General features: G+C 61.9%; 99 protein-coding genes and 1 tRNA gene (2 of these 100 cut by a window edge). 56 read left to right on the top strand and 44 right to left on the bottom strand.

The window, feature by feature from the left end; all coding sequences use genetic code 11:
• Both pqqB and pqqA read right to left on the bottom strand, forming a co-directional pair.
• Nucleotides 1-138, bottom strand: the 5' portion of a protein-coding gene (gene pqqB / locus HYPGJ_RS06760) for a pyrroloquinoline quinone biosynthesis protein PqqB (RefSeq protein ID WP_046846764.1). It extends 795 nt beyond the left edge of the window; only the first 138 of its 933 coding nucleotides appear in the window; its start codon is at nt 136-138; its stop codon lies off the left edge, out of view.
• Nucleotides 139-281: 143 nt separating this feature from the next.
• Nucleotides 282-371 carry a pyrroloquinoline quinone precursor peptide PqqA gene (pqqA, locus tag HYPGJ_RS06755; protein ID WP_041921595.1) on the bottom strand — a complete coding sequence of 30 codons (90 nt, stop codon included), beginning with the start codon at nt 369-371 and terminating at the stop codon, nt 282-284.
• 634 nt (nt 372-1,005) lie between these two features.
• Between pqqA and HYPGJ_RS06750 the strand changes: the two genes are divergently transcribed.
• A complete protein-coding gene (locus tag HYPGJ_RS06750; protein WP_046846431.1) occupies nt 1,006-2,793 on the top strand; it encodes a flavodoxin domain-containing protein in 1,788 nt (595 codons plus the stop codon).
• Nucleotides 2,794-2,853: 60 nt separating this feature from the next.
• Nucleotides 2,854-4,566: an NADPH-dependent assimilatory sulfite reductase hemoprotein subunit gene (locus tag HYPGJ_RS06745; protein ID WP_046846430.1), complete on the top strand. Its 1,713-nt coding sequence runs from the start codon at nt 2,854-2,856 to the stop codon at nt 4,564-4,566.
• Between the two features lie 39 nt (nt 4,567-4,605).
• Here HYPGJ_RS06745 and HYPGJ_RS06740 read toward each other — a convergent pair whose 3' ends face one another.
• The 3 genes from HYPGJ_RS06740 to HYPGJ_RS06730 form a co-directional block, all read right to left on the bottom strand.
• A complete protein-coding gene (locus HYPGJ_RS06740; protein ID WP_046846763.1) occupies nt 4,606-5,241 on the bottom strand; it encodes a ParB-like protein in 636 nt (211 codons plus the stop codon).
• 21 nt (nt 5,242-5,262) lie between these two features.
• Nucleotides 5,263-6,582 (bottom strand): replication-associated recombination protein A, encoded by a 1,320-nt coding sequence (locus HYPGJ_RS06735; protein ID WP_046846429.1) that lies wholly within the window; start codon nt 6,580-6,582, stop codon nt 5,263-5,265.
• A gap of 98 nt (nt 6,583-6,680) precedes the next feature.
• Entirely contained in the window at nt 6,681-7,331 is a 651-nt protein-coding gene (locus HYPGJ_RS06730; protein ID WP_046846428.1) for a polymer-forming cytoskeletal protein, read from the bottom strand.
• Between the two features lie 206 nt (nt 7,332-7,537).
• Here HYPGJ_RS06730 and HYPGJ_RS06725 point away from each other — a divergent pair, with 206 nt between their 5' ends.
• From HYPGJ_RS06725 to HYPGJ_RS06710, 4 genes are all read left to right on the top strand, one after another.
• On the top strand, nt 7,538-8,521 hold the full coding sequence (locus HYPGJ_RS06725; RefSeq protein WP_046846427.1) for an RluA family pseudouridine synthase: 984 nt from the start codon (nt 7,538-7,540) through the stop codon (nt 8,519-8,521).
• A gap of 40 nt (nt 8,522-8,561) precedes the next feature.
• Complete coding sequence (locus tag HYPGJ_RS06720; RefSeq protein ID WP_046846426.1) at nt 8,562-9,092, top strand: DUF6790 family protein; 531 nt, start codon at nt 8,562-8,564, stop codon at nt 9,090-9,092.
• Between the two features lie 96 nt (nt 9,093-9,188).
• Complete coding sequence (locus HYPGJ_RS06715; RefSeq protein ID WP_046846425.1) at nt 9,189-9,869, top strand: HAD-IA family hydrolase; 681 nt, start codon at nt 9,189-9,191, stop codon at nt 9,867-9,869.
• Complete coding sequence (locus tag HYPGJ_RS06710; RefSeq protein WP_052750813.1) at nt 9,866-10,681, top strand: ATP12 family protein; 816 nt, start codon at nt 9,866-9,868, stop codon at nt 10,679-10,681. The genes HYPGJ_RS06715 and HYPGJ_RS06710 overlap by 4 nt, the downstream gene beginning before the upstream one ends.
• On the opposite strand, the gene HYPGJ_RS06705 is transcribed toward HYPGJ_RS06710, so the two are convergent.
• Nucleotides 10,678-11,976, bottom strand: coding sequence for a hemolysin family protein (locus tag HYPGJ_RS06705; RefSeq protein ID WP_046846424.1), 1,299 nt, complete (start codon nt 11,974-11,976; stop codon nt 10,678-10,680). The two genes, HYPGJ_RS06710 and HYPGJ_RS06705, sit on opposite strands and share 4 nt — an antisense overlap.
• 218 nt (nt 11,977-12,194) lie before the next feature.
• Here HYPGJ_RS06705 and HYPGJ_RS06700 point away from each other — a divergent pair, with 218 nt between their 5' ends.
• Together HYPGJ_RS06700 and HYPGJ_RS06695 are read left to right on the top strand one after the other, a co-directional pair.
• Entirely contained in the window at nt 12,195-12,887 is a 693-nt protein-coding gene (locus HYPGJ_RS06700; protein ID WP_046846423.1) for a DUF2750 domain-containing protein, read from the top strand.
• A gap of 141 nt (nt 12,888-13,028) precedes the next feature.
• Nucleotides 13,029-14,561: an acyl-CoA carboxylase subunit beta gene (locus HYPGJ_RS06695; protein ID WP_046846422.1), complete on the top strand. Its 1,533-nt coding sequence runs from the start codon at nt 13,029-13,031 to the stop codon at nt 14,559-14,561.
• A 178-nt stretch (nt 14,562-14,739) separates the two neighbouring features.
• Here HYPGJ_RS06695 and HYPGJ_RS06690 read toward each other — a convergent pair whose 3' ends face one another.
• Together HYPGJ_RS06690 and HYPGJ_RS06685 are read right to left on the bottom strand one after the other, a co-directional pair.
• Nucleotides 14,740-15,036, bottom strand: a complete 297-nt coding sequence (locus tag HYPGJ_RS06690) for a MoaD/ThiS family protein (protein ID WP_046846421.1) — start codon at nt 15,034-15,036, stop codon at nt 14,740-14,742.
• A 6-nt stretch (nt 15,037-15,042) separates the two neighbouring features.
• Nucleotides 15,043-16,158: a sialidase family protein gene (locus HYPGJ_RS06685; RefSeq protein WP_046846420.1), complete on the bottom strand. Its 1,116-nt coding sequence runs from the start codon at nt 16,156-16,158 to the stop codon at nt 15,043-15,045.
• A gap of 345 nt (nt 16,159-16,503) precedes the next feature.
• On the opposite strand from HYPGJ_RS06685, the gene HYPGJ_RS06680 reads away from it, so the two are divergent.
• Nucleotides 16,504-17,682 carry an NAD(P)/FAD-dependent oxidoreductase gene (locus tag HYPGJ_RS06680; RefSeq protein WP_046846419.1) on the top strand — a complete coding sequence of 393 codons (1,179 nt, stop codon included), beginning with the start codon at nt 16,504-16,506 and terminating at the stop codon, nt 17,680-17,682.
• Between the two features lie 18 nt (nt 17,683-17,700).
• Here HYPGJ_RS06680 and HYPGJ_RS06675 read toward each other — a convergent pair whose 3' ends face one another.
• Nucleotides 17,701-18,579, bottom strand: coding sequence for an NAD(P)-dependent oxidoreductase (locus HYPGJ_RS06675; protein WP_046846761.1), 879 nt, complete (start codon nt 18,577-18,579; stop codon nt 17,701-17,703).
• A gap of 183 nt (nt 18,580-18,762) precedes the next feature.
• Here HYPGJ_RS06675 and HYPGJ_RS06670 point away from each other — a divergent pair, with 183 nt between their 5' ends.
• Nucleotides 18,763-19,473, top strand: coding sequence for an MgtC/SapB family protein (locus HYPGJ_RS06670; RefSeq protein WP_046846418.1), 711 nt, complete (start codon nt 18,763-18,765; stop codon nt 19,471-19,473).
• Nucleotides 19,474-19,530: 57 nt separating this feature from the next.
• Nucleotides 19,531-20,844 carry an MFS transporter gene (locus HYPGJ_RS06665; RefSeq protein WP_046846417.1) on the top strand — a complete coding sequence of 438 codons (1,314 nt, stop codon included), beginning with the start codon at nt 19,531-19,533 and terminating at the stop codon, nt 20,842-20,844.
• A 16-nt stretch (nt 20,845-20,860) separates the two neighbouring features.
• Here HYPGJ_RS06665 and HYPGJ_RS06660 read toward each other — a convergent pair whose 3' ends face one another.
• Nucleotides 20,861-23,437, bottom strand: a complete 2,577-nt coding sequence (locus HYPGJ_RS06660) for a heavy metal translocating P-type ATPase (protein WP_083984046.1) — start codon at nt 23,435-23,437, stop codon at nt 20,861-20,863.
• 81 nt (nt 23,438-23,518) lie between these two features.
• On the opposite strand from HYPGJ_RS06660, the gene HYPGJ_RS06655 reads away from it, so the two are divergent.
• Nucleotides 23,519-23,794, top strand: coding sequence for a metal-sensitive transcriptional regulator (locus HYPGJ_RS06655; RefSeq protein ID WP_046846416.1), 276 nt, complete (start codon nt 23,519-23,521; stop codon nt 23,792-23,794).
• Between the two features lie 157 nt (nt 23,795-23,951).
• A complete protein-coding gene (locus HYPGJ_RS06650; RefSeq protein ID WP_046846415.1) occupies nt 23,952-24,944 on the top strand; it encodes a L,D-transpeptidase in 993 nt (330 codons plus the stop codon).
• 61 nt (nt 24,945-25,005) lie between these two features.
• Here HYPGJ_RS06650 and HYPGJ_RS06645 read toward each other — a convergent pair whose 3' ends face one another.
• Together HYPGJ_RS06645 and HYPGJ_RS06640 are read right to left on the bottom strand one after the other, a co-directional pair.
• Nucleotides 25,006-25,272: a hypothetical protein gene (locus HYPGJ_RS06645; RefSeq protein WP_046846414.1), complete on the bottom strand. Its 267-nt coding sequence runs from the start codon at nt 25,270-25,272 to the stop codon at nt 25,006-25,008.
• Between the two features lie 90 nt (nt 25,273-25,362).
• Complete coding sequence (locus HYPGJ_RS06640) at nt 25,363-26,070, bottom strand: CAP domain-containing protein (RefSeq protein ID WP_046846413.1); 708 nt, start codon at nt 26,068-26,070, stop codon at nt 25,363-25,365.
• A 174-nt stretch (nt 26,071-26,244) separates the two neighbouring features.
• On the opposite strand from HYPGJ_RS06640, the gene parC reads away from it, so the two are divergent.
• Entirely contained in the window at nt 26,245-28,494 is a 2,250-nt protein-coding gene (gene parC, locus HYPGJ_RS06635) for a DNA topoisomerase IV subunit A (RefSeq protein WP_046846412.1), read from the top strand.
• A gap of 60 nt (nt 28,495-28,554) precedes the next feature.
• The gene (locus HYPGJ_RS06630; RefSeq protein ID WP_046846411.1) at nt 28,555-29,022 is read left to right on the top strand and encodes a hypothetical protein; all 468 of its coding nucleotides are present in this window, start codon (nt 28,555-28,557) and stop codon (nt 29,020-29,022) included.
• A gap of 27 nt (nt 29,023-29,049) precedes the next feature.
• Here HYPGJ_RS06630 and HYPGJ_RS06625 read toward each other — a convergent pair whose 3' ends face one another.
• Together HYPGJ_RS06625 and HYPGJ_RS18730 are read right to left on the bottom strand one after the other, a co-directional pair.
• On the bottom strand, nt 29,050-29,814 hold the full coding sequence (locus tag HYPGJ_RS06625) for an arginyltransferase (RefSeq protein ID WP_046846410.1): 765 nt from the start codon (nt 29,812-29,814) through the stop codon (nt 29,050-29,052).
• 233 nt (nt 29,815-30,047) lie between these two features.
• The gene (locus tag HYPGJ_RS18730) at nt 30,048-30,278 is read right to left on the bottom strand and encodes a hypothetical protein (protein ID WP_083984045.1); all 231 of its coding nucleotides are present in this window, start codon (nt 30,276-30,278) and stop codon (nt 30,048-30,050) included.
• Between the two features lie 397 nt (nt 30,279-30,675).
• Here HYPGJ_RS18730 and HYPGJ_RS06620 point away from each other — a divergent pair, with 397 nt between their 5' ends.
• The 3 genes from HYPGJ_RS06620 (at nt 30,676) to HYPGJ_RS06610 (ending at nt 32,599) form a co-directional block, all read left to right on the top strand.
• The gene (locus HYPGJ_RS06620) at nt 30,676-30,882 is read left to right on the top strand and encodes a hypothetical protein (RefSeq protein ID WP_046846409.1); all 207 of its coding nucleotides are present in this window, start codon (nt 30,676-30,678) and stop codon (nt 30,880-30,882) included.
• Nucleotides 30,883-30,967: 85 nt separating this feature from the next.
• Nucleotides 30,968-32,257 (top strand): O-acetylhomoserine aminocarboxypropyltransferase, encoded by a 1,290-nt coding sequence (locus HYPGJ_RS06615; protein WP_046846408.1) that lies wholly within the window; start codon nt 30,968-30,970, stop codon nt 32,255-32,257.
• Nucleotides 32,258-32,278: 21 nt separating this feature from the next.
• On the top strand, nt 32,279-32,599 hold the full coding sequence (locus tag HYPGJ_RS06610; RefSeq protein WP_046846407.1) for a hypothetical protein: 321 nt from the start codon (nt 32,279-32,281) through the stop codon (nt 32,597-32,599).
• A 70-nt stretch (nt 32,600-32,669) separates the two neighbouring features.
• Here the strand turns inward: HYPGJ_RS06610 and phaC are convergent, their stop codons facing one another.
• Nucleotides 32,670-34,484: a class I poly(R)-hydroxyalkanoic acid synthase gene (gene phaC / locus HYPGJ_RS06605; protein ID WP_046846406.1), complete on the bottom strand. Its 1,815-nt coding sequence runs from the start codon at nt 34,482-34,484 to the stop codon at nt 32,670-32,672.
• A gap of 384 nt (nt 34,485-34,868) precedes the next feature.
• Here phaC and HYPGJ_RS06600 point away from each other — a divergent pair, with 384 nt between their 5' ends.
• From HYPGJ_RS06600 to HYPGJ_RS06580, 5 genes are all read left to right on the top strand, one after another.
• The gene (locus tag HYPGJ_RS06600) at nt 34,869-36,095 is read left to right on the top strand and encodes an LL-diaminopimelate aminotransferase (RefSeq protein WP_046846405.1); all 1,227 of its coding nucleotides are present in this window, start codon (nt 34,869-34,871) and stop codon (nt 36,093-36,095) included.
• A 9-nt stretch (nt 36,096-36,104) separates the two neighbouring features.
• Nucleotides 36,105-37,430, top strand: coding sequence for a homoserine dehydrogenase (locus HYPGJ_RS06595; protein WP_046846404.1), 1,326 nt, complete (start codon nt 36,105-36,107; stop codon nt 37,428-37,430).
• A gap of 42 nt (nt 37,431-37,472) precedes the next feature.
• Complete coding sequence (gene glpX / locus HYPGJ_RS06590) at nt 37,473-38,471, top strand: class II fructose-bisphosphatase (RefSeq protein WP_046846759.1); 999 nt, start codon at nt 37,473-37,475, stop codon at nt 38,469-38,471.
• Nucleotides 38,472-38,582: 111 nt separating this feature from the next.
• Entirely contained in the window at nt 38,583-40,433 is a 1,851-nt protein-coding gene (gene recJ / locus HYPGJ_RS06585) for a single-stranded-DNA-specific exonuclease RecJ (protein WP_083984044.1), read from the top strand.
• Between the two features lie 158 nt (nt 40,434-40,591).
• Nucleotides 40,592-40,666, top strand: a tRNA-Glu gene (locus HYPGJ_RS06580).
• Nucleotides 40,667-40,791: 125 nt separating this feature from the next.
• On the opposite strand, the gene HYPGJ_RS06575 is transcribed toward HYPGJ_RS06580, so the two are convergent.
• The gene (locus HYPGJ_RS06575; protein ID WP_046846403.1) at nt 40,792-41,187 is read right to left on the bottom strand and encodes a hypothetical protein; all 396 of its coding nucleotides are present in this window, start codon (nt 41,185-41,187) and stop codon (nt 40,792-40,794) included.
• Between the two features lie 351 nt (nt 41,188-41,538).
• Here HYPGJ_RS06575 and HYPGJ_RS06565 point away from each other — a divergent pair, with 351 nt between their 5' ends.
• Nucleotides 41,539-41,835 (top strand): hypothetical protein, encoded by a 297-nt coding sequence (locus tag HYPGJ_RS06565; RefSeq protein ID WP_046846401.1) that lies wholly within the window; start codon nt 41,539-41,541, stop codon nt 41,833-41,835.
• 89 nt (nt 41,836-41,924) lie between these two features.
• Here HYPGJ_RS06565 and HYPGJ_RS06560 read toward each other — a convergent pair whose 3' ends face one another.
• From HYPGJ_RS06560 to HYPGJ_RS06545, 4 genes are all read right to left on the bottom strand, one after another.
• Entirely contained in the window at nt 41,925-42,512 is a 588-nt protein-coding gene (locus HYPGJ_RS06560) for an HdeD family acid-resistance protein (RefSeq protein ID WP_046846400.1), read from the bottom strand.
• Nucleotides 42,513-42,716: 204 nt separating this feature from the next.
• The gene (locus HYPGJ_RS06555; RefSeq protein WP_046846399.1) at nt 42,717-43,451 is read right to left on the bottom strand and encodes a hypothetical protein; all 735 of its coding nucleotides are present in this window, start codon (nt 43,449-43,451) and stop codon (nt 42,717-42,719) included.
• Nucleotides 43,452-43,584: 133 nt separating this feature from the next.
• Nucleotides 43,585-43,875 (bottom strand): GlsB/YeaQ/YmgE family stress response membrane protein, encoded by a 291-nt coding sequence (locus HYPGJ_RS06550; protein ID WP_046846398.1) that lies wholly within the window; start codon nt 43,873-43,875, stop codon nt 43,585-43,587.
• Between the two features lie 149 nt (nt 43,876-44,024).
• Nucleotides 44,025-45,761: a cytochrome c biogenesis protein DipZ gene (locus HYPGJ_RS06545; RefSeq protein ID WP_046846397.1), complete on the bottom strand. Its 1,737-nt coding sequence runs from the start codon at nt 45,759-45,761 to the stop codon at nt 44,025-44,027.
• A 306-nt stretch (nt 45,762-46,067) separates the two neighbouring features.
• On the opposite strand from HYPGJ_RS06545, the gene HYPGJ_RS06540 reads away from it, so the two are divergent.
• On the top strand, nt 46,068-46,850 hold the full coding sequence (locus HYPGJ_RS06540) for a DUF1194 domain-containing protein (protein ID WP_046846396.1): 783 nt from the start codon (nt 46,068-46,070) through the stop codon (nt 46,848-46,850).
• Nucleotides 46,851-46,852: 2 nt separating this feature from the next.
• Here HYPGJ_RS06540 and HYPGJ_RS06535 read toward each other — a convergent pair whose 3' ends face one another.
• The 5 genes from HYPGJ_RS06535 to HYPGJ_RS06515 form a co-directional block, all read right to left on the bottom strand.
• Complete coding sequence (locus tag HYPGJ_RS06535) at nt 46,853-47,053, bottom strand: hypothetical protein (protein WP_046846395.1); 201 nt, start codon at nt 47,051-47,053, stop codon at nt 46,853-46,855.
• 171 nt (nt 47,054-47,224) lie between these two features.
• Entirely contained in the window at nt 47,225-48,034 is an 810-nt protein-coding gene (locus tag HYPGJ_RS06530; RefSeq protein WP_046846394.1) for a formylmethanofuran dehydrogenase subunit C, read from the bottom strand.
• On the bottom strand, nt 48,034-48,936 hold the full coding sequence (gene fhcD / locus HYPGJ_RS06525; protein WP_046846393.1) for a formylmethanofuran--tetrahydromethanopterin N-formyltransferase: 903 nt from the start codon (nt 48,934-48,936) through the stop codon (nt 48,034-48,036). Before fhcD ends, HYPGJ_RS06530 begins: the two co-directional genes overlap by 1 nt.
• The gene (locus HYPGJ_RS06520; protein WP_046846392.1) at nt 48,933-50,597 is read right to left on the bottom strand and encodes a formylmethanofuran dehydrogenase subunit A; all 1,665 of its coding nucleotides are present in this window, start codon (nt 50,595-50,597) and stop codon (nt 48,933-48,935) included. Before HYPGJ_RS06520 ends, fhcD begins: the two co-directional genes overlap by 4 nt.
• Nucleotides 50,598-50,618: 21 nt before the next feature.
• Nucleotides 50,619-51,905, bottom strand: a complete 1,287-nt coding sequence (locus HYPGJ_RS06515; RefSeq protein WP_046846391.1) for a formylmethanofuran dehydrogenase — start codon at nt 51,903-51,905, stop codon at nt 50,619-50,621.
• Between the two features lie 221 nt (nt 51,906-52,126).
• Here HYPGJ_RS06515 and HYPGJ_RS06510 point away from each other — a divergent pair, with 221 nt between their 5' ends.
• From HYPGJ_RS06510 to HYPGJ_RS06495, 4 genes are all read left to right on the top strand, one after another.
• Nucleotides 52,127-52,681, top strand: coding sequence for an SRPBCC family protein (locus tag HYPGJ_RS06510; RefSeq protein WP_046846390.1), 555 nt, complete (start codon nt 52,127-52,129; stop codon nt 52,679-52,681).
• Nucleotides 52,681-53,631, top strand: coding sequence for a beta-propeller fold lactonase family protein (locus tag HYPGJ_RS06505; protein WP_244466030.1), 951 nt, complete (start codon nt 52,681-52,683; stop codon nt 53,629-53,631). Before HYPGJ_RS06510 ends, HYPGJ_RS06505 begins: the two co-directional genes overlap by 1 nt.
• A gap of 177 nt (nt 53,632-53,808) precedes the next feature.
• On the top strand, nt 53,809-54,492 hold the full coding sequence (locus tag HYPGJ_RS06500) for a hypothetical protein (RefSeq protein WP_046846389.1): 684 nt from the start codon (nt 53,809-53,811) through the stop codon (nt 54,490-54,492).
• Nucleotides 54,489-54,851: a hypothetical protein gene (locus HYPGJ_RS06495; RefSeq protein ID WP_200185679.1), complete on the top strand. Its 363-nt coding sequence runs from the start codon at nt 54,489-54,491 to the stop codon at nt 54,849-54,851. Before HYPGJ_RS06500 ends, HYPGJ_RS06495 begins: the two co-directional genes overlap by 4 nt.
• Before the next feature lie 173 nt (nt 54,852-55,024).
• Here HYPGJ_RS06495 and HYPGJ_RS06490 read toward each other — a convergent pair whose 3' ends face one another.
• The gene (locus tag HYPGJ_RS06490; protein ID WP_046846388.1) at nt 55,025-55,993 is read right to left on the bottom strand and encodes a quinoprotein relay system zinc metallohydrolase 2; all 969 of its coding nucleotides are present in this window, start codon (nt 55,991-55,993) and stop codon (nt 55,025-55,027) included.
• A gap of 445 nt (nt 55,994-56,438) precedes the next feature.
• Between HYPGJ_RS06490 and HYPGJ_RS06485 the strand changes: the two genes are divergently transcribed.
• The 10 genes from HYPGJ_RS06485 (at nt 56,439) to HYPGJ_RS06440 (ending at nt 69,855) form a co-directional block, all read left to right on the top strand.
• A complete protein-coding gene (locus HYPGJ_RS06485) occupies nt 56,439-58,265 on the top strand; it encodes a methanol/ethanol family PQQ-dependent dehydrogenase (RefSeq protein ID WP_046846387.1) in 1,827 nt (608 codons plus the stop codon).
• 345 nt (nt 58,266-58,610) lie between these two features.
• Nucleotides 58,611-59,141 carry a c-type cytochrome, methanol metabolism-related gene (locus HYPGJ_RS06480; protein WP_244466029.1) on the top strand — a complete coding sequence of 177 codons (531 nt, stop codon included), beginning with the start codon at nt 58,611-58,613 and terminating at the stop codon, nt 59,139-59,141.
• A 253-nt stretch (nt 59,142-59,394) separates the two neighbouring features.
• The gene (locus HYPGJ_RS06475; RefSeq protein ID WP_244466028.1) at nt 59,395-60,279 is read left to right on the top strand and encodes a substrate-binding domain-containing protein; all 885 of its coding nucleotides are present in this window, start codon (nt 59,395-59,397) and stop codon (nt 60,277-60,279) included.
• A 118-nt stretch (nt 60,280-60,397) separates the two neighbouring features.
• Nucleotides 60,398-61,036 carry a PQQ-dependent catabolism-associated CXXCW motif protein gene (locus tag HYPGJ_RS06470; protein WP_101536116.1) on the top strand — a complete coding sequence of 213 codons (639 nt, stop codon included), beginning with the start codon at nt 60,398-60,400 and terminating at the stop codon, nt 61,034-61,036.
• Nucleotides 61,037-61,294: 258 nt separating this feature from the next.
• Nucleotides 61,295-63,133: a monovalent cation:proton antiporter-2 (CPA2) family protein gene (locus HYPGJ_RS06465; protein ID WP_046846384.1), complete on the top strand. Its 1,839-nt coding sequence runs from the start codon at nt 61,295-61,297 to the stop codon at nt 63,131-63,133.
• A gap of 153 nt (nt 63,134-63,286) precedes the next feature.
• Nucleotides 63,287-65,296, top strand: a complete 2,010-nt coding sequence (gene tkt, locus HYPGJ_RS06460; protein WP_046846383.1) for a transketolase — start codon at nt 63,287-63,289, stop codon at nt 65,294-65,296.
• A gap of 53 nt (nt 65,297-65,349) precedes the next feature.
• Complete coding sequence (locus HYPGJ_RS06455; protein WP_200185699.1) at nt 65,350-66,540, top strand: phosphoglycerate kinase; 1,191 nt, start codon at nt 65,350-65,352, stop codon at nt 66,538-66,540.
• A gap of 40 nt (nt 66,541-66,580) precedes the next feature.
• Nucleotides 66,581-67,378: a cytochrome c biogenesis protein CcdA gene (locus tag HYPGJ_RS06450; protein ID WP_046846381.1), complete on the top strand. Its 798-nt coding sequence runs from the start codon at nt 66,581-66,583 to the stop codon at nt 67,376-67,378.
• A gap of 20 nt (nt 67,379-67,398) precedes the next feature.
• Nucleotides 67,399-68,226: a bifunctional hydroxymethylpyrimidine kinase/phosphomethylpyrimidine kinase gene (thiD, locus tag HYPGJ_RS06445; RefSeq protein WP_046846380.1), complete on the top strand. Its 828-nt coding sequence runs from the start codon at nt 67,399-67,401 to the stop codon at nt 68,224-68,226.
• Nucleotides 68,227-68,619: 393 nt separating this feature from the next.
• On the top strand, nt 68,620-69,855 hold the full coding sequence (locus tag HYPGJ_RS06440) for an outer membrane protein transport protein (protein WP_046846379.1): 1,236 nt from the start codon (nt 68,620-68,622) through the stop codon (nt 69,853-69,855).
• 77 nt (nt 69,856-69,932) lie between these two features.
• Here the strand turns inward: HYPGJ_RS06440 and HYPGJ_RS06435 are convergent, their stop codons facing one another.
• On the bottom strand, nt 69,933-70,481 hold the full coding sequence (locus HYPGJ_RS06435) for a hypothetical protein (protein WP_013215593.1): 549 nt from the start codon (nt 70,479-70,481) through the stop codon (nt 69,933-69,935).
• A 169-nt stretch (nt 70,482-70,650) separates the two neighbouring features.
• Here HYPGJ_RS06435 and HYPGJ_RS06430 point away from each other — a divergent pair, with 169 nt between their 5' ends.
• Nucleotides 70,651-71,859: an MFS transporter gene (locus HYPGJ_RS06430; protein ID WP_046846378.1), complete on the top strand. Its 1,209-nt coding sequence runs from the start codon at nt 70,651-70,653 to the stop codon at nt 71,857-71,859.
• Between the two features lie 3 nt (nt 71,860-71,862).
• Here the strand turns inward: HYPGJ_RS06430 and dgcA are convergent, their stop codons facing one another.
• On the bottom strand, nt 71,863-72,840 hold the full coding sequence (dgcA, locus tag HYPGJ_RS06425; protein WP_046846754.1) for an N-acetyl-D-Glu racemase DgcA: 978 nt from the start codon (nt 72,838-72,840) through the stop codon (nt 71,863-71,865).
• Between the two features lie 61 nt (nt 72,841-72,901).
• On the bottom strand, nt 72,902-75,655 hold the full coding sequence (locus HYPGJ_RS06420) for an apolipoprotein A1/A4/E domain-containing protein (protein WP_046846377.1): 2,754 nt from the start codon (nt 75,653-75,655) through the stop codon (nt 72,902-72,904).
• A gap of 378 nt (nt 75,656-76,033) precedes the next feature.
• Here HYPGJ_RS06420 and HYPGJ_RS06415 point away from each other — a divergent pair, with 378 nt between their 5' ends.
• The 3 genes from HYPGJ_RS06415 to HYPGJ_RS06405 all read left to right on the top strand — a co-directional run bounded on the left by HYPGJ_RS06415 (nt 76,034) and on the right by HYPGJ_RS06405 (nt 78,023).
• Entirely contained in the window at nt 76,034-76,438 is a 405-nt protein-coding gene (locus HYPGJ_RS06415) for an Hpt domain-containing protein (RefSeq protein WP_052750811.1), read from the top strand.
• A gap of 177 nt (nt 76,439-76,615) precedes the next feature.
• Nucleotides 76,616-76,936, top strand: a complete 321-nt coding sequence (locus tag HYPGJ_RS06410) for a 2Fe-2S iron-sulfur cluster-binding protein (RefSeq protein WP_046846376.1) — start codon at nt 76,616-76,618, stop codon at nt 76,934-76,936.
• Nucleotides 76,937-76,961: 25 nt separating this feature from the next.
• Nucleotides 76,962-78,023 carry an NAD(P)/FAD-dependent oxidoreductase gene (locus HYPGJ_RS06405; RefSeq protein ID WP_046846375.1) on the top strand — a complete coding sequence of 354 codons (1,062 nt, stop codon included), beginning with the start codon at nt 76,962-76,964 and terminating at the stop codon, nt 78,021-78,023.
• Nucleotides 78,024-78,047: 24 nt separating this feature from the next.
• Here HYPGJ_RS06405 and HYPGJ_RS06400 read toward each other — a convergent pair whose 3' ends face one another.
• The 4 genes from HYPGJ_RS06400 to HYPGJ_RS06385 all read right to left on the bottom strand — a co-directional run bounded on the left by HYPGJ_RS06400 (nt 78,048) and on the right by HYPGJ_RS06385 (nt 81,671).
• A complete protein-coding gene (locus tag HYPGJ_RS06400) occupies nt 78,048-79,298 on the bottom strand; it encodes a GNAT family N-acetyltransferase (RefSeq protein ID WP_046846752.1) in 1,251 nt (416 codons plus the stop codon).
• Between the two features lie 114 nt (nt 79,299-79,412).
• Nucleotides 79,413-79,778, bottom strand: coding sequence for a hypothetical protein (locus tag HYPGJ_RS06395; RefSeq protein ID WP_046846374.1), 366 nt, complete (start codon nt 79,776-79,778; stop codon nt 79,413-79,415).
• A gap of 63 nt (nt 79,779-79,841) precedes the next feature.
• Nucleotides 79,842-80,357, bottom strand: a complete 516-nt coding sequence (locus HYPGJ_RS06390; RefSeq protein WP_046846373.1) for a hypothetical protein — start codon at nt 80,355-80,357, stop codon at nt 79,842-79,844.
• 138 nt (nt 80,358-80,495) lie between these two features.
• Nucleotides 80,496-81,671: a VWA domain-containing protein gene (locus tag HYPGJ_RS06385; RefSeq protein ID WP_046846372.1), complete on the bottom strand. Its 1,176-nt coding sequence runs from the start codon at nt 81,669-81,671 to the stop codon at nt 80,496-80,498.
• On the opposite strand from HYPGJ_RS06385, the gene HYPGJ_RS19530 reads away from it, so the two are divergent.
• Nucleotides 81,670-81,798 carry a hypothetical protein gene (locus HYPGJ_RS19530; RefSeq protein ID WP_280136160.1) on the top strand — a complete coding sequence of 43 codons (129 nt, stop codon included), beginning with the start codon at nt 81,670-81,672 and terminating at the stop codon, nt 81,796-81,798. The genes HYPGJ_RS06385 and HYPGJ_RS19530 overlap by 2 nt on opposite strands.
• A gap of 175 nt (nt 81,799-81,973) precedes the next feature.
• Here the strand turns inward: HYPGJ_RS19530 and HYPGJ_RS06380 are convergent, their stop codons facing one another.
• Entirely contained in the window at nt 81,974-83,263 is a 1,290-nt protein-coding gene (locus HYPGJ_RS06380) for a porin (RefSeq protein WP_046846751.1), read from the bottom strand.
• 405 nt (nt 83,264-83,668) lie between these two features.
• Entirely contained in the window at nt 83,669-84,985 is a 1,317-nt protein-coding gene (locus HYPGJ_RS06375) for a porin (RefSeq protein ID WP_046846371.1), read from the bottom strand.
• A 736-nt stretch (nt 84,986-85,721) separates the two neighbouring features.
• On the opposite strand from HYPGJ_RS06375, the gene HYPGJ_RS06370 reads away from it, so the two are divergent.
• On the top strand, nt 85,722-87,281 hold the full coding sequence (locus tag HYPGJ_RS06370) for a glucan biosynthesis protein G (protein WP_052750810.1): 1,560 nt from the start codon (nt 85,722-85,724) through the stop codon (nt 87,279-87,281).
• Nucleotides 87,266-89,239 (top strand): glucans biosynthesis glucosyltransferase MdoH, encoded by a 1,974-nt coding sequence (mdoH, locus tag HYPGJ_RS06365; RefSeq protein WP_046846370.1) that lies wholly within the window; start codon nt 87,266-87,268, stop codon nt 89,237-89,239. The genes HYPGJ_RS06370 and mdoH overlap by 16 nt, the downstream gene beginning before the upstream one ends.
• A gap of 12 nt (nt 89,240-89,251) precedes the next feature.
• Here the strand turns inward: mdoH and HYPGJ_RS06360 are convergent, their stop codons facing one another.
• The 3 genes from HYPGJ_RS06360 to HYPGJ_RS06350 all read right to left on the bottom strand — a co-directional run bounded on the left by HYPGJ_RS06360 (nt 89,252) and on the right by HYPGJ_RS06350 (nt 92,563).
• The gene (locus tag HYPGJ_RS06360; RefSeq protein WP_046846369.1) at nt 89,252-90,292 is read right to left on the bottom strand and encodes a TIGR01620 family protein; all 1,041 of its coding nucleotides are present in this window, start codon (nt 90,290-90,292) and stop codon (nt 89,252-89,254) included.
• Nucleotides 90,289-91,737, bottom strand: coding sequence for a YcjX family protein (locus tag HYPGJ_RS06355; protein ID WP_046846368.1), 1,449 nt, complete (start codon nt 91,735-91,737; stop codon nt 90,289-90,291). Before HYPGJ_RS06355 ends, HYPGJ_RS06360 begins: the two co-directional genes overlap by 4 nt.
• Nucleotides 91,738-92,065: 328 nt before the next feature.
• Nucleotides 92,066-92,563 carry a hypothetical protein gene (locus tag HYPGJ_RS06350; protein WP_013215610.1) on the bottom strand — a complete coding sequence of 166 codons (498 nt, stop codon included), beginning with the start codon at nt 92,561-92,563 and terminating at the stop codon, nt 92,066-92,068.
• 81 nt (nt 92,564-92,644) lie between these two features.
• Between HYPGJ_RS06350 and HYPGJ_RS06345 the strand changes: the two genes are divergently transcribed.
• A complete protein-coding gene (locus tag HYPGJ_RS06345) occupies nt 92,645-94,084 on the top strand; it encodes a malonyl-CoA decarboxylase (RefSeq protein WP_046846367.1) in 1,440 nt (479 codons plus the stop codon).
• 147 nt (nt 94,085-94,231) lie between these two features.
• On the top strand, nt 94,232-95,188 hold the full coding sequence (locus HYPGJ_RS06340; RefSeq protein WP_046846366.1) for a neutral zinc metallopeptidase: 957 nt from the start codon (nt 94,232-94,234) through the stop codon (nt 95,186-95,188).
• A gap of 95 nt (nt 95,189-95,283) precedes the next feature.
• Here the strand turns inward: HYPGJ_RS06340 and HYPGJ_RS06335 are convergent, their stop codons facing one another.
• Entirely contained in the window at nt 95,284-96,159 is an 876-nt protein-coding gene (locus HYPGJ_RS06335; protein WP_046846365.1) for an SPOR domain-containing protein, read from the bottom strand.
• Nucleotides 96,160-96,538: 379 nt separating this feature from the next.
• Here HYPGJ_RS06335 and glmU point away from each other — a divergent pair, with 379 nt between their 5' ends.
• From glmU to HYPGJ_RS06315, 4 genes are all read left to right on the top strand, one after another.
• The gene (gene glmU, locus HYPGJ_RS06330) at nt 96,539-97,891 is read left to right on the top strand and encodes a bifunctional UDP-N-acetylglucosamine diphosphorylase/glucosamine-1-phosphate N-acetyltransferase GlmU (RefSeq protein ID WP_046846364.1); all 1,353 of its coding nucleotides are present in this window, start codon (nt 96,539-96,541) and stop codon (nt 97,889-97,891) included.
• 144 nt (nt 97,892-98,035) lie between these two features.
• Nucleotides 98,036-99,856, top strand: a complete 1,821-nt coding sequence (gene glmS / locus HYPGJ_RS06325) for a glutamine--fructose-6-phosphate transaminase (isomerizing) (RefSeq protein ID WP_046846363.1) — start codon at nt 98,036-98,038, stop codon at nt 99,854-99,856.
• A 111-nt stretch (nt 99,857-99,967) separates the two neighbouring features.
• Complete coding sequence (locus tag HYPGJ_RS06320) at nt 99,968-101,263, top strand: SPOR domain-containing protein (RefSeq protein ID WP_244466027.1); 1,296 nt, start codon at nt 99,968-99,970, stop codon at nt 101,261-101,263.
• 44 nt (nt 101,264-101,307) lie between these two features.
• A complete protein-coding gene (locus HYPGJ_RS06315; RefSeq protein ID WP_046846361.1) occupies nt 101,308-102,129 on the top strand; it encodes a DUF502 domain-containing protein in 822 nt (273 codons plus the stop codon).
• On the opposite strand, the gene recG is transcribed toward HYPGJ_RS06315, so the two are convergent.
• Nucleotides 102,126-104,237: an ATP-dependent DNA helicase RecG gene (gene recG, locus HYPGJ_RS06310; protein ID WP_046846360.1), complete on the bottom strand. Its 2,112-nt coding sequence runs from the start codon at nt 104,235-104,237 to the stop codon at nt 102,126-102,128. The two genes, HYPGJ_RS06315 and recG, sit on opposite strands and share 4 nt — an antisense overlap.
• A 232-nt stretch (nt 104,238-104,469) precedes the next feature.
• Here recG and HYPGJ_RS06305 point away from each other — a divergent pair, with 232 nt between their 5' ends.
• Both HYPGJ_RS06305 and mfd read left to right on the top strand, forming a co-directional pair.
• Complete coding sequence (locus tag HYPGJ_RS06305; RefSeq protein ID WP_083984071.1) at nt 104,470-104,742, top strand: succinate dehydrogenase assembly factor 2; 273 nt, start codon at nt 104,470-104,472, stop codon at nt 104,740-104,742.
• Nucleotides 104,743-104,751: 9 nt separating this feature from the next.
• Entirely contained in the window at nt 104,752-108,237 is a 3,486-nt protein-coding gene (mfd, locus tag HYPGJ_RS06300; RefSeq protein ID WP_046846358.1) for a transcription-repair coupling factor, read from the top strand.
• Here the strand turns inward: mfd and HYPGJ_RS06295 are convergent.
• Together HYPGJ_RS06295 and HYPGJ_RS06290 are read right to left on the bottom strand one after the other, a co-directional pair.
• Nucleotides 108,234-109,772, bottom strand: coding sequence for a class I adenylate-forming enzyme family protein (locus tag HYPGJ_RS06295; RefSeq protein ID WP_046846357.1), 1,539 nt, complete (start codon nt 109,770-109,772; stop codon nt 108,234-108,236). The genes mfd and HYPGJ_RS06295 overlap by 4 nt on opposite strands.
• Nucleotides 109,772-111,568 (bottom strand): extracellular solute-binding protein, encoded by a 1,797-nt coding sequence (locus HYPGJ_RS06290; protein ID WP_046846356.1) that lies wholly within the window; start codon nt 111,566-111,568, stop codon nt 109,772-109,774. The genes HYPGJ_RS06295 and HYPGJ_RS06290 overlap by 1 nt, the downstream gene beginning before the upstream one ends.
• 328 nt (nt 111,569-111,896) lie before the next feature.
• On the opposite strand from HYPGJ_RS06290, the gene HYPGJ_RS06285 reads away from it, so the two are divergent.
• Nucleotides 111,897-112,790, top strand: coding sequence for an invasion associated locus B family protein (locus HYPGJ_RS06285; RefSeq protein ID WP_046846355.1), 894 nt, complete (start codon nt 111,897-111,899; stop codon nt 112,788-112,790).
• Between the two features lie 123 nt (nt 112,791-112,913).
• Here HYPGJ_RS06285 and hspQ read toward each other — a convergent pair whose 3' ends face one another.
• Nucleotides 112,914-113,246: a heat shock protein HspQ gene (gene hspQ / locus HYPGJ_RS06280; RefSeq protein ID WP_013215624.1), complete on the bottom strand. Its 333-nt coding sequence runs from the start codon at nt 113,244-113,246 to the stop codon at nt 112,914-112,916.
• Nucleotides 113,247-113,301: 55 nt separating this feature from the next.
• On the bottom strand, nt 113,302-114,360 hold the full coding sequence (locus HYPGJ_RS06275; RefSeq protein ID WP_046846354.1) for a CoA ester lyase: 1,059 nt from the start codon (nt 114,358-114,360) through the stop codon (nt 113,302-113,304).
• A 220-nt stretch (nt 114,361-114,580) separates the two neighbouring features.
• Between HYPGJ_RS06275 and HYPGJ_RS06270 the strand changes: the two genes are divergently transcribed.
• Nucleotides 114,581-114,697: the beginning of an isovaleryl-CoA dehydrogenase gene (locus HYPGJ_RS06270; protein ID WP_046846749.1), read on the top strand. 1,509 nt of this gene lie beyond the right edge of the window; only the first 117 of its 1,626 coding nucleotides appear in the window; it begins with the start codon at nt 114,581-114,583; the stop codon falls past the right edge of the window.

The following is a 114,697-nucleotide window of genomic DNA, read 5'->3' as shown; positions in this document are numbered from 1 at the left end:
GCTCGAAGCGGCGAGGGACGATTGCAAGCGCGCCTTAAATCCGGCGGCGCCTGAGCGAACCTTTGCCGACTGCATGCCATTGCAGTTCCACTGCGGGAATCCACCCCCAGCGGAGGACCCGAGCACTTTTATGATCATGGATACCGGTGTCGTTGCGCCCGCCGTCTCGCCGAAGAGGCTGCGCAGAAAAGTTTGCAAGGATATGACTACGGCGGCCGATGAACCGCACCGACCGCCGCGCCGTTATCTCACCAGTGTTGTGAGACCGAAGAAATCAATCCTCAGATGAGGTCGATCTCAGCCGGCAGGTAGCTCGTCACTTCGAGACCAACTTCCTGCTCGCGCACAGCGGGCTTCGTCCAGATTTTCATTGTGGTTCCTCCAAAGCGGTAACTGCTTTCCATTCCTGCAAGCCCCGCCGAGGGCCCACCCGATTGGTGCAGGCACGTTTCTTGTGCGCGCCCAATCTGCGGATCGATCGACCAAAGTCAAGATCGTCCGGGTTCGCAGTATCAACATCACGTTGCGATAGAACTTTTCAAATCAACGTCTATCACGTCTGCGTGTGAGCGCTTTCGCGGCGCAACGTAGTTGGTCGGTGATGACGTCGGAATTTTTTCTTGAACCGCACGACCCCACGGCAGGGGATTCGCGCGGCATGGCGGTCGGAACGACCCGAGTGCGGGGCTAGGCCGGGAGTGGAGCGGCCGTCCGAGGTCGGAAATCGGCTAGTATGTTAGAAAATTATTCTTATATTTGGGGTGGAATGCCGCATCGGCGTAGAAAAATCTTCCAATAGGACGTAAAATAAGCTTATACGGATGCGCGGAGGCTTCCTGGCAACCATAAGCCAAAAGGCATCCGCAACCTCATCGCCAACGGTTTGTTTTTCTATCCCGCCGGTAAGCCTCATTAAGTCTTGCTGGCAAAGGGTTTTTCCGATCGCTCGAATGTGCGCTGCGGCGTCGTCGGTAGATCGGCCAAGTGTTACGAGGAGAGCCTTCGGTGACTGCCATTCCACTGCTTCCGCACAACGCTCCGTTTGCGCCGGAAGACATCGATACGCTGAACAAGGTCGTTGCAAAGACAACTCCACAGCAGCGTGCGTGGCTTTCTGGGTTCTTCGCGGGGTTTGAAGCGGCCCAGGGCAGCGGCGCTGTTCAGGCAGGCATTCCGGCCGCCAAGCCGCGGCAGCCTCTGACGATCCTGTATGCGAGCGAGAGCGGGAATACCGAGGCGCTGGCCGGCAAGGCGAAGAAGCTTGCCCAGAAGCACGGTCTCGACGCCAAAGTCTTCGATATGGCGGATGCCGATCTGGCGTTGCTGTCAAAGGCAAAAAACATCGTCGTTTATGCGGCGACCTGGGGCGAGGGCGACCCGCCGAGCCGGGCCGTCGACTTCTATCAGGCTTTGATGAGCGATGCCGCGCCGCGCATCGATGGCGTCCGCTTCGCCGTACTGGCGCTCGGCGATACGGCGTACACGCAGTTCTGCGCGACCGGCAAGGCGATAGATGCGCGGTTGGAGGAACTCGGCGGCGTGCGCGTTGCCGATCGCTCGGACCTCGACCTCGATTACGCAAAGCAGGCCGCCGACTGGACGGAAAAGTCCTTAGCCAAATTTGCGCCGCCTGATGCGGCTGCGGGCGGCACGGTCGTTCACGTCGATTTCGGTGGCGCGATTGCGGCAGGCGGCGATGACGACGAGCCGCGCTATACGGCCGAAAACCCGCTCGAAGCCGAGATCTCTGCCCTCGTCAATCTCAACGGCACGGGATCGTCGCGCGAAACGTGGCATGCTGAGTTTGCCTTCGAAGATCCCGCATTCAGCTATCAGCCCGGCGACGCCATCGGCATCATTCCCGAGAACGATCCGGTTCTTGTCGATGAGTTGCTGAAGGTGGTCGGTCTGTCGTCGGATGCTGCGCTGCTGCTCAAGCTGCAGAAGTCGTACGACGTGACTACGCTGTCACGCGGCGCGGTCGAAAATTATGCCAAGCTCACCGGGCGCAGCGACGTCAAAGCTCTGCTCGAAGGCGAAGCGTATCCGAAGTTCGCCGCCGACCGGCAGCTTGTCGATCTGTTCGAAGCGTACCCGGAAAAGCTGACGGCGGAACAACTCGTCGGGCTGCTCCGTCCGCTGCCGGGACGGCTCTATTCGGTGGCGTCGAGCCTCAAGGCGCATCCCGGCGAAGCGCATCTTCTGGTCGGCGCCGTGCGCTGGACGTCGCATGGCAAGGAGCGCAAGGGCGTGTCGTCGACGTATCTTGGCGAACGCCGCAAGGTCGGATCGACGGCGAGGATCTACGTCAAGCCGAACCGGCACTATCGTCTGCCGCCGGACGGGCACACGCCGATCATCATGATCGGTGCCGGTACGGGCGTCGCACCCTATCGCGGATTTGTCGAAGAGCGGGTTGCAACTGGCGCAAAAGGCAAGAGCTGGCTGTTCTTCGGAGAGCGCAGCTTCACGAACGATTTTCTCTATCAGCTCGAGTGGCAGGACTATCTCTCGTCCGGCGATCTGACCCGGATCGACGTCGCGTTCTCGCGCGATCAGCCGGAGAAAATCTACGTCCAGCATCGCTTGTGGGAGCGCCGGGACGAAATCGCCGGATGGCTCGCGGACGGCGCGCATCTCTATGTCTGCGGCGACGAGAAGGGCATGGCGAAGGACGTAGATCAGACGCTCGTCAAAATTCTCGCTGAAGCCGCCAAGGGCGACGAAGACGCCGGTCGCGCCAAGCTCAAGGAATTGACGAAAGCCGGGCGCTATCAGCGCGACGTTTATTGAGACGGCGATCACACTGCATCAGAGGACTATGCGCGGCAAACTTTGTTCCGCGGGGATCAAATGACAGACGACAAGCCATCGAAGACCGAACACATCAAGGAAGCCAGCGACTTTCTTCGCGGCACGATCCGCGAAGGGCTGGTGCACGTCGAAACCGGCGCGATTTCTGACGACGACACGCAGCTCATCAAGTTCCACGGCTCCTACATGCAGGATGACCGGGACGTGCGCGGGGAGCGCGCGAAGAAGAAGCTCGATAAGGCTTACTCGTTCATGGTGCGCCTGCGCATCCCGGGCGGACTGGTTACGTCTTCGCAGTGGCGTCAGCTCGACGACATCGCGGTGATTTACGGCAACAAGACGCTGCGCATCACGACGCGCGCGACGTTCCAATTTCACGGCGTCATCAAGTCGAACCTGAAGCGCGCCATGCAGGCCATCTATGCGTCGGGCCTGGATTCCATCGCGGCGTGCGGAGACGTGACACGCGGTGTCATGTCGATCGCCAATCCGTACCTTTCAAAAGCGCACCGCGAAGCCTACGAGCTCGCCAAGCGCACCAGCTTACATTTTCTGCCGAAGACGGAAGCCTACAGCGATATTTGGCTCAATGGCGAACCCATTCCCGGCAAGGAAACGACGAAGCCGGAGAAGGAAACGATTTACGGGCAGACGTATCTGCCGCGTAAATTCAAGTTCGTTTTCGCGGTGCCGCCGGACAACGATGTCGATGTCTTCGCGCACGATTGCGGCTTCATCGCCATCGTCGAGAACGGCGAGATCGTTGGCTGGAACGTGACGGCAGGCGGCGGCATGGGCATGACGCATGGCGTGGCGGAAACTTTTCCGCGGCTCGGCGACGTGCTCGGCTATTGCAGTAACGAGAGAGCGATCGAGGTTGCGGAAGCCATCCTCACGATCCAACGCGACTGGGGCAACCGCTCGAACCGCGCGCGAGCGCGTCTCAAGTACACGATTGAGGATCACGGGCTCGAGAATTTCAAGGCCGAGATCAACAAGCGCCTCGGCTACGATCTGGCGCCCGCGCGGCCCTACACGTTCACGCGCAACGGCGATCACATCGGCTGGCGTCAGGGCGAAGACAAGAAGTGGCACCTGACGCTTTACGTCGAAAGCGGACGCATCAAGGACGTGCCGGGCCATCGTCTCCGGAGCGCCATGCGCGCTATCGCCGATCTCGATGTCTGCGATTTCGTTATGACGGCGAACCAGAATCTCATTCTCGCGAACATCAGCGCGCGCAACAAGGCCAAGGTCGAGAAGGTTCTGGCAGATCACGGAGTTGCGCCGAAGTCGCTCTCCGGCGCGCGGCGAAACAGCATCGCATGCGTCGCGCTGCCGACGTGCGCGCTGGCGCTGGCCGAAAGCGAACGCTACCTGCCGCACTTCCTCACGAAGTTCGAAAGCATTCTCGACAAGGCAGGTCTCAAGGACGAAGAAATCGTCGTGCGCATGACGGGATGCCCGAACGGCTGCGGACGTCCGTACCTCGGCGAAATCGGTTTCGTCGGCAGGTCGCCGGGTCTCTACAATCTCTATCTCGGCGCGGCGTTCGATGGCGCGCGCATGAACAAGCTCTACGCGCAGGACGTCGACGAAGAGAGAGCGTTGAAGCTGCTCGAGCCGATCGTGCAGCACTACGCGAAAGACCGTGAGAAGGGCGAGCACTTCGGCGATTTCACGATCCGTGCCGGTTACGTGAAGCCGACGCTCGTCAGCAACCAGTTCCACAACGATGTGAAGCTGGCGTGAGATTGCGGAGGCTCGATCGCCGGGCCTCCGTCGTTTCCCCTACGCGCGTTGATGAGGGCCGCACCAGCCGGGCAGGTATGAGGCGGCAGCGCTCTTGGCGAATGCCAGGGCTTCTTCAAGTGCCGTCTCGGGATCGTTTTTCGCGGTTTTTGAATCGACGCGGCGGCGCAGCGCATCGGCCCAGAGGAATTCGCTGAATGGCGTCGCATCCTTAGCGTAGCCGCCTGCGAAACGCAGCTCACCTGCCAAGCTGCGATAGGGATCGTCTTTCAAGTCGGCAACGGTCTTGGGCAACTCCGAGCGCGATTGCCGGACGCCATCGGCATCGAAGGGATGCATCCAGCCGCGATTGTCGAGAAAGCGCCAGAACTCGTCCTTGTCGAGCGTCCGCAGGTCGGCGAGCGTCGACGTCAGCACCTCTTCGACACCTTCATCGTGCAGGGCGCGCGCAAGATGATGGTGGTCGACGACGTACAACCTGTCTTTCGGCCCGCGCACGACGGGGATCATATGACGGCCGAGGAATCCGGCAGATTTCTTGATGTCGAGGCCGCGCCATGCTTTCCGCTTCTCCTCGACCTCGCGCATGCCGACGGTCATTTGCGTCGGTCGAAGATCGGTGATCGAAACCGTGTGCAGTGTCGGCGACGGGGCGTGTGCTTGAGGCTCAGCCATGATGACCATCCTTACAAATGACTAGGATCGGCGGTTGCGTTCGGCGCGGAGCTTGGCCCAATAATCGAGGCGTTTTTTTATGTCGCGTTCAAAGCCGCGCTCGGGTGGATCGTAATATTTCGGACGCTTCTTGAATTCGTCGGGAAAATAATTCTGGCCGGAAAAGGCTTCCGGCTGATCGTGATCGTAAAGGTAATCGGAGCCGTAGCCTTCTTCCTCCATCAGTTTCGTCGGCGCGTTCAAAATCGTCTTCGGCGGCGACAGCGAGCCGTGCTCCTTTGCGGCGCGCATTGCGGCTTTGAAGGCGACGTAGTTGGCGTTCGATTTCGGCGCGGTCGCCAAGTAGATGACCGCTTCGGCAAGTGCGAGTTCGCCTTCAGGGGAGCCCAGAAAATCGAAGGCTTCCTTCGCGGCGTTCGCGACGACGAGGGCCTGCGGGTCGGCGAGGCCGATGTCTTCGACGGCCATGCGGACGAGGCGGCGGGCGACGAACAGACGATCTTCGCCGCCGTCGAGCATGCGGCAGAAATAATAAAGCGCGGCGTCGGGATCGGAGCCGCGCACGGCTTTATGCAGCGCCGAGATCAGATTGTAATGGCCTTCGCGCGACTTGTCGTAGAGCGGCGCGCGCCGCTGCACGAGCTTGACGAGCGCATCGCGCGCGAGCGCTTTTCCTTTCGGCGCAACCGCCGCGAAGACGTCTTCCGCAAGATTGAGAATGGCGCGGCCATCGCCGTCGGCCATGCCTTTCAAGGCTTCGCGCGCATCCGCATCGAGTGGTAGCTGGCGTCCGACATCCGCTTCGGCGCGCTGTAGCAGCGTTTCGAGCGTCGCGTCATCCAAGCGATTGAGGACGAGCACGCTGGCGCGCGAAAGAACAGCGGCGTTGAGTTCGAACGACGGGTTCTCGGTCGTCGCGCCGACGAGCGTGATCGTGCCGTCTTCCATGTACGGCAGGAAGGAATCCTGCTGCGAGCGGTTGAAGCGATGGATCTCGTCGATGAAGAGCAGCGTGCCCTTACCCTGTTCGCGCATGATCTTGGCGCGCTCGAAGGCTTTCCTCAGATCGGCGACGCCGGAAAAGATCGCCGAGAGTTGCTCGAAGTTGAGATTCGTTTCATTGGCGAGCAGGCGCGCGATCGTCGTCTTTCCGGATCCCGGCGGTCCCCAGAAGATGAGGCTCGGCACGCGGCCGCTTTTCAGCATGCGGGTCAGCGTTCCGTCGGGGCCGACGATGTGATCCTGGCCGGCGACCTCGGGGAGCGTTTTCGGACGCAGGCGATCGGCAAGCGGACGCGGTGCGCTTTTTTCCAGTCCTGCGGCTTCAAAGAGATTGGTCATGACGCGCTTATATAGAGCCGGGCGCGCGCCGATCCAAACGCGAAGGTTCGGCCTTTATCGGCCATCCCCATATCCCGGATTATGACGCGCCATCGGCCCTACTGCCGGACTGCGACATGCACGGTCATCGCAGGGCCGGAGCTGGCGCCCGATGCGTCGGCCACCGACACGTCGAACTGGGCTTTGGTGGCGTCGGAGCCGTCGTGGGAGAAATAAACTTGGCCGCCTTCGAGGTCGGCCTGCGTGAAGCTGGTGACCGGCGTCTTTTGAGCCGCGGCGAACGCCACGAAGCCGCCGCTGGCGTTCGAGACGGAGAAGGTCAGGTCCTCGGGCTTGTCGTCCGGATCGACGGCGTTCAAGTCGGCGAGCGTGATGCGTACCGAGCGGCCCTGGCCGACGGAGAGATCGAGGTCGCCCGCAATTGCCGGCGGGATGTTGCGGACGTGCGCGGAAAGCTCGGCGCCTTCCTCCATCGCGAGGCGGCCATATTTGATCTTGCCTGCCGCGGTGCCGGTGCTTTTCAGAGTGAAGAGCTGCTGAACGCGGACGTCGCCCTGGAGCGTTCCGTAAACTTCGGCGGTGTCGGTTTTGACGTTGCCCAAGACCTTGCCGCCTTCCTGGACCACGAGTTCGGAGGCCGTCACGCCGCCTTCGACGTAGCCCCAGACTTCGACGCGGCGGCCTTGCTTGACCTCGCCTTTCAGCACGGCGCCTTCGCCGAGGATCAAAACGCCTCGCGTATCGGCCATCGGCGCAAACTCCCTAACACACGCAATACAAGCGTCGAACTTCGACCAGGATTTTGTCTCGACCGTGACGGGTGTCGGCGTTAACCCTATGCAAGCTCCGGTGGCGCGCGCCACGGCATCGGACCGGAGCAAAAAGACGTTGATCGCCGATGCGGTCGAGCATGCCACGCTTGACCTCAAGGCGAATTCCGGGCTCTCCCATATCCATGAGCGTCGAGACGATTACAGTTGCGGATGGCGAGGCGGATATGCGCCTCGATCGCTGGTTCCGGGTGCATTTTCCGGAGGTCGGCTACACGTATCTCCAGAAGCTGCTGCGTTCGGGGCAGGTGCGGGTCAATTCCAAGCGGGCGCAGGCCAATGACCGGCTGAGCGCCGGAGCCGAAATCCGTGTCCCGGCCATCGTGCGCGAGCCCAAAAAGCCGAGTCCAACAGGACGGCCGGCGCTTGGTGTCTCGAAGGGCGATCGCGACGCCATCGAGAAGATGATCCTTTTCGAGGACGATCATGTGCTCGTCCTGAACAAGCCGTTCGGTCTCGCGGTGCAGGGCGGGACGGGGACCAAGAAACACATCGACGGCATGCTCGAAGGCATGGCCGACCGTTTCGGCGGCGAGCGGCCGCGCCTGGTCCATCGGCTCGACCGCGACACGACCGGCGTGCTTCTCGTTGCGAAAACGCGTGAGGCGGCTGCGAAACTCGGCCGGACGTTCCAGACGCGTTCGGCGGCCAAGACCTATTGGGCGTTGGTCAAAGGCGTTCCGAAGCCGCCGCAGGGCAAGGTCGAGGCCGCGTTGGTCAAGGCTTCGGGCCCCGACGGCGACCGCGTTCGTAAAGCGCGCCCCGGCGAGCAGGACGCAGCGATGCACGCGACAACGCACTACTCGGTCGTCGACCGCGCTGCGCACAAGGCTGCGTGGGTGTCGTTGAAGCCCGTGACCGGGCGGCAGCACCAGCTCCGCGCGCATATGCACCTCATCGGGCATCCGATCGTCGGCGACAATAAATACGAAGGCGACGTTCACATGCCGGCGGAGAACATCGAGAAGAAGCTGCACCTGCATGCGCGCCGCCTCGTCATTCCGCATCCCAAGGGCGGCAAGACGATCGACGTTACTGCACCGCTGCCCGCGCATATGCTCGCGTCGTGGGACCTGCTCGGATTTGATGCAGACATGTTCGAGGACTGACGCCCGGTGGCCGGGCTCTCGCAACGCACGGAGGTGAGACATGGCTGACCTGATTGCATCCATCATCCGCTTCGTGCTGTCGAACTATTCGCTGACGTTTCTTATCGTCGGGTTTGCGTTCGCAATGGCTGCCATTGCTCGCGCGGAGAAGCCCGTCTCCAGCGCAACCGTCGTCGAGAAGCTGCTCTCCTGGTACGTGTTCTGGTCGATCGGCGTCGGCTATTTCTATAATTTCGTGATGCACGCTTTCTTTGGAGAGATGGTCGCCTCATTCATCGGCTGGCCCGATAGCCCGTTCCAATTCGAGGTTGCCACGGCGAGCCTCGGCTTTTCCGCCGTCGGATTTCTTGCAGCCTTCCGAAGTTTCGATTTGAGGCTCGCCGCGGTTGTCGGCCCGGCGCTGTTCATGCTGGGCGCGGCGGCGGGTCATGCCTATCAGATGGTCGAGCACCGGAATTTCGCGCCGGGCAATGCAGGCGTGGTTTTCTATATGGACATCGCCATTCCGCTCATCGGATTGGGTCTGCTTTGGCTGCAACACCGCTCCGGGCGGCAGAAGATGCCGGGCTAGACCGCCTGCCGCCGTGCGCCGCGACGTGGCGTCGCTCGACGAGATCGAGCATCGCACAGAATTTGCGGCGATATCGGAGCGTGCTAGAACGCAATCATGAAACTCATCGTTTTCGATTGCGACGGCACCATCGTCGACAGCCAGGCGAGCATCGTCCTGTCGATGGAGCACGCCTTCAAATCGCTGCGCATGATCCCGCCGACGCGCGAACAGACGCTCGCCGTCGTCGGCCTGTCGCTGCTCGAAGCGTGCTCGGCATTGGCTCCGGAAGCGGAGTACGGGACGTGCGTCGAACTGAGCGAAGCCTACAAGTCGGCATTTCGCGATCTCGACCGCAATCCGTCGGACGCCGATGTTCTCTTTCCGCTGGCGAAGGAAACGATTGCGCACCTGGCGGCGCGCGACGATCATCTGCTTGCGATCGCGACCGGCAAGTCGCGCCGTGGTGTCGAGCGCATGTGCGAGCGCGAAGGCTGGCAGTCGAGCTTCGTGACCATTCAGACATCCGACGATCACCCATCGAAACCGCATCCGTCGATGCTGCTGCAGGCGATGCGGGAAGCAGGCGTCGAGCCTGGCGATACGGTCATGATCGGCGACACGACGTATGACATCGACATGGCGCGTGCCGCAGGCGTTTCGGCGATCGGCGTCGCGTGGGGTTATCACAGCGTCGCGGAACTGACGAACGCGGGCGCGCACCGGATCATCGAGAGCTTCACCGATCTTCCCGCCGCGATCGACGTCGCGCTTAGCACGAAAAGCTGCGCGGCATGAGCGGTTCGCCTTCCAACGGTAACGGCAACGGTGAAGGCAAGGGCGATCATCGCGCCGATCTGGAGCGTGCATCGGGCGGCCCGCGCGGCACGATCAGCGACAGTCTCGCCAAGCCGCTCGCACGCCGCTTCTATAAGGAAGCGAGCACAGGCGACGTCGCGCCGTTTCAGATTTTGCTCGATGGACGCGCCGTCAAGACGCCGAAGAAGCGGGCCCTCGCCGTTCCGACCAAGGCGTTGGCCCTCGCTATCGCCGACGAGTGGCAGGCGCAGATCGAATTCGTCGATCCGGCGCGTATGCCGCTGACGCGCTTCGCCAACACGGCGATCGATGCCGTCAGCGAAACCTTGGATGCCGTCGCGGCGGACATCGTCGCCTATGCCGGCAGTGATCTCGTCTGCTATCGCGCGGAGACGCCGGAAGAGCTGGTGGCGCTGCAGTCACGCGACTGGAACCCGATCGTCGCCTGGGCGGACGCCACGCTCGATGCGAGGTTCAGGGTCGTGCCGGGTGTGATCCATGTCGAGCAGTCGTCTGAGGCGCTGGCCGCCGTCGGACACGCGCTGACGCCGCACGATGCATTCCGGCTGACGGGGCTGCACGTCCTGACGACGCTGACGGGTTCGGCGCTGCTGGCGCTTGCACTGGAAAGCAAAGCCGTGACCGCGGATGCGGCCTGGAACGCCGCGCACGTCGATGAGGACTACCAGATCTCGCTCTGGGGCAAAGACACGGAAGCTTCCGCTCGACGCCGAGGCCGCCGTGCCGAATTCGACGCGGCATGGCGCTGGCTGGCACTGCTCCGAACCTAAGGGTTGCGCCTGCGGGCCTTGGAAATCCGGTTCGCCAGGACTTTGTCGATGCGGCGGCCGTCGAGATCGACGACTTCGAACCGCCACCCGTCGACTTCGAAATATTCGCCCGTCTTGGGGATGTGCTGGAGCGCGGACAGGACATATCCCGCAACGGTCTCATACGAGCGGTTCGCGGGAAGCGGGACGCCGATCTTGTCCGACATTTCGTCGACGGGCATTGCACCAGAAAGCAGCCACGATCCATCGTCGCGTTCGACCGCGTAGGGATCGAGGCCTTCGGTGTCGGACTTGAAGGTGCCGGCGATGGCTTCGAGGAGGTCGGCTGGCGTCACCAGACCTTCGAAATCGCCATACTCGTCATGGATGAGCGCCATCGGGACTTCCGCATTGCGGAGCACCGCCAGCACAGTTAACGCGTCGCTTGTTTCAGGAATGACGGGCGCTTTGCGGATATAGGAATTGATCTCGAAGGCTTTGCCGGCGAGCAGGCCCGAAAGCAGGGCGCGCGTCTGGATCACTCCGATCAGCTTGTCGACCGATCCTTCTCCCACCGGCAAACGCGAATGCGGTGTCGAAATCAGGCGCGCTTTGATGACGTCGTCGGACGCGGAGATGTCGATCCAATCGACATCCGTGCGCGGTGTCATCAAACCGCCTACGGCCCGGTCGGCCAAGCGCATCACTCCGGAGATCAGGTCTCCTTCGCCACTTTCGAGAACGCCGGCGGTTTCGGCCTCGGCGATGACGGTCTTGATTTCTTCATCCGTGACCCGGATTTCGCTTTGCGGCGAAAGGCCAAGAACACGGAATACAAAACGCGTCGACGTGTCGAGCAGCCAAACGACGGGACGCGCAAAGCCTGCAAAGCCGGTCATGATCGGCGCGACGAGGCACGCGATGCCTTCCGCATTGCGAAGCGCCAACGTCTTCGGGACGAGTTCTCCGACAATGACTGAGAGATAGGTGATGATCGCGACGACGAAGCCGAAACCGAGCGGATGAGCCACCGACGGGCTTAAGCCGAGACCTAAAAGGTATTCTGCCGCGTACTCGCCGAACGTTTCGCCGGAATAGGCACCATTGACGATTCCGATCAGCGTGATGCCGATTTGAACCGCCGAAAGAAACTTGCCGGGATTGTCCGATAGGGCGAGAGCGCTTTTGGCGCCCGGGCGTCCTGACGCTTCTAGGGTCTTCAACCGGGGTCTACGAGCCGAAACAATCGCCAGCTCAGACAGTGCAAATAGGCCGTTAAGGCCTATCAAGATCAGAACAATTAGCAGCTCTATCACGAGATTTCGGCTTCCGGAACCGCGTCCGAGCCACTCCCATCGTTGAGTGAAGGCGAAACATATGGCTCGCCGGTAGCTGGATCAAGAGGTTGTGCCACTGCGCGCCGCCAAGCCTGCAAATGGTGCGCGGCGCTGCGCCAAACGCGTTCGATAGTTGCTATCGCGAAATGATTGACCCAGAGTCGCGCAGATGATTCTCAGAAGCGTAGGCTGATCCAATGCTGCACAGGCCGCGCATTCCGGAACTTGCGCAACGCGACCGCTTCATTCGCCGGGCGGTCAGCGAAGGGCGTGTGCTGACATTCGCTGACGAAGAAACCGCATCCGTTCCGTCGCAGAAGGTCAAAGGCAGGACGGTACAACTTTTCTGGTCGAGCCGGATCGAGGCGACGCGGTGGGCCGAAGCGCTGGCCGGCAATAACGAGCTGCAGGACATTGGCCTCGTCACGTTCGCGGCCGAAATTCTGCCCGGCATCGCCAAGGGCAAGGGCTTCGCTGGAACCGACTGGGTTTCCGATCCGATCGAAGCCGAGGTCGATCCCGTCGATCTGCTCATCCGCCTCAAGACGGAAGCTGTGCCTTATTACGCCTCGGCCGCTACCGGGCGCGGCGAGGTTTTTCTCGTCGCTGACGAAGCCGGGCCGATCCTGACGCCTGCCGGTCCGTGGGCGCCATCCGGTGATCTGCTGCACGTCTTCGCGGCGCGCGCCGAGGCTGAGCGGCATTTGAAGCAGGCGGGCGGCAAGCGGGTGATGGCCGCTTCCATCGCCGATCTGCTTGGCGTGACCCTCCCCTGGGCCGCCACGCGCGCCCATGCCGTCGCGATCGAGCCCATCGCCGGGGCGGGGTTCCTTGAGGTTAAGATCGGTGAGTTCGGGCGCCAACTTGCCGCGGCCCAATCGTCAGCGTAAACGCCACACCCGGCAGCTTTCCGGTATTAAAGACCGTCCGGCCCGGCCCGCGCTGGCCGCCGATTTCTCGACATTTGCGCTCTCGCGAGGCCGTGCTAGAGAGCCAGCGCATTCATCACGGCAAGGCAGGGTGGCTATTTCATGAAAGACATCATCGGGGAGCTTGAGACGCGGCGCGCGAATGCTCGTCTGGGCGGCGGCCAGGCCCGCATCGACTCGCAGCACCAGAAGGGCAAGCTGACGGCGCGCGAACGCATCGAGCTGATGATGGACGAGGGCTCGTTCGAGGAGTTCGACATGTTCGTCGAGCACCGCTGCACCGAGTTCGGCATGGAAAAGACCAAGGTTCCAGGCGACGGCGTCGTGACCGGCTGGGGAACCATCAACGGGCGCACGGTCTATGTCTTCGCCAAGGACTTCACCGTGATGGGTGGATCGCTGAGCGAAACGCACGCCAAGAAGATTACCAAAATCCAAGACATGGCTCTGAAGAACCGCACGCCGATCATCGGTCTGTTCGATGCGGGCGGCGCGCGCATTCAGGAAGGCGTCGACGCGCTCGGCGGCTACGGCGAAGTCTTCCAGCGCAACGTTCTGGCTTCCGGCGTCATTCCGCAGATTTCCGTCATCATGGGGCCGTGCGCGGGCGGCGACGTCTACTCTCCCGCGATGACCGATTTCATCTTCATGGTCAAAGACACGAGCTACATGTTCGTGACCGGCCCCGACGTCGTGAAGACCGTGACGAACGAAACGGTGACGGCGGAAGAACTCGGCGGCGCCAAGGTTCACACGACGAAATCGTCGATCGCCGATCGCGCCTACGAGAACGACGTCGAAGCCCTCCTGCAAATGCGGCGGCTGATGGACTTCCTCCCGTCGAGCAACAAGACGGGCGTTCCAGAGATTCCGACGGAAGACAAGCCCGAGCGCATCGATCATTCGCTCGACACGCTTATTCCGGACAATCCGAACAAGCCGTACGACATCAAGGAGCTGATCCTCAAAGTCGTCGACGAGGCGGACTTCTTCGAAATCCAGGAAGCGTTCGCGAAGAACATCGTGACCGGCTTCGCGCGCATGGAAGGCCGCACCGTCGGCATCGTCGCGAACCAGCCGATGGTGCTCGCAGGCGTGCTCGACAGCGATGCGTCGCGCAAGGCGGCGCGCTTCGTGCGCTTCTGCGACTGCTTCGATATTCCGATCGTCACGTTCGTCGACGTGCCGGGCTTCCTGCCGGGTACGGCGCAGGAATACGGTGGGCTCATCAAGCACGGCGCGAAGCTTCTGTTCGCTTATGCCGAGGCGACCGTTCCGAAAGTCACCGTCATCACGCGCAAAGCCTACGGCGGCGCTTATGACGTGATGAGCTCGAAGCATATTCGCGGCGACGTGAACTACGCTTGGCCGACGGCCGAGATCGCCGTCATGGGCGCGAAGGGCGCGGCCGAGATTCTCTATCGCTCCGAGCTTGGCGACGCGAAAAAGATCGAAGCGCGGATCGAGGAATACAAGAACCGCTTCGCCAATCCGTTCGTCGCCGCCGAGCGCGGCTACATCGACGAGGTCATCAAGCCGTCAACGACGCGCAAGCGCCTCTGCCGGGCGTTGAACATGCTGCGCAACAAGACGCTCGAAAATCCCTGGAAGAAGCACGACAACATTCCTTTGTAATCGATTGCCGTTTCCGACTTCGCTCCGCGGAGCCGGCCGGAAACGGCGGTCGTACCTCGAATGTTTGCCGTTTCCGACTCCACTCCGTGGAGCCGGCCGGAAGCGGCGGTCGCACCTCGAATGTTCGCCGTTCCGGCTGTGCTCCGCACAGCCAGCTGGAAGCGGCAAAGGGCGGGCGTTATCCGCCGGCGAGCGCGCCGACGATCAGGAACGGTTGTGCGCCGGATGCGACCGCGTCGGGTAGCGGCGCGTCGGGTTCATCGTGCGACAGGTCCCGCTGGCACGCGAAGAACCGCACGAATGGTCGGCGCTTGAGCGTGCCCTGTTCGCGGATGGCACCGCGCAAAACCGGATAGTTCGTCTCCAGCGCGTCGAGCAGCGATTTCTGTGTGGCGGGTCCGTCGACGGCGAGCATCACCTCGCCATTGACGTTGGCGTGCATCTTGAGATGTGCCGGGAGCACGACGCGGATCATGCCGGGTTACCTCAAGGTCTGCGCTTCGACCGAGAGCACCGGAGGGAGATCGCGAACGACGGCTTCCCAGGTGTCACCGGAGTCTGACGACGCGTAGACCTGACCGCCGGTCGTTCCGAAATAGATGCCGCAGGACTCGAGCGTATCGATCGACATGGCGTCGCGCAGCACATTCACGTAGCAGTTGGATTGCGGCAGTCCGTTGGTCAGCGCTTCCCAATCTTCGCCGCCCGTGCGGCTGCGCCAGACCTGCAATCGTCCGTCTATCGGAAAGTGCTCTGAATCGCTTTTGATCGGCACCACGTAGATCGTCTCGGGCTCATGTGCGTGAACGTCGATGACGAAACCGAAATCGGTCGGCAGGTTGCCGCTGACTTCGCGCCACGAGTTGCCGCCGTCGTCACTGCGCATCACGTCCCAGTGTTTCTGCATGAAGAGGACATTGGGACGCGACGGGTGCATCGCAAGCCGGTGTACGCAATGGCCGACCTCGGCTTCGGGGTCGGGGATGTACTCCGATTTGAGTCCGCGATTGATCGGCTTCCAGGTTTCGCCGCCGTCTTCGGTGCGAAACGCTCCGGCCGCCGAAATCGCAATGAACATGCGCTTGGCATCGGAGGGATCGATGAGGATCGTGTGCAGACACATGCCGCCGGCTCCGGGTTGCCAGTGTGCGCCCGACCCGTGGCCGCGCAATCCGGGCAATTCATGCCAGGATTTACCGCCGTCGTTCGAACGGAACAGCGCCGCGTCTTCCACTCCAGCGTAAACGGTATCGGCCTCGGTCGTGGATGGCTCGATATGCCAGACGCGCTTGAATTCCCACGGGTGCGGCGTTCCATCATACCACTGATGCGTGCCGGGGACGCCGTCATAGGCGAACGTATTGTCGACAGGTTGCCATGTCTTGCCGCCGTCGTCGGATCGCTGAATTTGCTGGCCGAACCAGCTGCTCGACTGCGAGGCATAGATCCGGTTTTCGTCGATGGGAGAACCTTTGACGTGATAGATTTCCCAGCCCGCGAAATGCGGACCGCTGACGTCCCAGCTTTTGCGGGCCTCGTCCGATGTCAGTACGAAAGCGCCCTTCCGGGTCCCGACCAATAATCTGACGCCAGCCATCGCTGTCTCCCTTGTTTTGCGCCCGGCGTCTCGCGTTCCGCGAACCGTCCGCAGTCGCCATGTCAAGACCACGGCAGGAAGGATTTCAATTCGGCACACCCGATCCCTGCCGATACAAGGACGCGCGTCGGACGGCAGTTCCGACAGGCTCACCAAAAAAGCGGAATTGAACGGTGTGGAGCGACAGCCCAAGTGTCTGATAATCGAAGCTTTCACGATTGGTGGAGTTTCAGCGTAAGACTTTCTCAACCAGTCTGAACGGCGGCGGTCGCGAATAAAAAGTTTTAAATCGTGCGTAACTTTGCGCGCGTACCTTTGGCCCGGAAAATTGTGGGGTATGGGTCCGTGGTTGAGACCGACGTTGCGATCGTTGGGGCGGGGCTGGCTGGCTCTCTAGCCGCGACGATCCTGGGGCGGGCCGGTTATTCGGTGGCGCTGATCGATCCATTCGACCAGGCGCGCCCCGATTTCCGTTGTGAGAAGATTGAAGACCGGCACGCCGACTCCCTCGCCAAAGCTGGTGTTCTCGACGAGATTTTGCCGGCTGCGCGCCGGTATGAGAACGTGTGGGTCGCGCGTCTTGGACGCCTCGCCGAGATCAAACCGATCGTTGAATACGGTCTGGCCTACGGCGACTTCGTCAACTGCATGCGGCGGCTCATCCCGGCGCAGGTTGTTTTCGTGCACAACAAGGTCGCATCGCTGACGCTGAGCCCGGAGCGTCAGACGTTGACGCTGGTCGGCGGCGAGCAGATTTCGACGCGCCTCGTCATCGGAGCGACCGGACTTGGCGCCGGATTTCTCGACCGCATCGACATGCACCGGCGCGAGATTTCAAAGTGCCATTCGCTGTCGATCGGGTTCGATGCCGAGTCCGACGAACTGCCCTTCGATTCCCTGACGTACTTCGGGGAAGATCCGTCGCATCGTGTCGCGTACATCACGCTATTCCCGCTGGCGACGGGGCTCCGCGCCAACGTCTTTTCCTATCACGACCTCGATGATCCGTGGGTGAAACGGCTGCGCATCAGTCCGATGGAAGCGATCGCGGAAGCGTTGCCGCGCCTTGAACGTCTCGCCGGCCGCTTACGTGTTCGCGGTGCGATCAAGATCCGGCCGGTCGATTTGATCGCGACGGAAAATGCGGTGCAGCCGGGAATCGCGCTCGTCGGCGACGCGTTCTCGACAGCCTGTCCGGTGAGCGGCACGGGTGCGAGCAAAGCGCTACTCGATGCCGAACGTCTCTGTAACGTGCATGTCCCGGCGTGGCTGGCGACGCCGGGGATGAGCAGCGACAAGATTTCGACCTTCTATCGCGATCCGCAGAAGACGGCGTGCGACACCCATTCGCTCAAAAGCTCGCTCTTCTCGAAGCGCAGCGTGCTCGGACAGTCGCCCCTCTGGAGCGCCTACCGCTGGGGCTGCTACGCGGGTTCGGTCGGGCGCAATCTCATCGAGCACAAACGCTTTCCGCGTGGTCCGGCGAGCGGCACGATGCAAGGTGGAATGCCCACCAATCACTGACGGGCACGTTTCAAGCTTCTATTTCGAGCCAGCATCCTTCGCCGGTAGGCCTCCGATGGCCGACCAGTCGAGGTTGTCGCCGCCGTTGGCGAGCAGCGTCAGATAACGATCGCGCAGCAAGCTCGCTAAGGGCAGCGGAACGCGGAGATCGTCTCCGGCTGCGAGCGTCAAACGCACGTCCTTCAATCCGAGCGGCGCAGCAAAACCGGGCGGCGAGAACTTTTCGTCGGCGATCAACGTGCCGTATGTCTTGTAAATCGGCGCGCCGAACAGCGTTGACGTCAGTAGTTCCAGATACTGGTGCTTGTCGATGCCGGCCTTGCCGACAAGCGCCATCGCTTCGCCGAGGGACTCGATGACGGAAGCGATCAGGAAGTTGCCGCTGAGCTTTATGATGTTTGCTGCAGGCGCGTCTTCCGAGACCGTGAATGTTCGTTGGCCGATGGCATCGAAAACCGGCATCGCGGTTTTGACGGCTTCGGGCGAGCCGGCCGCAACGATAAACAACTTGGCTGCGGCTGCGGCCTCGGGTCTGCCGAACACGGGCGCGGCGACGTAGCGTTGTCCTCTCTCGGCGTGATGCTCGGCGAGGCGCTTCGAGAGCGCGACGCTGATTGTGCTCGACGAAACATGGATGGCGCCCTTCGACAAGCTCGCGAGCACGCCGCCGTCACCGTAAACTGCGCTTTCGACGGCGTCGTCATTTGAGAGCATCGTGATGACGGCGTCGCCGCGACAGGCATCGGCGATATGATCTGCAACTTTGGCGCCTTCCGATGCGAACGCTTCGGCTTTCGCGCGGGTGCGATTGTAGACGGTCAGTTCGTGTCCGGCTTTGAGCAGATTGGCGGCGATGCCGGTGCCCATCTGTCCCAAGCCGATAAGTCCAATGCGCATTTTGCCGATCCTGCGATTTTTCGATGTTCCGAAGCGTAGCAATTCCGAGCGTGGCGAAGGTATGCGCTTTGGCATACCTCGACGGCGCGGTGCGATGGGGGCGCTGAGTAATCGCCGCTTTCGGGTCTGACCCCGAGACTATAAACTCACAAATTTGCGCACCACCTTGCGGAGGTTTCGAGAATGGAAATGCCACTCTATCCGAGTGTCACAGATATTGCGCTCCGTCTGTTCTTGACGGTGGTTGCGGGAGGGCTGATTGGCATCAACCGGGAAGCCGGCGGACATAGCGCAGGGTTCCGGACGACGGTGCTGGCGGCACTTGCGGCCTCGCTCGCGATGATCCTCGCGAATTCCATTCTCGATGTTGGCGGCAAGACATCCGGCTCATTCGCGACCATGGACCCGATGCGGTTGCCTCTCGGAATTCTGACAGGCATGGGCTTCATCGGCGGTGGCGCGATCCTCAAACAAGGCAACACGATTTCGGGCGTCACGACGGCTGCGACGCTCTGGGCCGTGACGGTCGTCGGTTTGTGTTTCGGCAGCGGCAACCTGATACTCGGCAGCGTTGGTACCGCGATCATCCTGCTTACGCTCATCGGATTCAAATGGGTGGATTTGCGCGTCGCGCGCAGGCGGCGTGCGCACGTGGTGATCGAAGGCGCACGGAATACGCCGACGCTCGCAGAATTTTTTCAAACGCTGCACGCCCAAGGATATGGCGTCACGTTCCTCAGCGAAACGGACGTCGGCGAAGAGCGCAAGCACATGACTTTTGAAGTGCACTGGGAGCAGCCGGAGATCGACGGCAATCCGCCTCCGCTGCTCGATTTTCTGACGAGCAAGTATAATCTTCAGTCGTTCGAGATGGTCGCTGAGGGCTTCCGCTAGGGGCTCGGATAAAACATCGTAGTGCGCGAATTGCGAACGCGCGGGATCGGAGCCGATATGACGTCGCGGTCGCTGACATCCGCGCTGGCGCGAAGAAACGTACACTACGGCTGGGTCGTCGCGGCCGTGACGTTTCTGACGATGCTCATCACGGCTGGAACAATCGGTGCGCCCGGCGTCTTCATCGTTCCGCTCGAACGTGAGTTCGGCTGGACGACGTCGGAGATTTCCTCGGCGCTTGCGCTCCGCTTTTTGCTTTACGGATTGATGGGGCCGTTCGCCGCCGTCCTGATGAACCGCTTCGGTGTCCGACGCATCGTGCTGCTGGCGCTCGGCATCCTGACGGTCACGCTCGTCACGTCCCTGGCGATGACGAGTGTCTCGCAACTGCTCCTGCTCTGGGGTGTCGGACTCGGCATCGGCACGGGACTGACGGCGATGGTGCTCGGAGCGACGGTCGCGACGCAATGGTTCTCTGAGCGGCGTGGCCTTGCAATGGGACTGCTGTCGGCGAGCACCGCGACGGGGCAGCTGGTTTTTCTGCCGCTCCTTGCGAGCCTGACGGAAGCCTACGGCTGGCGCATAGCACTGTGTTTCATCTGTGCGATGCTGGTTCTCGCGACATTGCTCGTCACGCTGTTGATGTGCAATCGCCCGTCCGACATTGGTCTCGCGCCGTATGGGGCGACCGACATCGTTCCTCACGTCCGGCCGAGCGGCGGTCTTGGCGAACTTCTCGCGTCGCCGGTTCTCGTGCTCATGGACGCAATGAAGAGTGGGGCGTTCTGGGTGCTGTTCGGCACGTTTTTCATTTGCGGATTGAGCACCAGCGGCCTCATTCAAACGCATTTCATTGCGCTGTGCGGCGATTTCGGCTTGGCGCCGGTGAAGGCGGCGAGCGTGCTTGCGCTGATGGGTGTGTTCGACTTTTTCGGAACGATCGGATCGGGCTGGCTCTCGGACCGGTTCGACAATCGCTGGCTGCTGTTCTGGTATTATGGCTTGCGCGGACTATCGCTCATCTATCTGCCGTTCACGGATTTCACGTTCTACGGGCTGTCGTTTTTCGCGATGTTCTACGGACTCGATTGGATCGCGACCGTGCCGCCGACGGTGAAACTCACGTCGCGCTATTTCGGCGCCGAGCGCACGAACGTCGTGTTCGGCTGGATCTTCGCGGGGCACCAGCTCGGCGCGGCGGCTGCGGCGTACGGTGCGGGACTGACGCGTACGGAGTGGTCGACGTATCTGCCAGCGTTTTTCATCGCCGGCGCTGCGTGCCTCGTCGCGGCACTGTTCGCGCTGTCGCTCGGCAAACCGAGACGAACGGCCGTTTCTCCAACGGCTGCGTTCGAACCCGATCCCGTGTGACGTTGCGGACTCCGCGTCAGCCGATGTCTGTTGCGCGGAGGCGTAGCGCGTTGCTGATCACGCTCACGGACGACAGCGACATCGCCACGGCGGCAATAATCGGCGACAGCAGAAGTCCGAACGCCGGGTAGAGGACGCCTGCTGCGATCGGCACGCCGGCTGCGTTATAGACAAACGCGAAGAAGAGGTTCTGCCGGATGTTCGCCATCGTCGCTTCCGAGAGGCGGCGGGCGCGCGCGATGCCTTCGAGATCGCCTTTCAAGAGTGTGATGCCTGCGCTTTCGATCGCAACATCGGTTCCGGTTCCCATCGCAATGCCGACATCGGCCGCAGCCAATGCAGGCGCATCGTTGACGCCGTCACCCGCCATGGCGACCGCGTGACCATTGCGGCGAAGTTCCTGCACGATCTTCGCCTTGTCTTCCGGAAGCACGTCGGCTTTGACGTCCGAGATTCCAAGCTTGGCTGCGACGCTCTTCGCCGTCGTCACGTTATCGCCCGTGAGCATGATGATGTGGACACGGCTGTCAGAGAGCTTGCGTAGCGCGGATGCGGTCGTTGCTTTGATCGGATCGGCGACGGCGATCACGCCTGCGGCCTTGCCGTCGAGCGCGACGTATACGGCCGATCCGCCGTCGCTGCGCAGACGTTCGACTTCATGATCGAAGGCGGCCGTATCGATTGCAGCATCGGCCATGATGCGGCGATTGCCGACGACGACGCGGTGTCCTTCGATGACGCCGGATACGCCTTTGCCGGATGGTGCGTCGAAGTCCGAGACAGGAGCCAGAGCAACATTTCGTTCCTTTGCGGCGGCAACGATGGCTGCGCCAAGGGGATGCTCGCTCGCATGTTCGAGGCTCGCCGCGAATTTCAGAAGATCGGTTTCGCTGACGGATGATGCGGTTCGCACCGCCGTCACCTTTGGTTTGCCTTCGGTCAGCGTTCCGGTTTTGTCGATGACGAGCGTGTCGATCTTTTCCATGCGCTCGAGCGCTTCCGCGCTTTTGATCAGCACTCCGGATTGCGCGCCGCGTCCGACGCCCACCATGATCGACATCGGCGTCGCGAGACCGAGCGCGCACGGGCAGGCGATGATCAAAACGGACACTGCTGCGATCAGTGCGTAGGAGAAGCGTGGTTCAGGCCCGAATGTCGCCCAGGCGATGAACGCCAGCGCAGCGGCGGCGATCACGAGCGGCACGAACCAGCTTGCGACCTGATCGGCGAGGCGCTGGATCGGCGCGCGGCTGCGCTGTGCTTCGGCAACCATCTGCACGATGCGCGCGAGCATGGTGTCGCGGCCGACGCCGGTCGCGCGCATGACCAGCGTTCCGCTGCCGTTGATCGTTCCGCCGATGAGCTTCGCGCCGGTTGCCTTGGTGACGGGATTGGATTCGCCGGTCACCATGGACTCGTCGACGAAACTCTTGCCATCGATGAGATCGCCATCGACGGGGATGCGCTCGCCGGGACGCACGCGCAGGCGGTCGCCGACGGTGACCGCATCGATTTCGATTTCCTGCTCGCTGTCTCCGGCAGCAAGACGCCGCGCGGTTTTCGGCGTGAGATTGAGCAGGGCGCGAATGGCGCCACCGGTCTGTTCGCGCGCGCGCAGTTCAAGCACCTGCCCGATCAGCACGAGAACGGTGATGACGGCTGCGGCTTCGAAGTAGACGGGCACCGAGCCGCCGTTCGTGCGCAGTGCGGGTGGAAAAATATCCGGCAGGAAAGTCGCGACGACGCTGTAAGCCCAAGCGACACCGGTGCCGATGGCTATCAGCGTGAACATGTTGAGATTGCGCGTCTGGATCGATTTCCATCCGCGCTCGAAGAATGGCCAGCCCGCCCACAGCACGACCGGCGTCGCGAGAGCAAACTGCAGCAAGTTGGATGTAGCCGGGTTGATCAAATGGTGCAGCCCGAAGAGATGGCTGCCCATCTCCAGAATGAAAACGGGCGTGGCGAGCACGAGGCCGATCCAGAGGCGGCGCGTCATATCCGCGAGCTCGGGATTGGGAGCGGCGTCGGCGGTGATGATGTCGGGCTCGAGCGCCATGCCACAAATCGGGCACGGACCAGGTCCGACTTGCCGGATCTCGGGGTGCATCGGGCAGGTGTAAATCGTGCCTTCCGGTACGGGCTCGGCGGAAGCCTCAGCGGGACTGAGATACTTCGCAGGGTCGGCGATGAATTTCGTGCGGCAACCGGCGCAGCAGAAATAGTACGTGTGCCCGGCGTGCTCGGCGCGATGTTTGGCGGTATGCGGATCGACGTTCATTCCGCAGACCGGATCTTTATTCAGGTGCTCGGACTTTGGTTCGGCTTCAGCTGGATTGAGATATTTCTCAGGATCGGCAAGGAATTTCGTACGGCAGCCGGCGCTGCAAAAATAGTACGCGCGTCCGTCATGCTCGGCGCGATGCTTGGCAGTCAGCGGATCGACGCTCATTCCGCATACGGGGTCTTTTTCCAAATGCTCGGGCTTATGCTCTGCCTTCGCTGGCGTGGGGTTGTGACCGCAGCCGCAGCAACTTTTGCCGTTCTGTGCTTCGCCCGCGTGTCCGTGCGATCCGTCGTGATCCGCTGCCATAGCAAATTCCGTATGCCCTATACCCCATGAGGGTATCTCCGATATTTGACATCTATACCCCCATGGGGTATCGGTCAAGGCATGCACAAACACATGAAAGCATCCTGCCTGAAACGCCTGAACCGTATCGAGGGTCAGGTGCGCGGCCTCGCGAAAATGGTCGAAGACGATCGTTATTGCATCGACGTCGTCACGCAGATTTCAGCGGTGCGCGCGGCGCTCCGCCGTGTCGAAGAGGAGGTGCTGCGCGATCATGTCGCCCATTGCGTCGAGCACGCGATCGCGAGCGGCAACGCTGCGGATCAGCGGCGCAAGGTTGCGGAATTGATGGACGTGCTCGCGCGCGCGTCGCGCTAAACTGCAAGTCTTGCGCGTTCAATTTGTAATGTCGCAGGCGGCGCCATGCCATCGGTTTGCCACGCGAAAGTCTCGTTCGGGCGCGACATACACCCGACGGAACGATAGGCTTGCAGCGTTGTTGTGGGCTCTGTCGGAATGACCATCGCGGGGTCCCATGAAAACATTCATCTCAGCCGTTGCCGCAGTTCTCGTGTCGACGACGTGGTCAACGCTGGCTTCAGCGCAGCAGTGGGATCCGTGGGACGGCGGACGCGGACAAGTCTACAGCGATCCGGACGATGACGATCGCGGCTACGATGACAATCGCTATGGCGGTCCGCGGGTCTACCGGCGCTTCGACGAGAACGAGGATCGGCGCTATGATCCCCGATACAATGGCGGACCCGATACCAGCGACCGGCGCGACGATCGATATGATGGCCGCCGGTATTTCGATGATCGCCGTTACGACGGTCGGGACGACTATGGTGCCTGGGATGCCGCGCCACAGCTGGACGAAGAACAGCAGCTGAGCAAGGCGCCCGGCTCGAATGGCGGAAGCCGGCCTTACATTCAGGCGGTAGCGCCGCCGGTGGTGCCGTTCAGCGGTCCGTATGCTCAGGGTTCGATCGTGATCGATGCGAGCAAGCGCAAACTCTATTACGTGCTCAGCTCAACGTCGGCGTATGCGTATTCGATTGGTGTCGGACGTCAGGGCTTCGGCTGGTCAGGCAAGGAAAAGGTTTCGCGCATCGCGGACTGGCCGGACTGGTATCCGCCTACCGACATGCGCAAGCGCAAGCCGGAATTGCCAACGCGCATGCTGGGTGGCATTCGCAATCCGCTCGGCGCGAAGGCAATCTATCTCGGCAATACGCTTTACCGCATTCACGGCACCAACGAGCCGAAGTCGATCGGGCGTGCGGAATCGTCAGGCTGCTTCCGCATGCTGAACGAAAACGTGCTGCATCTGGCCTCCCTCGTGCGAGTCGGCACCGAGGTGACAGTCGTGCGTTCGCTGGATGGCAAGATCGCGTCGGCCGCGAGTTCCAAGACTTCCGCCATCAAAGCCACGAGCCGACAGCGCCCGCAGCGTTACGAGCGTCGCGACTTCCAGGGCCGTGGTGACGACTATGACGATCCCTACTATTACGAGCCCTGGCGCTGAGCGGTTGGAAACAAAAAAAGCGCCCGCACATTCGCGGGCGCTCAATACGTGGCAATCTCGCTTATGGAGTTGAATTTGGCGGCGGCTCCTTGGGAACATTGACGTCAACGCCCGGCGCCTGAACGCGCGTGCCACTGCCGTCCTTTTCGACATGTGCAAATGGAGCGTCGACTGTGGTCTCGCCGGTGACTTTGTTCGTTTCGACGCGAACCGCCGGGCTATCGACGAGCACTTCCGTTTGCGAGCGCTGGTAGGCGTAAACGCCGCCAACGATCAGAGCGAACAGCACGATGACCAACGCGATGCTGCCGAATCTGGGGCCATTCATTTGCGACCTCGTTTGCTATCAATTCGGTCAGCAAAACGAGTTTCGGGCGCGAAATGTTCCGAATGCCAGTTTTCGGGAGGCTTATAGCGATCAGCGCGACTTGATGTTGATTCCGATCTCGATCGAGATCGCGCCGTTCAAACCGCTTTTCAAAATGTAGCGCTTTCCATTCTCGGGGTTGAAGCGCGCGATTTCGCTTCCCGGCGAGAGAAAGCCAGCCGGCTTCGCGAACGTGATTTCGCCGACGCTGCATGAGCTTTGCGTGATCGTCATGCGCGGTTTGAGATCGCGCGTCTTGCCGAGAAACCGATAGGCGACGATGTCGGCCGAGGTGTTGACGATTTCAAATTTGACGCCTTCACTCGCGGGGCGCCCAAACATTTCGACGGAGATGTACTTCGGCACGGGGTCTGGCGATTTTGCGACGCCGACACCGATCTCGGTCGCCGACGCCATGAGGATATTCGCGCGATGGGGCGCGGAGTTCATCCAGCCAGCGACGGCCTGCATCGCGAGCTGGCCGGTATCGAAGCCCTGGCCCGATCGGTCCATAGCGATGTTTTCGGCAACGGCGCACGGCTTGTAGCCCGCCGTTTCCGCGCGCTTTCCAGGATTGCCGCCGTCGGCGGTGTGGGAAAACTGGCCGCTGCGTGCGAGGCGTTCCGCATACGCGCGTGCAGCCTTGGCGAGCATGGCGTTGATGCGCAGCGCGTTGAGGTTCTGCTCACGCCGGACCTGATTGGTCATCTCGACGATCTGCAGTTCAACCTTGGGTAAATCCGGCACCAGCGCCGCCATCCGCAGCAATCCTGTTATCGTGGCAAATCAATCTGTTGGCAAATGATGTGCTCGCCGTGACACTGGCGCACCATCGCAAAAGCTTGCGCCCAAATAGCACGCTTTTCATAAAGCGGCAGTGCGCGCCCCATGGCGGGCTTGAGAGCCTTGGGGCCGCGCTGTAGGGATGCGCCCATGACGACAAAACCGATTCTTCCTGGCGACGGCCCGATCGAGCCCGTCGAATTCCGTACCGCTCTTGAGGAGCGGTATCTCGCGTACGCGCTGTCGACGATCATGAACCGGGCGCTGCCCGACGTGCGTGACGGTTTGAAGCCCGTCCACAGACGCATTCTCTATGCGATGCGCGAACTCAGGCTCAATCCGGAAGGCGGCTACATCAAGTGCGCGAAGATCGTCGGCGAGGTGATGGGTGACTATCACCCGCACGGCAACCAGGCGATCTACGATGCGCTGGCGCGCCTCGCGCAGGATTTCGCGGTGCGCTATCCGCTGGTCGACGGCCAGGGCAACTTCGGCAACATCGACGGCGATAATCCGGCGGCCGAACGCTACACCGAAGCGCGCATGACGGAAACGGCGGCGCTGATCCTCGAAGGCATCGACGAGGATACGGTCGAGTTCCGTCCGAACTACGACGGCCGCGTCGAGGAGCCGGTGGTTCTGCCCGCGGCGTTTCCGAACCTGCTGGCGAACGGCGCCTCGGGCATCGCGGTCGGCATGGCGACGAACATTCCGCCGCACAACGTCGATGAGCTTTGCGCCGCGCTGCTGCATCTCATCAAGCATCCGAATGCGACGATCGAAAAGCTCGTCGAGATGGTGCCGGGGCCGGACTTCCCGACCGGCGGCGTGATCGTCGAACCGCGCGATGCAATTCTGGAAGCCTATAAGACGGGCCGCGGCGGTTTTCGCGTGCGCGCCCGCTGGAGCAAGGAAGATACGGCACGCGGCGGCTATCAGATCGTCGTGACGGAAATTCCCTACGGCGTCCAGAAGGCCAAGCTCGTCGAGAAAATCGCCGAGCTGATGAGCGACAAGAAGCTGCCGTTCCTTGGCGATGTGCGCGACGAGAGTGCGGAAGAAATTCGCCTCGTGCTGGAGCCGAAAACCCGCGTCGTCGATCCCGTGCTGCTGATGGAGAGCATGTTCCGCGCTTCCGAACTCGAAGTGCGCGTCGGGCTCAACATGAACGTGCTGTCGGCGGGGCAGGTGCCGAACGTGCTCGATCTGCGCGATGTGCTCTGGCAGTGGCTGGAGCACCGAATCGAGGTGCTTGTTCGCCGTTCGACGCATCGCCTGAAGAAGATCGAGCATCGCCTCGAAGTTCTCGACGGCTATCTGATCGCCTATCTCAATATCGATGAAGTCATCCGGATCATTCGTCGCGAAGACGATCCGAAGGCGAAGCTGATCGCGAAATTCAATCTCAGCGATGTGCAGGCGGAAGCGATCCTGAACCTACGTCTGCGGTCGCTGTCGCGGCTCGAAGAGGTCGAGATCCGCTCCGAGCACGACAAGCTTTCGAAAGAACGGCGCGAGCTGAAGCAGCTTCTGAAATCGGAAGAGCTGCAATGGGAGCACGTCTCGAACGAGGTCAAGACGACGCGCGAGACGTACTCGAAGAAGACCGCCATCGGCCGCCGCCGTTCGACGTTCGCCGATGCGCCGGAGGTCGAGGTCGATCTTGCTGCTGCCTTGGTCGAGAAGGAGCCGATCACGGTCATCCTGTCGGAAAAGGGCTGGGTGCGCACGCTCAAGGGCCATCAGGACGATCTCTCGAAGCTGGACTTCAAGCAGGGCGATGCTTTGAAGCGCGCCATCAAGGCGTTGACGACCGACAAGCTCGTGCTGCTGACGACGAACGGCAAATTCTTCACGCTCGAAGCGAACGCGCTGCCAGGTGGACGCGGTCACGGCGAGCCCGTGCGGCTGATGATCGATCTCGAAGAGAACCACGACATCGTCGAGGTGTTCGTGCACGATCCGTCGCGCAAGCTGCTCGTCGCTTCGACGGCGGGCTACGGCTTTATCGTGCCGGAACAGGAAGTGATCGCGTCGACGCGCAAGGGCAAGCAGGTCCTGAACGTGTCGGAGCCGGACGAGGCGCGCGTCTGCGTCCCGGCCGAAGGCGATTACGTTGCGACGGTCGGCGACAATCGCAAGCTCCTCGTCTTCAAGATCGACGAGGTTAACGAGATGACGCGCGGCAAGGGTGTCATCCTGCAACGCTTCAAGGACGGCAGCCTGTCCGACGTTCGCGTCTTCAAGAAGTCGAACGGCCTGACGTGGGTCGATAGCGCAGGCCGCGAATTCACCCTCGCGTGGGGCGAGATGCGGGACTGGGTCGGCGAGCGCTCGCAAGCCGGGCGTGTCGTTCCGCGCGGGTTCCCGCGATCGAATTCCTTCGGTCCGCGATTTTGATTGCAGATGTTGACCGGCCGCGCTTGTCGCGGCCGCTCGGCACGGCTACGACCATGTCGCATGGGTGGGACGTTCAAAAAAGCGGCTTGGATCGTGGTGGCGGCGGCGATGATGGGGATCGGGACAACCGATGCCCGGGCGCAAGGCACCGAAACAACATGCCAGAAAGAGGATTTCGAGGCTGTCGTCGAGGCGACGGCGTCGAGCCTGCGCGATCTCAACAGCAAGAACCGACCTGAGTTTCAGGAAAAGCTGCGCGAGTTGAAGTTGAAGCGCAACTGGAACCAGAACGAGTTCATGGAAAAGGCGGCGCCGTTCGTGCGCGACGACAAGACGGCGGTCTACGACAAATCGACGGACGAACTGCTATCGGCAATTTCATCGATGGGGCGCGAGGGTGCGAGCGCGGAGAGTCCGGACTGTGCGATCCTGCTGGAACTCAGAGCCCGGATGAACGTGCTCGTCGATACTCAGACGGCGAAGTGGCAGTACATGTTCGACAAGCTCAATGCCGAGCTTGCGAAGTAAGATCAGCAACCCTGCAGGTCTGCGCTTTTAGAATTCCGTGGCGTCTTCGGCGACGCGCTCCCAGCGATCAGGTCCGAGGCGTTCTTGCGGCTGGAAGCGCGTTTTGTACGCCATCTTCTTCGAGCCCTCGATCCAATAACCGAGGTAGACGTGCGGCAGACCGATGCGCTGCGCGAACGCAATATGCTCCAGGATCATGTACGTGCCGAGGCCTGAGTCGGCGCCATCGGGATCATAGAAGCTGTAGACCATCGAAATGCCGTCGCTCAGCCGGTCGCACAGCGCCACGGCCTTGAGCGGCCAGGAGTCGAATTCGGAATCGGGTGCGCCGTCCGGCCTCTGGCGGTATTCGGTCAGGAACGTGTCGATGACGGTGTCTTCGACCATCATGCGGTAGTCGAGCATCGTCATGTCGGCCATGCCGCCGTCGCTGTGGCGGGCATCGATGTAGGCGCGGAAGAGCTTGAACTGTTCCTGCGTCGGGATCGACGCGGTGCGGCGCGCGGCGAGCTTGGAATTGCGCACCCAGCTGCGGCGCATCGATCGATTGCTTTTGAACTCGTTGACCACGACGCGCACGGACACGCAGGCCTGGCAGCCCTCGCAGTACGGCACGTAGGCGATGTTCTGGCTGCGGCGAAAGCCGGTTGTCAGCAGGCGGTCGATGAGCTCCGGCGGCTTGTCGTGCGTCAGATGCGTGAAGAGTTTGCGTTCAAGCCGGCCGGGCAAATACGGGCAGGGCTGCGGAGCGGTAACGTAGAACTCTGGAAATTTCTTTTGTTGCTCCGTCATTCCGACGCGTCCCTCGGGGCACCAGCCTTCTACGATGATAAAGGGAGGCGCTGGTCAGGATCAAGGCACCGGCGGTTATCCGTAGATAGGATCGGTGAATGGGAGGCAAAAATAGTACGCCGCGCACGCGCGCTGCGCTGCGAAAATGGAACTTATGGAGCCTACGCGCTACAACACGAAGGCGGCGCCGGTGCGCTGGCGCGAAACGACGCGTACGCAGCTGTCAGCGCGTCTCAGACGCCGAGCGGGGAGGTCTGTGTCGTTGCCGCAGGCGTGTTGCCGGATGTCGTCGCCTCAGCGTTGGCCACGATCGCGTAGAGGGCGCATGCCGAGATGATGCCGGCTACGACGATCGCCGCCCAAAGGGCCGATCTTCGCAGAAACCATCCGACTGTCGGAGCCCCGGATTTGGTTTTACCGTCCCACGCCGCACTTTGAGCCGAAGAGGCCCCGTAAGTCGTCATTTGCCGCCCTTATATCTGTCTCGGGACTCGCGCGCCCACTTCTCGCTCTTAACCCTGTCGGTGCACAAGCACGCAGCTGCCTCAATCCGCAGAAAACCGAATCGTTTGTTGTATTTCGATGACTGATTATGCGCGGACGGGCGTTGTGCGAGGCTGAATTGTGGCTTATCGGCTACTTTTGCGGCGAATTTTCGAGCCCAACAAGACACACTCGGATCTTCAAAGCGGCATGAACGCGATTTAGAATTGAGCCGCGCTGGTCGCATTCTTGTGTTCGACCGAAATTCCCACATACTTCGGGAAATAATCTCGACGATAACAAACAGGCATCGGGGAACCGCTCAAGGCAAGCCGGATCACTCTTTCGAGTGATCGTCAGACTAGACCTGGAGGTTCCATGATCGAACTCGTCGTCGCCGTCTGCATGATCGACCAGCCGTCTCGCTGCAAGGACGTGACCCTCAATTTCGAGGGTGAGAGGGTCACCGCCCAGCAATGCGCCATGAACGGCCAGATCGAAATGGCGAAATGGATTGGTGAGCATCCCAATTGGGTAATCCAGAAGTGGCACTGCGGCATCGCCGGCCAGTTCGCCAAGCTTTGAATAGCTTTTGCAGAAAGGCCGGTTGACAGACCGGCCCGCGCTGCGCTCCCTGACGGCGCAAAAAACGCCGCTCAGGAGTTCTCACATGACACAGTCGCCGACGCAAAAGTTTGCGACCCAGGCCGTGCACGCGGGCGCAAGCCCCGATCCCGTCACCGGGGCGCGCGTGACGCCGATCTATCAAACCACGTCCTTCGTGTTCAACGATCCGGACCACCCGGCGGCACTGTTCAATCTCGAAGCGTTCGGAAACATCTACACGCGGATCAACAATCCCACGCAGGCAGTGCTCGAAGCGCGCGTCGCGGCGCTCGAAGACGGCACGGCGGCACTGGCCGTTGCGTCGGGTCACGCCGCGCAATTTCTCGCGCTGCACACTCTGCTCGAGCCGGGGGATGAATTCATCGCGGCGCGTCAGCTCTACGGCGGCTCGATCAATCAGTTCAATCATTCCTACAAGAAGTTCGATTGGAACGTCGTCTGGGCGGACGCGACGGATGCGTCGAGCTTCGAGCGGGCAATAACGCCGAAGACACGCGCGATTTTCTGCGAAAGCATCGCCAATCCGGGGGGCGTCATCAGCGATCTGCCCGGCATCGCGGCCGTCGCCAAGCGCGCCGGCGTTCCATTCATCGTCGATAACACGCTGGCGACTCCCTATCTCTGCCGGCCGAAAGAATTCGGCGCCGATATCGTCGTGCACAGCCTGACAAAGTTCATCGGCGGCCACGGCAACTCGGTCGGCGGCGTGATCGTCGATTGCGGCACGTTCGACTGGCTGAAAAGTCCGCACCGGTACAAATCGCTGGTCGACCCAAATCCGTCCTACAACGGAATGAAGCTCGCGGAGGCTTTCGGCCCTATGGCGTTTGCGATTGCGGCGCGCGTGCTCGGTCTGCGCGACCTCGGTCCGGCGATTTCGCCTTTCAATGCGTTTCTCATTCTGACCGGCGTCGAGACGCTGCCGCTCAGGATCCAGCGTCAGGTCGACAATGCTCGCATCGTGGCGGAATGGCTGGAAAAGCAGCCGGGCGTCGGCTGGGTGAACTATGCCGGGCTGCCCAAGAATCCCAGCTACGCTCTCCACCAAAAGATTTGTCCAAAAGGTGCGGGTTCGGTCTTCACGTTCGGCCTCAAGGGTGGTTATGAAGCGGGCGTGAGGCTGGTCTCGGCCTTGAAGCTCTTCAGTTTCCTTGCCAACATTGGGGACACCCGCAGCCTCGTCATTCATCCGGCGTCGACCACGCACCGGCAGCTTCGCGACGAAGAGCGCGCAGCAGCAGGGGCCGGCCCGGATGTTGTCCGCCTGTCACTCGGTATCGAAGATGTCGACGACCTCATCGCCGATCTCGAGCAGGCGCTTGCCGCGATTTAGAAATGCCGCCAGGAAGGGGCCATGAACTACCAGCTTGTTTTGCAATTTCAGGGCGACGACGAGGATACGCTCGACAAGGTGATCGAACTCGAGGACCGTCTGATAGACGCCCTCGACGGTTCAACGACGGCGGAAGTCGATGGGCATGAGCCTGGCGACGGCGTGATCAATCTCATTCTGCTCGCGAAGAACGCGACGAAGGTCTGGGAAAAGATCGAGCCGATCGTCGAGGGCGCGTCCGACGAACTCGACATCAATGCCGTCGCGTTTCGCGCGCTGGAGGGAGAAGACTTTACGGTCCTCTGGCCCGTCGATTACGAGGGCGAGTTCGAGCTGGCTTGATAAATTGCGCTTTGCGGCTTCCCTACGGGGAGCCGGCCGCAAAGCGCGAAGCTTGTTTAGCTTCCAGGTCTCAACTTGCTTTGACGTAAGAGCCCGGCGCATCCTCGATGACGCCGAGCTTTTTGCCCGGAGCGCGCGCCTCGATCCAGCCTCCGGACTGCTGCGACAGCCATTCAATCCAGTAGGGCCACCAGGACCCCGGCGTGACGGACGCTGACGCCTGCCAGTCGGCAAGGTTCGCCATGTTTGTGCCCTTCGTCCAGAACTGGTATTTGGCCTTGCTCGGCGGATTGATGACGCCGGCAATGTGTCCCGATCCTGCGAGCACGAATTCGACCGGGCCGCCGAGCATCTGCATGCCGCGGAAAACCGATGCTGCGGGCGCGATATGATCCTCGCGCGTCGCGACGGAAAAGATCGGTAGCTTGATCTTGCCGAGGTCGAGCTTGATGCCGCCGACGTCCATTTCGCCCTTGGCAAGACGGTTCTCGTTATAGAACTCGCGCAGATAGAACTTGTGATTGGCGGCGGCCATGCGCGTCGAGTCCTGGTTCCAGAACAGGAGATCGAACGGGAAGGGCTTCTTGCCGAGCATGTAATTGTTGATGACGTACGGCCAGATGAGATCGCGCGGACGCATCATGTTGAAGACGTTGGCCATGCGTGAGCCGTCGAGAAAACCCTTCTCGGTCATCAGGGCGTCGAGGCTGTCGAGCTGGTTGTCGTCGGTGAAGAGGAGGAGATCGCCGGCGAGCGTGAAGTCGACTTGTGTCGTCAGAAGCGTGCAGCTTTTGAACGGCTCTTCGCCACGCTGCGCGAGGTACGCAAGTCCCGTCGCCAGCGCCGTGCCGCCGACGCAATAGCCGAGCACGTTGATTTTCTCGACGCCCGACTCTTGTTTGACGGCGCGGACTGCTTCCAGGATGCCTTCGAGAATGTAGTCCTCGAACGTTTTTTCCGCGAGCTTTTCGTCCGGGTTGACCCACGAGACGACAAAAACCGTGAAGCCCTGATCGACGACGTACTTGATGAAGCTTTTCTGGCTCGTCAGATCGAGGATGTAATATTTGTTGATCCACGGCGGGACCATCAAAATCGGGCGCTCGCGGACTTTATCCGTCGCGGGCACATACTGGATGAGCTGCAGCAACTCATTCTGGAAAACCACCTTGCCGGGCGTGGTGGCGAGGTTGCGGCCGAGTTCGAAAGCGTTGGCGTCGGTCTGACTGATTTTCATCAGATCGCCGGACGACCGCAAATCCTCGGCGAGAAGATTGGCGCCTTCCAGGAGATTGCGCCCGTTCGTCTCGATGGTTTCGCGCAGAACTTCCGGGTTGGTCGCGAGGAAGTTCGTCGGCGAGTAGGCACTCGTCAACTGGCGAAGGTAGAATTCGGCGCGGTGGCGCGCTCGTTCATCGAGACCCGGCGTCGCCGCCAATTGATCCTCGGCCCATTTGCAGGCCAACAGATAGGCCTGCTTGCAAAAATCAAAGAAGGGGTTGGCGCTCCACTCGGGGTCCTTGAAGCGGTTGTCGCTCGAAGCTGGTTCGATCAGCGGGGCGATCGGCATGCCCATGGCGCGCGCCAGGACGTTGTTCCAGAGATTGGCGAACTGGCCGAAGAGGAGCGTCTGCGCCTCCGACAGCTTCACTGGATCGGAGAGCCATGTCCGCGCCAGAGACGTCAGCGTTTCGGTTGCGGCCGAGAACTCGCTCGCAGGGGTATAAGGGCCCGCCTTGGCGTCGGGTCGTTCGGCGAGTTGCGCCAGCGCAAGGCTGCCTCGCTCATAAGCGCGAAGAAGGTTCGAAGCGAACTCTTCGGGGTTGGCGATCAGGTAACGCGACAGGAACGGAGGGATTTCGGGCTTGAAGCTGTCCTGGGGCATGGCGGCGTTTAAAAGCTTTCCAATATGCGGCGCCGACAGTTCAATCTGCTGTCGGCCGCAGCCATTTCACCTTGGGTAGAGTGCCCTTCGGAGGGGGAGCGATCAAGTCGAATCACGGGTGTCCGATATAGCCTCTAAGTAGGTGGCGGGCGGAAAAAATCAAACACGGCTGGGGCCGTTTTTGCGTTGCGAAGGCGCCAATCTCATGACTTCCGCACCGTTTCCCAGGTCGTCGCCCCGCGGCACTGGACGGAGCATGGCGGGCGAGCGTAAACAAGGCGGCGATCGGCGCACGGTCGTCGTTAACCGATCCCGGGTTCATCCCTAGTGCAAAAACGAAATATCTGTGACGCCGGTGACGAGCGGCGTCGAGGGCAAAGTCTGTTGAGCGAAGATTTTCACCGCATCAAGCGCCTGCCGCCATACGTTTTCGCGGAAGTGAACCGTTTGAAAGCCGCCGCGCGTGCGCGTGGCGCCGACATCGTCGATCTCGGCATGGGCAATCCCGATATGCCGACGCCCCAGCACATCGTCGACAAGCTGATCGAGACGATCAACAAACCGCGCACGCATCGATACTCGGCGTCGAAGGGCATCCCCGGTCTGCGCAAGGCGCAGGCGGCCTATTACGAGCGCCGCTTCGGCGTGAAGCTCGATCCGGAAACCGAGATCGTGGCGACGCTCGGCTCGAAGGAAGGGTTCGCGAATATCGCGCAGGCGATTGCCGCGCCGGGCGACGTCGTCCTCGTTCCGAACCCGACTTACCCGATCCATGCGTTCGGCTTCATCATCGCCGGCGCTTCGATCCGGCATCTGCCGGCGAACAACGGCGAAGACTTCCTGCGCGCCATCGATCACGCAGTGAAGCATTCGATCCCGAAGCCGCTGGCGGTCGTCATTTCGTTTCCGTCCAATCCGACCGCGATGGTCGCCGACCTCGAATTCTACAAGGACGCAGTGGCTCTGGCGAAGAAGCACGACATCATTGTGCTCTCGGACATCGCCTATGCCGAACTTTATTATGACGGGGTGCCGCCGCCTTCGATCCTTCAGGTTCCGGGCGCCAAGGATGTGTCGGTCGAGTTCACGTCGCTGTCGAAGACCTACAACATGCCGGGCTGGCGCATGGGCTTCGCGGTCGGCAACGAGCGGCTGATCGGTGCGCTGGCGCGCGTCAAATCCTATCTCGATTATGGTGCGTTCACGCCGATCCAGGTGGCAGCTGCGGCGGCGCTCAACGGCCCGCAGGATTGCGTCGACGAAATCCGCGCGATGTACAAGAGCCGCCGCGATGCCCTGGTCGAAAGCTTCGACCGCGCCGGATTCCACGTTCCCGCGCCTCCGGCAACGATGTTCGCCTGGGCGCCGGTTCCGGAGAAATACAAGCACCTGGGCTCCGTCGAATTCGCCAAACTCCTGATCGAAGAAGCCGATGTCGCAGTTTCACCGGGCGTCGGGTTCGGCGAATATGGCGAAGGCTTCATCCGCATCGCGCTGGTCGAAAACGAGCAGCGTATTCGCCAGGCGGCACGATCGATCAAAAAGCTTTTCTCCGAAACGCCTCAGGCTGATCAGCGCGCCGCTCCCTCTCAGAAATCCGCATCACGATAGTCAGCGAAAATGGAACCCCTTAAACTCGGTATAGCCGGAGTTGGCACGGTCGGTGGCGGCCTGCTGGAACTTCTCACGACGAACGGCGCGCACTTCGCCAACATCGTCGGACGCGAAATCCGCGTCACCGGCATTTCGGCGCGGAGCCGCGACAAGGTTCGCAACATTGCGATCGACGGCTATCAGTGGTTCGACGATCCGGTGGCGCTTGCCAAGGACCCGTCGAACGAAGTCTTCATCGAATTGATCGGCGGCGAGGACGGCGTCGCGAAGGCGGCGGTCGAGGCAGCGCTGCAAGCGAAAAAGCATGTGGTGACGGCCAACAAGGCGCTGCTCGCCAAACATGGCATCGCGCTCGCCAAGCTCGCCGAAAAGAATGGCGTCGCCTTGAACTTCGAGGCGGCGGTCGCGGGCGGCATCCCGATCATCAAGACGTTGCGCGAAGCGCTGGGCGCGAACCGCGTGCGGCGCGTCTACGGTATTCTGAACGGCACCTGCAATTACATCCTGACGCAGATGCAGAACGACAAGCGTCCGTTCGCAGACGTTTTGAAGGAAGCGCAGGCGCTCGGATATGCCGAGGCCGATCCGACGTTCGATATTGGCGGTTTCGATACAGCGCATAAGCTCGCGCTGCTGACCAGCCTTGCCTTCGGCACGAAGGTCGCCTTCGACCAGATCCATGTCGAAGGCATTCAGACGATCACGGAAGCCGACATCGAGGCAGCCGACAGTCTCGGTTATCGCATCAAGCTGCTCGGCGTGGCGTCTGAATCTGAAACGGGCATCGAAGCGCGCGTGTCTCCGGCGCTGGTCTTCAAGGATTCGGCCATCGCGGAAGTCTCGGGCGTCACCAACGCCGTCGCCATCGAGGGTGATTTCTCGGGCAGCGTCCTGCTGGTCGGGGCGGGCGCGGGGGCGAAGCCGACGGCTTCCGCTGTCGCCGGCGACATTCTCGACGTCGCGCGTGGGCTGATCGTGCCGCCGTTCGTTACGCCGGTCGCGAAGCTCAAGGCGCACAAGCGCGCCAAGCTCGATCAGCATTACGGCTCCTATTACGTCCGCCTGGCTCTCTACGATAAGCCGGGCGCGATGGCCGCCGTCGCCAAGAGCATGAGCGATCAGGCGATCTCGCTCGAGAGCATCGTGCAGCATCGGCCGCAGACGCTTCACGCGCCGCGCACCGCTCCGCAGCGATCGAAGGACAAGGCACAGCCGGTCATCATCATCACGCATGAGACGACCGAAGAGGCGATGCGCAAGGCTTTGGCGGCGATCGAGAAGGACGGCAACGTCACCGAAGCTCCGCAGATGATCCGCATTGAAGAGCTGTAGAATTCGAACATTTGGCCAAGCATGGTCCGGAAGGATGAGAATATGAGCAAGACGGAGCAAACGAACGGGCACGGTCCGGGGTTGGAGCGCATCCTCGTTCTGGAACTCGCGCGTGTGACTGAGGCGGCTGCTATCGCAGCGGCGCAGCTCCGCGGACGCGGCAACGAAAAGGCAGCCGACAAGGCCGCCGTCGATGCGATGCGCCGGGAGCTTGGCCGCGTCGAAATCCAAGGCACCGTCGTCATCGGCGAAGGCGAGATGGACGAAGCTCCGATGCTGTACATCGGCGAGAAGGTCGGCACCGGCGAGGGTCCGGAAGTCGATATCGCCGTCGATCCGCTCGAGGGCACGACGATCTGCGCCAAGGCGATGCCGAACGCGCTGGCCGTGCTGGCTATCGCCGAGAAGGGCGGCTTGCTGCACGCGCCGGACATGTACATGAACAAGATCGCCGTCGGACCCGGCTATCCCGACGACATCGTCGATCTCGATGCGACGCCTGCGGACAACCTCAATGCGCTCGCCAAGGCGAAAGGCGTGCCGATTAACGAAATCATGGCCTGCATTCTCGATCGACCGCGTCACGCAGAGCTGATCCGGGCCGTGCGTGAAGCAGGCGCCGGCGTGCAACTCATTCCGGACGGCGATATCGCGGGCGTCATCTGGACGACGGACCCGAAGGAAACCGGCATCGACATCTACATGGGTTCCGGCGGCGCGCCCGAGGGTGTGCTCGCGGCGGCGGCGTTGCGCTGCATCGGCGGACAGATTCAGGGTCGTCTGATCCCGATGAAGGACGAAGAGCGCATTCGCGCCGAGAAGATGGGCATCAGCGATATCAACCGGAAGTTCCGGCTGCAGGACATGGCGTCTGCCGACGTCGTGTTCTCGGCGACCGGCGTCACCGACGGCTCGCTGCTCAAGGGCGTGCGCATTCGCGGGGATTTCGCCGAGACCGAGACGGTCGTCATGCGCTCCAAGACAGGCACGGTCAGGCGGATCAAGTCGACGCTGCGCAACGTCGGCGCACGCTTCATTTAGCCTGTAAGCTGCCGTTTTCTCTGTGTTTGTGCTGTGGGCGATTGCCGCCCGCGGCAGCACGCGCATGCGAATCGACATACAACTTGGCGACGGGAAGCAGAGGGGGCTCCGGTGCGCTCAACAAGTCTGGCGAAGGCGGCAATAGAGAGCCAGGACGACGGCGGCGCTTTTCTCGGCGTGCGCTCGAGTGCGCGCGGCTTCCAATGGCGTGAGCGGCTGCGGCCCGAACTGAAGTCGCTCGCGACGGCGATCGGCCAGCATCACGGCTTGCCCGAAATGATCGGCCGCATTCTTGCGGCGCGTAACGTCGGGTTGGACGCCGTGCCGGGCTTCCTCGATCCGACGCTCAAGTCGCTGATGCCCGACCCGAGCGTGCTCCGCGACATGGACAAGGCGGCGGCGCGCCTCGCGGACGCGATCGAAGCCAAGCAACGCGTCGCGATCTTCGGCGACTATGACGTCGACGGCGCGTGCTCGTCGGCGCTGCTGCATCGCTTTCTTTCGCATCATGACGTGCCGTCGCGCATCTACATTCCGGATCGGCTGTTCGAAGGCTACGGGCCGAACGTCGGCGCCATCGAAACGCTGGTCAACGAAGGTGCGAAGCTGATCGTGACTGTCGATTGCGGCACGACGAGTTTCGAGCCGCTGGCTGCGGCGCGCAAGCTCGGCGCGGACGTCGTCGTCATCGATCACCATCAGGCCGACGAGCGGCTCCCCGACGTCGAAGCGGTCGTCAATCCGAACCGCCAGGACGATATTTCGGGGCAAGGAATGCTTTGCGCCGCCGGCGTCGTATTCCTCGTTCTCGTCGCAGTGATGCGCGAGTTGAGACGGCGCGGCTTCTACACCAACGTGCGCGAGCCGGATCTGCTGGCATCGCTCGATCTCGTGGCGCTCGCGACCGTCGCTGATGTCGTCCCCCTCGTCGGTCTCAATCGCGCATATGTCAAAAAAGGCCTCGCGGTGATGCGTGCCCGCGAGAATGTCGGTTTGACGGCGCTGGCTGACGTTGCGGGGCTAACGACGCCACCGACGCCGTATCACCTCGGATTCATTCTCGGTCCGCGCATCAATGCAGGCGGGCGCATCGGCAATGCGGCCCTCGGCGCGACGCTGCTTTCGACGAGCGACACGGTCGAAGCACAGAAGATCGCCGAGCTTCTCAATCGCCTCAACAAAGAGCGCCGCGACGTCGAAGCGATCATGCTCGAGGAAGCGCTCGCGATCGCCGATCAGCAGGTGGCCGACGATCCGGCGCGCGCGATGGTCATCGTCGCGTCGGAGACGTGGCACAAAGGCATTGTCGGACTTGTCGCCAGCCGCCTAGTCGAACGCTTTCGCAGGCCCGCGTGCGTGATCGCGTGGGAAGCAGAAGCCTCGCGGCCAAACGAGGGGACCGGGTCGCTCAGATCGATCCCGGGCGTTGATCTCGGCGCGGCCGTGCGTGCGGCCGTTTCGGCTGGGCTGCTCGTCAAGGGAGGCGGCCACGCGATGGCTGCCGGATTGACGGTCGGACGGAACAATCTTGCGGCGCTCGAAGCTCATTTCCAGACGCAGCTCAGGACGGCGACCGTCACGGCGAACGAGGCCGCCGGGCTCGATATCGATGCTGCGCTCGTCGCGTCGGGCGCCACGACCGAGCTGATGGATATGATCGAGCGCGTCAGTCCGTTCGGGCAGGGGAATCCTGATCCGCGCTTCGTGTTCCCGGCGCATCGGGTGAAGTTCGCGAAGGTCGTGGGGGATGCGCACGCTCGGGTGCTGATCGAGGGCGGCGACGGCGCGCGTCTCGACGCCATCGCGTTCCGCGCCGCAGGCCAGCCGCTGGGTGATCTGCTGATGTCGGGCGGGGGAATGCCGCTGCACGTCGCCGGGCACCTCCGGCGCGATACCTGGGGCGGGCGCGACCGGGTCGAACTTCAGATCGAGGATGCGGCCGATCCTCGCTGGCAGTCCTAATTTAGGGCCTGATTTGCGGCCTGGTTTCAGACCTGATTTCAGGCCTGATTTTGGGGTCTCGAGCGAACGCCATCCTGTCGCAGGAACGTGCCGATGAGCCGCGCTTGCCAAGGACGCCCGAAGCCGATTATAGGGTTGCCTTTCCAGGCGGTGGCCACGCTCCCTTCGTCTATCGGTTAGGACGTCAGATTTTCAATCTGAAAAGACGGGTTCGACTCCCGTAGGGAGCGCCAAGTCTTTTAACGAGTTGGCGCTGAGCCCCAGGGTGGGCCTCACTGATGGCCAACCTCTCCAAGCATCCCTTGAGAATACCCCTGATGTTGGCTGTCCGGAGCCGGCCTCTGGAGCCAGAGGGCGTTTACGTCAGCGATCCCAGAAACTCATAGACTTCGCGCGCGGGTTCTCCGCCCATCTTGGCGTGAACGATGAGAGGGATGCCGTGCGCACCTAAGGATTTCCGTGCGTAGGGGCATGCCGTCAACGCTGTTTTGACGACGTCCAGCATCCCGAGCATTGCCGCAGCGAATATATCAAGGCGCGCGCCGCGCTCGATCAGCAGCAACGCAATTTCACGGCGCCCTGTGTGTGCCGCCGCTCCAAGACCAGACTCGAAGTCGCCACCGCCCCAATCCCAGCTGGCGTTGACGAGTTTTGGTTCAATCTCCAGCAATTCGCGCACGCGGTCGATATCGCTATGGGCCTTGCGAACAAATTCGCTGACAAGTTCTGGCGCTAGCGGCGGGGATTTTTCCATTTTTGTTTTCTTTGCTTCCGAACTTCCGAGGCGTGAAATCAATCGTCGAACTTAATTGTTCGCTCGCAGAGACTTGGCGGGCGAATGCGATGAAATCGCATAGTTGTTTCCGATATAAATATACAATTTCGTTTTTGGGAGAAGATCGTGCGTTTGGACATGTTGTCCCTGAGCTTCTCCGTCTGCGAGCTTGTTTTTCGAGATGGCCGCTCCGGACGCCGATGGTGGCAAAAGCGGTACGCTCGCCGGGTTCATTACGGGAGCACCCCCTTGCAAGGCACCGATTTTGTTGTCGGGGTTTGCGCGCTCAACTAGCTTCCGCACCGATACGGATCATTTTTGGAGGGGCAAATGCGGTCTCTGAAATTAGGCTTCGCAACGATTGCGGTGGTGTTCGCACTCTCGGCGACGGCTCAGGCGGATTGCGTCAAGATCGGCGCGGTCGGGCAGGCTGTGACCCACGATATCGCCGTGCTGTTCTCGACGCATGGTCTTGCAAACGTCATCTATGGGCAGGGCCGCGTGGGCAAGGGGCCAGTCCATACGAAATGCGACGACGCCTCGACCATGACGACATGCCATTCCTCGCAGATGGCGTGCAAAGTGACGACGCCGAAACCCTGCATCGGCGCTTGGCTCTGCCTATAAGCACGCTCGCCCGTGCAATTCTGGCGAATTAAAAAAAATGCGGCGGCCGTGACAGCCGCCGCAAACGCATTCGATCTATTGCTTGTCCCTCAGATCCGGACTTCGGCGTGCTTGCGCAGGCGCAGTGAGAAGCCGACGAGCAGGAAGCCGTAGATCAGCGCAAAGATGCCGATGGTGAAGGCGAGGCCGAGTGCGCCGGCGCCGGGGAACATCAGGATCAGAACACCGAACAGCACCGAGACGAGACCGCTGGCGATCAACAACCATTCGCCATCGATTTCCTTGCGCAGCCGGATCGCGCCGACGATTTCAAACACACCCGCGGCGATCGCCCAACCGGCGATGAAGTAAAGCAGCACCAGTCCGGTGATGCCAGGCCAAGCCAGCGTGACCGCGCCGGCAAGAATGCCGAGCACGCCGACGAGTGCCAGCCACCAGCGCGGCGTCGGCGTATCGCCCATGATCGCGGCGCCGATCGCGAAACCTCCGTCGAACAGAGCGAACACGCCGTACAGAATGACGAGCGTCAAAAGCGACAGTCCGGGCCACATGATCGTCAGCAGCCCGAAGATGATGGCGCAGATGCCGCGCAACAGAATGAGCCACCAGTTGCGAGCCAAGCCATCAAGCATGGGGCGCATAAGAACAGTGCCGGGAGGATACGTGCGTGTTGCCATGTCAACCTCTCTGAAGCTGGAGCTTGGAAAGGATCAAACTGTGTATTCAGTTTCACGACTGGCCGCGATGCCGTCAATTGCAGAGATGGTCAGGCTGCGGCTGAAACGGACGTTGGTAAATAAAAACGGAAGTACGACGTCGAAATTCAACGAGATATAGCATTGTTTTCGAGAGTCTGGGAGAGCGCGCAGGCAGACGCCCGATCATTGTTGCTTGGCCAGATGCTTGTTTCGCTTTGCGGAGCGCTCCTTTTCTTGTTTCTCAGCGAGTTTCGCTTTCTTTTTCGAAGCCGGAGTTTCGGCTTTCGATTTCTTTGACATCTTTTTCTTGTGACTTTTGGCGCGAGGTTCGTCCTGCGTATCGTCGCTTCTGGACGCCGTTGATTTTGCGGCCGGCGCGTCCGCGCGTTTGTCCGCGTCGCGAGGAGGCGGCATCTCTTCGGCGGACGCTTCCTCGATGAATTTCGGTTGCCGTTGTTTCAGGGCAGCGAAGGTTTGCTCGTTGATCGTGAGCTTTTCGGCTTTGTGAGGAGCGGCGCGCTCCTTATCGGCTTTATCGGCTTTTTTATCTTCGCGCGCTTTCGGCGCAGCGTCGTCGGCTTTCGCGATCTCGGTCCGCTTCTGTTTCGGCTCTTCGGCTTTCTGTTTGGCGGGCGGCTGCTTGCCGGCGTTCTTCGCGGCAAGAATTTCCTGACGCGTCCGCTCCACCTCTGATTTGGAAACTTCGCCGTCGGCGATCAGCGCGTTGAGGCAGGACTTCGAAAGCTTCGGACCAGCGCGCCGCATGCAGATGCGCAGCTCTTTCGATCCGACCTGGAATTGGCTGCAGTAGGCGTAGTAGTCGCTCGCGCAGCTCATCTGGGTCAGAAACCCGATGGCTGAGGCACTGGAGACGGACAGCATCAGGGCTGCCGCTGCTAAGGCGAGTGTTCTGGTCATGGTTCAGAGCTATCTGTACTGCGCAACACCTCACATAGTTCCAGATGTGCCCCTTGAGGCCGTGTCATATGCGCGTAACCGGTTCAGGTCCACTGAATACGGCCCTGAGGCCTGCGCCAGATGGCGAAACCGGCTAAAGTCGAGGCAGCGCCGATCGCTGGTAAACCCAGATTGCGACCAGCACGATGAGCGAGCCGATGACCGCGGCAATCACGTCGCGCAAAGAAATCGAGTACTTATCGAGATCCGGAAAAACGCCAAGGACGCGGAACAGAAAGCCGCCGATCAAAGCGCCGGCCAATCCGAGCGCGAGATTCTTCGCGCGTCCGAAGCCCTCTTTACTCCACGTGCTGAGCGATCCGGCCAAGGCGCCACCGATGAGACCGATGACAAGCCAGACGATGAACTGGTCGAGTGTCGGCATGTTGCGACTCCAGCGTTCGCGCCAGCCGAAATCCTACACCGATTTGCAAACCCAGAATAGTTTACGGCGCATGCCGTCGCCCAATGAGGGTTAACGGGATCGCGCGAGATGTGTGCATTTCGCGCGATGTTACTACGTGATGTGGTCGATCAGCCGAACGTAAAGGCATAAGCGTTGACGCCGGAATCGAGAAACTCGATGGCGAACGTGCGCTCGCGAATATCGCCGCTCTGCCGGACGAGCTGGTAAAGCTTGTCTTCCGTCACAGTTCCACTGCCGTCGGGAGCGACGTCAAAGCCGTGATTGTCGCCGGGCTCTTTGCCGTCGATCGTCACGCGAAAGCGGATGGGTTTCTTGTCGGCACCGGGACCCAGCACAAGATGCAGATCGCGTGCGCGGAAGCGATAGACGATGCTGCCGCCCGCGGTATTGAGCGCGGCATGCTGGGCTGCGATGGTCCAGTTTCCGTTCAAGCTCCATTCGTTCAGCGTTTTCGGTTCGCCGCTGTAGGTGTGCGCCGTGTCGCGTGGCGCGCCGTCGGGAGACACGAAGTTCTCGGCTCGCGCGTAGCCGACGTACGTTTCCGGTGACGCGACGTTCGCGAATACTGAGGCGGCTTCGACGCCCGAGGCCGAGACGCTCACCGTTCCATCGGCGACGTTCGCTTTGCCAGCTTCGGCCAGAAGCTTTTGAATGACGCGCTCCGAAGCTGCGTAGCCGCCTTCGCCGAAGTGATGATGACGAATGTTGCCGTTAGCATCGATGAAGTAGTGCGCGGGCCAATATTGATTTTTGAAAGCGCGCCAGATCGCGAAATTATTGTCGACGGCGACTGGGTAGGCGATCTTGAGATCGGAGATGGCGTTGCGGACATTCGCGATATTTTTCTCGAACGCGAATTCGGGAGAATGCACGCCGACGACAACGAGACCCTGATCTTTGTATTTTTCAGCCCAGGCGCGAACGTAGGGGATGGTTCTGAGACAGTTGATGCAGGAGTACGTCCAGAAGTCGACGAGCACCACCTTGCCCTTCAAATCGTCTGGCGTGAGCGGCTTTGAATTCAGCCAGTCGACGGCCCCGCTCAGTGCAGGCGCGCGACCTTCGATGGGCAACGTTTCCGACGCGGCGGCAAGCTCGCTATCGGTGCCCGCATCCGGCGTGCGGTGAAGCATGTCGATGAGGCGTTGCTCGAGCGGCGCTGTGCTCGCGAGCGACAGTCGTGTCAGCAATCCGGTATCGGCGCCGGCTCCAATCGCGACGACGGCGACGAGAACGGCAACGCCTAGTCCGCGACGAATCCATTCGCCCGCGCCAAGCGAGCCTTTCATCGCGTTGAAGATGCGTCCGCCCGCCAACAGCGCCAGCGCGAGCGATGTCGCGGCTCCGGCTGCGTAGGCCACAAGAAGGAGTGTCGTGTGCGCGCTCGCGCCTTCGAGCGCCGCACCCGTCAAAATCAAACCCAGAACCGGTCCGGCGCAGGGTGCCCAGAGAAGTCCCGTTGCAACGCCGAGTAGCAGCGATGACCAGGGTGACGATTGTTCGCCGTTCGCTTCGGCTTTTTGCGCCAAGCGATTTCCGAGCGCGACGGCAGGGCGCGACAGGCGTTCCGACACTTCCGGAAAGATCAGCGTCAACCCGAAGACCGCCATGATGATGAGCGCGATGATGCGGCCATAATCGTTGGCGGCGACCGCCCAACCTCCGCCGATCGCGGCAAGCGACGCCACCAGTGCGAAGGTTGCCGCCATACCGGCGAGGATCGGTAATCCGCTCCGGAGAAATGGTTGACCGGCGCGCGAAAAGACGAACGGCAGCACGGGTAGAATGCACGGGCTGACGATTGTGAGAATTCCGCCGATATAGGCGAGAAGGATGAGAAGCATGCCGGTTCACCATATCTGCACGCCGAAGCCCCAAGCCTCGCGAGCACAACGTCTACGCGCGCAAGCACGGCGACGTTACGACATTGTCTCGGAGCCTACGCTGCAATCGTCGGTCGCCCTAGTCCGGCGCGCCGGTGCAATGCGATCGCGCAAGTGAACGGTCTGCTGCGTCTGACGTTCTGGCATGGACGGATTAGACCCTTCGGCCAGTGGCGGCGGCCAGCATCCGAGCTTGGCGCGCGAAACACCGTTTGCTAGGCTCTCGCGACTTTGCTCACAACAAGCAGGATCGATAGTCCAAGCGTGATGAAACATTTGAAATCGGCGCTTGGCGCGGTCCTTGCGATTGCGACCGCATTGCTTTCCGGTGGCACGTACGCGGCGAACGACGCCACTCCGGTCGATACAGCGCTCGTCGTCTCCGTCGACGTGTCGAATTCCGTCGACGAGGCGCGCTACAAACTGCAGATGGAGGGCATCGCGAAAGCTCTCGAAGACCCTGGCGTGATCGAGGCGATCACCGGCGGGTCGAGCGGCGGCATCCTGTTCTCGATGGTGTCGTGGGCCGACAAACCGGCGTTCGTCATTCCGTGGATCCGCATCGCGAACAAGGCGGATGCGCTGGCGGCTGCGCAACGCGTTCGCAAGCTGCCGCATCAGGGCGGCGAGTTCACGTGCATGACGCGCATGCTGCGTTCGGCGAACGATAAGATCGTGCCGCAGATTCCGGCCAAAGCCGCGCGCATCGTCATCGACGTATCGGGGGACGGCCCGGACAACTGCAATGCCGATGAGCCGATCGAAAAAGTTCGCGACGAGCTCGTGGCGAACGGCGTGACCATCAATGGCCTGCCGATTTTGCTCGATACGCCGGACGCCGGCGCGCTGTTGCCCAAGGCCGTGCCGGGCGGCAAGCCGCCGCTCGAGCAATGGTACCGCGAGCACGTCATGGCGGGGCCGGGAAGTTTCGTGCTTCCGGCGCTTGGCTATTCAGATTTCGAACGCGCCATTCGCCAGAAATTCGTGATCGAGGTGAGCGGCGTTCTTCCGCCGCCGAATTTGACGGCGGTCGCGAGTGCCGCTCGGTAGCCTCAGATGTCGTCCTCGCTCGTCGAGGCGCAGCGCCAGCGCTTGATTTGCCAGCCGGGGTGATCCTCGTTCCACTGCGCGAAGTAGGGCGGTGCGTCCGTCATGCAGTGCATGGCGTCGATGCCTTCCTTGATCGGGATCTTGTAGTCCCTGCAGATGGACGGCTGATTGGCCATGCAGGCCGACAGGACGATTGCGAGCATTTGGTTCGAAGCCCTCGGAGCGAGCGAAAGATCACGCAATTACGGCGCGATTTCCATGTTCGCCCGCTCACAGAAGGAGCGGTCGCTGCAACTCGCGCCGGGTTTGAAACCCTACTACGTCAACGCCGTCGAGGGTATTACGTGCCAGCCGCGCGCGGATGCGTAGAGTTGCTACGCAGGCAGAAGAATTTCGCCGCGCCCGATGGTGGCCGTGTCGCCGCCAATCTTACGGACAAACAAGGGCATAGGCGCGGGAGCAAGGGCGCCGAGCGTGTCCTTCAGATACTTCGAGATGACGCGCACGATCACGAGATCGTGTTTACCGCAGTCAACGAACGTCGGCAGCAGGCTTTCGACGCTCGGTCCAATCAGGGTGCCGCGCCGCATCATGAAGCCGGGGCGGGGACCGATGCCGCCTTCCGCCCAAATCGTTCCACCGATCATGCGCGAGCCGGCGCCTTCGCCCGTCTTGCCTTTGACGATGATCGTGCCGCGCCGCATCTTGTCGCCCGCGCGGGCGCCGATGTTGCCGCCGATCACTGCCGTACCGCCGAGCATGCCGAAGCGATCGCCAGGAATGAAACCGCCGGCGTTGTCGCCCGCGTTACCCGAGACGTGGATGAAACCGCCGGTCGATCCGGACGCGAGGTAATGTCCGGCGTTGCCGCGAATCTCGAGCTTTCCGCCCTTCATCTTGCGGCCCGCGTAAGAGCCGACGTCGCCGACGACGCGGAGCGTGCCGCTGTCGAGACCGCCGCCGACATAGTCGAGGTTGGCGGTCGCGCCTTCGATCGTGAGCGTTTCGCCGGCGTGTCCGTGCACGTCGAAGGCGTCGGCGAGATCGAGCCCGCCTTTGTCGACGCCGACGTTGATCCGGCCGATTTCGTGCGACGAGAGAGCCGCAAGTCTGGCGGGCGTGATGCCGTCAAGATTGATCCGCGCTGTCGCGGGCGCCTTGAGGCGCAGCGTGAGGCCGCTCATCAGATCAAATCCTTCAGATGGTAGTGGTGCTGACCAAGCTTGCCGCCGTAGTTGCCGGCAGTGATGCGGGTGACGCCGCGTTTGGCGCCGGTGTCCGTTACGGCCTTGAGACCGGCGCGCATCGCGTCGGCAACCGATTTCGAGGTGAGGCCGTCGATGACGATTTCGAGGACGGCGAGCGTGTCGGCGCTGAGTTCGCTTTTGACCGTGCCGCGCAGCGTCGGGCAGAAGGCGTGGTTGGTCGACGCAAACATGCCCGCGTATTTGGCTCCGACCTTACTGCCGGAGCGCACGATGCCGCCGGGGAAGGGCGTGATCACGTCGTCGATCTTGGCGATCGCGTCGACGGCTTCTTCCGCCGTCTGGAGCAGTCCGGCGCGATCGGTGCCGAGGATCAGCATGTTGCCGCCGCCGACGGCTTCCGTCGTAACGCCGGTTTCTTCCTCGATCACGAACTCGCCGTCCATCACCGGAACGCGCCAGTAGCGGCTGTCGCCGAGTTTCTTGGATGTCTGATAGCCGTCACCGAAATAGCGCGGTGCCTTGCCGAGGCCCAGCGATTGGGCGGCTTTCAACCCTGAGAAGCAGGCGGAACCTGGGCTCGTCAGCACGCACTGGCCGATGCGGTTGCGGATTTGAGGCACGAGCGCATCCGGCGAAAAGCCGAAGATCAGAATGCGGACGCCGGGGCGGCCGTCGGGCGTCTCGTCGGGGCTGAGTTCCTTGTCGATGCCGCATTCGGCGCCGCAGCCGATGACGGATGTGCCGAAGCCGGTGGCGACGGTTGCCGCGATGCGCGCCCATTTCAGCGTATCGGCAGTGATGATGATGCCGGTGCCGCTCATGCCGAAGGCTTCGGCGAAGGTATCGTCGATTTCGACACCGTTGACCGTCTTGCTCATGCTAAGCGCGCCTTCGTCGGTTGGATGATAAGGGAGCCGCGGCCATGGTCTAGAATCTCTTCATCCGACAGGCGGAAGTTTTCCATCCGCACGGTGTTGTAGTCGTCGAAGTAGCGCTTCAGCTGGCGTTCGATGCCGCGATCGTATGAGGGGCGTGCGACGTGCGTCGCGCCGTTCACCGCCTTGATGATCTTGCCGTTGCGAACGATCAGCTCGCCGTTCTTGAACAGCATCTCGGGCGTCGCGAACATCGCTTCGCGATCCGGATTGTCGTCATAGACGGTGATGTCCGCGCAGGCGCCGACGCCCAAGTGTCCGCGATCGGCGAGACCGAGGCTGCGCGCCGGTCCGGCACGCGTCATGATCGCGATCTCATAGAGCGTGTACTCGCGATCGAGTGAGGCGAGCGTCGAATACTTCAGCGCGTCCTGGTTGATCGTCTGCATGACGTCCTGGCGGAACGCCTTATCCATCAGCAACCGGATCAAGTGCGGATAGCACGTGAACGGTCCGCCGTTCGGGTGGTCGGTCGTCAGGAACAGACGCCACGGGTCGTTGATCAGCAGGAACAGCTCAAGGCCGATCGCCCACTGCAGCGCGTTCACGAAGCTCTTGTCGCGATATTTGAACGGGACGACGCCGCAGCCGGCATCGCACTCGATGTCCATCACGACCCATTTTTTTGGATAGGCCGAGCGGGTGTTGACGAACTGGCGCATGGCGTCGCCGGAGGCCGTGCACGTCTGGCCGAACATCACCTGGCCGACGTCGCACGAGACGTTCGGATTGGTGTTGACTGCCTCGGCAACCTCAGCGGCGGCAGACGAAAACTTCAAATCGCCTTCGGTACCGTAGCTGTGGAACTGGATGTGCGTCAGATGGATCGGCAACCCTTCGGCACCCTTGATCGTCGCGAGCGTCGTTTCCACGCCGCCCGGAACGCCGAGGTTGCAGCCGTGGATGTGGATCGGGTGGACGACGCCGAGTTCCTTCAGGCCGCGCGCCAGCGCGAGGATGATGTCACGCGGCGTGACGCCGTAATAGACATGCTTCTCGTCGAGATCGAGCTTGCGCTGGTTGAACTTGAAAGCGCTGATGCCGCCGGGATTGACGACCTTGACGGCGATCGCCTGCGTCGCGTGCATCGTCCAGGCGATGTAATCCTTGATCGCCGAGAAATCCTGCTTGCCCGCGAGCTGGCGCAGGAAGAAATCGTCCGACCCGAGCATCGCGAACGCGCCCTTGTCGATGATCGCGGTATCGGCGAGCTCCATGTGAGCCTGGCGCGCGTTTGCCGGTAGCATCGCCGGTTCGAACGCCGCCGTATATCCCATCTCGGCGTAGCGATAGCCGGCCGTCATCGTCGAGGGAATTGCATGGCCGACGCCGGCGCGCGTGATGTCGGTGCGCTCGACCTCCTGGCCGATGTGATCTTCAGGGAGCATCATGCGGGCGATCGTCATCTTGCCGCCGCCGATGTGCGAGTGCGGATCGATGCCGCCCGCCATGATCACGCGCCCGTGCACCGGATATTCGTGCGCGACTTTCGCGTTCGGAGACGGGTCAACGATACGGCCGTTCTCGATGAAGATATCGCGAACCTCGCCATCGATCCCGTTCGCAGGATCGTAGATGCGGCCGCCGGTTAGCTTGATGAGCATTCTTGATCTCGAATGTTGGCCTTAGAGGGCGGCTTGGATGGAGGCGAGAACGTCCATGGCGGACGGCAGCTTGGACTGGCGAAGCTTGCGCAATGGCAGCGAAACGACGTTGTCGACCCGGATCATTCGGCCGGCATGATCGACGCCGGGCGTACCAATCGGAATGAAGACTTTCGGTTTGCGGCTGAGCTTCAATCCGGGCGTGCCGAGAACGATCGTCGTTACATCGGTCTCGGGCGGGACGAGATCGTCGCCGATCGATGCGAGCCAGACGAGCAAATCGCTTTCCTTGGCCGCCAGCATACGATCAGCATCGTAGAGTTCGGGGTCGTATTCGGGCTTGCCATTCGCGTAGGAGACACGGAGCGGGTAACCCGACTGCCAGGCGCATACCGAGACGGCAGAGGGCGCGCCTTCATTGCCGCCAAGCGACAATCCGGCGGAACGTGTCGTGAGATTGGCTTCCTTGATGAATTCGCAGATAGCCTGCACGGTCAGATCGCCACCGGCGAAATCGAAGCACGCCGGGTTCCAGACGACGACGCTGTAGGTCGCCGCCTTGAAGCGAGCGAACAGGTCTTCAACGGTTGCGCGCGGGACGCCGCCGATAGTTTCATCGGTGATGATAGCGCCCTTCTGCATCGCACGCATTGTGTCGAGGATTTCGCCGACGCGATCCGTCTTGCACGGGATCGTCACGACTTCGCCGACGCGCGGGCCTTTAGCCGCCGACTGATCCAGGCCTTCACCGAGGAAAACGACGGTCCGCTTCGGCGGATTGTCGGAGAACATCGATGCTTCGTTGCAGACGATGCGCTCGAAGAAGCGCGGATTGCTCGTGTGCACGTCGCTGCCGGCGATGATGAAAAGATCGGCGCGGTTGCGGGCTTCGGTCAATGATGTCGTCAGCCATCCGCTCGATTGCAGGATGCGGGTGTTGCGATAGCTCGCTGTGCTCAAGGCATGATCGACGACGCCACCGCCAGCTTCAGCCAGCGCCATGACGGCGCGCACGCCTTCAACGCCCGTTCCGAGGCCGCTGAAGATTGGCAGGCGGCTCTCGCGGATCAGCTTGGCAGCCGTCGCAACCGCTTCTTCAAGAGAAACGCTTTTGCCATCGACCTCGGGGCTGGGTTCAACCAGGGGGCGCTCAAACCCGGCGACGGACCGGGCGCAGCCGTTCTTGAGTACCTTCAGGCCGCCGCTGCCGGATGGGCCGATCTCGAGGTCGTCACAAGCGATACCGCAGAAGGGACACGCTATATTCTCGAAATGATTTACGCCGTTCCTCGACTTTTCGGATTCCAATCCATCACCTCTCAGAGCCAAGGACGCTACCCACCGGGATTCGACATTCGTACAATTCGGGAGGTAAACCAACTCTCACCCTGGCGGTCAAGCGTGCTAAGGGGCTTCGGCACGGTGCGATACAATTTGCCGTCTCGGGTGAAATCTGGCGCGCCTGCCGTCCGCGGTCAGCCGAAAGGCCCACATCGGACTCTTGCAACTGAAGTCTCCGGAGGAATTGCATGTTGAAACGCTTGGCGATCGCGGCCGCGATCTTGAGTTCTCTGCCGATCGTGGCCTGGGCTCATGGTCCGTCGCGCCAGAAAGTTACGGAATCCATTGAAATCAATGCGCCTGCTGAGAAAGTCTGGGCCCTCGTCGGCAACTTCCAGGATGCAAGCTGGATCCCGGCCGTCGCCAAGACCGAAGGCACCGGCGACAACAAGCCGGCGAGCGGAACGGGCAATGACGGCGCGAAACGCACGCTGACGCTCAAGAACGGCGGCATCGTCGAAGAGGCGCTCGATGCGTATGACGCCAAGGAAATGACCTTCAGCTATGAGATCACCAAGGTCGACGTAAAGGTTCTGCCGGTTAACGATTATTCGTCACACGTGACGGTGACGGCGAACGGCGCGGACAAGTCGACGCTGGAGTGGAAGGGCGCGTTCTATCGCGGCTTCATGAATAACGATCCACCGCCGGAGTTGAGCGACGAGGCGTCGAAGAAAGCGGTTACCGATCTCTACAAGAGCACGCTCGAAGCCGTGAAGTCCAAGCTCGAAGGCGGCAAGTAGTGCTGCATCGCATTCGCGCCGGCGTGGCGGTTGCTGTTCTCGCCCTGTGCGGACAGCAACCGGTCGCGCTGGCGGCCGAAGCGTTGACGACCAATCAACCGGCCGACAGCCTGTCGTTCGTCGATCTCGCGACGATGAAAAGCGTCGCGACCCTCGCGATCGGCGGCAAGCCGGCCGGCATCGCGCTTTCGCCAGACCGGACGAAGGCCTACGTCACGGCGCCCGACAGCAAGGAACTCGTCGAGGTCGACGCTGTCTCGCGCGTCGTGACACGGCGGCTGGCCTTGGGAGGCGGGCCGCTTGGCATTGCCGCCCATCCCTCGCTGCCCGAAGTTTATGTCGCCGACTGGTTCTCGCACCGGGTGATCGTCATCGACGCGCAATCTCTGACGGTTACCGGATCGATCGAGGTCGGCCAATCGCCGTCCGGCCTTGCCGTGACGCCGGACGGGCGTCTGCTTCTCTCAGCTGATCGCGACAGCGACTCCGTCTCGATCATCGACATCGCGACCCGTACCCGCGTGGCGTCGATACCGGCGGGTCAGCGCCCCTTCGGAGTCACGATCGATGCAAAAGGCGAGCGCGCTTATATCGCCAACGTCAAAAGCAACGACGTCAGCGTCATTGATATCGCCGCCCGGCGTCTTATCGGCACAATCCCGACCGGACGCAGGCCATATGCTGTCGCGCTGGCGCGGGGCCGTGGTTTCTCGACGGACCAGTACGGTGGCGGCATCACCGTATTCGATCTCGGAACATTATCGCCGATCAAGACCGTCCGGCTCTGCGATCACCCGGAAGGGATCGAGGCCGACGCATCGGGCAGCGATGTGTACGTGGCGTGCTGGGGTGACAACGTGCTGATCCGGCTCGATGCAGACACGCTCAAGGTTACCGGCAAGGCTGATGTCGGCGACGGACCGCGCGCGTTCGGGAAATTCCTGCGCTAGCGCGAGGTTACGCGGTTTTAAGTTCCGCGCGGGGGCTTCTTCCGGCATCTTGCTGCCAAACTTACCCAACCGCCCGGCCGCCGCAGTTACCGGATCTTCCGACGATAGCTGGTCAATCCGCGGAGCTACGGCTAAAGAGCGGGAAAAACAAGCAAGTTTGGACGCCTGGAGGAACCCGTGACATTGAGAATTCCCGTTGTTGCACTCGCATTGTTTGCCATGCTCGTTCCCGCCGCGGCGGGCGCCTCCGATCTGCCGAAGCCGACCGATCTTCTTTTCAATACCCCGCATATCTCAAATCTTACCGCTGGCACGGTGCTCGACTACAAATTCAATCGCAAACCGTCCAACGAGCAGATGCTCGGCGCCGGCTACACCGACGACATCACGGTAACCGTTGAAAGCGACGCGACGGAGGGGAAGAAAAACGTCATCGTGCAGATGTACAGCGGCGATCGCGCGCGCGATCCGCAGCGCATTACCGGTATGGACGGCAACCCGATGATGGTCGTGTGCCTCGACAACGCCGTTTCGCACTTCCGCCAGCTTGCGGGTGGCGACAGCGCGTATCTGAAGAACACTTTCAGCCGCTATCTGGCGGAGCGTGCAACGATTGCCCCGGTCAAGATCTTGTATAAGGGCGCGGAGGTCGACGGCTATGAGATCACCGCGACGCCTTATGCGGATGACCCCTCGAAGTCGAAGATGGGCGGATTTGAAAACTCGACGTTCAAGATCGCCCTCTCAGATAAAATTCCGGGACATCTGGCGCGGGTGATCGCAGATATCAGCAATTCGGACAAAGCCGCGCCGACGCTTCTCGAAACGACGACGCTCGAGGGTGTAGGAGACGTAAAATGACAAAGACTGGCAAGCACACACTCTTTGCACTGATATTCGCAGCCGCAACTCCGGTAGCGGGCTTAGCGGTAGCGCAGGAACTGCCGGGGAACGATTATCCGACGGTCGCGCGCGCCGACTATGTTTACGCGTGCATGGCCGTCAACGGTCAGACGCGCGACGTGCTTGAGAAGTGCTCGTGTTCGATCGATCAGATTGCGTCGCTTCTTCCCTACACGGAGTATGAAGAAGCCGAGACGCTGCTGTCTGTCGGATTGAAGGGCGGTGAAAACGTCGCCTGGACGAAAATTCCGCAGATGCAGGAGAAGATCAAAAACATGCGGCGCGCGCAGGTCGAAGGCGAGTTGCGCTGCTTTTAGTGTGGCGTTTGGCGACTCTCCTTCGGAGAGCCGGCCGCCAAACGCGAAGTCCTAATTGCGTCCGGTGAGCTTGTTTGGTTTGCGTCCGGCGACTCCCCTGCGGGGAGCCGGCCGCCGGACGCGGATACTACAGGCGCTGGCGGCTCCCCTGTGGGAGGCAGCCGCCAAGCGCATCATTCCCACTCGAGTTCGGTGAAGGCGGCGGTGACGTTCATGCCGTTGAGTTCGGCGAAGAGTTGCCAGTTGTCACGCTCGGACTGACCGGCCGTTTTGAGCGCCTGCTCGAGCGTCGCGCCGTCCTTGATCAAGGTGCGGACATCGCGTGCGATCGTTTCGAGATAGCGCTGCTCCGGCAGCATCGCGTCGGGCCACGGCATCGATTTCGGCCCGTGGCCGGGAATCGCGCGCTGGGCTTTTTCGTTCATCAGTTCCGGGATCAGCTTCAGCCATCCGACGATAGAGCCGTCGAGCGTCGGAATGTGTCCGGAGAAGAGCAGATCGCCTAGCACGAACGTCCCTGTCGTGCTGTCGAACACCGTCAGGTCATTGTCGGTATGCGCGGTCGCCCGCGCCTTGAGCGTCAGACTGCGGCCTCCGAGATCGAGATCCAACGTATCGCTGACGAGCTTCGTCGGAATGACGATTTTCGTTCCAGCGAAGCCGGTTTCTCCGAGCCTCGTCTGCGCAGTCCGCAGATAGCTTTCCGCCCGGGCCGAAAGGGCAGCCGGGAGCTTGGCGTGCCCGACGAATTCCGCACCGATACCGTCGAAAGCGGCGTTTCCGAGCACATGATCGGGGTGCATGTGCGTGTTGATGACGTAGCGGATCGGCTTGCTGGTCACCCTGGCGGCGGCAGCCCGCAGGGCCTTGCCGACGAGGTACGAGCCGCCGGTATCGACAACCGCGACGGCATCGTTACCGACAATGATGCATGAATTGGATATGTCGCCGTGGTTGGTCGGTTCGACGAGTTCGTAGGGCGCGACGTGAACGAAAACGCCAGGCGCGACTTCCGACACTTCAGCTTCAGAGGCCGCAGCCGTTAAAATTTGCGGAAACAGCGGCAAAAGCGCTGCCGAAGCAGCACCTCGTAGGAATTCTTTGCGCGTCGGACGGGAGAAAATGCGGGATTTTTCTGTCATGGCTATGTCTCTGCAATAAGCGGAAAATCCCGATCGTTGCAAAGTCTGAATTGCGCTCGCATTTGATCACGAACTCGCGATTTCGCGTGATCGCCTGACATAATTTTCCCGACCGTCACAAGTAGTCGTGCGCTGCAGCATTTGTGGTGCAGCGCGAAGAAAGCCTTTGTTTTCTGAGGTTTTTTTGGTCAGAGACATTGTCCTAATTTGCCACATGCGCACCGGCGTCGCACTTCGTGTTGCGGACACTGGGAAAAAATGTCTACATGCCGACCGTTCACGAGGAGCTACCGGTTCTACACGGTTCCGTGAAGAAACCCACGAAGTTGAGATTAAGACGGGAAAAAATCCCGCAAAATCCTCGGCTTCGTGGCGGAAAAATCGGAAGGTTCTCGGGATCGACTTGCAAGCGTGGCAAGACTTTTCTCAAAATGGAGGAAGCGCAATGCGCAAAAGTGCATTCGCATGTGGGTTACTAGCGACAGTCGCGTTTTCGGGGCCGACGTGGGCCAACGAATCCGTGATCAAAGCCACTAGTGATCCGAATAACTGGGCAATCCAGTCCGGCGACTATGCTGGTACGCGTTACTCGACGCTCGACCAGATCACGACCGAAAACGTCGGCCAGCTCAAAGTGGCTTGGACGTTCTCGACCGGCGTTCTTCGTGGTCACGAAGGCGGCCCGCTGGTCGTCGGCGACACCATGTGGCTTCACTCGGCGTTCCCGAACATCGTGTTCGCTCTGAACCTCGCCGATGAACAGAAGATCATCTGGAAGTATGAACCGAAGCAGGACCCGTCGGTCATTCCGGTGATGTGCTGCGATACGGTCAACCGCGGCCTCGCTTACGCCGACGGTAAGATCTTCCTGCACCAGGCTGACACTTCGCTCGTCGCTCTCGACGCGAAGACCGGCAAGGAACTCTGGAAGGTCGTCGACGGCGACCCGAAGAAGGGCGAGACCGGAACTCAGGCTCCGATGGTCGTCAAGGACAAGGTCGTTATCGGTATTTCGGGCGCTGAATTCGGCGTTCGCTGCCACATGACCGCTTACGACATCAACAGCGGCAAGAAGGTCTGGCGCGCCTACTCGATGGGCCCGGATTCGGACATTCTCGTCGACCCCGAGAAGACCACGATGCTCGGCAAGCCGGTTGGCAAGGACTCGTCCTTGAAGACCTGGAATGGCGATCAGTGGAAGATCGGTGGCGGTTCGACCTGGGGCTACATGGCCTACGATCCGGACCTCAACCTGATGTACTACGGCACCGGCAACCCCTCGACCTGGAACCCTGCTCAGCGCGCGGGACCGGACGGCAAGCCGATCGATCAGCTCTACTCGATGACGATGTTCGCTCGTGACGTCGACACTGGTGTTGCCAAGTGGGCATACCAGATGACGCCGTTCGACGAGTGGGACTATGACGGCATCAACGAGCCGATCCTGGCCGAGCTCGACTTCAACGGCACGAAGCGCGCGATCGCAACGCACTTCGACCGTAACGGCTTCGGCTACACCTGGGATCGCGCTACGGGCGAGCTTCTCGTCGCTGAGAAGTATGACCCGGCCGTGAACTGGGCAACTGGCGTCGACATGGACAAGTCCAGCAAGAACTATGGACGTCCGATCCGCGTCGCCAAGTACTCGACGTTCAAGGACGGCAAGGGCGCCGACGTCAACACGAAGGGCGTCTGCCCTGCGGCTCTCGGCTCCAAGGACCAGCAGCCGGCTTCGTTCTCGAAGCTGACCGGCTTGTTCTATGTCCCGACGAACCACGTGTGCATGGACTACGAACCCTTCAAGGTTTCGTACACGGCTGGTCAGCCCTACGTGGGCGCCACGCTCTCCATGTTCCCGGCTCCGGACAGCCATGGCGGCATGGGCAACTTCATTGCCTGGGATGGCGTGAAGGGCAAGATCGTCTGGTCGAAGCCTGAGCAGTTCTCGGTCTGGTCGGGTGCTCTGACCACGGCTGGCGGCGTTGCCTTCTACGGCACGCTCGAGGGCTACTTCAAAGCCGTCGACCAGAAGGATGGCAAGGAACTGTTCAAGTTCAAGACGCCGTCGGGCATCATCGGCAACGCTATGACTTACTCGCATGGCGGTAAGCAGTACGTCGCCGTGTTCTCGGGCGTCGGTGGCTGGGCCGGTATCGGTCTTGCTGCTGGCTTGACGAACCCGACCGATGGTCTGGGTGCAGTCGGTGGCTACGCTGGCCTCAGGCAGTACACCAACCTTGGTGGCTCGCTCACCGTCTTCGCTCTCCCATAGGAGTGAAGGTCACGATTTGGGGGTCGGCGTGGGTTAACCTGCGCCGGCTCCTTTTTACGTTTTACGACCGTCGGTCGACGCGATTTCGAGAGTTTTGCCCAAATGGGCAAAATCAAGAGACCTCCCGGGAAATCTGCTAGGAATTCTCCCGCTGCTGCGCCCTCATGTACCGGATAAACAAGCAAATGGGGTATTGAGCGCGGCGCGTAAGTTCCATACCAAAACAAAGAAGATGGGATACAACGAACCCATCCGGCGTTTTAGAGAAGACACAACGACAAGAGGAAACTCGTGGGAAAGTTCAGTAAAAAAATTGCGGTGGCAGTCATGTCCTGCGCCGCCCTAATGACGACGGTCTCCATTCCCGTGATTGCTGAGGACGCTGCACCGACCGACATCAAGGATCGCACGTCTCCGCCCGATCCGGTTTCGGAACTCGCCAAGCAGGAAGGCTACAAGTTCGAGGATGGCCGGTATCGCAATAAGGACGGCGACCCGCAGCCTATCGCGACCAAGGACTACATGGTCGACTGGGGCACATGGAACGGTTTCCGCCGCTATCATGACGCTTGCCACGTCTGCCACGGTCCGAATGCGTTGGGCAGCACGTTCGCACCAGCATTGGCCGACTCGCTGAAGACGATGGACTACAGCACGTTCGTCGGCATCGTTTCTGGCGGCAAGAAAGAGAATAGAGGAGGCACGATGTTCGTCATGCCGTCGTTCGGCGAAGACAAGAACATCATGTGTTACCTCGACGACATCTACACCTACATCAAAGCGCGATCGCTCGGCATCATGCCTCCGGGCCGTCCTAACGGACGCGAAGATATCTCGGACGAAGCGAAAAAAGCAGCTGATGAGTGCACTGGCTGAGGGACCGGAATTTCCCAAGCTCACTAAAGTTTGATGCGTCTTGCGCTCTCGGCGTTGCGGAAGACACCCAATATCCGTTCGACAGATTTACTGTGGGGGCAGGTCGTGATCCGGCTTGCCCCTTTTCGTAACGGATCGTTCGAACCACGTCGCAAAATAAAAAAGGGTCACCGCTGTGAGGAAGCAAGCTATCGCAAACACGCTATCGCCTGTGCCTGTCCTGGCATTCGCTCTCGCTGGGGTGATCTCAGCGTTGGCGTTTACAAGTTCGGCGCACGCTGCCGACGTTCCGCGCGCAGATCTGGTCAACCGCAAGGAACTCAGAGTCTGCGCTGACCCTTCGGATATGCCGTTCTCCAATCAGAAAGGCGAGGGGTTCGAAAACAAGATCGCCGACATCATCGCCGATGAACTGAAGGTGCCCGTCGTCTACACATGGTATCCGAAGTCGCTCGGTTTCATCCGCATGACGCTGGCGGCGAAGCGCTGTGACCTCGTGATCGGATGGGGACAGGGCGACGATATCGTCCTCAACACCAACGCCATCTATCGATCGACGTCGGTTCTTCTCTACAAGAAGGGTACGGGCCTCGACGGAATAGAGACGTTCGCTGATCCCCGTCTCAAGGGTAAGCGGATCGGCGTCGAGCAGGGGACGCCGGGCGGCAATGTCGTGGCAGCCAACGGTCTCATGAGCAATGTCCGCGGTTACCGGATGAACGTCGACCGGCGATACTTCAATCCGGCGGAAGAGATGATCAACGACATCCGCAAGGGCGAAGTCGATGCCGGTGTTCTTTGGGGCCCGATCGGCGCCTATTGGGCGACGCGCGGCGGTGAGCCGCTGGTTGTCGTTCCGCTTTTGAAAGAAAAGGTCGGCGGCAAGATCGCGTTCCGCATCACGATGGGCGTGCGCAACGGCGACGATGCGTGGAAGCGCCAGCTGAACGAAATCATTCGCAAGCGCCAGGGCGACATCGACAAGGTGCTGCTCGACTACGGCGTGCCGCTGCTCGTCGACGATGATACGTCGATGGAGATGGTGACGAAGCCGCGTACGACCGCAGCAGCGGAAGGGTCGGCTGCGCCTGCGGCAGCGGCAGCAACGCCGGAGCAGCCCGCAACCGCCGCTCCCTGATTTTTGCGACTTCCTGATCTCGTGGGCGAGCGCACGTCATCGTGCGCTCGCCCTTATAGCTTCCGCGCAATCTCAAATAATGCCAGAAAGTTCCGGGTTGATGTGCCGGAAGCCTGCGATGAAATCATCACGACGGATGCGATTGCGATACGTTGGCCTGGGCATCATCGGCGTCGCCAGTGCTCTGTTCGCAGCGGTCGCGATGGCGTCCTCACCTTCAGGCGCAGTAGACGGCGCTGACGTCGCCATCACATCGCCCACGCCTTCGACACCGCGCACGCCGCCTCCTGAACCCGACACCTATCGAACCGACAATTATCGCTCTCCGGTGCCGCTGACGCTGAAGGGCGCAACCGTCCTGTCCAATCGCGATGCGACGGAACTCTGGCAAACGAAGAGCGCCGTCTTTATCGACGTCTATCCGCATCCGCCGAAACCGCCGAATTTGCCGGCCGGAACGCTGTGGCGCGAGACGACGCATCAATCCATCGAGAACGCCATCTGGCTTCCGAACGTGGGTTACGGAGTGCTTTCGGAAGCGAACGACACCTACTTTCGGCGCAGTCTCGCTGAGCTGAGCGGCGGCGACACATCGAAACGGCTCGTCTTCTTCTGCCTCCGGGACTGCTGGATGAGTTGGAACGCCGCGAAGCGCGCCTTGACTTACGGCTATCGTAACGTCGACTGGTACCGCGACGGCTCGGACGGCTGGCAGGAGGAGGGCGGGTTGCTGGAAGAGGTTCATCCGCGCCGCTAGCAGTCAGTGCGTCAGCGCATGCCAGGGTTGCTCGATCGCGGATTATGCAGGCTCGTGCATTGACGCGTCCGGCATATTCAGCCTTTTTTCCGAAGTGCTTCGGATGCCTCGGCAATTTACGATCGCTGAAACTGCAAGTTTGCCCGAAATAAGCCCGGCTTATTGCTTCACGGTTCGCCCGGATTCGTGCACCCGCCGATCCTGTAGTATTTCGCGTACTGACTTCAAAATCCTTGCCCCAGAAGATGAGGAACGAGCGTGACTCTCCATGAACTCGCGATTCTGCTCGCGGCCCTGGCACTCGCCGCACCGCTCGCGCGCTGGCTCGGAATAGCGGCCGTCCTCGGTTATCTGGTCGCTGGCGTGATGCTCGGCCCTTTCGGAGCGGGCGCCCTTTTTTCCGAGCAGGATGCAGAGCAGGTTCTGCATTTTGCCGAGTTCGGCGTCGTGCTTCTGCTGTTCTTGATCGGTCTTGAACTCAGGCCGAAGCGTTTATGGGCGATGCGCCAGGCTGTGTTCGGTCTCGGATCGGCGCAGGTCGTAATGACGGCGATCGCGCTCGGTTTCGTCGGGATGCTGTTCTTCGACACGCAATGGCAGCCGGCGCTGTTCGCCGGAGCGGCGCTGGCGTTGTCCTCGACGGCGTTCGCGCTGCAGGTGATGGAGGAGAACGGCGAACTGCAGGCGCGTCACGGGCGTCTCGGATTTTCCGTGCTGCTCTTTCAGGACATCGCCGCAATTCCGCTGATCGCGCTCGCGCCATACTTCGCCGTGAGCGCCACGCAGCAGGTTCCGCACATCGATTATCTGGCGTTCGGGAAAGGCCTGGCGACGATCGCGGCGGTCGTCTTCGTCGGCCGCTACGTGCTCGATTTCTTGCTGCGCGTCGTCGCGCTTTCGAAGGTCAAGGAGGCCATGACGGCGGCGGCGCTGCTGACGGTCGTCGGCGTGACGCTGATCATGGAGGCGGTTGGTCTTTCCGCATCTCTCGGCGCATTCATCGCCGGCGCGCTGCTGGCCGAGAGCAGCTATCGTCACGAACTCGAAGCCGACATCGCGCCGTTCGAAGGATTGCTGCTCGGCATATTCTTCACCGCAATCGGCATGTCGCTAAACCTGAAATTGCTCGTCTCGGAGCCAGTGCTGATCGCGCTGCTGACGATCTCACTGATCGCCGTAAAATCGGTCATTCTTTTCGGACTCGGGCGCTGGCAGGGGCTCGAAGCCGGACCTGCGCGGCGTTTGGCCTTCGCACTGTCGCAAGGCGGAGAATTCGCATTCGTGCTGCTTTCGGTCGGTCGCGCAGCAGGCGTGCTCGGCACGCGCCCGTCTGAAATCCTGGCGGTCGTCGTCACACTGTCGATGGCGATGACGCCGCTGCTGTTGATGCTCGAGCGCGTGCTGTTCAAGAAGCAGGCGCCGCAGCGTGCGTTCGATCCGATCCCAGAGAAAGACGGGCATGTCGTGATCGCGGGCTTCTGCCGCTTCGGTCAGATCACGGCGCGCGTGTTGCGGGCCAAGGGCATTCCGTTCACCGCGCTCGATATCAGCGCGGAGCAGATCGAGTTCGTCAAGCGCTTCGGCAACAAGGCGTTCTTCGGAGACGTCAGCCGTCCGGAAGTTCTCGAAGCGGCGCAGATCGGAAAGGCGCGGGCGTTTGTCCTCGCAATCGACGACGTCGAAGCTTCGATGCGCGCGGCGGAAATCGTCAAGACGCGGTACCCGCATGTGCCGGTCTATGCGCGGGCCCGAGATCGTATGCATGCGATGCGATTGCTCGATCTCGGCGTCGCGGAACTGAGGCGCGAAACCTTCCTGGCCTCTCTCGACCTGACGCGCCTGTTGTTGCTTGGGCTCGGTTATTCGCAGCGGGTTGCGGAACGCGCCGTCAATACCTTCCGGGATCACGACGAGCGACGCCTGAACGAGGACTACAAGCTCACCTCGGACGCCGACAAGCTGATCGAACGCGCGCGCTCGTCCCAAGCAATGCTCGAAAAGCTGTTCCAGGAGGATGAGATCGAAGAGGCCTCGCTTGCCCGTTCCGAGGCGACGCCCCGCGAGGCGAAGTCGAAATCCCGGGCTGGTGCGGCGTGACACTTGGTCATTGGTTGTCAAGTGCTCGAAAAGCCAGCCTTAATTCCCTTGACAGGGGTTAACCGCGGTAGACGGCCCCCCGTTCGCCCGGTAAATGTCCGTCAAAGTTTCATGACGGTGCGCGAGGCGCCACAAGACGGGATCGACCAATAAATGACCAAAGCCCAGACGAAGGCGGTGACGTCGCCGGCCCCCAGCGTTCGCGACATGGCCAACGCCATCCGCGCGCTCGCCATGGATGCTGTTCAGGCCGCGAATTCCGGGCATCCGGGCATGCCGATGGGCATGGCCGACGTTGCGACCGTTCTGTTCACCGAAGCGCTGAAGTTCGACCCGGCGGTTCCGGGCTGGGCCAATCGCGACCGTTTCGTTCTATCCGCCGGTCACGGTTCGATGCTGCTCTATGCGCTGCTGCATCTGACCGGCTATCCCGGCATGACGATCGAGGAGTTGAAGAACTTCCGTCAGTTCGGCTCCAAGACGGCTGGACATCCGGAATATGGCCACGCGCCTGGCATCGAGACGACCACCGGTCCGCTCGGGCAGGGCCTCGCCAACGCCGTCGGCATCGCGCTGTCGGAGCGCTTGCTTGCGGCGCGCGTCGGCAACGATCTCATCGATTATCACACCTATGTCATCGCCGGTGACGGCTGCCTCATGGAAGGCATCAGCCAAGAAGCGATTTCGCTCGCAGGGCATCTGAAGCTCGGCAAGCTGATCGTTCTCTGGGACGACAACTCGATTTCGATCGACGGCGCGACGAGCCTCGCCGTCTCCGACAACGAGCTTGAGCGCTTCGCGGCGTCGGGTTGGAACACCGCGCGCGTGGACGGTCATGATCCGGCGGCGATCGCTGCCGCGATCAAGGCGGCGAAGGGCGATAGTTCGCGTCCGTGGCTGATCGCTTGCAAAACGGTCATCGGTTACGGCGCACCGAACAAGGCCGGCAAATCCTCCGCACATGGCGAACCGCTCGGCGGGGAAGAAATCAAGGCGACGCGCGAGCGTCTCGACTGGCCGTATCAGCCGTTCGACGTGCCCGATCACATTCTGTCGGCATGGCGCGCGGTTGGAAGCCGCGGCGCGAAAACATATGCCGATTGGGCGAAGCGTCTTTCGGGCGCCAACGCCGAAGCGAAGGCGCTGATCAGCGGGCGAAAACTCGAAACGGCGCTTGCGTCCGCGATCGCGGCTGCAAAGACCGCATTCGCCGCCGACGCGACGAAGCGTGCAACGCGTGTCTGGTCGCAATTGACGCTGGAACATCTGGTTCCGGCGCTGCCTGAACTCGTCGGCGGCTCAGCCGATCTCACCGGATCGAACCTCACCAAGACGAAGGCTCAAGTCTCGATCACGCCCGAGAACTTTGCGGGCAATTACGTGCACTACGGCGTGCGCGAGCACGGCATGGCGGCGGCGATGAACGGCATCGCGCTGTCGGGGTCTTTCATTCCCTACGGCGGCACGTTCCTCGTCTTCACCGACTATTGCCGCCCTTCGATCCGCCTGTCGGCATTGATGGAGCAGCGCGTCGTCTATGTCATGACGCACGATTCCATCGGCCTCGGCGAAGATGGTCCGACGCATCAGCCGGTCGAGCACCTGAGCGCGTTGCGCGCCATTCCGAACCTCAACGTATTCCGCCCCGCAGACGCCATCGAAACGGCTGAGTGCTGGGAGCTTGCGATCGCCGCGAAGAAGACGCCGTCGATCCTGGCGTTGTCGCGGCAGGCCGTTCCGAACCTGCGGAGCGACGGGCCGGAGAACCAGAGCGCGAAAGGCGCCTACGTCGTCAAGGCGTCCGAAGGCGCGCGCGACGTGACGCTCATCGCAACGGGATCGGAAGTCGGCGTTGCGATCGAGGCGGCGGCGGCGCTCGCGAAGAACGGAGTTTCGGCTGCGGTGGTCTCGATGCCGTCGTTCGAATTGTTCCGCGCCCAGTCTGAGAGCTACCGCAACAGCGTGCTCGGAGATGTACCGCGCGTCGCCATCGAAGCGGGCGTTGCGCAATCCTGGTACGAGTGGCTGAGGCCCTCGGACAAATTCGTTGGAATGCCGGGATTCGGCGCGTCGGCTCCGGCTGCGAAGCTGTTCCAGCATTTCGGCATCACCGCCGCGCACGTTGCCGACGTCGCGCAGGCGCTCGCCAAAAAAGCGAACTAGGTGCGGCGCGTGACGCGCGCTGCTGCTCAAAGGTACCGGTGCAAGGCATGAATCTGGACAAGCTGAAGACTACGGACGGCATCGACGTCGCGGGAAAACGTGTGATCGTGCGCGCCGATCTCAACGTGCCGATCAAGAACGGCAAGGTGACCGATGCGACGCGTCTCGAACGTGTCGTGCCGGGCCTCAAAGCGCTGAGCGATCGCGGCGCGAAGGTCATCGTGATCTCGCATTTCGGACGGCCCAAGGGCGTTGATCCGGAGCTGTCGCTTCGCCCCGTTGCGCAGACGCTGCAGTACCTGCTCGGGCGGCCGGTGAAATTCGGCGAGGATTCCATTGGCGCGGCCGCCGAAGCGGCAGTTCAATCGCTGTCGAATGGCGACATCGCCGTGCTCGAGAACCTTCGCTTTCATAAGGGCGAGGAAAAGAACGATCCTGAATTCGCGAGCGCGCTTGCGAAGCTCGGCGATGTGTTCGTCGGCGACGCGTTCTCGTGCGCCCATCGCGCACACGCCTCGACCGAGGGCATTACGCATCATCTTCCGTCCTACGCCGGGCCGCTGCTGATGGAAGAGATCAACGCGCTGCGCACGGCGCTCGAAAAGCCGCAGCGTCCGACGGCGGCGCTCGTCGGCGGAGCCAAGGTTTCGACGAAAATTCCGGTGCTGACGAACCTTGTCGCGAAGGTCGACAAGCTGATCATCGGCGGAGGTATGGCCAACACATTCCTGCAGGCGGCCGGCACCAACGTCGGCAAATCGCTTGCGGAGCCCGAGTTTGCGGAAACGGCTCGCGAAATTCTCGCGAAGGCCAAGGAGAAGGGCTGCGAGATCATCCTGCCCGTCGATGTCGTGATCGCGCGCGAGTTCAAGGAAGGCGCGGCGAGCGAGGTCGTTGCCATCGACGATGTGCCGGCGGACGCGATGATTTTGGATGTCGGACCGAAATCGGTCGCGCATGTAACGGACATGCTCACCGGAACGAAGACCTTGCTCTGGAATGGTCCGATGGGAGCGTTCGAGATTGCGCCTTTCGGCGAGGGGACGTTTGCCGTTGCGCGCGCGGCTGCATCGCTGACGAAGGCGGGCAAACTTGTTTCGGTTGCGGGCGGCGGGGACACCGTCGCGGCGCTTAACGCCGCAAATGTCACGGACGAGTTTACGTACGTCTCCACGGCCGGTGGCGCGTTCCTCGAATGGCTCGAAGGACGAGAGTTGCCAGGTATCGCAGCGCTGGCGCGCTGACCAAAGCAGAGCGAACTGCACGGCGAGGTAGATCGATAGAATGTTTGCAGATGCGCACATCTACATTGGCGTTGCTCTTGCCGGGCTCGCAAGTTTCCTGTCGCCGTGCGTGCTGCCGCTTGTCCCGCCCTACCTCGGATATATCGGCGGCACGACGCTCGATCAGCTGACGGGAGAGGATGAGGTCGACCGCCGCGTGTGGGGCAGGGTCGTCGTATCTTCGATGTTTTTCGTTCTGGGGTTCACGACCGTCTTCGTGGCTCTTGGCGCGGGAGCCAGCACGGTCGGACAGGTGATGCTGTCCTATCGCGCCGAGCTCGGAACGATCGCGGGTATCATCATCCTGCTGTTCGGATTGCATTTCCTCGGTGTGTTCCGAATTCCGCTGCTCTACAGCGAGGCGCGCTATTCGCACGCCGCGGAAGAAGCGAGTTTCATCAGCGCCTACGTCATGGGCCTCGCGTTCGCGTTCGGATGGACACCGTGCATCGGTCCGGTGCTTGCAACGGTGCTGACGCTGGCTGCGAGCGAGACGAGCCTCTGGGCCGGTGTGAAACTGCTGTTCGCCTACTCGCTGGGTCTCGGCGTGCCGTTCGTTCTTGCGGCCATCGCGATCCGGCCGTTCCTCGGCTTCATGAAGCGCTTCAAGAAGCACTTCACGACGCTGGAGAGGATCATGGGTCTGCTGCTGATCGCGATGGGCCTGCTTTTCATTTTCGGCGCGCAGAACTGGTTCAGCCAGTGGATGATCGAAAACTTCCCGGGCCTCGCCAAAATTGAATCGCTCGTCACGCCGGCCGGTCTCGAAGGCCAGATCCTTCAGAAAGGAACGCCCTGAGCGCGGAGCCTACAGCACCAATGGCACCCGCAGCGACGCCGATCGCGCTTACCATTGCGGGTTCCGATCCGTCGGGCGGCGCGGGCATTCAGGCTGATCTGAAAACCTTTTCGGCGTTCGGCGTTTACGGGGCGTCGGTCATCACCGCACTCACGGCGCAGAACACGACAGGCGTTTCGGGCGTGCTCGGGATCGCGCCAGATTTCATCGCCGCTCAGTTCCGCTCTGTCGCTTCGGATCTTTCTGTTTCAGCCGCCAAGACCGGCATGCTGGGCGATGCGGCAACGGTCGAGATCGTGACGAGGCTGCTTTCCGAAATCCCGTCCGTACCGGTGGTCGTCGATCCGGTGATGGTCGCGACGAGTGGAGACGTTCTGCTCGCGCCGGACGCGATCGATGCCGTCCGGCAGTTGCTCATTCCGCGCGCGTTCCTGATCACGCCGAACATTCCCGAGGCCGCGAAACTGCTCGGAGGCTCGGACGCCGAAACGGAAGCTGACATGCGCCGGGACGCCGAGAAGCTGATGCAATTCGGATGCGGCGCCGTTTTGCTCAAAGGCGGCCATGCGAACAGCGCGGAAGCAGTCGACATTCTTTTCGATGGCGCGACGCATCATGTTTTGCGGCGGCCGTGGATCGGAACGCGCAACACGCACGGCACGGGTTGCACGCTGTCGGCGGCGATCGTCGCCAATCTCGCGCTTGGACGCCGGCTCGAAGAGTGCGTTGCGCGCGCCAAGTCGTTCGTCTGGGAGGCGCTCGATGCCGGTCAACATCAGCGCATTGGTGCAGGCAACGGCCCGGTCGATCATCACTTTGCACTCAGAACGCACCGGCACAATCATTGATCGGCGATGCACTCTACGCCGGTAATCGTTGCTGCATCGCAGCGGTTGCTGTGGCGTCAGAGCATCGTAGAGACAGACTCGTTTTCCTGATTTGTCGTCAAGGCTTGCGATGCCGCCTTCACTTTGGCAGCTTGCGCGCGGCTCCGGCACTTGTGGCCGGAAATTATCTCCGGGGGGAGCGCTAGGCTCGATCCAGAATCTTGGAACGGAGCTTAGCAAAACCGGTCCGCCGATGGCGGGCCGGTTTTTTGTTGCGCTGCTGGCACACGGGCAAACTATCTTGCCAGTTTGATTCGCGGCTGTTGGAAAGATGCCTGCGCGAGTGGCGCGGTTCACGTATTGTGGCAGAATACGGAGGGCGCCTTGAAGCGCGTCCGAGGGGGCCCAATCACGATGCCGATCACGCGCGACATCCGAAAATTTTCCTATGCAGGAGGTTTTGCTCTCCTGACGCTGGGCTTGGGGGCTTCGGCCGCATCCGCCGGCGGTTTCGATATTCACGAGCAGTCGACCGTGTTCATGGGCTCGGCTTCAGCCGGCTCGGCCGCAGGCGGCAGCCTTGGTTCGATGTTCTGGAACTCGGCGGCGACGGCACAATTCCCTGGGCTCAATACGGAATCGTCCTACACGCTCGTTCTGCCCTACGGAAATATCGACATCACCGGATCGCCCGGTCTCGGGACGGGAAGCAGCGGCAACATCGGCATCGATGCGACCACCAGTTCAAGCTACGGCGCGTATCAGGTCGGGCGCGATCTCTGGGTCGGCATGGCGATCACCTCGCCCTTCGGTTTGGCAACGAAGCCTGAGGATACACTCTACCCCGGCTCATACCTGGGCGTGACCACCAAGCTGCTGACGGTCAACGCCAACCCGACGGTCGCCTACCGCATCGCGCCCGGCATCACTGTCGGCGCCGGTGTGCAGATCGAATGGGCGCAAGGCAAACTGCAATTCCGCGATTCCCCAGATACCATCGCACAGTTCGGCGGGACCGACTGGGCATTCGGCGGGACCGCCGGCATTACGCTCCAGCCAACCGAAGGAACGACGATCGGTCTCGGCTATCGGTCGCAGATGACGCACGATCTCGATGGCAAGTTCCATTCGCTCGGCACCGGCACTCTGCCCGCCATCGGGACGGTCAACCTACCGGATATCGTGACGCTGAGCTTGCGGCAGGTCGTGACGCCCACCACGCGGCTGCTTGGCACTGCCCAGTGGTCGAACTGGAGCCGCTTCAAGGATCTGTCGCTTTCGACGCCTTTTGGGCCGGGGCCTTCCGTTGCCGCGAACTGGAATGACGGCTGGTTCTTCTCCGTGGGCGGCGAGTACGATTATTCGTCAAGGCTCACGCTGCGCAGCGGTGTTGCCTACGAGATTTCGCCCATTAACGATGCATCGAAGCGTCTGGTTCAGATCCCGGACAACAACCGCGTTTGGCTGAGCATCGGTGCCAGCTATCAATGGAGCGACTCCATCACGCTCGATGCTGCGTACTCGCACATCTTCATCCAGGATGGCGGCATCAATCTTTATACCGCGAGCCCTGCGAACGTCGGGCCATTTACCGGCAACGTCGAAGCTTCCGTCGACCTGTTTTCGGTCGGTATGCGGACGCGGTGGTAGGCGCGCGTTCGTCATATGATGACAATAAAAAACCGGGCATCACGCCCGGTTTTTTTTTATGTGCAGGTGTCTAACGCTTACGCGCCGTCATCAACCTTCAGCTCATGGAGCACGCTTTCGAGGACGCCCTCGAGCTTCGTCGCGGCGGTATCCAACGCATTGGAGGCGGCGACGGCGCGGTGCGATTGCGCCGCCTGCGACTGGCTCATCGCGTAAAGCTTGCCAGCGTTGCGGGCGATTTCCTCGCATCCTTTCGGATCGAACGGATTGGCCTGCAGCGACCACGCGATGTCGTGAATATCTTCCGCGGCCTTGAGGATGGCGTGGGTCGGCAGAATGCTTTCATCGACGGTCGGCCGGGCCATCAGCCTGGCGCGCGTCTCGGCGAGGTCAGCCTTGACGGTTTCGATTTCGGCTTTGAGCTGTCCCAGAAGCGCGGGCGGTTCGCGCAACGAGTTCTGCAGGCGCGTGATCGCATCTTCGAGAAGATTGCTGTCGAGACGCCGGGCGCGGCGGCCATGCTCGGCGAGAAACCAGCGGCCGCGCGCGGTTTCGAGAAGCGTCGCTTCGATCGCGCGATATTCGGTTTCCGCATCCTCGGCGACCGGTAGAGACAAAGACTGCATCGTCGTTTTGTGCTCCGCAAAAAACACTCAACGCATAAGCGATTCTCGTGCCATGAGCAGACTGTGCCTCCCCCGTTCCTAGGGATAAGCGGCGGCGCACAAGACGCCGTCGTAATTTCGCATCGCCGCTCTATGGTTGAATCGCGTCTGAGTATTTCGGGGATCCGTTGTGTCCGTCATCGAAGATAAAGCCGGCGCCTTCGCACTGCCCGTCGCGCTTTTCTACGGCGCGCTGTTCGTCGTCTACGGCATGTACGTGCCGTTCATGCCGGTCTGGCTCGATTGGAAGGGGCTGACAGCGGGCGAGATCAGCGCGGTCATTGCTGCTCCGCTGTTCGTGCGCGTGCTTATCACGCCGGCCGTGGCGGTTATCGCCGATCGCAGCGGTGTGCGTCGCCGTCATCTGATTGCGCTCGCATGGGCGGCGCTGGCATTCGTGCTCGTGCTGGCAATCGCACCGTCATACTGGGCGATCCTGATTTTCGCGGTCCTTCTGATGGTCAGCAATTCGACGATCATGCCGTTGATCGACACGATCGCGGTGCAGGGGGCGCGTGCGCGCGGACTCGATTATGGACGGCTCAGGCTCTGGGGATCGCTGAGCTTCGTCGCGGCGAGTTTCGCCGGAGGCGTCGCGATTACCGAGTTCGGAGGCGGGGCAGGGATCTGGCTGATTGCGTTCGGCTGCGCACTGACGTTGATCGCGGCGTATCAGGTGCCGAGCGTCGGCGGCGCGCCGGGCCCATCCGCCAACGCTGCGCAACCGTTCTGGAAAATCGCGGAGCCGCGCGAACTTCTGGCGCGACGCGAGTTCCGGCTGTTTCTGATTGCGGCGGGCCTCGCGCAGGCTGCGCACGCGACCTTCTTCACGTTCGGCACGATCATCTGGCAGAAGCAGGGGCTATCGGCTGCGTGGTGTGGAACGCTCTGGGCGATCGGCGTTTTCGCGGAAGTTTTGCTTTTCACGTTTTCGGGGCGCGTCGCGGCGAAATTCGGCGCCGCCCGGCTGATCGCGATTGCTGGGCTCGCATCCATTGTGCGGTGGCTGACGCTGGCCAGCGATCCGTCGCTCGCGATCCTCGTGCCGCTGCAACTCCTGCACGGTGTGACCTACGGCGCGTCGCATATCGGCGCGATGCACTTCATTCACGACGCCGTTCCACGCGACAGAGCCGCGAGTGCGCAGGCTCTTTATGCGACGGTATCCGCGGGAGTCGCGATGGGGATCGCAACGCTGATCGCGGGATATTTCTACGCCGAGGCCGGTCCGCTTTCCTATGTCGCGATGGCGGTGATCGCGGCGGTGTCTCTCGGTGCAGCTGTGCGGCTGATGCAAACGTGGAATGGCGGTGTGCTGATCGTGCGCGAGGCGTCGTAAGCGTCAGCCCCAGAGCGCCCGATCGGGCGGCGCAATGCGTCCGTTCTCGATGTGAATTGGCGTATCGCGATCGCGCGCCAGAAGCAGCGGGCCGTCGAGATCGACCCAATCGGCGTTGCGTGCGAGCAGCATCGCAGGCGCGACGGCGAGGGAGGTCGCGACCATCGATCCGATCATCACCTTCAAGCCGAGTTCCTGGGCGGCCTTCTCCAACGCGATCGCGCCGGTGAGGCCACCGGCCTTGTCGAGCTTGATATTGACCGCGTCATAGAGGCCGTTGAGGCGCGCCAGATCGGCGGCCGTGTGCACGCTTTCATCGGCGCAGATCGGGACGAGGTGCGTGACCGAGGCGAGTGCTTCGTCCGCACCGGCGGGCAGCGGCTGCTCGATGACCTCGACGTTGCATTCGGCGGCGACCGCGAGCAGGCCCGGCAGCAATTCCGGAGACCAGGCTTCATTGGCATCGACCAGCAGCCGCGCGTCGAGTCTTGCCGTGCGCACCGCGCGCATGCGATCGGCATCGCCCGCACCGCCGAGCTTCAGTTTCAAGATCGGGAGGCTCAGAGCTGCCACGGCCTTCGCCGCCATCGTCTCCGGCGTGTCGAGGCTGATCGTGTAGGCCGTGTCGACCGCTTCGGGCTCGGGCAAGTCTGCGAGCGCTGCGACGGTGCGGCCTGTGCGTTTCGCTTCGAGATCCCAGAACGCGCAATCGAGAGCGTTGAGCGCCGCGCCGGGTTTCAAAATTCGAGCGAGGTCAGCGTGAGCCTTGATGCTCGATGCCGCGTCGTTGATTTGCGCGAGCACGCTTTCCACCGTCTCGCCGTAGCGCGCGTAGGGCACGGCTTCGCCGCGGCCCGAGACTTGGCCGTCGCGAACGGTCGCGACGACGACGTGAGCGGATGTTTTTGCGCCGCGCGAGATCGTGAAGGCTTCCTTCAGCGGCCAGACTTCGCTTCGGACTTCAATGGCGAGCGAGGACATCAGTGACAGCCGAGGTTGCGGAGTTGAGACGCAGGTCCGCAGCAATCGCGCTTCGGCGCGATCAGCGGATGCGCCCTGCGGCATGGGCTAGGAACAGATAAACGCGGCCGGTATCCGACACGAGATGGTTCTGCGCGGCGCGTCCGCTCGGGTCGCGGGCTTCGGCATCCTTGATGATGCGCTCGAAGTCGGTCAGGTAGCGGAAAATCGACTGTTCGAGATCGCGGTCGACGCGGATGCGGTTGGTAATCTGGTCGAAGAGAGCGCGCGCTTCCGGCGCGTAGATGCTGCGCACGAGGACGTTGCGCTGTCCGGCGCGGATGCGGCCCCAGATGGCCGAGGCGGTCGACGGATCGAGTGCTCTCGCGATCGTCGCGATGTCGAGGCGAGCAGGCGAGGCAGTCGGCGGCGGCGGTGCGCTCGGTGCCTGAGCATGGGCGTGCGCGTGGGCGCTCTGGGCTTCGTCCTCATGCGAGGCGCGCGCCAGCAAATCGCCGAGCGACCAGGATTCGCGTCCGTCCGGAGATCCTGACGGTTTGCCCCGGCCTGCGCCTGATCCCTGCTGGCTCAGCGCCGAGGTCAGTGATACCGGCGAGCGCGCGCCGGACGGCAGCTCCGGCCGGACGACATCGCGGGGCGCGTTGGCGCGCTGCGAAATCTGATTGAGTTGCTCGATGGCGCGCAGCTGATCCTGCAGAGCGCGACGCATCGATTCCGCCGTCTCGCGGGTCGAAGCGGGAAGACGCGCGGCTTCCTCCCGAATGCGCGCTTGCTCGCGGGCGAGCGTCGCGGCGGCCTCGGCGGCACGTTCACGCGTTTCGTCGGAGGCGGACGCCAGCCGCGAGGAAAGCTCCTCGAATTCGCGCGACAGGTCGCCCGACACGCTCTGGAAGCGCGTGCGCAGATCGGCGATGGCGCGATCGCTATGGGCTTCGGTCTCGTTCTTGACGCGGTCGAGTTCGGCCATCAGCACGCGCGACTTGCTTTCGGCGCCGTCGCGAAGCTCGTCGGCGATGGCTCGGGCGCGGAGTTCGATGTTCGACAGCGAGCCTTCGAGATCGGTCGAGTATCCGGCGAGCGTACGGCCGAACTCGTCGGCCTTGCCGGAGAAGCGATCGAGCGTGCTGCTGAGTTCAGCGTGGCGCGACTGCAGCGTCGACTCGATGCGGAGATTGGCGGTGTCGAGGACGTTCGCGGCTTTCAGGATCTGCTCGCCGTGGCTTTCGAAGCGATCGGTCACGCCATGAATTTGCGAAAACAGGTTCTCGGCGACGTTCTGGAGTGCGCCCGACTGCTTGGCGAGGCCGTCGATGGCCTTCATCGTTTGGCGGGTGATGTTCTCGCTGGTGCGGCGGACGGCGCTGATACCGTTCATCACCGAGTCGTCGAGGTCGGCGGCCTGGCGCGAAATCGTCTCGCGGAACGAATGCGCGTGAAGCTCGAGCGCGTTGGTCAGCAGCGACGCCTTTTCGCTGACGGCAGTGTCGATGGCCGTCGTCGAGCGCATGATCTGATCGTCGAACAGCTCGAGGCGCTTCGAGAAGGCTTCGTCGAGCGAGCGCGTGCGTTCGACCAGCTGGATATCGAGCGCTTGAGCCCGGTTCGAGAGCGTCGTGTCGAGAGCGCGCGCATATTCCTCGAATACCGTCTGCAGGTTCTCGGTGCGATTGCCGAGCGTCGTATCGAGGGTCTGCATGTAACCGTCGAACGTCAGACGCATCTGCTCGGTGCGCGCGCCGAGCGCGGTTGCAAAGGCTGCGGTGTAGTCTTCGAGAACGGTCTGAAGCTGCTGTGTCCGCGCGCCAACCGTGCCCTCGAAGCGGCCGGTTGCGGTCGCGAGCGAGCCTTCGAGATTGGCGAGGTTTTCGCCGGCGCCGGAGATGATCTGCGAGAGGGTCACCTGCTGCGTCGAAAGCTTTTCGATCAGCATCGGGATTTCGGTGCCGAGCGTCCTCAGCGTATCGGTGACACTGGTCGAGGTATCGACGAGAGCGTGACGTTCGCCGCTCAGCTCCTTGATCAGGTCGCGGATGCGTTGCTCGTTCTGCTCGTAAGAGCGTTCGAGTTCGGCGATCTGGTTGTGAACGAGCGCCTCGAGTTCGCCCGCGCGGCCGAGGGCGCGCGAGACGGCGTCGTTCATGAAGGAGACCTGGCGGCGCACGGCCTGGCCGAGGCTAGCGATCGATTGTTCGGCGGTGCGGTCGGGCTCGGCGAGGCGGATCGCGACTTCGCTCATCGTCGAGGATTTGAGCGCCAGCGAGGCGACGTGCCAGCTCAGCAACGCGAGCAGCCAGATGATGCCGATCGGGGCGATGATTGCCGTCGCCGTATAGAACGTCGTCGGCTGCGCCAGGAGCGTCGCGATCGAGGCGCCTTCCTGCCACTGCGGTGCGAGCGTCAAGGCGCCGATCGCCAGCCCGCCGATGGCCCAGACGATGCTGCCGATGGTGGCGAGGCGAAAAACCTTGCTCGAGGGTTTCTGCTCGAGCGCGTAGATCAGACCGCCGATGCTCGGCACATCGTCATTGGCGGCGATCTTGCCGCGAACCGGGCCTGCGGGTCGGCGGCGCGCGACGCGCCGGGCCGGTGGCTCTTCCGCCATCGGCGCAGGCTTTTCAGGCTTCGGCTGATCGGACGGCGAGGGTGCGCCCAACAGAGGTGGGGGTAGCGCCAGCGCGGGCATCGGTACGGAAGCCGGAGATGTTGATGGTTCGTCGGTTGCTGCTGGCTGGCCAAGCGTTGGCTCGACCGGCGTCGCCGTTGCAGGCGCCCTCCCGGCGATAGCCATCAGCTTCGCAATTTGATCTTGCGACATTGCGCAACGCCCCCCACTCGATCCGGCAACCGCTAACGATACCCCGTGCGCCCGGGGCAGCCGGAAACTCTCTTTGCACACTATCGGACTTTATAGGCGTCCGCAAAACACAAAGACATATCCCTTGATAAGAAATGCCTATGCATCACTGGCACTTAGCAGCCTACAGCGACGTTTGCGGCTGGATTACGGCGAAACCCAAAACGTAACGATGCAGCCGACCACGTGAAGCGGATGAACAAGCTTTCCTAAGTAATCCCTACCGGGACACTTCGAAATAGACACTTCAACTTTACCCAGAGTTATTCCGCATTTGCCACAATTACGAGAGGCGAGCCCTCGCCGCACGGGGAAGAAGTCGCGATCTGGGGAGATGGAATGCATAGAGCGCCAAGCTCGACAATCGGGCCGGAAGCCGTTCCGGCGTTCGTCGAGGCCGATGCAAAACTGTCCGATCCGGTCGATTTCCAGCACCTTCGCCGTTATACCTTCGGCGATCAGGCGCTCGAGAAGGAAATCCTCTCCCTGTTCCTGGGACAGCTGCCTGAGACGATCGCCACGCTGCGCTCCGCAACCAGCCAGAAAGACTGGAAAGTGGCCGCCCATACGCTCAAGGGCTCCTGCCGGGCGGTCGGGGCGTTCCGGCTCGGCGACATCGCCCAGGCGGCTGAAAGGCTGGATTTTGCTGCAGAATCCGAGGCCTGCGCGGACGCTATTCTCAGCATCGAGAGCGGCGCGGCCGAAGCCGGCGCGTTTATTCGTGACACCTACCAAATCGCCTGATCGGCCGGTTCTTTAGCCTCTCCCTCTGCCGCCCCAAAAGCACGCATGGCCGAGCGTTTGGCTTGAAATGCCGCAACGGTGCCTCTAAGTGTGCGCGCTATCGTAACTTCCAAATCAGCAGCGACATGCAAGCCCACCTTAGGGATTGCGAAATAGCGACAGGACGCGCACGGACCCATGACGAAGATCACGTTCATCCAGCCTGACGGCGAAGGCCAGACGGTGGAGGCGGAAAACGGACTGACCGTCATGGAAGCCGCCAAGCTGAACGACATCGCCGGTATCGAGGCGGAATGCGGCGGGGCATGCGCCTGTGCAACCTGCCATGTCTATGTCGACCAAGCCTGGCGTGAGAAAGCCGGCAAGCCGTCGGAAATGGAAGAGGACATGCTCGATTTCGCCTTCGACGTGCGCGAGGAGAGCCGGCTGTCCTGCCAGATCAAAATCAGCGACGCGCTGGACGGGCTGATCGTTCGCGTCCCTGAGAAGCAGTTCTGACAACACTTACGCATTGGGCATTGGAATGACCGTGACCGCGCCGGCGCAAGAGGCAACGACGACAGCCGAGATCATCGAGACCGATGCCGTCGTCATCGGCGCCGGACCTTGCGGCCTGTTCGCGATCTTCGAACTCGGGCTTCTCGATATCAAGGCGCACGTGGTCGACATTCTCGATCGGCCGGGCGGACAGTGCGCCGAGCTTTATCCTGAAAAACCGATCTACGACGTTCCGGCGCTGCCGACCGTCACGGGGCAGGAGCTGACCGACCGGCTGATGGAGCAGATCAAGCCGTTCGGGGCGACATTTCATTTCAGCGAACAGATCAACACGCTCAAACGCGAGGCGGACGGTCGCTTTCGTCTGACGACGGATGCAGGAAGCGAATTCCTGACCAAGGTCGTGGTGATCGCCGCGGGCGGCGGTTCGTTCACGCCGAAGCGTCCACCGCTTGCAGGGATCGAAGACTACGAAGGAAAATCGGTCTTCTATTCGGTGCGCAAAATGGAGCAGATGCGCGGCAAGGACGTCGTCATTGTCGGCGGCGGCGACAGCGCGCTCGACTGGACGCTGAACCTTGCGCCCGTCGCCAAGAGCCTGACGCTGGTGCATCGCCGCGATGAATTTCGCGGCGCTCCGCATTCCGTCGACAAGATGCGCAAGCTGGTCGCGGACGGCAATATCCGTCTGTTGATCGGGCAGGTGACGACGCTCGAAGGCGCAGGCGGCGAACTTTCAAGCGTTCAGATCAAGACTGCGAGCGGCGTCGAAAGCGTTCCATGCACCGCCATGCTGCCCTTCTTCGGACTGACGATGAAGCTCGGTCCGGTCGCGGACTGGGGTCTCAATCTTCATGAGAACCTCATCAACGTCGATACAGAACGCTTCGAGACGAGTGAGCCGGGCATCTTCGCCATTGGCGATATCAACTGGTATCCCGGGAAGCTGAAGCTCATCCTGTCGGGTTTCCACGAGGCGGCGCTGATGGCGCAGGCGGCGCATCACATCGTCTATCCCAATAAGAAGCTGATGTTCCAGTACACGACGTCGTCGTCGAACCTGCAGAAGAAGCTCGGCGTCAAATAGAGCGTCGCTCAGACGATAATTTGATTATCCCTGCGCCGAAGCGCCCGTGAGCCCCTGCCGCATCAAACGGCGCAGAGGTTTTGGTGCGGCCTTGAGCGCCGACTTCAAGCGCGGGCGCAGAAATTCGAGATAGACGCGCGCGTAGAGGTAGCCCTTCGCGCTCGAGGGGATCACCCAATCGATGACCGGCTCGGACTTAGCGCACCAATCCATTTTGTAGGCGTCGCCTGGCGCCATCATGTCGTAGACGTCGAGCTTTTCGGCGTAGCCCTGTTTCAGGCTCTGTTCGAGCAGCAGCACGCCGACGCCGGCTTTTTCGAATGCGAGTTCGAACGCCATCACATGCACGACAAGACGGCCCTTGCAGGTGAAGGAAATCTCATAAGCGGCCGCGTCTCCGCACGTCTTCAGAATTGAGACGACGCATGCGACCGGTTTGGCTTTGCTTTCGGCGACGTCACGGAAAAAACGAACCGTGCGTTCGTCGTTCAAGGCGCTCGATACAAGTCCGCGATCCTTGAGCCAACGATTTTTGGCAGTGATTGCGTTTGCGGCGAACGCGCCAGCCTCGGCGCCGCCGCGCAGGCGCAGGAATTCAAGCGGGCCTTTTTCTTCCAGGCGTTTCGTCAGCCGCCGGCGGTTGCGGCGCATCTTGGTCGAGAAGCTCTGCTCTTCGAACGCTGCGAAATCCTTCGCGCTTGAGAGGTCCATATACGGCGCGATTTGCGTGTCGGCGATTTGAGCGCCGATGTCGCTCATCAGGCGCGCGACGTTAGCGTCAGCGCGGACACGTCTCAGGCGCAGAACATCCGACGACAGATTTTTGCGGATGTACTCCAGACCGGCGCGCAGGATTTCGGACGAGACGCTGCCGGCGTCGATCAAGGCGTCACCGTATTGCGCGACGGGCTCGCCCATCCAATAGACTTCAGTGATGCCGTTTGCGCGTTCGGAGACGAGCGGCCAGATCATCACGAGGCGACCGTTCTGACGACCGGTCAGGATCGCAAGGCGAGGTCCTGCTTTGGCGCCGTCTTTGGCGAGGAAGCCGTTGGCCCAGTGCCAGCAGAAATTGAAGGATTGGAAGACGTGGATGGATCGCGCCGAGCGTTCGAACAGATCGTTCCACTCCGGCTCGAGAGCGTCGAACGCGCTTCGCTCGGTGATGAGTTCGAGATCGATGCGGGGGCCGATCCCGTCGCGCGTCACAGTTCGCGATGCCGTGTCCGGCGATGACGGTGTCAGCGAGGCGACCGAACGGGCGGCGACGTGCATGTTCGATTGTTCCATAAGAAATCGTGGCGCGAGCGAGGTTAAGCGCGCGACCGGCAATTCTTTCTAGAGGGCAATCGTTAGGCGACGGTTACGGGGCGCGACTGAAGCGTTCGTTTACACGTGTGCGATTTCGAGAAACGCCAACGCCAACAGGGAAATGGCGACCGCTACGGCGACGAGCTTGCCGCGTCGCGAGGGGGCCGCCGTGCCCATGATGAGCGGGGTGATGAGTGCGGCAGCGGTTGCGAAATTAATGGCGATCAGCCCACCCGGTCCGATCGCGCCACGCGCGGAGGGGAATTGCAATCCGATCCAGACGCCCGCGGCAATTCCAAGCGTCATGGCTCCAACCAACCTTGGCCAAAAGCCGGTGCTCGGACGTTCGAGGCCAAGCAATGCGAGCGTCGTCAGCGGGGCTAGAAACAGCAACGCGCCCGAAATGGCTTTGACGAAAATTTCCGCCCACAGAATTTGCTGCACGCTATCGCATCCGGTCTTTCGGATTGGAGTTCGGTGCGGTCACGAGCGCGGTCCGCACGCGGCTTACCGCATCATGTCCTGCATGTTGGCGCCTTGATTGCCGGACGATGACGACGACGAGGATTTACCCCAGCCTCCGAACAGACTGTCGTCTTCAACGGCTTCAGGCGGCGACGGTGTAAAGTCGCCTGCGAGATGGCGGTTCAACGCCAGCTTGATGCGCGCCGTCTTTTCCGCCGAGCAATAATCCGGTTTGCTGACGAGCGCCTTCGAGACCGTATTGAAGGATGCGTCGTAGATCTGCGTCAGCTTCGGCAGATCGGTGGGATTCGCAGCCGACTGGGTCGTGAGGAAATTGTTCTTCAGCTTCGCGGGATCGAAATTATAGCCGCACTTGATGGCGCGGGCCGACGTGGCAGCCACATCCATCGTGCGCGTCGCAGGGTCGTTGTCGCGGTCGATCGGGTTTTCCGGCTTTGCGCCAAAGAGCGAGCCGGTCGACAATTTCGGCAAGCTGGCGCCGCAGCCGGCAAGGCTCGCCGTCATCAGGCCCACGAACAGAATTCGTGCGATCTTCATCTGGGAATATCCCCGTTCCCCCGAACCCTCATGACATGGCGCAGGACCGGGGGCGGGTCAACCTCCCGAGGCCAGCTCGTTCCTTGCTTTTCACCGCATTAACTCAGGGCGAGCACCCGTTCGCCGGCGCGTGGTGCGTCAGCGCATCAGTTCGCGGGTCGCGGCGTCGAGACCTTCGAGCGTCAGCGGGAACATGCGGCCGCCCAGCAGGGTCCGGACCATGTTGATCGACGGCGTCCAGTTCCAGTGGCGCTCGTCGATCGGGTTCAGCCAGACCGCGTGCTTGTAGATGTCCGTGACGCGCGTCAGCCAGAAGGCGCCGGGCTCCTCGTTCATATGCTCGACGGAGCCGCCCGGCACCGAAATTTCATAGGGGCTCATGGAGGCATCACCGACGAAGATGACTTTGTAGTCGGCGGGGAAGGTGTTCAGCACCTGCCAGGTCGGGGTCTTGTCTGTGTAGCGGCGGGCGTTGTCCTTCCAGACGCTCTCGTAGAGGCAGTTGTGGAAGTAGAAATATTCGAGGTGCTTGAACTCCGTGCGCGCCGCGGAGAATAGCTCTTCGACTTCCTTGATGTGGTCGTCCATCGAGCCGCCGATGTCGAAGAACATCAGGAGCTTTACGGCGTTGTGGCGCTCGGCGCGCATGCGGACGTCGAGATAGCCTTTTTCGGCGGTGCCGCGGATCGTGCCGTCGAGATCGAGTTCGGACGCAGCGCCCGTACGCGCGAACTGACGGAGGCGGCGCAGCGCGACCTTGATCGTGCGTGTGCCGATCTCGGCGGTGCCGTCGAGATCCTTGAACTCGCGCTTATCCCACACCTTGATCGCGCGGCGATGGCGGCTTTCGTGCTGGCCGATACGGATGCCTGCCGGGTTATAGCCGTAAGCGCCGAACGGCGACGTGCCGCCGGTTCCGATCCATTTGTTGCCGCCCTGGTGGCGCTCCTTCTGCTCGGCGAGGCGCTTCTTCAGCTCCTCCATGATTTTGTCCCAGCCGCCGAGCTCCGCGATACGCTTCTTATCCTCGTCGGAGAGATGCAGCGTAGCGATGCGGCGGAGCCATTCCTCGGGGATTTCGGCTTCGATCGCTTCGGCCGTCGACTCGAGGCCTTTGAACACGTGGCCGAAGACCTGATCGAAGCGATCGAGGTTGCGCTCGTCCTTCACCAGCGCGGCGCGCGACAGATAATAGAAATCCTCGACACGCGTGCCTGCCGCGCCCGCCGCGACGGCTTCGAGCAGCGTCAGGTATTCCTTCAGTGTCACCGGGATTTTGGCCGAGCGCAGCTCGGTGAAGAAGGTTTCGAACATGGGCGTGAGTTTAGACCGGCCGCCTCCTGGCGTCACCGGCACCTATGTCGCTCAGAACTCGGGCTGGACAGGGCAGCGGCTTGCCGTGGATGGCCGCCTGCGCGGCCATGACTGCGGAATGGGATAAGCACGAACGGCTGCCGCGAACGTGGATAAGCACGGGTGCGACGGATGAATGGAGGAGCGGTGGAACAGTGCGGCCTTCGGAGGATGTTGGGACGTGAGCAAACGATGCCTCGCAGCCCAAACGAAAGAAGCCGCCCGGTGAGGGGCGGCTTCGATATTCACGGGTTCTGATCGAATTAGAAGTTGATCAGAGCACCGAAGGTAACTTCCTGGAAGCTGTCGGAGGAGAAGCTTCCAACATCGCTATCTGCGTCGGCGCTAAATTTGCCCTGCGTATTGCGATACTTGAGCCAGAGCGACATTGCAGCAGCGTCGATTTCTTGGACAACACCCAGACCCCACATTCTGACCGAAGACGTGCCGGAGAAGTCGAGATCTTCAATCTCTCCACGCAGCTGACCAGAATTGTCACCGTGCTGATACTCGCCGTAGAACACCGTGTGGCCCAGCGGGTTCAAACGTTTACGGAGACCGCCCTTGATATAGTAGGTGTCTTCCGAGTCACGGTTGCCGTAGCTATCCGAGAAGTAATCGAGGTGGCCGTAAGCACCGTAAAGGAAGAGGCCGGTCGGCACGTGCTCAGCATAGGCACCGATCTGGAAGTAGCCCGTATCAGGCGCCTGCAGCGTGTTACCAAAGGGGAAGGTTGCGCTAAGCGAAGAATTCGTCTGGCTGTAAGCCGCGGCGACCGACACCTTTACGCTGTTCCATTCGCCAGCATAGCGAGCGGCGACGTCCCAGAAGTCGTCTTCACCCCACGATGCCGAAACCGAGAAGCCAGCAAACGTCGGCGAGTCGTAACGGACCGAGTTCGTCGGAAGACCGTTGACGTCACCCCAACGACCCGTGCCTGCGATTGTAGTCAGAGGTGTTCCGTCTTTTGCGCGGAGGAAGAAGCTGAAGGAGTCGAACGGAACCCAGTTGGCCGGAACGAGCGAGCCCGAACCGTCGACGAGGATGGCCGTGTTGTCCGAAGCCTGCGACTGCTTACCAACCGAGATCTTACCCAGCTGATCGCTCTTGATGAACCAGAACGACTGCAGAGTACCAACGCCGTTCGACGTACCCGTCAGGATCGACTTGCCGTCAGGAACACCCTGGCTCGTCGTCAAGCTGTCCGAGCCAACCGCTTCCAAGTGCAGCACGTAACCGGCTGTCCAGCCCGGCATGATCTGCGCCTGGCCCGTGAACATCACGTGGCTGGCGAGCGTCGTGCCGAGATCGGTCACGTAAACGTTCGAATCGTGACCGTCATCCCACCAGGTGACCTGCTGGCCAACCCAACCGGAAACCGTCAGCGAGACTTTGCGATTGCCCTTGCGCGCCGTCGTGGCTTCGAGTTCCGCGATGCGTTCTTCGAGGTCCGCGCAGCAATTGCCGCCCAGGTCCGCAGCAGAGGCGCTCGTGGCGAATCCGCCAGCGAGAACGCCTGCAGCGACCAGTGCGCCTAGGCTATATTTCATCATTCTACCTTCTCCCGTCTTCATCACTTCTAGTGGTGGACGCGGTACTTGGCGTTCGCCGTTATTTAGAACTGCGCGACTACGCAGTTCACGGCGGTACACCTGCCAAGTGACGTCGCCGCTTGAGGGGGAAGCTCTGTGATTCGTCCCTTTGCAACAATTACGGTTTGCAAATTCGCCGTGACGAATCCCGCGTTGTGGCGAGAGGGCAACTAATGGAACAACGTCCGCGCCTGTGGCCGGACTGCATAAATAATTGAATTCGCTAAGCTAAAAGCGATTGATTGCGGTGTGTCCGTGCAAAATGAGTTTTCCACGCATCACATGAGGACAAGCTGTGCATGACGCAAAAGAAAAGGCCGCCTCGATGGGCGGCCTTCGCTTTTTTCGATTTTTAGAGGCTTCTGATTAGAAGTTGATCAGAGCGCCGAAGGTGACTTCCTGGATGTTGTCAGTCGCAAGACCACCGTCACCACCCTCGATTTCAACGTTTTTGAAGCTGGCATCGATGTTGCGGTACTTCAGCCAGAGAGACATCGCGGCTGAGTCGATTTCCTGGACAACGCCAGCACCCCAGAGGCGAGCCGAGGCCCGGCCGTAGGTGTAGAGCGGATTGTCCGGATCGCCCACTTCTTCCGGCGTGGTGCCGTTAGCGTAGATCGATCCACCGTTACGGTTCTCGACGTGCTCGTACTCACCGTAAAGAACAGTGTGGCCAAGCGGGTTCCAACGCTGACGGATACCGGCCTTGCCGTACCATGTCTGGTTGCTGCTAGCGGACGAGTCGTGGAAGTTGAGGTTTCCATACGCGCCGTAGGCGAACAGGCCCGTCGGCATGTGCTCGACATATGCGCCGACCTGGAAGTAGCCCGTATCGAACGGCTGCAGCACGTTGGCGCTGTTGCCCGAAGAACTGTTGGTCTGGCTGTAAGCCGCAGCAGCCGCGACCTTGAAGTCAGCCCATTCGCCCGCATAGCGAGCGGCGACGTCCCAGAAATCGTCCTCACCCCACGATGCCGACACCGAGAAGCCACCAAACGACGGCGAGTCGTAACGGACCGAGTTCGTCGGCGCACCGTTGACGTCGCCCCAGGTGCCTACGCCGCCCCAGGTCGTATCGGTCAAGACGCCGTTCTTCTGTCTAATGAAGAACGAGTTGAAGTCGAACGGAACCCAGTTGGCCGGAACGAGCGAGCCCGAACCGTCAACGAGGATGGCCGTGTTATCCGAAGCCTGCGACTGCTTACCAACCGAGACCTTACCCAGCTGGTCGCTCTTGATGAACCAGAACGACTGCAGCGTGCTGACGCCGTTGGCGCTGCCCGTCAGAAGATTCGGGCCATCCGGCACGCCCTGCGTCGTCGTCAGGGAGTCGGAGCCGATCGCCTCGAGGTGGAGGACATAACCTGCGGTCCAACCCGGCAGGATCTGCGCCTGACCGGTGAATTTCACGTGGCTGGCGAGCGTCGAACCGAGATCCGTCACGTAGACGTTCGACTGGCCGCCGTCATCCCACCAGGTGACCTGCTGGCCAACCCAGCCGGAAACCGTCAGCGAGACCTTGCGATTGCCCTTGCGGGCCGTCGTGGCTTCGAGTTCTGCGATGCGTTCCTCAAGGTCCGCGCAGCAGTTCCCCCCAAGGTCGGCCGCCGATGCGCTGTTGACCGACATCCCGCCTGCCAGCAGGCCTGCCGCCACCAGGGCACTCAGACTATACTTGCTCATGAACCTACTCCCGTCTGCTTCGACTGAGGAATGACGGACGGAACGAACTGTTCAGCCCAACACTCTTCTTATTCGATGGTCTTTTGTTAAACCCGTCGTCAAACCCGTCTTCCGCGGCTCCACGGGTTGCCCCCCGAATCACCGCTCAGGGCGATGTTTAAATCAGATTAGATTCGACCGCGAAACACCTTTGGGCAAAGCACCTGTGGAATTGCGGGAGTTTGTGACACAAAAGTCACGAGCGGAAGTAGTCAAACGAGAGCATATCAACGCTCCGTTGTGAGGATGGGTCTGGCTTCCAGGGTTCGCTACGGCGACGCCTGATTCCGCAGTTGCTCGTGGTGCGGCGTTGGCTTGCGCCGGGAGGTAAAGGCTTATCAGGAAACCGAATTCAGCTTATCGAAGCGAAAACTTATCATTCTCCGGAGTAAAAAGGCTTCACTGGCGAGATCAGATGTCCTGCTGCAGACTGGTGGCAAGGTCGCGAATTACTCCCGCCGGTACGCCGCCGATGCGTGCGTGTTGCGTTGGCCGGTTGATCATGCACGCAGAGGTTTTTGCGGCCGTTAACGGGCTCGCAACGATTGACGAGAAAGTCACACCCAGGATGGTCCGCCGTGGAAAAACTGCCACAATCGTCATTTAGCAAAACTCTTATTGCTAATTGGTGGGCGCTTGGCGGGAGCGTACACCAGACCATCAGTCGCTCACCGCTCGGGCAAGCAGAAATTCGAACATGACAGGCAAACTACTCGATCGGCGGTCGGTTCTCGGGCAGGCTGCAATGGGAACCTTTGCCCTCGCAGCCGCCAAACTGGCGCTTGCTACGAATATTGCGCAGGCGGCGGGCGAGTCGTCGTCACCGCCGACGCCGTTCAGTACCTCGAACGTCAACGCCGAGGCGAAGCGTCTCGCAGATCAGCCCTTCGCGAAGCCGGCGCTCGATCTGCCGCCGCCGTTCAACAAACTCAATTACGATCAGTATCGCGACATTCGCTTTCGTTCCGAGAAGGCGATCTGGAAGGGCGAGCATCTCAACTTCGAGATCCAGCCGTTCGCCATGGGCTGGCTGTACGACATGCCGGTCGATCTCTGGGTGGTCGACAACGGAGCAGCGTCGAGGCTGGTCGCAAATGGCAAGCTGTTCAGCTTCGGTCCGCTGATAGGCCCAGGGCCCGACGACGCGCCGTACGGGTTCTCGGGATTTCGCGTTCACGGACCAATCAACCGCTCGGACACGTTCGACGAGTATGCCGTATTTCAGGGCGCGAGCTATTTCCGCGCCGTCGGGCGTGGCGAAGGCTATGGCGCCTCGGCGCGCGGGCTGGCGCTGAACACGGCGCGTCCCGGCGGGGAGGAGTTTCCCTTCTTCAGGACGTTCTGGCTCGAAAAGCCGAAGCCCGGTGCAACTCAAGTCACGCTCTATGCGTTGCTCGACAGTCCGTCGACGACCGGCGCGTATCGGTTTGTCATTGAGCCGGGAGAAACGACCACCATGGATGTGTCGGCGACGCTATATCCTCGCGTCGCGCTGCCCCATGTCGGGATTGCGCCTCTGACGAGCATGTTTCTCAACGGCAACGCGACTCCGCGGCGGACACGGGATTTCCGCCCCGAGGTTCACGACAGCGAGGGGCTTGCGATCATCAACGGCAGCGAGGAACGCCTCTGGCGGCCGCTCAACAATCCCAAAACCCTGCAAGTCAGCGCCTTCATGGATAAGGACCCGCGCGGCTTCGGGCTATGGCAGCGCGACCGGGCCTTCCGCAGCTATGAAGATCTCGAAGCTCACTATGAGCAGAGACCGAGCGTTTGGGTGCAACCCAAGGGACAGTGGGGCGAGGGCTACATCGAGCTGGTCGAAATTCCGGTCGAGAACGAAATCCACGACAACGTCGTCGCCTATTGGCATCCCGGGAAGCCGCTGACACCCGGCGGACCGCACGTCTTCAACTACAAGCTCAGCTGGGGCAGGGATATCCCGGCGTCGTGGTCGGGCGCCCGCGTCGCGAAGACGCGCGTCGGCACCGGCAAGAAACCGGAAAACCTTCTTTTCGTCATCGATTTGACAGGTCCTGCGGTGAAGGATGCGAAGGATCTGCCAGTCGCCGACGTTACAGCCAGCGCCGGCCAGATCTCGAACGTCGCCGTTCAACGCAATCTTGAGATTTCTGGTGTTCGAGTGACGTTTGAACTGACGCCCGGCGACGCCGAGCTCGCGGAATTGCGGTGCATCTTGAAGGCCGGCGATCAGGCCGTCTCGGAGACTTGGCTCTATCGATGGACGAAGCCGTAAACGAAAACTTCAAAGGCGATTTTCCGCTCGACCCTGCGCAGCCCGTCGTGGCGCGTGACGCGGGTCCCTGGTGGCATTTGCCGGCGGCGGCGCCGCTCGACATGCCGGAGCAGGATTTCAGCGCGAAGATCGCTCGTATCGCCGAGCCGCGGCGGCGCGGCTATTGGGTGCCTCGCACCGCGATCTTTGCAGGCGCGGCGGCGCTGACTGCAGCCTTCGCGCATGAGCTGTTCAGCATCCTGGCGTTCGTCATGATCACGCCGGTGCAGTTTCTCTTTCTCATCCTGTCGACGATTGCGTTCGGTTGGATCGCGATTGGCAGCCTGAGCGCGGCGCTCGGCTTTCTGCCGCTGTTCGCCGGCGAGCGCGCCGACACGATTACGCCTCCGCAACCGACCGAACCTTTGTCATCGCGTATCGCGCTGCTCTTTCCCGTCTACCACGAAGAGCCAACGCGGATCGCCGGTGCGATCGAAGCGATGGCGCGCGAACTCGACGGCCTGGGCCGCGCCCGCAACTTCGATGTTTTCATTCTCTCCGACACGCGGGGCGACGATGACGGCGGACGGGAAGCCGACGTCTATCGCGCGCTGACGCAGGAAATCGCGCCGTTCGTTTCCGTCTACTACCGCCGGCGCATGCAGAATACCGCCCGCAAGGCCGGCAACATCGCCGACTGGGTCAGCCGCTTCGGCGGTGGCTACGAGTCCTTCATCATTCTGGATGGCGACAGCGTCATGGACGGGCGCACGCTGGTCTCGCTGGCGCTTGCGATGGAAGCCGATCCGAAGGCCGGGCTCATCCAAACCGTGCCACGGATCGTCGGCGGCGAAACGCTGCTCCAGCGTTTGCAGCAGTTCGCTTGCAACACCTACGGTCCCGCAGTGTCGTCTGGTCTTGCCTTCTGGCATCGGGACCAGGGCAACTACTGGGGCCACAACGCCATCATCCGGACGGCCGCGTTCGCGTCGGCTGCAGGACTTCCTGACCTGCCGGGCCGGAAGCCGTTCGGCGGCCACATCATGAGCCACGACTTCGTCGAAGCGGTTCTGCTGCAACGCGCCGGTTACGGCGTGCACATGATGCCGTCGCTCGAGGGGTCGTACGAGGGCATGCCGCCCAACATCGTCGACATCGTCGCCCGCGACCGCCGCTGGGCGCAGGGAAACCTTCAGCATCTCGCCATCGTATCGCAAAGCGGCCTGACGCCGATGGGGCGCCTGCATCTCGGAATGGGCGCTGCATCGTATCTCATCTCGGCGGTCTGGGCTCTGTCGCTCGTCGTCGGCATCATCCTGGCCCTGCAAGGCCAGCAGATGATCCCGAGCTATTTCCGTGACGCCAAGACGCTCTTTCCGATCTGGCCGATCATCGATCCCGGCGCGGCTCTCAGGCTTTTCCTGGCGACGCTGGTCGTCGTCCTTCTGCCGAAGTTTCTCGGGCTCTTCCTCGCGTGGAAGGAAGCGCGTGCCCGGCATGATCTTCTGGGAGCGGTGCGCGTAACGGTCGGCGTCTTCGTCGAGACGATCTACTCGATGCTGATCGCGCCGATCTTCATGGTGACGCAGACAGTCGCCTCAGCCGAAATTCTGGCAGGCCTCGATTCCGGATGGAAGCCGCAGAACCGCAATGACGGCGCGCTGTCGTTCGATGACGCGATGTGGTTTGCGCGCTGGCACACGTTGATCGGCCTGATCGCGGGCGGCATCGCGTGGACGGTTTCGCCGGGCCTTCTCATGTGGATGGCGCCAGTCATTCTCGGCCTTGTACTCGCGGGGCCGGTGAGCTGGATCACGTCGCTGCGCGCCGGTCCGCTCGAACGCTGGGCGCTTGCAACCAACGTCGATCTGTCGCCGCCATCGGTTTTGATCGATGCCGGACACTGCTCGAATACGTGGGCGCGACGCGCCGCGACACCGGGCGGGTTGAATGCCGAGCCAGAAGCAGCGGCAGCGTAAGAGCGCCGTTTTTTATTGCGGCTTGTCGGTTTTTTCCGAACCTCTGAGCGAGCGTATCAGCTCGCTGAAGATTTCGCGCACGCGCAAGGGTTCCGCGTCGAGATAGGGCAGCGGACGCGTGACCTCGACGGCGACGACTCCGAGCCGCGCGGTCAAGGCTCCGTTGAATGCGCCTTCGCCGAGGCGACGGGACAGTCTGCGAAGGACGTCCTGTCCCACGAACTGCCCCAGCAGATCATCCGTCATCGCGATGCCGCCGGTCGCGATCACGTGACCGACGACGAGACGCGCGAGGCGCAAAGCACCAAGCACGCCGGGCCGGCCGCCATACAACCCGGCGATCGCGCGAAACATCCGGACGTTCTCGACGAGCACGAACGCCATCGCAATCCACATGATCGGCGACAGCGCCGAGACTGTCGCAACGCGCTTGCCGGACTTGAGGATGACGCGACGGGCTTCTCCGTCGATCGGATGCAGCAGCTCGCGGTCGGCAAGGCGCAGCAGCTCAGTCGGCTCCAGAACGTCGCCCAGATGATCGCGCACGCGAGCGAGACCCCAAGCGAGGTCGGCGCGCCCGCGATAATGCGAGAGCAACGCATTGACCGCCGCGTGTTCGCTGGCGCGCTCAGGCTTTGCAACGGCGGCTTTGACGAGCGCTCTGAGCTTGGAGAGGCGGGCGAGCCTGCGGAAGCCGATCAATTCCCGGAGCACGATGCCGAGCAGGGCGATGACGATGATCGACATCAGCGCGAACGCCAGCCATCCCACCCAATCCTGGCGTTCGAGCGCAACTGAGACGAAGCGGACGAACCAAAGCCCCGCCGCCAGGGAGGCCAACGCGGCAACCGCTGAGAAAATGATGCTGCCGAAACGGAAGCCGCGATTGATGTCGGTTACCGTCAGGTGACGGGTTGGAACGCGCGCCGCGCGCCGTGCCGTTACCGCGCCGCCTTCGCGCGCGATGTCGTCGGCTTGCGTCTCGGCGGCAACGTCGTCGGGCTTGAAGACGCGCGGCTTGCGCGGCGGCGGGACATCGTTCTCGAACGTCATGCGAGATAATCCGATACAAGGAAATCGAGCGCGCGATCCAATCTGATGTGCGGAAATGCAGCCGGCTTTCCGTCGGGCAGCGTATCGATGAGCTTCGGCGGCGCGAAACGGACAAGCTCGAGCGACGCCGTCTTGGCGCTGCGCGCGGCGCTCAACGCGGCTGCGGCGTCGATCGGCAGGTCGCCCGGAAAAATCGCGGCTTCGGTTGCGCCATCGAACGTCACGCCGCCGATCGTTTCGCCCTGGATCGGCGTGCCGCGCAGGCAGGGGAGGATTTCGCCACCCTGTTTCGCGGTCGTCTCTCGCGTGGCGCGCAGGGCTGCGAGAGCGATCGCACTGACGCCTGCGCCTTCGGTCTCGGCGCGCGAGATCGCCTCGTCGACGATGAGCTTCAGAATGGCTTCCAGGCGATCGTGGCTCGACGCGGGCAAGTGATCGGCCTTGGTCGCGGCAAACAGAATGCGGTCGATCTTGCGTCCGATCAGCAGCGACAGCCACGAATTGGCGCCGGGGCGAAAAGCCTTGAGGATCGCGGTCATCGCGCGTTCGAGATCGCCGACCGCTGCCGCTCCGCGGTTCAAGGCGCCGAGCACGTCGACGAGCACGATCTGCCGGTCGAGGCGTGCGAAGTGGTCGTTGAAGAACGGTTTGACGACGGTCGATTTGTAGCTTTCGAAACGGCGCATCATCATCGCGGCGAGCGACGAGCGCGGCGGGCGTTCGCCGGATGCGAGCGGCATCGGAAAGAACGTCAGCAGCGGCGAGCCTTCGAGATCGCCGGGAAGAAGAAAGCGCCCTGGCGCGAGCGTCGATTGCGCGCCGCTCTCACGCATGCGGCGGAGATAGTCGGTGAACAGCTTGGCGCCGGTCATCGCGATCTGTTCGTCCTCGATCCCGGCAGGATCGGTTCCGGCAAGGAAGGACAGAAAGGGCTTAGCGATTTCGGCACGTTCCGGCGCGGCGGCGAGCGCCAGCGCTTCCGCCGAGAAGCTTCGGTAGTCCTGATCGAGCAGCGGCAGGTCGATCAGCCACTCGCCCGGATAGTCGACGATATCGACGTGCAGTTTCGAGAGGCCGACAAAGCGCTTCAGCAGCGACGTCGACTGGTATTCGATCGTAACTCTCAGTTCCGAAATGCGGCGCGTGCTGTCAGGCCAGGACGGCGGCACGGAAAGCAAATCACGGAGATGCGCCTCGTAGTCGAAACGCGGGACGCTGTCGTCAGGCTGCGGTTCGAGGTAGGCGCGCACGATCCTGTGTTCCGCATCGGCTGAAAAGAACGGCAGGCGTCCGCCCGACACGAGGTTGCGCACGAGCGCCGTGATGAAAACGGTCTTGCCGGCGCGCGACAGCCCGGTGACGCCGAGGCGGACGCACGGCGTCAGATAGTTGCCGAGCCGCGTCTGCGCGTCTCTGATGAGATCGGAGTAGGTGAGGTCAGTCAAATCGCGCCGCGCATTTCGCAAGGATAAAGGGACCGTTCAGGACCCCTTAAGTGGCGTAACTCTCCCCATCCGACAAGATCGGATCGCGCGGCGGTCTCAGCACGGGCGCAGCTTCAGCCGTAGAAAACGACGGCGCATCCTGCGGCGACCACGACGGCGGCCATCAGCATCAAAGCTCCAGAACGAAAGAATTCAGCCATGCACCTCTCCTCGCATTGCGCGTTTCGCCTCCCATCGTGGAGAGACCTAGCGCATGGCGGTTGAACGAGGGCTGACGCGCGGGTTCACGAGACGTTCATCCGCGTCGCGGAGGGAGCGTCGGAGGCGTCTAGGCGTCGTGCGCCTTTTTGACCTCGAAGATCTCCATGATGCGGCAGCCGCGGTGCGGCCCGTCGACGACGAACGTCCATTTGCCTTCGGTGAAGGTGTCGCACATCTTGACGCCCTTCACGAGAATCCAATGGCCTTCCTTGCCCTTATGGATTGCGAGAATGTAATAGGCCCACGCGTTGCGCGGTTTCTGCATCCAGGTCCAGAGCGTCGGACGTTCCTTGCGGGCGCGGTGAAGGTGCGTTTCCTTCAGCACCATGCGGTAGCCGAAATGGGCGAGGGCGGATTCCACCTCGTCGGCATACGTTCCCTTGACGACGGGCTTGCGATGCGGCGGCAGCTCGCGCCCCTCGCGGATCACGTCCTCGATCTTGGAAATGCCGAAGCCGGTAATCGCGGAGAGCACGTAGGGTCCGCAAAATGCCACGCGTCCGGTGTCGTTGTTGGCGGCGTCGAGGCTCGATGCCGGCCGGCCGCTGGAAAGGCGATCGCTCATGTCGCATATGCCCTATACAAGTAGGCGAACAATGCTCGGCCTATACGGTTAAGCAAAAGTTAATGCGGGGTTCCGGCTGCAATGGGTGAACGCGTGAACGTCTCGTTTTTCCAGGAGCTGATGAATTCGATTGCCGAGCAGGGCCGGGCGTTGTTGCCGAAGGCGCTGTTCGGAACCGTCGGCGGAGACTCGATCGAGGTTCTGGCGCGGGCGCTGATGTCGGGGCGCGGCGAAGCGTCGGGCGTCGCGATCGCGCGACAGCTTCTGCTACAACTCAAGAAGGCGTCCACTGACGAGCGTCTGCAGTTCTACCGGTTCCTCGCGGATGAGCTCCAACCGGATGCGGCGGAGGTCGCCGACGCGGCGCGCGGCTATCTCGATCAGCCGTCAGAAAAGAGCCTCGCGCGATTGCAGAGCGCTTCCTACAGCCCGCGCATGGAGTTCTTTCGGCGGCTCAACCTCGCGCCGGGAGCGACGGCGGAGATCGTCGCGCTCAGAGCCGATCTCTTGCGGCATCTCAAAGCGGACGAAGCGCTCGCGGCGGTCGACCGCGATCTGCAGCGCTTGCTGACGTCGTGGTTCAATCGCGGCTTCCTGGTTCTCAGGCGCATCGACTGGCAGACGCCGGCGGCAATTCTGGAAAAAATCATCGCTTACGAAGCCGTGCATGAAATCCGCGGCTGGGATGACTTGCGCCGGCGGCTCGATCCAAAAGACCGGCGGTGCTTCGCCTTCTTCCATCCGGCGCTGGTCGATGAGCCGCTGATCTTCGTCGAAGTTGCGTTGATGCGGGAAATTCCGGGAACGATCTCAGCCGTTCTCGATGCGCACCGCGACGACCACGATGTGCCGCCGACGACGGCCGTCTTCTATTCGATCTCGAACTGCCAGGAAGGTCTCAAGGGCATCTCGTTCGGCAATTTTCTGCTAAAGCAGGTGGTCGAGGATCTCGTTCGTGACACTCCGAGCCTCAAGACATTTGTGACATTGTCTCCGGTGCCGAGCTTCGCGCGCTGGCTCGACCGCGTGCTTGCGATCGACGGCGAAACGGGGCTCGATCCGGAGGAGCGCGCAACTCTGGCGCGGCTCAACGATCCGCGCTGGGTCGATGACGTTGCCAAAGGCGCGCCGGGAAGCGAGGAGCTGAAGCCGGTGCTGCTGTCGCTCGCGGCGCAGTATTTTCTCGCCGTGCGCTCGGCGGACGAGCGGCCCGTTGATCCCGTGGCGCGCTTTCATCTCGGCAATGGCGCACGGCTCGAGCGGGTCAACTGGCTCGCCGACACGTCCGAGCGGGGCCTCAGGGAAGCGCACGGCCTGATGGTCAATTACCGGTACGATCTCGGCGAGATCGAGCGCAACCACGAAGCCTATGCGCAAGACGGCACGGTTGTGGCTTCGCGCAGCGTCCGCGCCTTACTCAAGTCCGGCACCCAAATTACGGATCTTGCGGCGACTTCCGGTCTGCTTGCTTTGCCGAGCGCGGCGTCGGCAAAACGGGCGCGCTCGATGGGCTCCGATTGAACCGGTTTTTCGCTGCCAGACACGTAAACGAAGCCCTTGTCTTACCTACTTCCACGTGCAGTATGGCGCGGCTGGCGTTATGGAGCGCACGTCAATTTCTGCGGCGCTGTTTGATCCCGTAACGCGTACCTCAACTATAGGGCCGCCATGCGCTACGACGAGAACGACCGAGAAAGTTCGAATGTTGAAGATCGCCGCGGCCAAGGCGGCGGAGGCCTGCAATTTCCTGGCGGCGGAATGCGCATTCCGATCGGTGGCGGCGGGTTCAGCATCACGACGCTGCTGATCATCGGCGCGCTCATGATGTTCATGGGCATCAATCCGCTCGACGTGCTGTTTGGATCGGGCGGCCAGATCAACATGCCTCAGCTGCCGCAATCAGAGCGTCCGGCGCAGCGCGCACCGGGTAATAACATTCCGGGATTGCCGGGCTCGCCGCAGACGCAGACGGCCGGCAACGACGACGAAAAGGCCTTCATCAGCCGCGTGCTCGCCGACACCGAAGACGTTTGGACTTCCGTGTTCAAAAGCTTCGGCCGCAAATATCCTGACCCGCTGCTTGTCATCTATTCCGGCATCACGCGAACGGCATGCGGCGCCGGTCAGGCCGCAATGGGACCGTTCTATTGTCCGCTCGATCAGAAAGTTTACGTCGACCTCGCGTTCTATGATGAGCTGAAGCGCAAGTTCAACGTCAGCGGCGACTTCGCACAGGCTTACGTCATCGCGCACGAAGTCGGCCATCATGTGCAAAAGCAGCTCGGCATTCTCGATAAGGTGCAGGAACTGAAGCAGCGCGCCGACGACGAAGTCACGGCCAACCAGATCCAAGTGCGGACCGAATTGCAGGCTGACTGTCTGGCGGGCGTCTGGGCGAACCTCAACGATCAGATGAAAAAACGCCTGCAGCCGGGCGACATCGAGGAAGCGTTGAACGCGGCCTCGCAGATCGGCGACGACATGATCCAGAAGAAGATGACGGGTCGCGTCGTTCCGGATGCCTTCACGCACGGCTCAGCAGCCCAGCGCGTGCACTGGTTCAAGGCGGGCTTCGAATCCGGCCGCATGGACGCGTGCGATACGTTCAACACGTCGAGCTACTGAGACCGGCTCGCCCGTCTCGGTTCATTCAGACATAAAAAAACCGGCGTGCCACGTGGCCCGCCGGTTTTTTGTTCTCAGCGTCGCGCTGGTTCGTCTTACAGCGCGTTGCCGGTGAAGTCTTCGACCGAGCAGGACACCGCCTGCGCTTGCAGATCGTTGCAGAGCTTCACCGCCTCAGCCTTCGACTTCACGGGGCCTGCGATCAGATTGAAGCTCGGGTTCGCCGGATCACCGTTGGTCGTATAGCGGGCCTTCAACCGTTTCAGCTTGTCGCCATGCTGCTGCGCGAGCTGGCTCCAATTTAGACGGAGGCCTTCGACGCTGGCGCTCGATGCGAGCGCGATGCCGATCGGCTTTTTCACCGGCTTCACGACTGCGGGACCGAAGCTGATCTCATCGCTGTTGGCGGCGCTTGCTTTCGGCTTCGCCTGCGCAGGCGCTTTGTCGACGCTGCCGGTGACAATCTGTGATCTCTCGGGCGACGCGTTGATGATCTTGGTCTGCGGCCGCGCCTGATTTTCGGACAGATCGAGGCCGGCCGGCGTATCGTCGACCGCGCCGATCACGTCGGTCCCTGTGTGCTGCTGCGGAGCGGATGCCGTCGCGGTTGCCGGCGGGGCTTCAGCCAAGCGCATCTTGTCTTCGAGTGCGTTCACTTGGGAACCCAGCGCCTGCGTCTGCTGCGCCTGGGTATCCAGCGTCGATTTCACGCCCGAGACGTCGATTTGCAGGTTGGCCATCGACGACTTCAGGCTGTCCACGTCAGCGCTGAGCTTCATGAGCGAGGACTGCGTCTCGGCGCTGTGCTCGAGGCGGGCGCTGGGCGGCGTCAGGCTGCTAAGCCAGTCGGGCTGAAAAACCGCGACGCCGAGATAGACCAGGCCGAGTGTCCCGAGGGTCGACCAGAGAGCGGCGTAGGGCGTCAAAATCGCGTTCCTACGGACCGGCTTATCAATGGCGGGCTTGGTCATGAGGTGTGGTGTCCTAGTTTCCGAAAGGGTCCCGAATGCTGCGCGGCGGGATTTCTCAGGCGAATCAATTCCGCCGCATTGAGAACGTTGGGTCTCTGGGAAGGTGTTCGCAATGGCCGGTCAGCTCGTGTTGCATCGAAGTTGTGGATGGTGGCATCGAAGTCCTTCCCTTAGCCATCGCCTAGAAACATTTGAGCAAAATGGGCCTTACCAGCGCAGCAACGTGCCCATGACGTGTGGTGTCCCGCCATTTTGTGTGCCTCCCTTGCGGCGGGGGGATTTCGAGCGCTATGGCTTGGCGCCGCTGACGGGCCAGTCACCTGCCCGGCACGGATGAAAAAAGCCCACGGCCGGACGCGGCCAAGCCCCAAGGTTTGTCATGAGCGCATCGCCCCCGTTGTTTGTCGTTCTCGCCGCCGGCAAGGGCACGCGCATGAAATCGAGCGAGCCGAAAGTGCTGCACAAGGTCGCCGGTCAGTCGATGTTGGCGCACGTGCTTGCGACCGTGTCGGATGTCCAGGGCGACGTCGCCGTGGTCGTCGGGCCGGGGATGGACGCCGTTGCAACGGAAGCCCGGCGCGTCACGCCGCCGGCGCAAGTGTTTGTCCAGGCAACGCAACAAGGCACGGCGGACGCGGTGCTCGCGGCGCGTCCCGCTCTTGCAGGGCATAGCGGCGACGTCGTCGTGCTCTACGCAGACACGCCGCTGATCCGCCCGGAAACCGTTGCGCGCTTGCGCGCCGCGCTCGACGCGGGCGCCCATATCGCTGTGCTGGGGTTCCGAGCCAAAGATCCGACCGGATACGGCCGCCTTCTGACAGGCCCCAAGGGAACGCTGTCCGCGATCCGGGAAGAAAAGGACGCGTCGGAAGCCGAACGCCGTATCGACCTCTGCAACTCGGGGGTCATGGCGTTCCGCGTCCCGGACGTCGGCAAGCTGCTGGGGCAGATCGGCAATGCCAACGCCAAAGGCGAATTCTATCTGACCGATGCCATCGAGATCGCTGTTCGCAGCGGTTTGCGCGCCGGCGTCGTCGAATGCAGCGAGGATGAGGTTCTGGGCGTCAACGCCCGCGATCAGCTCGCCGAAGCCGAGGCGATCTGGCAGAAACGCGCGCGCGCTCAGTTCATGGCGAGCGGCGTCACGATGATCGCACCGGAAACGGTCTGGCTGAGCTTCGACACGCAGATTGCGCCCGATGTCGTCATCGAACCGCACGTCATTTTCGGCGTGGGCGTCACGATCGAAGAGGGTGTCCGAATTCTGGGTTTCTCGCACTTCGAAGGCGCGGTGATCGGCAAGGGCGCACGCATCGGGCCGTTCTCGCGCTTCCGGCCGGGCGCCCGGATCGGGGCCGACGCGCATATCGGCAATTTTGTCGAGGTGAAAAATACGACGCTCGGACCCGGCGCCAAGGCCAATCACCTCGCCTACCTCGGCGATGGCGTGATCGGCGCGAAGGCGAACGTCGGCGCCGGCACGATCTTCTGCAATTACGATGGCTACGCCAAACACAAGACCCAGATCGGAGAGGGCGCGTTCATCGGCTCGAATTCGTCGCTGGTGGCTCCGGTCACGATCGGGGCGGGCGCCTACGTCGGTTCAGGTAGCGTCATCACCCGGGACGTCACGCCCGGCGCGCTTGCGCTCGAACGCAGCAATCAGGAAGAGCGTCCGGGATGGGCTGAAAAATTTCGAACGCTCATGCTGCGCAGAAAAGCGACAAAGTAATATGATTAGTTAACGATGCTGGTAACTTGCGTGCTTTCGCTGGCACGGCATCTGCATTCGTTAATACGAAACACTCTGTGATTTGAAAATAATTTGAAACACTCTCATCGTGCAACCTGAGGGTGAGTCATTTGGGGAAAACGTATGTGCGGAATCGTCGGGATTCTTGGAAAGTCTGCCGTCGCCAGTGATCTGGTCGACGCGTTGCGCCGCCTCGAATATCGCGGCTATGATTCCGCAGGCATCGCGACTGTCGAAGGCGGAAGGCTCGAGCGGCGGCGCGCCGAGGGCAAGCTCAGAAATCTCGAGAAGCGGCTTCTCGAGGAGCCTCTCGCCGGGCGTACGGGCATTGGCCACACACGCTGGGCGACGCATGGCCGTCCGACGGAGCGCAACGCACATCCGCACATGACCGACAGGGTGTCGGTCGTTCACAACGGCATCATCGAAAACTTCCGCGAGCTTCGCAGCAAGCTGGAAGCCAAGGGACACCGCTTCGACACCGACACCGATACGGAAGCGGTCGTGCACCTGATCACCGACGAGCTCAACAAGGGCAACGATCCTGTCGCGGCGGTCGGCAGGGCGCTCGATCATTTGCAGGGCGCGTTCGCGCTCGGCATCATTTTCGCCGGTGAAGACGACCTGATGATCGCGGCGCGCAAAGGCTCGCCGCTCGCGATCGGGCACGGCACGGGCGAAATGTATCTCGGCTCGGACGCGATTGCTCTCGCACCGTTCACCGACGCGATCACGTACCTCGAAGAAGGCGACTGGGCTGTGCTGCGCCGCTCGGGCGCGGAAATCTATGACCGGCAAGGCACCCGCACAGAACGTCCGGTCATCAAGGCGGTCGCAAGCTCGCTGCTCGTCGACAAGGGCAACTACCGCCACTTCATGGCGAAGGAGATCAACGAGCAGCCGGAAGTCGTTTCGCACACGCTCGCCAATTATCTCGATATGGCGACGGCGCAGGTTCGTTTCCCCGATCTCGGTCTCGATCTCGCGCAGATCAGCCGCGTGACGATTTCGGCGTGCGGAACGGCCTATTACGCCGGTCTCGTCGCGAAATACTGGATCGAGCGCTATGCGCGCGTGCCTGTCGATATCGATGTCGCATCCGAGATGCGTTACCGCGAGGCACCGCTTCAGGAGAACGGTCTCGCCGTCTTCGTTTCACAATCGGGCGAGACGGCGGATACGCTGGCGACGCTTCGCTACTGCAAAGCCAACAAGCAGCGGATCGCATCGATCGTAAACGTCCGGACGTCGACCATCGCTCGCGAGTCCGATGCGGCGTTGCCAACGCTCGCCGGACCCGAGATCGGCGTCGCATCGACGAAGGCCTTCACCTGTCAGCTGTCGGTTTTGGCCTGTCTCGCAATCGCGATCGCGAAGGCGCGCGGTGCAATAACCAAGGAGCAGGAGATCGCGCTGGTTACGGCGTTGACGGAGGTTCCCCGGCACATCGCGGCGATCCTGCGCCAGGACGAAATCTATCTGTCGGTGGCTCAGGAGTTGGCGAAGGCGCGCGACGTTCTCTATCTCGGTCGCGGTTCGAGCTTCCCCATCGCCCTCGAAGGCGCGCTCAAGCTCAAAGAGATTTCCTACATCCACGCCGAGGGCTATGCGGCGGGCGAGCTGAAGCACGGACCGATCGCGCTCATCGATGAAAACGTGCCGGTCATCGTCGTCGCGCCGGAAGACGATCTCTTCGAAAAGACCGTGTCGAATCTCCAGGAGGTTGCAGCACGCGGTGGACAGATCATTCTGATTTCGGATGCCGCGCCCGAGAAGGCCGGCTGCACGCCCGCAGCGCACATTCAGATGCCGAAGATCGATTCGTTCATCGCGCCGCTGCTTTATGCCGTGCCGATTCAGCTGATTGCATATCATACCGCAGTGCAGATCGGCACCGACGTCGATCAACCGCGAAACCTTGCGAAATCGGTCACAGTGGAATGACGGGGGAAAACGTCACGAGAACCGGGCCCTGAAATTGCCCAGTTCGGCTGGTTGCAATAAGGGGAAGGGGGTATTGCGCCTAAAGTCGTCGGAATGGGGAAAGAAACGCACATGACGCAAGTCCGGAAGCTCGTGCGTGGCACGGGGTTCGCTGCCGTTGCGGGCCTGTGCGCGTTTGCTTTCGCCGCCATCGGAAGCCCGTCGATCGCGTCGGCGAAGAAGGCCAAGACCGCCGCCTCGCAAAGCGGATCGCAAGGTGGCGAAGATTCGAAGCTCTCGCCCGAAGAGCAGAAAAAGAAGGCGTCCCGACAGGCCTATGATGCCGGACTCAAGGATTTCGCGAACGGCCGCTATCAGCCCGCGATCGAGCAGCTGTCGAATGCGCTGACCACGGGCGGGCTTTCATCGCCGGAAATGGCGAAGGCGCTTTATACGCGCGGCGTCGCCTACAGAAAGCAAAAGCAGCCCGGGCAGGCGATTTCGGACCTGACGAGCGCGCTCTGGCTGAAGAACGGTCTCAGCACCGCCGATCGCAACACAGCGACGGCCGAACGGGCCGAGGCTTACAAGATGGCCGGCATCCAGGACACGGGCAAAGGCCCCGAGCGGGTCGTCGGCACGCCAATCGCAGCATCGACAACACCGGCTGCACCATCTGCGGCGCCGGCGGCAACGCCGGCATCCGGGCCCAACGCGGGTTCGGCAGGATTGTCGGCGGCGGCGATCGCACAGGCGGCTGCAAACAACGGCTCAGGCGACGCCAGCGGTGGCCCGGTCTCGCGGCAAGACCCATCGAGCAGCGCAGCGCAGGATGCGGCTCGGGCTCGCGCAGCCTACGCGCCGGTCAATTCGCTCGCGTCGTCCTCGGTGACGTCAAGCCCAGCGCCCGCGTCTCAAACGACTGCGTCTGCGCCAGCACAATCGGGGTCGTTCGGCTCGGGCGTGACGGGATTTTTCTCGAACATGTTCGGCGGTTCGTCTGCGGCACCGGCTGAGGCTCAGGCGCCATCCGGCGTGACGACGGCTTCGACCGGCGCGGTCGCGGAAACGTCGAGCTGGACCAATGCGACGGTCGTCAACGAAGGCAGCGCCGCGAAGTCCGGGGGCAAATCTCAAAAAGTCGCCGCCGTCTCGCCGAAACAGGGCGTCGCCACAAAGGGCAAATACAAGATCCACATTGCGGCTGTCCGGTCGCGCGCCGAGGCAGATGCGCTGGCTCAGCAACTCGTGGCGCAGCACGGCGCTGACCTCGCCAACCATGTCCCGACCGTCGATGAGGCGGTTATCGGAAGCATGGGCACCTTTTATCGGGTGCGCATCAACGGCTATGCTTCGCAGGAAGAGCCGCGTGGCCTTTGCGACAAGCTTCGGAGTAGTGGCCTAGACTGCCTGGTCGTGACAAACTGAGGGAAGCCCGATCTCCGTCGGGAGGCTGGCCCGAGTAGGAGACTATGAGCGCACCCCCGTCCGATCCAAACCCGGAACGCCGCTCCAGCCGTCAAAGGGATGCGGAGGCAGCGCAACTCACCGAAGGCCTGAAGCGGCTCGCAAGCAGCGAGGGCAAGACCGGCTGGCGGCTCGGTTCGCGGTTCCGAAATGCGTTCCTGACCGGTCTCGTCATCGTCGGTCCGGTGACGATCACGCTGTGGATCATGTGGGGCGTGATCCACTGGGTCGATGCGTGGATCAAGCCGCTTCTTCCGACGACGTTCAATCCCGACACCTATCTGCCGTTTCCGTTGCCGGGACTTGGGCTTGTCGTCGCGATCATAGGTTTGACGGTTATCGGAGCGCTCGCGGCCAACCTGCTCGGGCGAACGCTCGTCTCGTCGGGCGAGCTGATGCTGTCGCGCACGCCGATCGTGCGGAATGTCTACGGCGCGCTGAAGCAGATTTTCGAAAGCGTGATCTCGACGACAGGCCCGAACCAGAGCTTCCAGAAAGTCGGGATGATCGAATTCCCGTCGAAGGAAATCTGGAGCCTCGTCTTCGTCACCGGCGAGACGTCGGGCGAGATCAAGGATGTGGCGCCGGGCGGGACGAGCGATCTGCTCACCGTCTTCATGCCCACAGGCATCGTGCCGCCGACGGGGTTCATCTGCTTCGTTCCGCGCGAGAACGTCGTGTTTCTCTCGATGACCGTCGAAGAAGCGGCCAAGATCATCCTGTCGGGCGGTATCGTGATGCCGAACGTGGATGATAAAATGCGGCGCATCGGGGCGGGTTCGATGCCGGACTCGCGGTTTCCGTTCGGGCGCGGAAAGAAAGCTTAAGCCGCGCGAAACAGGCGCACGGCCTCATCGCATTCGAAAACATACAGCAGCGTGCGCAGCGCTTGTCCGCGCGGCGAGGTGAGATTGGGATCGCTGCCAAGGATCAGCGCCGCATCATCGCTCGCAGCGGCGAGCAGCGTGTCGTAGCCCGGCACCTCGGCGACGCGAAAGCCCGGTGCGCCGCTCTGTCGAGCGCCGAGAATTTCGCCGCCGCCGCGCAATTCCAGATCCTTTTCGGCGATCTTGAAGCCGTCTTCGGTCTCTTCCATCATTTTGAGACGTTGCCCGGCCGTCTCTCCAAGTGGCGCTTTGTAAACGAGCATGCAGAACGACTCGCGCGACCCGCGCCCGACGCGGCCGCGCAGCTGATGCAATTGCGCGAGGCCGAAGCGCTCGGCGTGCTCGATCACCATGATGTTGGCGTTCGGCACGTTGACGCCAACCTCAATGACCGTCGTCGCGACGAGGATCTTGATCGCGCCTTCCGCGAAGGCAGCCATCGTCTCGTCTTTTTCCTTGGCCGAAAGCGCGCCGTGCAGAAGGCCGACGCCCTCGCCGAAAATCTGCCGGAGATGCGCGAAGCGTTCTTCCGCCGCGGCAAGGTCGGTCAGCTCGGAACTTTCGATCAGCGGGCAGACCCAATAGACCTGCGCCCCCTCGGCGAGTTGTGCGCGAATGCGTTCGACGAGGCGTTCGAGCGATTCCAGCGGCAGCGCCTTCGTCGTGATCGGCTTTCGTCCCGCGGGTTTTTCCGTGAGCTTCGAAACGTCGAGATCGCCGTAATGGGTCATCAGCAGCGTGCGCGGGATCGGAGTCGCCGTCATAACGAGGACGTTCGTATCGTTATTCGCGCCTTTTGCCTGTAGCGCGAGACGCTGATGCACGCCGAAGCGATGCTGCTCGTCGATGACGGCAAGGGCGAGGTCTTTGAACACGACGTCGGATTGAAACAGCGCGTGCGTGCCGATCAGGATGTCGGTTTCGCCGGATGCGAGACGCTCAAGGATCGCATCGCGCACCTTGCCTTTCTCGCGGCCCGTCAGCAGCGCGATCCGCAGTCCCGCGGCTTCGGCGAGCGGCGCGATGGTTTCCTGATGCTGGCGCGCGAGGACTTCCGTCGGCGCCATCAAGGCGGCCTGCGCACCCGCTTCGATCGCGACCGCCATCGTCATCAGCGCGACCACAGTCTTGCCGGAGCCGACGTCGCCTTGCAGCAGGCGCAGCATGCGATGCGACGCCGCGAGATCGTCCGAGATTTCAGCGAGGGCCGTCTGTTGCGATCCGGTCAACTTGAACGGAAGCGCGTCTGCAATTTTCTGCCGGATGTCGCCTTTGCCGGTGAGACGCCGTCCGCGCTCGGCTTTCATATTCTGACGTACGAGCGCAAACGCGAGTTGCCCGGCGAGAAGCTCGTCATAGGCGAGGCGCTGCCACGGGCCTGCGCCGTTCGAAACATCCGGCGCATCGAGCGGCCGATGAATGCGATTGATCGCGGTTTTGAAGGCGGGCCAACCGCGCGCTTCCAGCCAGCGGCTGTCCTGCCATTCGGGAACATCGGGAACGCGATCGACGGCCTGACGCGCGGCCTTGACCATGATCTTGCCCGACAGTCCGGCGGTCAGCGGATAGACCGGCTCGAGCATCGGCAGATCATCGCGCGCTTCCGGTGCAACGATATAGTCGGGGTGCGCCATCTGCAGGGCTTCGCCGTAGCGCTCGATCCGTCCGGAGACGAACCGTATCTCACCCTCGGGAAGCTGCTTTTCGATGAACTTTCGTTCGGCGTGGAAGAAGACGAGATCGATGCGCCCGGTGTCGTCCTCGCAGGTGACTTTGTGCGGCGCCTTCCGGTTGCCGCGCGGCGCGGGCTTGTGCTTCAGCACGCGCAGCTGCAGCGTGACGATGCTGCCCGGAACTGCGGAGGCAAGCTGAGGCTCGGCGCGCCGGTCAATGACGCCGGTCGGCATATGCCAGAGAAGGTCGATGACGCGCGGTTCGGTGACGCCCGGCAGCGCCAGGCATTTCTTCAAAAGCAGGATGAACCGCGGGCCGATCCCGGAGATCGTCTGCGCCGACGCGAACAGCGGGTTGAGAAACGAGGGACGCATCGTCGACTTCGGCTTGCCATTGAGGAATTTCGCGCCCCGCCGCCGGTTTTGTGGAGAGCACGGCGATCGGAACGAAGGGTCGCGGCAATACGCACCGGCCTTCGCGCTAGGCGTCAAGGGCGGCGGGCGCTATAGGAACCCTTCGCACGGACGGCACACCGTGGCGGCTGATCGCTTTCCAGTCAAGCCGCGAGGGGCCGCACACCCATTTGCCATGCAACCCGGATTGACGATGGCGGACGATCTCGATGTGCGGCGGCGGCGAGCCTCCTACCGCGCGCATCACCGCGGCACCAAAGAGATGGACCTGCTGGTCGGGCGCTATGCCGATGCCCGCATTCCCGCGTGGCCCGAGGAAGCCGTGCAGCACTTCGAGAGGTTCCTGAACCTTCCCGATCCGCTGTTGCAGGCGTGGATTTTTTCCGGCGAGCCTGAAAGCGGCGAGTTTCAGGATCTGCTGAACGATATTCGCGTTTTTCACCGGCTCGCCGCTGGTACAGACTGATACTTTGCAATGACCGATCAAGTGCAGAGCTCGCGGGTGATTTTTTCCGGCGTCCCGGAAGGGTTCGACGGCCGCGTCCTTGCGGACATCACACGTGCCGCTCGTGGTGGCGATCAGCCGGGTCTGCACCTGCACGTCGTGCGCGACGACAGGCGGCTCGAAGAATTGCAGGCGGCCGTCGCGTTCTTCGCGCCGGACATCGCCGTCGTGCCGTTTCCGGCGTGGGACACGGTGCCCTACGACCGCACGAGCCCCAATGCCGAGATCGTGGCGCGCCGCATCACGACGCTCGGACGTCTCGCGATTGGCGGACGCAAGAAGCCAACGCTCGTGCTCACGACCGTCAACGCCATTCTGCAGCGCGTGCCGCCGAGGAGTTTCATCCGGGGTGCGGTCAAGACCATCGCTCCCGGCCAGCGCATCGATCCGGCGGAGCTGATCCGCCGTCTCGAATCCTATGGCTACGATCGCTCGAGCACGGTGATGGAGCCGGGCGAATACGCCCAGCGCGGCGGCATTCTCGATCTCTATCCGCCGGGGCGCAGCAATCCGATCCGCCTCGACTTTTTCGGCGACACGCTCGAAAGCGTCAAAGCATTCGACGCCGAAACACAGCGCTCGATGAAGCCGGTGCCGAAGTTTTCGCTGATGCCGGTCAGCGAAGTCGCATTCGGGGAAGCGGCGACGGCGCTGTTCCGAACGCGTTACGTCGCGCTGTTCGGCGGCAACACCGGCGACGATCCGCTATATGAGGCCGTCAGCAGCGGGCGACGCTATCAGGGCCAGGAACACTGGCTGCCGTTTTTCCATCCGGCGCTCGAAACGCTGTTCGACTATCTGCCCGGCGTCGGCATCAGTTTCGATCATATGGCGGACGAAGCCGTCAAACGTCGCTTCGAGCAGGTGCGCGAGCATTACGAAGCGCGCGTGGATTCACTTGAAGGGCAACGCTTCGGCGCACCGCCGTATAAGCCTGTGCCGCCGGATCAGATGTTCCTCGACGGCAAGGACTGGGCGTCGGCGCTCGATGCGCGCACGGTTTCGCGGCTGACGCCGTTCGACGATCCCGGCACGTCGAACGTCTACCAGATGAAAGGCCGTCGCGGCCGGACGTTCGCGGCCGAGCGCGCCGATCCCGACAATAACGTGTTCGACGCCGTCGTCGGGCACATCCGGCGCATTCACGCGGACTCGCGGCGCGTCATTCTCGCGGCTTGGACGACGGGTGCACGCGAGCGGTTGATCACGCTGCTCGCCGATCACGGCCTGAAAGACGCGGAAAAGGTCGAAAGCTTCACCGAGGTTCAGGCGCTGAAGCCCAACGCGACGGCGTTCGCGGTGTTCGGCATCGAGGAAGGCTTCGAGACGCCGGACTTCGCCGTCATCGCTGAACAGGATGTGCTGGGCGATCGCCTCGTGCGTCAGAGGCGGCGCGCGCGCAAGGCGGCCGATGTTCTGACGGAGGCGACGGCGCTTTCGGTCGGCGACCTCGTCGTGCACAGCGATCATGGTATCGGCCGTTTCGCAGGTCTACAGACGATCACCGCGCTCGGCGCACCGCATGATTGTCTCGAGCTTCACTACGCAGGCGGCGACAAGCTGTTTCTGCCCGTCGAGAACATCGAGCTTCTGTCGCGCTACGGCGCGGACGAGGGCGATGCGCAGCTCGATCGCCTGGGCGGCGTCGGCTGGCAATCGCGCAAAGCCAAACTCAAGAAGCGGCTGCGCGAGATCGCGAACGAACTTATCAAGATCGCGGCGCTCAGAGCCTTGCGCGAAGCTCCCGCGCTCGTGCCGCCGACCGGCGCTTACGACGAATTCGTTGCGCGTTTCCCTTATGAGGAAACGGAAGATCAGGCGACGAGCATCGAGTCCGTCCTTGCCGATCTCGCATCCGGCAAACCGATGGACCGGCTCGTCTGCGGCGACGTCGGCTTCGGCAAAACGGAAGTTGCGCTGCGCGCCGCGTTCGTCGGCGCAATGAACGGCTTGCAGGTTGCCGTCGTGGTGCCGACGACGCTTCTGGCGCGTCAGCATTTCAGGACGTTCACGCAACGCTTCCAGGGATTGCCAGTCAAGATCGCGCAGGCGTCGCGCATGGTCGGCGCAAAAGGGCTGGCGGACGTGAAAGCCGGGCTCAAGTCCGGCGACATCGACATCGTCGTCGGCACGCATGCGCTGCTCGGAAAAACAATCGAGTTCCAGCGGCTCGGCCTGCTCATCATCGACGAAGAGCAGCACTTCGGCGTCAATCACAAAGAGCGCCTCAAGAAGATGCGCGAGGACGTGCACGTGCTGACGCTGTCGGCAACGCCAATCCCGCGCACGCTGCAATTGGCGCTGACGGGCGTGCGCGAGCTTTCGCTGATCACGACGCCACCCGTCGACCGCATGGCGGTGCGCACGTTCATTTCGCCGTTCGATCCCGTTATTTTGAAAGAAGCGCTTAGGCGCGAACGCTTCCGCGGCGGACAGACTTATTACGTCGCGCCGCGCATTTCCGATCTCGACGACATTTCGGAATTTCTGCGCGAAGCGGTGCCCGATCTCGTGTTCGCGCGTGCGACGGGGCAAATGTCGCCGACCGAACTCGAAGACGTAATGACGGCGTTCTACGAAGGCAAATACGATATTCTGCTGTCGACGGCGATCGTCGAGTCTGGCCTCGACGTTCCGAACGCCAACACGCTCATCCTGCATCGCGCCGATATGTTCGGCCTCGCGCAGCTTTATCAATTGCGCGGCCGCGTCGGGCGATCGAAGACGCGCGCCTATGCCTACATCACGACGCCGCCGGACAAAAAACTGACCGAAGGCGCGGAGAAGCGGCTCAAGGTTCTGCAGTCGCTCGATACGCTCGGCGCAGGCTTCTCGCTCGCGTCCCACGATCTCGACATTCGCGGCGCGGGCAACCTGCTCGGCGAAGAGCAGTCGGGTCACATCCGCGAAGTCGGCTTCGAGCTTTATCAGTCGATGCTGGAAGAAGCGGTCGCCGCGATGAAGGGCGGCGAGATCGAGGCCGACGACAAGTGGAGCCCGGAGATCCAGCTCGGCACGTCGATCATGATCCCGGAGGCTTACGTCACCGATCTACAACTTCGCCTTGGTCTCTACCGGCGCTTGTCGAGTCTCGAAAAGCGCTCCGACATCGATGCGTTCGCCGCCGAGCTTGTCGATCGCTTCGGCTCGCTGCCGGACGAGGTCACGCATCTGCTCGACGTCATGGAGATCAAGGGCCTTTGCCGCGCGGCCGGCATCGCGAAAGTCGACGCGGGTCCGAAGGGCGGCGTGATCACGCTGCACAAGGGACGCTTCGCAAATCCGGAAGGCCTGATCGCGTTCGTGCAGAATTCGCGTGGCGCGCTCAAAGTGCAGCCCGACCAGCGGCTCGTCTATCGCGCCGATTGGGATCTGCCGGAGTCGCGTCTCAAAGGCGTTCGCGCGCTTATCCAGAAATTCGCCGAGCTTGCGAGCAAGACCAAGCAGGCGGCTTAAGACTTACCATCGACGAGTGACGGCAACGCGAGTGCCTTGCGTTGAATCTTGCCGTTGGGCGTGCGCGGCAGACGTTCGACGAAAACGATCTCGCGCGGAATTTTGTAGGCTGCGAGATTCCTGTTCGCGAAATCCTTGATCGCTGAAGCATCGCGCGGCGCGCCGTCGGCTGCCACGACGAACGCTGCGATGATGGAGACGTCGCTGCGCACGTGAATTTCCGTGCAGGCGACTTCGGCGACGCCCGGGCAGCGTGCGAGCGCCGCTTCGACTTCGAGTGGGGACACGCGATAGCCGCCCGCGTTCATCAGCTCGTTGGCGCGGCCGAGGTGCGAGATGTAGCCGTCGTCATCGATCGAACCGAGATCGCCGCCGGTGAACCAATCGCCGCGAAAGACTTCGGCTTCTTCCTCCGGGCGCTTCCAGTATCCGAGCATGAGACCCGGATCGGAGCGGTGGACGGCGATGAGGCCTTCGCGGTTCGGCGGCAACGGCACATCGTCGCCTTCGACGGCAAGGATGGCGACCCGGCGTCCGGCTTGCGCCTTGCCGACCGTGCCCGTTTTGTGCGGCACCGACGGGCCTGTCGAAATGTAGGTCGAGATTTCGCTCATGCCGAGGGCTTCATAGAGCGGCAGGCCGGTGACGGATGTCCATTCCTCGATCAATCCGGGCGGCGGCGTCTCTCCGGCCATCAGGCCGTGACGCAATTGGCCGAACGCACCGGGCTTCGGGCTCGCGTATTTCAGGATCTGACGATAGATGCCGGGCACCGCCGCGAACAGCGTCGCGCCGGTTTCGGCGATCACGTTCGGCCAAAGCTCCGGCGCTTTGTTCCCTATGCAGACGATCGCCGTCGCGCCGTTGGCCCAGGGATCGGTCAGGCCGACGCCGAGCGTGAACGTCCAGTTGAATGCGCCCGCGTGCAGCATGCGGTCGTCGGAGCGGATGCCGTACCAGCCTTGATACATCGGCCGGCGGCCCAGCGCCGAGCGATGCGCGTGCAGGACGCCTTTCGGCCGCGCGGTCGTGCCGGAGGTGTAGATCAGGAATGCCGGATCGTCGCGCTGGGTCGGCGCATAACCGTCATCCGTGTCGCGCGCGATCATGGCTGCAACGTCATCACGCGACAGGATGACGATGCCGTCTCTTGCGACGCCGTGCAGAGAGTCGGCGGTTGCAAGAGCGGCCGCGCCACTGTCATCGAGAAGTGCCGCAAGCTCGGAGGCGGCCAATTGATCGGACAGCGGCAGAGCGATGAAGCCGCCCGCCATCGCGGCGAAAAACATCAGGGCGGATTGCGAGGAATTGCCGAGCCGGATTCCCATGCGATCGCCGCGCCGCAAGCCTTTCGCCGCAACCCCTGCAGCCAAGTTCCGGACCGCGCGGTCGAGTTCGCCGAATGTCCAGGTTTCCAATGGCTCGCGCGGATTTTCGACGTCGCAAACGAGCAGCGCCGTCTTATCAGGCATCGCGCGCGCGTGGCGGCCGATCGCATAGTCGGCCATGTTGAAGGCTTCGGAGACTGTCGGCATCACTTGCTTTCGACCCACCACGTATCGACGGCATAGCCGAAGAGCGGCGTCTTTTCAGGATGTTTGAGCTTCGCCCAATACGCGACCCACTGGCGAGGCGTGTAGAAGAGGGGAACGACGTAATCACCCGACAGCAGCACGCGGTCGAGTGCGCGCACGGATGAGATGAAATTCTCTTCCGTCTCGGCTGCGAGCATGGCGTTGATCATCGCGTCGGCGGCGGGGTTTTTCACGCCCGCGAAATTGAATGAGCCCTGCGCGTCGGCGGTTTTCGCCGACCAACGGAACAGTTGCTCGTTGCCTGGCGACAGCGACGACGGCCATGTGTTCTGGATCATGTCGTAGTCGTAGCTCGACAGGCGTTCCTGATACTGCGCGCTATCGACGACGCGGACGCGCGCGGCGATGCCGAGCGGCGCCAGGCTTCGCGTATAGCTCAGAAGCAGCGCCTCTTGAGCGTTGCTGTTGGCCAGAATTTCGAATGTCAGCGGCTGTCCGGTTTTGCCGTCGACCAACCGGTCGCCCTTCAGGACCATCCCGGCTTCGGTCAGTAGCTTGAATGCAGCTTTCTGATTTTCGCGATTTCCGCCGCCGCCGTCGCTTTCCGGAAATTTATAGGTTCCGGCGAGGAATTCGGGGCGAACGGCATCAGGGTAGGGCGTCAGCAATTGCCGTTCGTAAGCGTCCGCTGGGTGGCCCGTCGAAGCGAGGTAGGATCGCTCGAAGTAGCTCGTCGTGCGCTTGAACAGGCCGTTGTACAGCGTGCGGTTCGTCCATTCGAAATCGAACAGCGTCATCAGGGCGCGGCGCACGCGCGGATCGGCGAACACGGCGCGGCGCGTGTTGAAAACCAGTGCCGTCATGCCAGCAGGAAGGCCAATCGGAAATTCGGCCTTGATGATGCGGCCATCGCGGACGGCCGGAATGTTATAAGCGTCGGCCCAGCGCCCGGGGTCTTCTTCGAGTCTCAGATCGAGGGTGCCCGAGCGAAATGCTTCGAGCATGACGGACGCGTCGCGGAAATAGTCGAAGCGGATTTCGTCGAAGTTGAAGCGGCCGCGATTGACGGGAAGGTCCTTGCCCCAATAGTCAGCGTCGCGCGCGTATGTCAGCGAGCGTCCGGCATCGACGCGCGAGACCGTGTACGGGCCGGAGCCGATGAGCGGCGTCATCGTGGAGGAATCGAACTGCTCCGGCGTCATCGCACGGGCTTTGAAGACGGGCATCACGCCGAGGATGAGCGGCAGCTCGCGATCGTCCGCATCCTCGAACGTGAACCGGATGCCGCGGTCGCCGACTTTCTCGACTTTCGGAACCTTGGCGAAATAGGTGCGGTGATTGGGGCGGCCCTTCGTCTTCAGAAGCTCGAACGATGCGATGACATCGTCTTGTGTCACCGGCTGGCGATCGGAAAATTTCGCGGCAGGGTTGAGCGTGAACGTGACCGACTTGCGATCCTCGGCAACGTCGATCGTTTCCGCGAGCAGTCCATAGAGCGTGAACGGCTCGTCGAGGCTGCGCGCCATCAGGCTCTCGACCGCGAATTCGCGAACGCCGGACGCAGGGACGCCCCTGACGATCAGCGGATTGAGGTTCTCGAAAGAGCCGAGAACGCCAAGGGTGAGTTTGCCACCCTTCGGCGCCTGCGGATTGACATAAGAGAATGCCGCAAAGCCATCGCCGTACCGCGCCGTGCCGTGAAGCGCGATGGATGGCTGGGGCGCCGCCACGGCCGGGTGATAGGCCAAGGTCCCGAAGATCAGTGCCGCGAAAAGCGAAAATTTCCCGAATGGCATACCGGCACCTAAAAATCGATCGACCGGCCGAAACCCATGCGAGCAAGTCCTGGCGGCGAGATGTTTTTTCGCGACGCGGAAGTTTTCTATCGGGGCATGACAGGGCTTGTCTAGCTTGTCGCAGTGGCATGGGCGCAACGACCACATATTGCGAGATGCATCCACCAGTTGTTGAGCCATCCGGCCACGGGATTGCCGCAATCCGAGCCTTACTCGGGCTCCGAACGGCGGGGTGCCGGGTCTAACGCAGAACAGGGACATACCGCTGCGTACCGAGGATAGGGGCCGGAATTCCGGCAGGATAGCACAAGCGAGGATTGTTACGTTGATGGCAAACGCGGTATTGCGCACGGGCGGCAGGGCGCTCGTTTCCGTCTTGGCTTTGGTCGCGGCAATGTCCGCAGCCTCGGCGCAGGATGCGGAAAAGGAAATTCAGATTACGCCGAAGAAGGTTCAGGCGGCGCCCGCCGCTAAAGCCGCGCCTGCTGCGAAGGCCGCTCCGGCGAAAGCTGCGGCGCCTGCGGCTGCCGGTGCCGCCTCGGCCGCTGCCAAAAGCGCCTGGGTGAAGCTTTGCGAGAAAGCCCCGGTCGCGAAAAAGGACAAGGACGGCAAGGAACAGAACGAAGAGAAGCAGCTCTGCCTGACGCATCATGAGCGCCTTGACGGCAACACGGGCATGGTTCTCGTTTCGGCGGCCATTCGCCAGATCGAAGGCAGCCCGAAAAAGTCGCTGATGATCATGGTGCCGCTCGGCATGGCGATCCCGCCGGGCCTGCGCGCCGCCGTGTACAGCAAGGAAGATTGGGCAAAGGCGTCGAAGAACGAAAAGGTCGACGAAGCCAAGCTGAAGCCGATCGAACTGCACTACTCGCTTTGCCACCCCGCCGGCTGCACGGCCGAAACGGAAGCGACGCCTGATATCCTCGATCAGATGTCGAAGGGCGGCGGCATCATGGTGCTGGCGATGAACGCAGCGGCTCAGCCCGTCGGCTTCCCGGTTCCGCTCGACGGCTACAATGAGGCGGCTGCCGGACCTCCGGTCGACAACAAGAAATACGCAGAGGCTCGCGGCGCGCTGATGCAGCAGATCCGCGAACGTCAGCAGAAGATGGCCGAGCAGTGGAAGGCCAACGAGATGAAGAACCTTCCGCTCGATGCGCCTGGCGCTCCGCCGACCACGACGGGCTCTACAGCGCCCAAGGCTGCGCCGAAGCAGAAGTAAGCGCCCAAGCTCAAACGAGTTACCGAGCCGCTCCGGCACCGCCGGGGCGGCTTTTATTTTGTGAAGATTTCTACCAAAGCGCGAAACGGCTATCCGGCGCTGAGGCGACTGTAACCCGACTGCTCAGTTGGCCGACCGTGGCCGCAGCCGATATGTGCCGCCGGCGTCGCTGATGAAGCGGTCAGAAATATCGGGATGGCGAAGCGGCGCCGACGTCTCGTCGAGCAGAAGATTCTGCTCGGAGACGTAAGCGAGGTACGTGGTTTCGTCGTTCTCGGCGTAGAGATGATAGAACGGCTGATCCTTCCGCGGACGCACGTCTTCCGGGATCGACAGCCACCACTCCTCTGTGTTCGCGAATTCCGGATCGATGTCGAAAATCAACCCGCGAAACGGATAGATCCGGTGGCGCACCACCTGACCGATCGCGAACTTTGCATGCCGAATTGAACCCATAGCCCAAATGTGTGCCGGTTGAGCCGATCTCGCAAGAGGGCAGACGGGCGGATCGTCAGAGCGCCCCGTAAAGCGCCGCCCGCTCCGGATCTTTCGACGCGACGATCTTCGCCAGATCGACAATGACCTTGGCCTGTTTCCAGGTTGCGTCGTCCTGCATCTTGCCGTCGAGCATGACGGCGCCGGTGCCGTCGGGCATCGCGTCGAGAATGCGCTTGGCGAACTTCACTTCGGCCGGATCGGGCGAGAACACGCGCTTGGCGATGTCGATCTGCGAGGGGTGCAGCGTCCAGGCACCGAGGCAGCCCTGCAGGAACGCGTTGCGGAACTGAGCCTCGCAGGCGGCGAGATCCGAAAAATCGCCGAACGGGCCATAGAACGCCTTCAACCCATATGCCTGGCAGGCGTCGACCATCTTGCCGATCGTGTAGTGCCAGAGATCCTGCTGGTAGAAGGTCCGCGCCGCGGCTGCGTCTTTGCCCGGGTCAGCAAGGACGCCGTAGTCCGGATGGCCGCCGCCGACGCGCGTCGTCTTCATTCCGCGCGACGCGGCAAGGTCAGCCGGTCCAAGGCTCATGCCGTGCATGCGCGGCGAAGCGGCCGCGATCGCTTCGACGTTATTGACGCCTTCCGCCGTTTCCAGAATGGCATGGATGAGGATCGGCTTCTTGACGCCGTGCTTGGCTTCGAGCTGCGCGAGAAGCTGATCGAGGTAATGGATGTCCCACGGACCTTCGACCTTCGGCAGCATGACGACGTCGAGCTTGTTGCCGACGTTCGAGACGATCTCGGTCACGTCGTCGAGCACCCACGGCGAGTTCAGGCAGTTGATGCGCGTCCAGACGCCGGTTGCGCCGAAATCGTTGTCGCGCAGCATCTGGATGAATCCCTTGCGCGCGTTCTCTTTCTGATCGAGGGGGACGGCGTCTTCGAGGTTGCCGAGCACCACGTCGACCTGCGCCGCGAGATCCTTGATCTTGGCCCGGATCTTTTCGTTGTGCGGCGGAACGAAGTGGATCATCCGTTCAAGGTTGACGGGGAGCGTGCGGAATGGCTCGGGTGCGCCGATGGCGAGAGGGGCGAAGTGCTTAGCGGGCGTGCGTGTCGAGGCCATCGGCAGCGATCCTGTTCGAGTTCTGGGAAAATTTGGCCGCACCATTGGGCGTCATGGCGCCTATGTCAATTGGGCACTCTTTACGTTTCGGGCGGCCTTGGCGCGGGCTTTTGCCGTTCGTTAATGGGACCGGGCCGAACAAACGCACGTTTCATTGAAATTGCAGCATGCTGATCCCGGAACTAAGGTGCAATCGGCTTGACAGGTGAACGAGGCCGCGATGATCGATGTCACCAACCAGCCGCCACCGCTCGAGAATTACAATCTCTTTGACAGCGATGCCGTGCTGCGCGAGGCGGCCGGCCGCGAAGGTGCGAGCTGGGCGGAAAGCTCGCTG

Source organism: Hyphomicrobium sp. GJ21 (assembly GCF_001006785.1).
Lineage (GTDB): Bacteria > Pseudomonadota > Alphaproteobacteria > Rhizobiales > Hyphomicrobiaceae > Hyphomicrobium_B.
This window is presented reverse-complemented; position numbering and strand designations above follow the sequence as displayed.

Coding starts and splice junctions, on each gene's coding strand:
- HYPGJ_RS06540 (WP_046846396.1), top strand. CDS start 46,068: ATGAAACATTTGAAATCGGCGCTTGGCGCGGTCCTTGCGATTGCGACC.
- HYPGJ_RS06730 (WP_046846428.1), bottom strand. CDS start 7,331: ATGGCCGATACGCGAGGCGTTTTGATCCTCGGCGAAGGCGCCGTGCTG.
- HYPGJ_RS06420 (WP_046846377.1), bottom strand. CDS start 75,655: ATGTCGCAAGATCAAATTGCGAAGCTGATGGCTATCGCCGGGAGGGCG.
- HYPGJ_RS06385 (WP_046846372.1), bottom strand. CDS start 81,671: ATGTTCGAAACCTTCTTCACCGAGCTGCGCTCGGCCAAAATCCCGGTG.
- HYPGJ_RS06340 (WP_046846366.1), top strand. CDS start 94,232: ATGCGCTACGACGAGAACGACCGAGAAAGTTCGAATGTTGAAGATCGC.
- HYPGJ_RS06645 (WP_046846414.1), bottom strand. CDS start 25,272: ATGAATGGCCCCAGATTCGGCAGCATCGCGTTGGTCATCGTGCTGTTC.
- recG (WP_046846360.1), bottom strand. CDS start 104,237: ATGCGTCCCTCGTTTCTCAACCCGCTGTTCGCGTCGGCGCAGACGATC.
- phaC (WP_046846406.1), bottom strand. CDS start 34,484: ATGCCCCAGGACAGCTTCAAGCCCGAAATCCCTCCGTTCCTGTCGCGT.
- HYPGJ_RS06725 (WP_046846427.1), top strand. CDS start 7,538: ATGAGCGTCGAGACGATTACAGTTGCGGATGGCGAGGCGGATATGCGC.
- pqqA (WP_041921595.1), bottom strand. CDS start 371: ATGAAAATCTGGACGAAGCCCGCTGTGCGCGAGCAGGAAGTTGGTCTC.
- HYPGJ_RS06620 (WP_046846409.1), top strand. CDS start 30,676: ATGATCGAACTCGTCGTCGCCGTCTGCATGATCGACCAGCCGTCTCGC.
- HYPGJ_RS06360 (WP_046846369.1), bottom strand. CDS start 90,292: ATGACGTTCGAGAACGATGTCCCGCCGCCGCGCAAGCCGCGCGTCTTC.
- HYPGJ_RS06320 (WP_244466027.1), top strand. CDS start 99,968: ATGACGCAAGTCCGGAAGCTCGTGCGTGGCACGGGGTTCGCTGCCGTT.
- HYPGJ_RS06335 (WP_046846365.1), bottom strand. CDS start 96,159: ATGACCAAGCCCGCCATTGATAAGCCGGTCCGTAGGAACGCGATTTTG.
- HYPGJ_RS06405 (WP_046846375.1), top strand. CDS start 76,962: ATGACCGTGACCGCGCCGGCGCAAGAGGCAACGACGACAGCCGAGATC.
- HYPGJ_RS06715 (WP_046846425.1), top strand. CDS start 9,189: ATGAAACTCATCGTTTTCGATTGCGACGGCACCATCGTCGACAGCCAG.
- HYPGJ_RS06370 (WP_052750810.1), top strand. CDS start 85,722: ATGACAGGCAAACTACTCGATCGGCGGTCGGTTCTCGGGCAGGCTGCA.
- HYPGJ_RS06545 (WP_046846397.1), bottom strand. CDS start 45,761: ATGCTTCTCATCCTTCTCGCCTATATCGGCGGAATTCTCACAATCGTC.
- HYPGJ_RS18730 (WP_083984045.1), bottom strand. CDS start 30,278: ATGACGACTTACGGGGCCTCTTCGGCTCAAAGTGCGGCGTGGGACGGT.
- HYPGJ_RS06660 (WP_083984046.1), bottom strand. CDS start 23,437: ATGGCAGCGGATCACGACGGATCGCACGGACACGCGGGCGAAGCACAG.
- HYPGJ_RS06740 (WP_046846763.1), bottom strand. CDS start 5,241: ATGGCTGAGCCTCAAGCACACGCCCCGTCGCCGACACTGCACACGGTT.
- HYPGJ_RS06530 (WP_046846394.1), bottom strand. CDS start 48,034: ATGAGCGGCCTCACGCTGCGCCTCAAGGCGCCCGCGACAGCGCGGATC.
- dgcA (WP_046846754.1), bottom strand. CDS start 72,840: ATGTCCTCGCTCGCCATTGAAGTCCGAAGCGAAGTCTGGCCGCTGAAG.
- HYPGJ_RS06435 (WP_013215593.1), bottom strand. CDS start 70,481: ATGCAGTCTTTGTCTCTACCGGTCGCCGAGGATGCGGAAACCGAATAT.
- HYPGJ_RS06550 (WP_046846398.1), bottom strand. CDS start 43,875: ATGCCGACACTCGACCAGTTCATCGTCTGGCTTGTCATCGGTCTCATC.
- HYPGJ_RS06400 (WP_046846752.1), bottom strand. CDS start 79,298: ATGCACGTCGCCGCCCGTTCGGTCGCCTCGCTGACACCGTCATCGCCG.
- HYPGJ_RS06390 (WP_046846373.1), bottom strand. CDS start 80,357: ATGAAGATCGCACGAATTCTGTTCGTGGGCCTGATGACGGCGAGCCTT.
- HYPGJ_RS06345 (WP_046846367.1), top strand. CDS start 92,645: ATGGGTGAACGCGTGAACGTCTCGTTTTTCCAGGAGCTGATGAATTCG.
- HYPGJ_RS06295 (WP_046846357.1), bottom strand. CDS start 109,772: ATGCCGACAGTCTCCGAAGCCTTCAACATGGCCGACTATGCGATCGGC.
- HYPGJ_RS06595 (WP_046846404.1), top strand. CDS start 36,105: ATGGAACCCCTTAAACTCGGTATAGCCGGAGTTGGCACGGTCGGTGGC.
- HYPGJ_RS06685 (WP_046846420.1), bottom strand. CDS start 16,158: ATGGCTGGCGTCAGATTATTGGTCGGGACCCGGAAGGGCGCTTTCGTA.
- HYPGJ_RS06375 (WP_046846371.1), bottom strand. CDS start 84,985: ATGAGCAAGTATAGTCTGAGTGCCCTGGTGGCGGCAGGCCTGCTGGCA.
- HYPGJ_RS06440 (WP_046846379.1), top strand. CDS start 68,620: ATGCCGATCACGCGCGACATCCGAAAATTTTCCTATGCAGGAGGTTTT.
- tkt (WP_046846383.1), top strand. CDS start 63,287: ATGACCAAAGCCCAGACGAAGGCGGTGACGTCGCCGGCCCCCAGCGTT.
- HYPGJ_RS06665 (WP_046846417.1), top strand. CDS start 19,531: ATGACGTCGCGGTCGCTGACATCCGCGCTGGCGCGAAGAAACGTACAC.
- HYPGJ_RS06610 (WP_046846407.1), top strand. CDS start 32,279: ATGAACTACCAGCTTGTTTTGCAATTTCAGGGCGACGACGAGGATACG.
- HYPGJ_RS06675 (WP_046846761.1), bottom strand. CDS start 18,579: ATGCGCATTGGACTTATCGGCTTGGGACAGATGGGCACCGGCATCGCC.
- HYPGJ_RS06410 (WP_046846376.1), top strand. CDS start 76,616: ATGACGAAGATCACGTTCATCCAGCCTGACGGCGAAGGCCAGACGGTG.
- HYPGJ_RS06290 (WP_046846356.1), bottom strand. CDS start 111,568: ATGCCATTCGGGAAATTTTCGCTTTTCGCGGCACTGATCTTCGGGACC.
- HYPGJ_RS06560 (WP_046846400.1), bottom strand. CDS start 42,512: ATGGCAACACGCACGTATCCTCCCGGCACTGTTCTTATGCGCCCCATG.
- HYPGJ_RS06700 (WP_046846423.1), top strand. CDS start 12,195: ATGCTGCACAGGCCGCGCATTCCGGAACTTGCGCAACGCGACCGCTTC.
- HYPGJ_RS06535 (WP_046846395.1), bottom strand. CDS start 47,053: ATGCTCGCAATCGTCCTGTCGGCCTGCATGGCCAATCAGCCGTCCATC.
- HYPGJ_RS06625 (WP_046846410.1), bottom strand. CDS start 29,814: ATGACGGAGCAACAAAAGAAATTTCCAGAGTTCTACGTTACCGCTCCG.
- mdoH (WP_046846370.1), top strand. CDS start 87,266: ATGGACGAAGCCGTAAACGAAAACTTCAAAGGCGATTTTCCGCTCGAC.
- HYPGJ_RS06745 (WP_046846430.1), top strand. CDS start 2,854: ATGACAGACGACAAGCCATCGAAGACCGAACACATCAAGGAAGCCAGC.
- HYPGJ_RS06555 (WP_046846399.1), bottom strand. CDS start 43,451: ATGACCAGAACACTCGCCTTAGCAGCGGCAGCCCTGATGCTGTCCGTC.
- HYPGJ_RS06510 (WP_046846390.1), top strand. CDS start 52,127: ATGTTGAAACGCTTGGCGATCGCGGCCGCGATCTTGAGTTCTCTGCCG.
- HYPGJ_RS06350 (WP_013215610.1), bottom strand. CDS start 92,563: ATGAGCGATCGCCTTTCCAGCGGCCGGCCGGCATCGAGCCTCGACGCC.
- HYPGJ_RS06380 (WP_046846751.1), bottom strand. CDS start 83,263: ATGATGAAATATAGCCTAGGCGCACTGGTCGCTGCAGGCGTTCTCGCT.
- HYPGJ_RS06490 (WP_046846388.1), bottom strand. CDS start 55,993: ATGACAGAAAAATCCCGCATTTTCTCCCGTCCGACGCGCAAAGAATTC.
- HYPGJ_RS06630 (WP_046846411.1), top strand. CDS start 28,555: ATGGGTGGGACGTTCAAAAAAGCGGCTTGGATCGTGGTGGCGGCGGCG.
- HYPGJ_RS06640 (WP_046846413.1), bottom strand. CDS start 26,070: ATGGCGGCGCTGGTGCCGGATTTACCCAAGGTTGAACTGCAGATCGTC.
- parC (WP_046846412.1), top strand. CDS start 26,245: ATGACGACAAAACCGATTCTTCCTGGCGACGGCCCGATCGAGCCCGTC.
- HYPGJ_RS06495 (WP_200185679.1), top strand. CDS start 54,489: ATGACAAAGACTGGCAAGCACACACTCTTTGCACTGATATTCGCAGCC.
- HYPGJ_RS06415 (WP_052750811.1), top strand. CDS start 76,034: ATGCATAGAGCGCCAAGCTCGACAATCGGGCCGGAAGCCGTTCCGGCG.
- HYPGJ_RS06670 (WP_046846418.1), top strand. CDS start 18,763: ATGGAAATGCCACTCTATCCGAGTGTCACAGATATTGCGCTCCGTCTG.
- hspQ (WP_013215624.1), bottom strand. CDS start 113,246: ATGGGTTCAATTCGGCATGCAAAGTTCGCGATCGGTCAGGTGGTGCGC.
- HYPGJ_RS06285 (WP_046846355.1), top strand. CDS start 111,897: ATGGCAAACGCGGTATTGCGCACGGGCGGCAGGGCGCTCGTTTCCGTC.
- HYPGJ_RS06485 (WP_046846387.1), top strand. CDS start 56,439: ATGCGCAAAAGTGCATTCGCATGTGGGTTACTAGCGACAGTCGCGTTT.
- HYPGJ_RS06650 (WP_046846415.1), top strand. CDS start 23,952: ATGAAAACATTCATCTCAGCCGTTGCCGCAGTTCTCGTGTCGACGACG.
- HYPGJ_RS06315 (WP_046846361.1), top strand. CDS start 101,308: ATGAGCGCACCCCCGTCCGATCCAAACCCGGAACGCCGCTCCAGCCGT.
- glpX (WP_046846759.1), top strand. CDS start 37,473: ATGAGCAAGACGGAGCAAACGAACGGGCACGGTCCGGGGTTGGAGCGC.
- HYPGJ_RS06710 (WP_052750813.1), top strand. CDS start 9,866: ATGAGCGGTTCGCCTTCCAACGGTAACGGCAACGGTGAAGGCAAGGGC.
- HYPGJ_RS06735 (WP_046846429.1), bottom strand. CDS start 6,582: ATGACCAATCTCTTTGAAGCCGCAGGACTGGAAAAAAGCGCACCGCGT.
- HYPGJ_RS06615 (WP_046846408.1), top strand. CDS start 30,968: ATGACACAGTCGCCGACGCAAAAGTTTGCGACCCAGGCCGTGCACGCG.
- HYPGJ_RS06695 (WP_046846422.1), top strand. CDS start 13,029: ATGAAAGACATCATCGGGGAGCTTGAGACGCGGCGCGCGAATGCTCGT.
- glmU (WP_046846364.1), top strand. CDS start 96,539: ATGAGCGCATCGCCCCCGTTGTTTGTCGTTCTCGCCGCCGGCAAGGGC.
- HYPGJ_RS06690 (WP_046846421.1), bottom strand. CDS start 15,036: ATGATCCGCGTCGTGCTCCCGGCACATCTCAAGATGCACGCCAACGTC.
- glmS (WP_046846363.1), top strand. CDS start 98,036: ATGTGCGGAATCGTCGGGATTCTTGGAAAGTCTGCCGTCGCCAGTGAT.
- mfd (WP_046846358.1), top strand. CDS start 104,752: ATGACCGATCAAGTGCAGAGCTCGCGGGTGATTTTTTCCGGCGTCCCG.
- HYPGJ_RS06305 (WP_083984071.1), top strand. CDS start 104,470: ATGGCGGACGATCTCGATGTGCGGCGGCGGCGAGCCTCCTACCGCGCG.
- HYPGJ_RS06480 (WP_244466029.1), top strand. CDS start 58,611: ATGACGACGGTCTCCATTCCCGTGATTGCTGAGGACGCTGCACCGACC.
- thiD (WP_046846380.1), top strand. CDS start 67,399: ATGGCACCCGCAGCGACGCCGATCGCGCTTACCATTGCGGGTTCCGAT.
- fhcD (WP_046846393.1), bottom strand. CDS start 48,936: ATGAGCAAGACGGTCAACGGTGTCGAAATCGACGATACCTTCGCCGAA.
- HYPGJ_RS06450 (WP_046846381.1), top strand. CDS start 66,581: ATGTTTGCAGATGCGCACATCTACATTGGCGTTGCTCTTGCCGGGCTC.
- HYPGJ_RS06655 (WP_046846416.1), top strand. CDS start 23,519: ATGCACAAACACATGAAAGCATCCTGCCTGAAACGCCTGAACCGTATC.
- HYPGJ_RS19530 (WP_280136160.1), top strand. CDS start 81,670: ATGGGCGTGAGTTTAGACCGGCCGCCTCCTGGCGTCACCGGCACCTAT.
- HYPGJ_RS06275 (WP_046846354.1), bottom strand. CDS start 114,360: ATGGCCTCGACACGCACGCCCGCTAAGCACTTCGCCCCTCTCGCCATC.
- HYPGJ_RS06720 (WP_046846426.1), top strand. CDS start 8,562: ATGGCTGACCTGATTGCATCCATCATCCGCTTCGTGCTGTCGAACTAT.
- HYPGJ_RS06575 (WP_046846403.1), bottom strand. CDS start 41,187: ATGGAAAAATCCCCGCCGCTAGCGCCAGAACTTGTCAGCGAATTTGTT.
- HYPGJ_RS06565 (WP_046846401.1), top strand. CDS start 41,539: ATGCGGTCTCTGAAATTAGGCTTCGCAACGATTGCGGTGGTGTTCGCA.
- HYPGJ_RS06520 (WP_046846392.1), bottom strand. CDS start 50,597: ATGCTCATCAAGCTAACCGGCGGCCGCATCTACGATCCTGCGAACGGG.
- HYPGJ_RS06470 (WP_101536116.1), top strand. CDS start 60,398: ATGAAATCATCACGACGGATGCGATTGCGATACGTTGGCCTGGGCATC.